Source organism: Pararhizobium sp. PWRC1-1, assembly GCF_049897905.1.
Lineage (GTDB): Bacteria > Pseudomonadota > Alphaproteobacteria > Rhizobiales > Rhizobiaceae > Pararhizobium.
In genome coordinates, this window is the sequence record NZ_JAFCXE010000028.1 from 1 (window position 1) to 86,795 (window position 86,795).

Genomic DNA, 86,795 nt, shown 5'->3' on the forward strand with positions numbered 1-86,795 from the left:
CGAATTTGATCTGTTGATGCAAGCCGCGCGCCGGTTCGTCGCCTGCCGGCGGCGGCGGTTTGTCGGAAGAATCCAGCAGCCATCTGACCTCTTCCAAGGAACCGCTCCAACCCTGCATTACCTTTGGCCGATCCACCTCAGGGAATGTTTCGCGGTGGGCTCCATTGAAAGCCTTCCCTAGTTCTGGGCGACGGGACGCACAAGCGGCGTGACGCGGCGGACAGTCACCCGGCGGTTCTGTTGTTCGGCTTCCTCTGTGCGGACCTTGAGGAAGCGCTCGCCATAACCTTGCGTCACCAGGTTTTCAGCCGGGATGTCGTAGACTTCGGTCAGCAGAGAGGCGACGGATTCGGCACGTTCGTCCGAGAGTACAAGGTTCGGCTCGTTGCCACCGACCGCATCGGTATGACCTTCGATAAAAAAGGTTTCACCGGGATCTTTCTTGATCACCTGCAGCATAGCGTCGGCCACCTTGCGCAGGGTATTCGCCTGCGACATCGGCACTTCGGCGCTGCCGGTGGCAAAGGTGATCGTATCAAGATCGATACGGCGCACCTTGTCGCGGATACGGGCGGAGTTCCTCACCTCATCGATCGAGTAAGTGCGTTCCACTTGTTCCACCGGCGGTTCTGCAAGAAAGTCATAGTAGTCACGATCGGGCTCGCTCGACGTGTCGATGATGTAGTCGCGAACGGGCACGCGCAGGCGCATCGGAGGCAGGTCCAGGCCGACATCGTAAAGTGGTGGACGTGGATCGTTGTCGGTCTCGGCCGCATAGATCATCAAATATTCGCGCCCGTCCTGGTCGATGCGCGTGCGCTGAATGATGTCGCCGTAGCGATTATAGATCGTCACAACGCGAATACCGTTTGGCCTTTGGATGACCTCGCGGGAACGCCCGTGGGAGAGTTCTTCATAATAGGTTTCCCGGGCGTTGAGGCGCAGGCGCGGACGGTCGTCGCCCCGTACGATGATCTGGTCGCCAAAATCGAGAACCACCCTGTTGTCGCGGCTGTCGTCAATCCGCGGCCGACGGCCGTCGTTGCCGGTAAAGGCATCGATCAAATCTTTCGCGTTGAATTCCGGAACGCCATCGATACGGCGACCCTCTTCCTTGATGCGGGCCTCCAACTCCTCGCGGCTTGGACTACGGTCACTGAGGCTCGACTGAGCTTCCTCATCCGATTTCGGAACCTCGACATTCTCTTCCTCGGCGCGGGCACGCTCACGCTGCTTGCGGCGCGTTTCGCGGGCATTGCCGTCGGCGTTGTCGGCATCCTTGTCGCTGTCGAGAACGGCGGCACCTTTTTCGACAGGCAGCACGATCGTATCGTCGGAAGCAGCCGGATCGCGGGCAACTTTCTGCTTTTCTTCATTGCTGCGCCTATCAGCTACGTCCGGGATCACCTCGGGGCGAGTTTCAGTCGCATCGGCGTCAATTGCCGGGCGCAGATCGCCTTCAGTCACCGGCTGCTGTCCATCTTCTTGTTTCGCCCGGGCTTTCTGCTCGGCGCGAATACGGCGGTTTTCTTCGGCAGCCTTGTGAGCAGCCTCATCCTCACTGGAAGGCTGAGCATCCTCCTGTTGCTGGCCTTCTGCATCCTCGCGCTTGGGACGTGCTGTCGCCCGTTCCTTTGCAGTCTTTGCCGCTTCGCGATCGGCGGCAGGCTGGCTTTCCTCCTGCTGTTGCGGGTCGGCCTTTTGAGAGTTCCTGCGCTCAGCACGCGCCCTGGCCTTCTCATCAGCTGCCGTGCCTACGTCATTCTCGCCGGAGGGCTGGATTTCTTCCTGCTGTTGCCGTTCCGCCCGCTGGCGCTTGTTCCGCTCGGCACGGCTCGGTTGTTCTTCTTCAGGCGGCTGTGTTTCCTGCTGCTGCTGCTGGCGCTTTCTAGGCTCAGCGCGGCTCGGCTGACCGTCCTCGGCAGCCGGCTCCTCTTGGGACTGTTCGGCACCTTGCTTGCGCATCTTGCGCAACAGTTCCTCCGGTGCCTGTTCGCCGCCGTCCTTTGAGATGCCACCTTCCTGCGCGATTTCAAACGGCTTCATCAGGCTGTCTGCGAGAGCAGGCTCGGCCGCGACAGCCATCGTCAGCAGCGGAAATGCGACGGTCGCAAAAAGTCTGGATCGAATTGTCATTATATTTCCTTCTTCGGGGTTTGGTTAAGCCGCAGGCCTTCAGCCCTCTTGGTTCGTGATCCTTGATATCCTGTGTTTACAGGCTCGCCCGCGATTGGCTTCCAACGCTCGCGATCAACCTTTTGGTGACGGGAAACACCCAGAAGGTGTGTCGATAAACCGCGCACCGACTTCGAGGCTAAATGTTGGAGAAGACCAGCACCGAATAACACGTCAGCAGCACCGGGCCCGGAATCTCTTTGTTACGCATTCCACGTCCGGACTTCATTCCCCGGCCGTTCCTCGTCTTTTGCAGATTGATGCTGTTCAATATGGGGAATTGCACAGGCGTCTTGGCCCGTTGTAGCGCTGATAAGTGTTGTCGTAAGCCCGGTAGCTGCGGTAACGATTGGCGCACCATTCCACATGACTGCCTCCGTACCGCACCGGCCGATCTGCAACCGCTCCACCTATAATGGCGCCGGCGGCAAATGCACCCAGCGGGAACCATGCGCCGTTATATTGACGATATCCGCGGCGACGTTCGTAGTATCCACGGTGGCCGTTGTAGTAAGCCTCATTCCCACGCCGGTAAAATCCTTCGCGTCTGCGCCAGTCATCGCCATCGCGTCGGCGCCAGTCACCCTCGCGTCGGCGATATTGTACAACTTCGCCATCTTGCCCGAGTTGAGCGATTTGAGCGTGCCGAGGTCCCGTAAAAGCTCCTGCGGGAGCGAATGAGGTCGCGAACATTGCGACCGAAAGCGCGAGGGGCGCGATATTCAAACCTAATATTTGCATCGTTTTAGCCCTTCAATATGCCGTTTACTTCACCGCCACTTGAACGACCCACCTCCGCCTATGTTCCGTAAATCCAGCGTCCGGGACCTTTGCGCTTCCGACACAAGACCTTAGTCCGGTGTGGCATCGACCGATGCCCGCTACCTGGTAATCGCCGGGCTCGACCCGAGCCGAAACGAATCCCGCGTTAGACACGAAAAAAGATCATTGCAAACTGCATGCCTTCCCTCACCCGCATTAGGCACTAGATTGGTGCGGAGACATGAAAGCGATATGAATGCCGGGCACCGAGGACGATTCAAAGCCAAAACGTGGTCGTGGAGCGCCTGTATCCAGGAAGGCGGATACTCCGCAAACAGGTCCTGATGAACCCCAAAAGTCGCAGCCCGTAAAGGTTGAGGAATCTGCACAACCAACCGATGCAGGCATTTTCTTTCCACCGCGAAAGAGGATCTTGGGCCACCCTTTGGACGAAGCCGGCCAGCAATTCAGCAACTCGCATCGGCACAAAGCACCATCTCCTGGCGGCAAAGTTCGCTTCGATGCGGGCGATTGAGATAATAGGCCATCATCGTTTGCTGGTTCTTGCGGAACTGAACACGCTGTGACAAAAGCGTGGGCGACAGTCTGTGGAAGGGCACAGCGTACTCTGACTCTTTGCAACCATCAGAACGCCCACGATAGTTTGAGCCGAATTGAGGACTCGTTCCAATCCGCTCGACTGGCAACCAGACGCTCACTCCCAATCCCGATGCCATCTACCTGATGACATTCGTCAACACCAAAGACGCCGGCCCTGTTGTAATAGAACGCGCGATCCGAAGCTCGGTTTCTCGCTTTGATGCTTGTCCTTCTCGCTGCCGCCGCCTGGGTATTCTTCGGGGTTCTCGAGGATGTGATCAGCGGAGATCCGCTGGTTCTTGCCGACAGCGCCATCTTCAATGCATTGCAGGAGGTTCGCACGCCAGCTGGCGATGCGGTCATGATCGGTATTACCGAGCTTGGCGACACCAGAGTCGTAGTAACCGTCACGGCGATCGTGTTCTTCTTCCTTGTTTGGAGGCGCGCATGGCGCACGGCCATTTTCTGGTGGTTGCCGTCGCAGGGGCGTCGGCTCTCAACACCATAATCAAGCTGACACTTCACAGAGCCAGACCCGATGAGCTGCTCTATTCCGGCTGGAGCGCCTTTTCCTTTCCAAGCGGTCACAGTACCGCGAACATGGTCCTTTATGGTTTCCTCGCATTTCTGATCGCACGCGACATTCGTCCCGCGCCGCAGGTGTTGGTCGGCCTGTTTGCCGCTATGCTGATTTTCCTGATCGCATTCTCGCGTCTCTACCTCGGCGCGCATTGGTTTTCCGACGTAGTTGGCGGGGGGCATTCGGGTCCGCATGGCTGATCCTGCTCGGCCTCTTCTATTTGCGTCGGCCGGCCATGCGAATAGGATCCACAGCTTTGCTTGTCGCGGCGTCCGTGGGACTTTTTCTTGCCGGGGGAGGAAACATCTATCGAAGCCATGCAATCGATGTGGAGCGGTATGCCACCAAGAGCACGATACATACCGTGACTGTTGCCGATTGGTGGGGGAAAGGGTGGCAGACGCTTCCGGTGCGGCGGATCGATCTGACCGGTGAAGTCGAGGAACCGCTGGTATTCCAATGGGCAGGCAGCCTGCAGGATTTGCAGGATAGTCTGCAGCAGGGCGGTTGGAGGCCATCCACTGCCTGGACGTTCGAAGCTGCCCTCACGTGGCTCACTGGAGGCGCTGACGCCGGCGCTCTCCCAGTGGTGCCTCAGTTTGCGGGCGGCCATCTTCCGGATACAATATTCGTCCGACCGTTCGGCCCGCCCGCGTCTCCCGGTTTGCGCTTCTCTTCGACTATGGGCAACAATGAGGCTCACGGACAAAGACCAGACGCCACTCACTCTGGCTGGGTTCAGCTGTAGAGGAGCGGGTCCACCGGCCCCTCTCTCTGAGCACCCTGGTGTCGACACAGTCAGATTTCAACTCACCACGGGAGGCGCTTGCACAATCACTCGGTGTGGGAGATCTTTCATCGTGGGGTGAACAGCAAGCCGATGAAGACGCGACGGGCGCGTCCTGCTTGCTCGCTCAGAGAGGGGTCCCTTTGGGACGTCCCGCCGTAGGTGAAGGGTGGCGTTTGCATCTTAAGCAACCACATCGAGTGTGCCTTGATCGCGCATAGCCATTCCTAATACATTAGATGACCCTTGTACCAGCCGGGTGCGTGGCGGGAGAAAATAGCGACCCTACTCGACCCCTTCAAGCCAGGTGACACCAGGGCCGTGACCACCGCGGCCCTGGTGCCGAACCTAGGGTTTGTAGCGGGACGCGCGTTCCAAGACATTCAGTATTTTTAGACAAGCCTTCCCCTTGCAACGATATGGTGAGCACCACAATCTCACAATTATAAGATACGCGCAAAATCTGCGGGAACATCCTTCTTTTCCGCCAGTTGATAGCACGTGGATCCGCCGCAATCCCGTGGCTGGTCCGGAGGAGACAGACATGCTCAAATTTACGTTAACCGCCGCCCTGCTTTGCACCGTTTTATCCGGCGCTGCGATCGCTCAGGATGCGACGACGAAGTGCGATGAGGCCTCCATGACAAAGCTGGAGACCGACACCAATGCCATGACCGATGCGGCCAAGAAGGAAATGGCCATGAAGGAAATGGCTATGGCCAAGGAAGCGATGGCTGCCAAAGACATGAAAAAGTGCACGACGCACATGAACAACGCCATGCTAGGCAAGTCTTCGTTGTGATGCGATGGATGCAGGCGGTCGTCGCCTGAATCTCTCCGCAATCGCGGACATGCGTCAGCGCGCGGGGATGTTCCAAAGAGGGTATTCGGCGGGGTGCGTACCGGATGGGTTGCTCGACGTGCCTTACGCGCACCGAATGGGAGCCAGCGCCACGGGGCGCTGGCTTCAGCCCCATAGGGCAATCAGTCCTGTCAAAGACGGGTAAAATCCCAAATAGGGAGCTACTTTATTTCCGCTGTTGCGTGGTCGCTTCCTTTGGCCGCTGCAGCCCTTTGACCCACAGTCGGACCGCGGTCGTTGGGGAAGCGTTTGCGAGCCACGTAACCATGGGCGAGTTCAGCCGCCAATGGTTGGACGTGAGTATGTCGAACATGAGAGCTTACGACTTATCCCGTGGGCCGGGGATGGCAACGGGCCTTGAAAACGATACAGACCGGCCATAGTTAAAAACTGAAAAAGATTGTAGTAAAAGCCGTCGTGCGGGCCATCCCGTCGATTGTTGATTGCCAGCTTTGAATGGCCTCAGCAGCCTGGAAAAGCGGGCCACCTACAACGAATTTTGAGTAGGAACCTTGCGGTGCCCAAAGGTGATGAAGATAAATGGAACTTCTGTGCCGACGGTGAACTCTCAGCGGGCGCGCTTTTAGAATGGGGAGTTGCCGCTCCCACGATCCATCACATCGTCTTGCGCATTGGCTATGCAAATTCAGAAGAAGAGCGGAAGATTTATCAGGAGGCCGAGCGGGCTCCCCATCAAATTCAAGTCTCTTTGACCCCCACCGCAGCAAAAGAACTGGGCGCTCAACTCATCATCTATGCCGAAAGGTCGAAGTGAACTCCGCACTTCCCGTAATGCACATCATCCGCACATTGATCGTTCTCGCTTTCCTTCGCCTTGTGCTGCGGCCCTTTTGCAGACCCATCGGACCGCGGTTCGTTTCCAGGTAGGCTTATCGACGAACGGGAATGCGCAGGGACCGATACTCGCTGCTGTCATGACAGGCTCCTATTTTGCATTTACAACGTCATCCTTCGGAAGCTGTTCCCTCTAGGGGTCCGGTTTCTGTGAGGCGAACGCAGGACGATGGTAGGGCTAAAGTCCTATATCACCACAGTAAACGTCGGTCGCAAGCCACCCGGGGAACAAAGCCGACGATAGACACTAGTTTGCATGAAGCTCGCTGGCTTTGATACCGATCGTGGGACTGATCTTTGCAATGCTAGCAACTGGCCTGCTGGCAGGTTGAACCGCGCTCGCTAGACGGGACGCCGATGACATGTGGAAGAGCAACTGCGCCGACAAGGTCGGGGAAACATATGTCCCTCCGGCAGCGACCGATCGGACTATGTCCGCCAGCACCCGCGATCCGACGCCCTTCAGAACATAGGCCTTTGCCCCTTTGTCCAAGGCGCTCATGACGTCGTCACTTGTTTCGCTGTTGAGCGGCACCCAAGCAATGGCGGTTTCATAGGATAAGATCATGGGTTTCCTGGCCGCCCAACGAGTCGGGAACGGGCCGCCTCGTTTTCAGGCAACATTTGACCGCGCGGAGGATCAGCTAGCCAGTGTCGTGATTGCGCGACAGGGACGCCAACAGATCGGCCAACTGATCGGCGTGGAGGTCTTCGAGCTTCTGTCCAAAATGCTTCTGAAGCGATACTCTGTAAACGGACCACATCCGGGCCTGCATGTTGCGGCCGGAGTCCGTAACGACGACCCATCGGCCGCGTCCGTCATTGGCAAACGCCTCGCGCCGTATTAGCCCGTCGTTCTCCATGCGATCGAGAAGGCGCGAAAGATTGTGTTGGGCCAGCAGCGTGCGGTCTTCGATTTCGTATGGGCGCAGCTTCCCGTCCTGGGCGCGCGTCAGTTCCAGCAGCACGTCATACCAGCCAAGCGGTGGCAGACCCGCGGCTTTCAAATCCTGTTCGATGGCGGACAGGACAAGGCGCTGAGCGCGCATCAGGCGCACCCAGGCACGGACAACGGATGAGGAGGGCTTGATATCCGGGACGGCGGAGGAGCTAGACATACATGCAATTACATACAGATTGACTGATTGCGCAAGAAGATATAAATGCATGTGCATCTATATGCTCACCGGAGACCACCATGTCCCAAGAACGCCTGACCGATTATGCCGTGACGCTGCTGCGCGTCAGCCTCGGGGTGATGTATTTCGCCCATTCCGTCATCCTAAAACTCTTCACCTTCGGCCTTGCCGGCACGGCGGGCTATTTCGGGTCCATCGGCCTCCCGGAGTGGCTGGCATATGTGACCTTCACCGCCGAAGCCGTGGGCGGGGCAATGCTGGTTCTCGGCATCTATGCCCGCTGGGTGGCCGTGGTGCTGATCCCCGCACTTCTCGGCGCAATTATCTGGGCGCATGGCGGAAACGGGTGGGTGTTCAACGCGCCGGGCGGGGGTTGGGAATATCCCCTCTACCTGATCGTGCTTTCCGTGGCGCAGTTCCTGCTCGGCGATGGTCGCTATGTGGTTCGTCCTTCCAAGCCCCTTCTCTGAGCCGAACAAAGGAGATATCATCATGTCCGATGCAAAGCTGGTGCTCATTAGCCATCATCTCTGCCCATATGTGCAACGCGCGGCCATCGTACTGGCTGAAAAGGGCGTACCCTTCGAGCGCCGCTATATCGATCTGGCGGCCAAGCCTGACTGGTTTCTCGCGATTTCTCCGCTCGGCAAGGTGCCGCTCCTGATCGTCCGCCAAGACAACAGGACGGAGGCCGTTTTGTTCGAGAGCGCGGCGATTTGCGAATATCTCGAAGAGACGCAGGCCGGCGTTCCCCTCCATCCCGCTGATCCGCTGACCCGCGCGCGGCATCGCGGCTGGATCGAGTTTGGCTCGTCCATTCTGTCAGACCTTTGGGGCTTCGAGACGGCAAAGGTTGCCGAGACCTATGGGACCAAGCGCAAGGCGCTCATAGGCAAATTCGTCCGAGTCGAGGCTGAGTTGAGCGAAGGGCCGTTCTTCGCCGGCGATGCGTTCAGCCTTGTCGATTCGGTCTTCGCGCCGATCTTCCGCTACTTCGACGTGTTTGACACCGTCACAGCGACCGGCATATTGGGCGCGCTACCGCGTGTCGCGGGTTGGCGAAACGCGCTGGCCGCGCGCCAGAGTGTTTGCGAGGCGGTTAGCGACGATTATACCGACCGCCTTATGGAATTTCTAAAGAGCCATGACGCATGGCTGCTGAAAGCAGCAGCCTGAGAGTTCGCAAAATCCCGCGAGCCGTCGCCTGTCGGCCAGCTGAAGGAATGCTGCACCACTTCCGGTTTTCCGGCTTGACCCGCCAGAGCTCACGCTGCCGTGGGCCTAGGCGGTCTGGTCGGACAAAGTTGCGTTGCGGGGTGAGCCAGAAGAATAATGGCTATGGTGTTAGTCTTCGCGGCTCCGGTTCGGGAGCATGAACGGACGTTAAAGCACGCCGGCTCGTACTTGAGCTTCTTGGTCAGTTGGCCTTTTGAGAGACTCTCTGATTGGGGTCGTTGAAGTCAAGCTGCTCCAGACATAAAACCGCCCCGCGAGGCCACTCGCTTCTCTTCGCGGTCGGCGCACGGCCGCCGCATGATGGGATCAGGAGGACGAGGCGTTTCAATCTGTTTCAGACCTTGCAGCTTTCAACATCAAGTTCGTGTCTTTCAACGAGATCACCTTTTCCTCATGATCCACCAACACCTCGTCAATACGGAGAGAGTTCGCTTCGTGAAGAGTTGGACGAGAAGGGAAATTGCAGCCCGAACGGTTTGAAAAACTGAACGAAAATGGAGATCGAAAGAAAAAAGCCGACAAAAGGCTGAAAACGCCAGTCGGCGACCTGCGTTACTCGGCGGAAACCTGCAAGATGGCGAACTTTTGATATTGACCGTCGGGTAATCAGGCCGTGGTCCAACATCCTGACGATATGTTGCTTCCAACAATGGAGCGAAACAATGAGTACCGAAAGCTGGGGTGTGGACGCGCACGCGCACTTCTACACGTCTGATGATTTGGCGGCCGTGGATGAAACGCTTCCGTATGCGCTTCCCGCTCCTCACTCACTGTCCGAATACCTTCAGCGCCTCGCCGATTGCGGCGCGGTCCCGAAAGTTCTCAACAATGTTCATCTAAGCATACTTCCGGATTCCGAGAACGTATTTGCATCGTTCGCTGAAATGGTGCTGCTCCGGAAAACTGCACCTGAGAAGTTCGGTGACATTCAGTTGATTGGAACGATCAAGGCCGATCCGGACTACGCTACTGTTGAGCGCCTTGCGCATCCCCAGGTAATCGGCATCAGGATCGTTTTGCACGACACGCCACCACAACTTGTTGCTGATGACGCATACGGCGGCGACAAATGGAAGGCTCTTTTTGATCGACTCGCATCGCACCAGCATGTTCATATCTATGCCATGGAGGCGGAGACAACCCTCCGTGTTCTGCGGCAGATTCCCCAACATGTAAGGGTCGTAATTGATCATCTCGGAAGCTGTCACGCTGAGCGAGGTGCGAGCGAAGTCAGCTACCGCGAGCTGCTTGATGAGGCGAAGAGGCGGCGCAATGTTTGGTTCAAGGGGCCAGGGTATCGGACGTCCATCACGGTCGCAGAAGCCCTCCCGTTCGTGGTGGCGATTGTCGATGTGGTGGGCCCGGATCGAATCCTTCTATCCGCCAGCGATGCCCCACACGTCGGGGCAGATCATGAAGGTCGCCTTTTCGCAAGCCACTTCGACGCTTTGTCAGCTCTGAAATTTTCAGAGGCTCTGGCACGTGCTGCCAGCGAGATCACCTCCGTACCGACAAATCAATTGCTGAATGCAGCAGCTGATCAGATTTTCCCTCGTCCAGAAGAAAGCGAAGCTATGACGGACATCATTATCGAAGACATCCAGTTCCCGGTCGCCTATGGCGATGCAACTATCAATCTCGTTGGCCGAGTGTTCCGGCCCGCATCCGCTGATGAAAACCTGCCCCCGGTAGTCTTCAATTCCGGTTTTACTGGGGGCGTTTCGATGTACGGTCAGCTCTTCGGTAGGGCGTTCGCCGAGCGCGGCTACCGCGTCATGACATATGACGTTGCTGGCTTCTTTACGAATAAAGACGTCCGCAACACTGCGAAGCAGGACGGTATCACGGTTACGAACGTCAGCCTCATCGACCAGACTGCCGAGGTGCTTGCAGCTGTCCGTTGGGCTAAAGAGCATTTCGGCGCAGCACCTGTGGTCGCGTCTTGGGCGATGGGCTCGGTTGCAAGCCTCGCCGCAATTACTGAACTCGCCAAGCAGGGCAAGGACCAGGTCGCATTCTGGGTGCCGATGAGCTACACGAGTATTCCGGCGCTTCAGGAACTCCGTGCGGACAGGGACTCTGCAGACGCGGCTATCAAGAAGCTGGCAGATGATGCTGTAATTCCGCCGTTTGATACGGGGACCGAAGCGACCAAGGTCGGCTACTATCCGCTCGACCGCGACACGCAGGAATACGTTGATCGGCAGCTTGGTGGTTACACCGAAATTGGCGGCGTCGACCGTTGGCCTGGTTGCACCCATGTGACGGCCAAGTCATATAAGGAATATGTCGCCTTCAACCCTGAAAAGGACCTGAACGGCGCGAAGGGGTTCCCTCCGGCTCTCATCATACACGGCGCGCAGAACACGCTGCATATGCCGGAAGAATCGATCCGCCTTCACAGCATCTATCCAGGCAATGCCGGTGATAAGGCGCTCATCGTTGAGCGCATGATGCACGGCCAGCAGAATCAGGTTGATAACCCGATCTTCCACCAGCTGATCAAGGAAATTGATCAGGCTATCCGTTCAGCTTGAACCTAGATGGTACCGCGCGGTTGCTCCGCATCTTGGCGACCGTGCGGGCCAATAAGATTGCCATGATCCCAAGCCTGCGTTCTCATCCTGATCCGCTGCCTCTCTACAGCCTGTTCTGCACCCAACTTCATATGAGGGGCTTCAATGGCGATGTGTCACCGACCGCTGCAGATCGGACGGTGCTCGCGACCGACAACTCCATTTACCAGGTTACGCCTCAAGCCGTTGCCTTTCCGAAGGACTGTGACGACCTGGTCCGTATTGCCAAGCTACTAACGGAACCGCGTTTCGCGGATGTTGTCATTGCTCCCAGAGGTGGCGGAACCGGCACGAACGGGCAATCGCTAAACTTTGGCTTGGTCGTGGATCTCTCGCGGCATATGAATCGTATACTTGAGATTGATCCGGTCCGGCGAATTGCCCGGGTGCAGGCTGGGGTGGTTAAGGATCAGCTAAATGCTGCGTTGAAGCCTTACGGCCTATTCTTCGCGCCGGAACTATCAACGTCCAATCGCGCCACCATTGGCGGCATGATATCCACTGACGCCTGCGGCCAGGGATCGTGTCTTTACGGGAAGACACGTGACCACGTCCTGGAACTGGAGACGGTTCTGTCCAACGGCACTGTCTGGCGTTCAGCTCCGTTGAACGACGAGTCCTTGCAAAAGATCATCGAAAGGGATGACCTGGTCGGTGCCATACATCGGTGCGTCGCCGATCTACATGAGCGCAATGCCGACGAGATCGAAGCGCGGTTTCCGAAACTGAACCGCAGCCTGACGGGCTACGACCTAGCCCACATTCGACGAGAGGATGGCACCTTCGATCTGAACTCGCTGCTTTGCGGGTCGGAGGGTACGCTCGGCTTCCTGGCCGAGGCAGTTCTCAACCTTATGCCGATTCCAACGCACGAAGCCATTGTAGCGCAACGATACGATAGCTTCGACGCAGCCTTGCGCGACGCCCAATCTCTTATGCGTCTGTCGCCTGCGTCGATCGAGACCGTGGACGCCAGAGTATTGGCTCTCGCCCAGGATGACCCGATTTGGGCGGATGTGGAGGCGTTCTTCCCCGAAGATGGCACTGGTCCCATAAAAGGGGTCAATTTGATCGAAGTCGTCGGTATGAGCCAAGCGGAGGTCGATAAAGCCTTAGCACCTTTGACCGCCGAGCTTGATAAAAAAGCAAACGGAGCAGGACGACGAGGCTATTCCGTTGCACGCGGTGCGGCGCAGGTTCATAAACTTTGGGACATGCGGAAGAAGGCAGTTGGACTTCTTGGCAACATGAAGGGCGACAGCCGGCCTATCGCCTTCGTTGAGGACACTGCCGTTCCTCCCGAAAACCTTGCCGACTATATCCTGGAGTTCCGGGCAGCCTTGGATCGTCGCGGACTGGTGTACGGCATGTTTGGACATGTCGACGCGGGTGTCCTGCATGTTCGTCCTGCAATCGACATGAAGATGGAGGGCGCGGAGCGCCTGATCCGCGAGATTACCGAGGAGGTAGTTGACCTTACTCTCCGTTTTGGTGGATTGCTTTGGGGGGAGCATGGGAAGGGTATGCGCTCAGAGTTCTCACCGAAGGTTTTCGGTAGCCTCTATCCACTCCTGCAAGCGGTAAAGATCGCCTTCGACCCCAGAAATCAATTCAATCCGGGCAAGATAGCCGCACCTGATGGAACGCCACTGTTGAGGATTGACGATCCCCCCACCAAGGGATCGTTTGATCGGAAACTCATTTCTGTGACCAGAGCAAACTTCGAAGACGCACTTCATTGCAACGGCAACGGTGCGTGTTTTTCCTGGAATCCCGACGAGGCAATGTGTCCCTCATGGAAGGGAACCCGGGAGCGGCGTCACTCCCCGAAGGGTCGCGCTCAGTTGATGCGGGAATGGCTTGGCCGGATGACCTCAGAAGGCATCAATCCAGTCGATGAGGCTAAGAGGATACGAAAGGCTCCGCCTTGGCGGAATTTCGGCCGTCGAGCCCTCGCCACTCTGCGTCGGGACCCGGATGATTTCTCACACCAGGTCCACGAGGCGATGTCTGGCTGCCTCGCGTGCAAATCCTGCTCGGGGCAATGTCCGATTAAGGTTGACGTCCCGACATTCAGGTCGAAATTCTTGGAGCTGTACTACGGTCGTTATCTGCGTCCCATTCGTCACCATGTTATGGCGAACCTTGAACGCCTAATCCCATTCATGGCTTCGTTGCCTCGGCTGATAAATCTGGTGGCGGATACCGGAGCGTTGAGGCTCATCGGCCTCGTACACACCCCGAAACTCCCTCGGGACCGGCTTGCCCGAGAATTACGGTCGCGCTGGGTCAAGGTTGCGACGCCCACAGCCCTGGCAGGTCTTACTGATGAGCAGCGCCGTCACAGTGTCGTTCTGGTATGCGACGCATTCACTGCGTATTATGAACCCCGCGTTCTCCTGGCCGTGATTGATTTTCTCGGGCTGCTGGGAATACGAGCTTGGCTCGCGCCGCCTCACCCAAACGGCAAGCCTTTGCATGTTCATGGTTTTCTGGGAAGGTTTGCTCGCGTCGCAGCAAAGAACGCGAGAGTTCTTAAAGCCTTGGAAGACACTGGGGTGGAGTTGGTGGGCATCGACCCATCGATGACGTTGACATATCGCTCGGAGTACAAGGCCGCGTTACCGGACCAACCGCTGCCTAATGTCATGCTGCTCCAGGAGTGGCTGCATGGAAGGTCAGAGCTTCTCCCTCGCGCGGCATTCAAAAGGACGTTCCGCTTCATCCCCCATTGTACGGAGCGGAGCACAGCCCAAGGGGCCGTTTTAGCATGGAAGACGGTTTTCGAAATGTGCGGATTGGGTTTGTCGATTGAGGCGACCGGCTGCTGTGGGATGGCAGGGACTTTCGGCCATGAGGCCGAACATAGGGAGCTTTCCGAACGAATATATTCTCAGAGCTGGGCGCGTCAGGTCGGTAAGCTCGAAGCCGCTCCGTTGCTGGTGGATGGATTCTCATGCAGGTCACAGGCCGCAAGCATCGACGGCGTGTCGTTAAGGCATCCAATTGAAGCTTTGCTGGCGGAACTGCGTGGCCCGTGGCCAATGTAGACGTGGGACAAGTTATTAATTCTCGTTTCCTTTTGAGGCGGTCGTCATATACGTTCTGCGAAACAGATCGACAATGAGAGAAGGCGTCCGGCGGGAATGATGCAGCAAGTTGGCGATGAAGCTCCAATTCGCGTTGGGTTGCTGCTCCTCCCGCAGTTTTCCATGATGGCGCTCGCGTCCGCAAGCGAGCCCCTCCGGGCCGCAAACCGGCTTTCGAACCGCAGTCTTTATGAATGGTCCCTACTATCCGAGGAAGGCGGGATCATTACGTCGAGCAGTGGTTTCGAAACGAGGACCCTCTCAATTGGCGATGCTCCGCGATTGGATCGACTGTTCGTCGTGGCTAGCCTGGACATCGAGAGCAAACGTCCAAAGCGGATACTGCAGTACCTGCAGAAGTTGGCGACCACCGGGATGCCGTTGGGTGCGCTAAGCACAGGCACGTTCATTCTGGCCCGTGCGGGGTTACTTTTGGGCAAGAGATGCACTCTCCACTGGGAGGCGATCCCCCAGTTTGCCGAGGAATTTCCGGACATCGAGGTCACGCGAGAGCTGTATGTCCGGGACGGCAATCGTTGGACCTGCGCTGGTGGAACAGCGGCAATTGATTTGATGCTCGCGCAGATTTCTGGTGACTCTGGCGCCAAACTTGCTGCCGATACGGCTGAGCAATTTCTCCATACTCGCATCCGTGGCCCAGAGGAGCACCAAAGGATGGCGGTGCAGTGGCGCTACGATATCCATGATGCACGGCTTGCGTCAGCCATTTCGATCATGGAGCAGAATGTAGAGTACATTGTTGCCATCGATGCCGTCGCGAAACAGAGCGGCCTCTCCACGAGGCAACTTGAGCGACTGTGGCATCAGCATTTCGAAATGACGCCTCAGCGCTTCTATTTGAACGTCCGATTAAACGAAGCACGCCGCCTCATCAAAGAAAGCAGCGATACCATCGCGTCGATCGCGTTGCGTTGCGGCTTCGTCTCCGCGTCCCATCTCGGGAGCGCCTACCGCCGATTTTTTGGTAATCCCCCCAGTGATGAGCGTCGAAAATCCGACAGGCCGTGAATTCAGAATTCCCTGAAAAGCAGGGTTCGTAACGCTTCCCCCGTAAGGAACGGGCAGAGCATGGCGATTATTTGATACTTCACGTCGGACATTCGGTTCATGCATCCGCTTATTTCGCCTACGATCCTCCCATCCTCTTTGTGGGAGGATGGGAGGAAATAATGGATACTATTCACTTTATCAGCGACAATCTGTCGCTGATATGGTTGCGAATGCTTGAGCACATCTGGCTGGTTGGAGTGTCAGTGGTGATCGCTATTTGCACCGGGGTCCCTATTGGCATCTTCATCACGCGTAGCCGCGCTATCGCAGACAAAGTTCTCTACGTTGCAGCGGCAGTGATGACCATTCCGTCGATTGCGCTATTCGGACTGTTGATCCCGATCCTTTCGAAGATCGGCCAAGGAATTGGGTTCCTTCCGGCAGTTATTGCCCTGATCCTATATGCCCAGCTCCCCATCATTCGGAATACCTACACGGCCATCATGAACGTCGATACGGCATTGCGTGAAGCTGCCGTTGGGATGGGTATGACATTCGTGCAGCGCCTCCGACATGTTGAATTGCCCATTGCACTGCCAGTGATCATCAACGGCGTCCGAAATGCTGTGGTGCTCAATATCGCTGTCGCGGCGATTGCAACCTATATCGGAGCTGGAGGACTTGGCACCTTCATATCGCGCGGCATCTCCCAAACTGATCCTCGCCAACTGCTGACGGGCGCTATCGCCGTAAGCATCCTCGCCATTCTTGCGGACTTCTGTCTGCTCGCGCTCAGGCGGTCCCTGACATCTCCAGGCCTTCGGATACACTGATGATTAAACTTGATCGCCTCACTAAAGCCTTTGGTTCTGTAACTGCCGTCGATGGCGTCACCATGGAAGTGCCGTCCGGCGCAGTTTGTGTTCTGCTCGGTCCGTCGGGCTGCGGCAAGACGACGACCATGAAAATGATCAATCGTCTGATCATGCCGTCATCTGGGAAGATTTTCATCGACGGGCGAGACACGTCAACCTTGGACGCAGTGACCCTGCGTCGTTCCATCGGCTACGTCATCCAGCAGATCGGCCTCTTTCCTAACAAGACTGTCGAAGACAACATTTGCGTTGTTCCTGACCTCCTTGGTTGGGATCGCAAAAAATCCCGAAAGAGGGCTGCGGAGCTTCTTGAACTTGTGAACCTCGATCCTGCCGTCTTCTTGCGTCGCTATCCAAAGGAGCTTTCGGGCGGTCAGCAGCAACGCGTCGGCGTCGTACGCGCCCTGGCTGCCGACCCGCCGGTGTTGCTGATGGATGAACCGTTCGGGGCCATCGACCCGATCAACCGTGAGGTCATCCAGGACGAGTTTATGAAGCTCCAGGCTGAGTTAAAGAAGACCGTCGTGTTCGTGAGCCACGATATTGATGAAGCGGTAAAGATGGCAAGCCACATCGCGATTTTCCGCGACGGTAAGCTTGTTCAATTCGATCAACCGGATACCATCTTGGCAAACCCAATCGACAACTTCGTTGCCGACTTTGTAGGTAGCGACCGGACGCTGAAGCGTCTTCGCCTGGTGAAAGTTGCCAATGCTATGCAAGCCGCGCCAGTAAGCGTCGTCTCAGACGACACCTTGGAAACGGCGATAGCGAAGATGGAGGCGAACGACCATACGTCTATCGTAATGGTTGGGCCTCGCGGCCGAGCACGCGGCTTCCTGCAACTGAGTGAAGTACGCGGCAAAAGAGGCTCAGTCGGCGATCATGTCGAAGCGCTGCCCGGACTCATCAATATCAATGATGACCTGAGAAACGCGGTATCAGCGATGTTTTCTCACGGCGTCACCTGGCTCGCATGCGTAGATAGTGACGGCTTCTACAAAGGGTACGTCACTCAGCGCGGGATCAGTCAGCTTCTCGGCGCAGGTTACCGCGAATGACGACACATCCAGGCTCTCCCGCCGCGTCCTACGTAGGCATACTCTCCAGTGGCGCGCTATTCGCGCTCGGCGTTTGGGCGTCTTCTTCAGGGCTTCTGGAAACGATCCTGAGCTACCGTTCAGACATTGTCTATCTCGCCGGTCAGCACCTCATGTTGGTGGTGTATTCGAGCCTGATAGCGGTCGCTATCGGCTTGCCTCTTGGAATTGCCCTTACGCGGAAACCGCTGGCGTACTATGCCGACGCCATCACCCAAGTCATAAACCTGGGCACGACAATCCCAACGCTTGCTGTGCTCGCTCTCGCAATGTCATTTCTTGGGATTGGTGCCCCGTCTGCCGTGTTTGGACTGACCGTTCTCACGCTTCTGCCTATCGTGTTGAACACCATTGCAGGTCTAAACATGGTCCCTCGTCATTTGATTGAGGCGGCCACCGGCATGGGTATGACCAATATCCAGATTCTCCTCCGGGTCGAACTGCCAAACGCACTGTTCGTAATCCTCGCAGGTCTCAGAACCGCCATTGCGATCAACGTCGGAACAGCACCGCTGGCATTCCTGGTTGGTGGAGGAGGGCTCGGTGAACTCATTTTCACGGGTATCGACCTGATGGATTCATCGATGCTTCTGGCCGGGGCAATCCCCACGGCAATCCTCGCCATCATCGCAGATTTCGTAATCGGCCAATGCCAGTATTGGCTGATACCGAAAGGGGTCAACCCGCTTCGTTAAACCGGAAATCCAATAAACAGGGGAAGTAAAACATGCATAAACTTGGATTGAAATACCTCGTCGCAGGCCTAGCTTTCGCATTGACGGCGAGCATCGCAAGCGCGAAGGACATTGTTGTCGGCGGGAAGAACTTTACTGAGCAGCAGGTCATGGCTGAGATGACTAGCCAATTGCTTCGTTCGAAGGGCTTCACAGTCGACAAGCGCGATGGACTTGGTACCGCACCACTCCGTCAGGCTCATGAAGCCGGGCAGATCGACGTGTATTGGGAGTACACAGGCACTTCGCTCATCACCTTTAATAAGGTGACCGAGAAGCTCGATGCGGCCGCAACCTATGCCAAGGTCAAGGAACTCGACGCGGAGAAGGGTCTAGTCTGGCTGAACCCCTCGCGCGCGAACAACACCTACGGCATCGCGATGCGGAAGGATGATGCAGATGCCAGGGGTATTGCAACGCTTTCTGATCTTGCTGCTAAGATCAACGGCGGGGAAGCTCTCTCGTTTGGATGCAACGCGGAATTCTATGCTCGGGTCGACGGATTGAAACCGTTGGAACAGGCGTTCGGTTTTGAGTTCGGTCGCGAGAACACAAAACGCATGGACACCGGCCTTGTCTATCAAGCGCTGCGGGACTCGCAGATCGATACCGGCCTCGTCTTCGCGACCGACGGACGTATTCCGGCGTTCAACTTCGTCGTCTTGAAAGATGACAAAGGCTACTTCCCGAACTACGCTTTGACGCCGGTCATTCGTAAAGTAGCGCTGGATGGCTTCCCCGAACTTGCGGACATCCTAAATGGACTGTCGGAAAAGCTTGACGATGCGATCATGGCCAAGCTCAACGCCTCTGTAGACGTTGACAAGCGGTCCGTTGAGGAAGTCTCGAAGGAATTCCTCGCATCCCAAGGCCTTGCACAGTGATATAACAAGTGGCTCGCTCCGTCTGCAGAGAAGGGGCGAGCCTATGCAACAGGGCAAATGACCATGTCGACACTTTCCATTGCCGCAGCACAAATTCGATGCGTCGCAGGCGACATCAGCGCCAACCTCAAACTCCATGTTGATGCTATAGATCGGGCTCGGAACAGAGGCGCACGCTTGGTGGTGTTTCCGGAGCTTTCCCTGACAGACTACCTGTCATCACCGGATGTCCCACTCCTGGGCCGAACTATTGATGCGGGCGAAATCCAGGAGATCGCCTCTCGGTCGGATGGCATCGGTGTATCGTTCGGGTTCATTGAACTGGGCTCGGATGGGCATGCCTACAACACTCAGGCAATTTTCTCGCAAGGGCAGCTCATCCACAAACATCGCAAGATCAACATTCCGACCTATGGGCTCTTGCAGGAGGGGAAATTCTACAAGGCGGGAGAGGCTCTCTCGCTCGCGCCAATTCAAGATGACTGGAAGGCCGCGACACTGATCTGCGCCGACAGCTGGTCGCCAGCACTGCCTTGGCTGGTCGCGCTTCATGGCGCGAACCTACTCATCCAGCCGATTGGTTCAGCAAGAGGTGTCGTCGACGGCGAATACGACAATCCGAGTGGATGGGACATCAATCTCAAACATACTGCAATGACCTATAGCCTTCCGACCATCATGGTGAACCATTGTGGTCAGCGGGGTGGACTGGACTTCTGGGGAGGCTCTCGCATACTGGACCATAACGGTGTGATCCTGGCGTGCGCCGGGGAAAAGCCTGAGTTGCTTGTCGCCAGTATCGATATGGAGAAGATTAGTGCGGCCCGACACAACCTGCCGACGATCCGTGATTCAGCGCCCTCGCTCATACAGAGAGAGCTGGCGAGGTATCTTGCTTCCGTGGGATAAGTCTCAGTCATTTTAGCTAAGCGGATTTTGCGGTTGGAACGTCGGGACACACTTACGTTGAACCGTCAAATTCCGAATTACTCGTTCGGCCTTGTAGCCGCCAGCCGCAACACCAGTCACGGGTGATGACGTCTGCGAAGGCAGACGGCCGCGCGCCCACGGGACGTGACCGACCGACCCATGGACATCCGAATCCCGAGCGCCGTTCTGCACGTCAGGGCGGCGATAGGCACGTTCGCCACCTTGATTGTCCGGAAGTATGTCTCCCTAGTCCATGGCTTCAGCGGCAGGCGACGACAAGATATTGGCCCAAGTGACGACCGAGTTCTGCACCCCATATTTGGGAAATGTCGGTTACACTCTCATGGTAAAGATGACGCAAGTCCGTCTGTCGTTCGAAGAACTAGCGCGCTCGGATTTGCGAAATATATAAACCCATCGATAGCTGGACAGCATTGATCGGCGATTTCGTTTGATGCCACTCCGGCATGTGGCCATCAACCGCCATGCGGGCGAGACCATAAACGAGCGCTCGTGCACCGAGTACGAGATGGTCAAAATCCAAACCCTCGCGTAGCAGCCCGCTTTCCTGCGCCCGCCCGAGCAGATCAATCATCAACAGTCGGATTTCTTCATTGTCTCGGCGCAACGACTCCGAGCTGTTGAAATCGATGAGGGTACGCGAACTGATGATTTCGAAATGGGTGGTATTGGACAGTGCCCAGCGCAGATACCCGCGTCCAATTGCTTCGAAAGCTTCAAGAGGGTCCTGGCCGGTATGCTCCGCAAGTGCATCGCTGACGGCGCTCTTGAGGCGTGACATTGCCTGCTCGGCCACCGCAGTCATCAGCGCGGTCTTCGTTTTGAAGTGGCGGAACGGCGCAGCAGGAGAAACGCCCGCTCGTTTGGCCGCCTCTCGCACGGAAACGTGCTCAACGCCTCGCTCCGCGATGATGGCGACGGTTGCGGAAACCAACGCTTCAACCAGGTTTCCATGGTGATACGGCTTGGGTTCAGCGTTGGCATGCGAGTGATTTTGAATATCGGTCATTTCCCACCCATACCACAGGCGCGAAATGTAATCACCATTAACTTTGTAATTGACGCGAGGATCGATAAATGTAATCAATGGTTACTTAATAGAGAAAAATCGTCGTGCATCGCTACGGGCTTATCGCTCAAGCTGTTCTTGGTAACCTGCGATGGATGTCACCGAGGCATATCGTTGCCAGGATGGTGACGTGGACGCAGTAAGCTTTTTACCTCTGGTGTCGGACATTACCGACACGGTCGCTCGCGCTCAAACACTTGACGAATTGAGCGCGGACTTCATCGAGCTTTGCAAGGACTGCGGGCCTACACACTTCCTCACGATAGCGCATCCGACTTTCACCGGGGATTCGCTCCGCTCGCGAACTCTTCTAACGAACTGGCCGGACCCCTTGGTCGCGACATTCGACTTGCTCTGTGTGAGTGGCCATTCCTTCAGGCTGTCCACAGGAAGATTGTACCCCACTCAAGCGATTGGTCGCCCGCGCGTGGTTCCTCCCAAGCCGCCGCCATGGGTCGATTAAGCGATATGCTGCAAGACATTGACCTGCTCCACAGCCACGCGTTTTCTGTCCACGATGCGAACGGAAGGACCGCGACCGTAATTCTTAGCGGAAGAGTTCTCATCTCTGGGGTTACAGACGTTGGCTTCCTCCAACTCGTCTCAAACATCATGTTCAACCGACTGGCAGTCTTGCGCACCGGATCGACACCCGATGCGATCATTTCGGAACGCGAGTTGGAATGCCTTCGTTGGACAGGAGAGGGGGAAGACGAGTGGAGATATAGCTCAGTTGCTGGGTCTTTCCGAACATACAGTCAACCATCACCTTCTCAGCGCCGGTCGAAAGCTAGGCGCTTCGAACCGGACGCATTCGGTAATCCGCGCCGTTCGGCGGGGGATTCTATCAATCTGATGCGCGCCAGCTGGGGAACGGCGGCCTAGCTGCATCGCGTCGCGGGATGGTCGTCAAATGAACGTGATTGATGTGATCATCGTTTACTTTGTGTTGTCGCTATGTAATCAGTGACAACACACAAGGAGAGGGAATGGTTTGTGATCCTCGCAAACTTCTGTTCTCCGGATGGAGGACACCATGACCGTGCGTGACGCTGCTACTTTTAACCCCAAGCCTTCGATGGACCGTTTAGCCGAGGGTGGCTTGAGTGGAGTGAATAGAGCCTTTCCTGGCGTGTCGAACGCAACGCTTTACCGGATTGCCTCTGCGTCAGGAGTAGGCAGCGCGTTCGTTCTACTGGTGAACGCGGCCAAACGCAGCGGCCTGACAGCAACCAGCGACCTGACCCAAATTCTCGCACCACTCGCTGAAATCTTCGCGCTCGGCTTGGTGGTCGGTTTGTTCCTGGCCGTGGGGCGACGCGCTGGTCTGTTTGGCACGATTGCCTTCATACTCAATTTTGTCGCTCTGGCCAGTCTGGAGGGGGTCGAGGTTGTCATCAATCTGGTATTTTCGAAGCTCCCGCCAACAACTATCATCGAGCTACAATCAGGGCCGCTCGGGCTGGTTCTGGTGGCGAGTTCGCTGTTGTTTCTCTTCGGAACGGTCGCGTTTGTAATCTCGCTGGCAATCGGAACGATTGTTCCCCGCATCCCTCTCGCCCTCTACCTTGGGAGTGCAATGCCGATCGCATTTCGGGCGTTTGTGCCCGAGCTAGCCCTTGATCTTGGCTTGGCAGCATTAGCAGCTGCGCTGGTTTGGCTTTCCGTATGGCTTTGGTCCCACGCCGGTACATTCGCAACGTCCACTCCGCGAGGATAGACTGGGGAACACGCGAACACCGGGACTTTGCATATAGTGGTCGGCGTCGTGTTCAAATTTTAGACTTCGTGGCTGTTCGCCCGCTCGGACCCGCTTAGCCAATATGCGCAACTGGGCTGCCAAAACCCGCGAAAGCGGGTTTTTTGTTGCCTGATGTACTATGTGGGGCACAGATAAGCGCACGACTTGCAACGGACCGGTGATCGATTTTTCTCCGAAATCTCAGGAACCCGGGCTTTTGACTGCCCTACGGATAAACCGACCCGGTTGACCCGAGCGGCTGCTGCAGATGGTGGCGCACAGGATAGCCGATCCCCGTATCGTGCAGCCTGTCTAGCTGTAGCGGCGGGCGGGAATCCTTGAGAGTGGCGAGAGGTATGAGACTGATGTCAAGGGTACCCGCAAGGAGCCGGCATTAGTCCGCTCCTCGCCAACATCTTCCTGCACTACATCCTCGACCGGTGGGTTCATCAATGGCGTCGACGCTATGCATGCGGCCGAATCGTGATCGTGCGCTATGCCGACGACTTCGTCATGGGCTTCGAGAACAAGGATGATGTGCAGAAAATGCTTCGGGCCCTCAAGGAGCAACTAGGCAGTTTTGGCCTGGCGCTCCACGAAGGAAAGACGTGGCTGATCGAGTTTGGCTGGTTCGCGGCTTTGACTCGGCAACGGCGTGGCGAGCGAAGCCCGAGACCTTCGCCTTCCTTGGCTTGATTCACTATTGTGGAGTGACCCGTGATGGCAGGTTTATCGTGAAGCACAAGACGGAAGGAAACGTCTGACGCGAAAGCTGAAGGCGTTGCGCGAGGCGGCATGGAAGCACATGCACATGGCGTTGGCTACCCAGCACAAGTGGCTTGCCGATGTGCTGCGTGGACACTACGGCTATTACGGCAGGCCGCAGAACTATCCCGCGCTCAACGGGTTCTATCAGCAAACACGCCGCATATGGTTCCGCTGCCTGAGGCGGCGAAGTCAGAAAAGCCGGCGAATGAGTTGGTTGGAATTTGAAATCCTCACCGCGCGCTTCGCGCTGCCGGTCCCACGTATTACTCGAACTTGGGCGCAGGCCAGGAGATGACGCGGGCTACTCTCGGGAAGAGCCGGGTGCGGGAAATCCGCCCGCCCGGATCTGTGAGGGCGAAGCCGAATGGCATAGCTACTCGACCACGATCCCACACGACGTATTGACAGCGTGAGGATTACGCACAAATGGGTTGAGTCCATGCGCTCTACTTGTGTTACAAACTAGCATAGAAGCCTTTGAAACCGAGGCGCGGCTCATCTCTGAGCGGGTCGAACTTGGTCTTCAGCTTGGTGCACTTGCAATCAAGGTCTTTCTTAATTGTGTATCCGGCAAGGCTTCTAAAGCCAGACTCGTGCGTGGAAAAGCCGGTTGTAGAGCAGGAGGCTACCGAGAGGGCCATACCTGCAGCGAGAAGAATGCGTGTCATATCAAACCCTCCTTGGGGGTAGATCAGTATTGATTGATATCAATGAGCCATGCGGGAATCGCCGCGGCCTGAACGGCTCCGTGATCTTGATGCCCATGGTCGTTAGAGTTTCTCCACCTTTGACGAGCCAAATGGGCTTCGGCGATTCCCCGATCTCGTTGCAGGCCTGACTTGCGCCGATGGTCAGGAGGGTCGCGGCGATCTGATGCGACCACAGGGTCAAACTGCAAGCCAACACAACTAGGAATATTAGCCGCCGATCGTCAATTGATCAGCGGCCTTCCGTCTGGCCATCCAGACAGGATCCTTTCGCGCTCGACGCGTGATCGCGCTAGACGTTGTTTCGCGCTCTCCAGGACTGCCGGCGAGGCCTCTTCAGGCGTCCCGGAACAGAAGGGCGGCCAGGGTGCGTATTCCAACGAAAGTTGGATCGTCTCTGCCTCGGTCTGTCCCAGAAGCTCAGCGATCACAGCGAGCCCGAAGTCGATGCCTGAGGTTACGCCGCCTGCGGTTATCAGGTTGCCGTCCTTAACGACGCGGCCCTGCGTAGGTAAGGCGCCGAAGCGAGCAAGGAAGGCATGCGCGTTCCAATGTGTCGTAGCGCGCCTACCCTTGAGCAATCCGGCAGCACCGAGCACCAGCGCGCCGGTACAGACCGAGGTCACATAGCGTGCAGTCATCGCTTGCTCGCGGACGAATTCAAGCACGGTCTCATCTCGCAACAGCGCATTGACACCAATTCCGCCAGGTATACAGAGAACGTCAAGAGGAGGGCAGTCCGCAAAGGTCGTTGTGGGTGTCAAGGACAGGTGCGTCGAGGACAAGAAGGGCTTTCGATCTTTCCAGATAAGATGCACCTCCGTTTCTTTGGCGGAGGCAAAGACTTCGTAAGGGCCAGTGAGGTCCAGTTGTTGCACTTCGGGAAAAGCGAGGATGCCGAAACAAAGAGGCATGGGAAAATCTCCTGATTGACTTGCGTGATCCTAGCGGATTAATTTGTGGCGAGATCGCCAATAATCCCTCGGTTTATGCCAAATGCACCGCCGCGTTGAAATTCTAACATTCCCGGATGGCCAGCTGCTTGACGTCGCTGGGCCCTTGCAGGTGTTCGCAACCGCAAACGAGCTCGCTAAAGCTTCGGGAATGGCCCTGCCCTATGAGACGATTGTAGTTGCCGAGCACGCCCAAGTGAGGACAACGTCCGGACTCGTAATTGCCACTGCTCTCCTGTCGCAACCGAATGAGCCGCTGCACACGCTGGTTGTTGCAGGTGGTTGGGGCGTCAACGTAGCTTGTCAGAATAGCGGTTTGATCGAGTGGGTCCGTCAACGCTCCAACGCGGCGCAGCGCACTAGCTCCGTTTGCAGCGGCGCTTTTCTCCTTGCCTCGGCCGGATTGCTCGACGGTCGCCGCGCGGTCACCCATTGGCAGCGCTGCGCGGAATTCTCCCAACGCTTTCCTTCTGTACAACTCGATCCGGACCCGATCTTTATACGTGATGGGGATATCTGGACTTCCGCCGGTGTAACAGCGGGGATCGATCTCGCCTTAGCGCTGGTGGAAGCCGATCTTGGTCGCAGGATTGCTCTTGCCGTCGCCCGGCAACTTGTGGTTTTTCTCAAGCGTCCGGGTGGGCAAGCGCAATTCAGTACCGCACTCGCACTTCAGGAAGGCGAGGGGCGCTTTGATCGACTTCATGTGTGGATCATGGAAAACCTGCGCAGTCCCCTATCTCTCCCAGCCCTTGCAGAACAGGCGAACATGAGTGTGCGCAGCTTGTCGCGGCACTACAGGGAGGCAATCGGAAGAACGCCAGCTCGTGCGGTCGAAGATATCCGGATTGAGGCGGCCAGGCGCCTGCTTGAGGAAGGGGTATCTGTTAGTCGGGCTGCTACTCGCTGTGGCTTTGGGTCGGAAGAGACTATGCGACGCGCTTTCCTGCGCAGCATGGGCACAGCCCCTCTAGCCTACCGCGAACGCTTCTCAGTTTAGCCTACCCTTTAGCATCCCCTGCCAACGGCCCCTCAGGACCCGAATTGAGGTAAAGTACGACGGCCTAATACAACGCGGCAATGGAGAGCGATATGAGGCTAATGCAGAGGCCGCCGCGCACCGGCCACCGTTGCTTTCATAGGCCTTGCCGATTTTCGCGCTATTGCGGACGTTTATGGAGACACGGTTGCAATTGACGTGCTTGAGGTATTCGAGAGCGTGGTCCGCGAGGCCCTTGGCTGTAAGCTGCCGATCAAAGGGATTGGCGATGAGGCAATGATCGCCTTTTCCGAGCCGGGAATAGCGATCTAAGCACTTGGCACGCCGTTGCAGGCATGCCTGTTGGTTTCCACGCGGAACTGAGCCGGTTAAGCGCATAATTTCCATTGAGAATTGAGCCATGTGAACCTCCCCCAACGCGGTGAGCGACGGGGGCAACGGAGTGATCCACATGGGACTTTTCAACATTATTCGGCGAATGGCGCTGCGTGAGAAGCAGTCGATCCGCGAGATCAAGCCGGCGCACAGGGCTGTCGCGCAACACGATCGCGAAGTATTTGAACGCTGGTACAATCGAGCCGACGTTCACGATACCGGAACGACCGAGCAAGTTTGATCCCTATGGCGACAAACTGGCGGCCTGGCTAAAGACCGAGGCTGGAAGGTCGCGCAAGCAGCGGCGAACGTTGAAGCAGCTTCACGTGGACTTGGTGGCTCTCGGCTTTACCGGCTCCTATGGCCGGGTCGCGGCCTTCGCCCGTGATTGGCGGGCTGATCGGCGTGAGCAGCAGACGACGGGCCGCGGCGTATTCGTTCCGCAGTCTTTCCGCCCCGGTGATGCATTCCAGTTCGATTGGAGCGAAGACTATGCCGTCATTGGCAGCGAGCGCACGAAGCTACAGGTCGCTCACATCAAGCTGTCGCACAGGCGCGCCTGTTTGGTCAGGGCCTACCTGCCTGCAGACGCATGAGATGCTCTTCGATGCCCACTGGCACGGCTTCCGGGTCTTCGGCGGTGTGCCATCGCGGGGAATTTATGACAACATGAAGACGGCGGTCGATCGCGTCGGTCTGGGCAGGAGCGGCAGGTCAACATCCGCTCAGCACCAACGCCCTTCGCGAGCGACCAAAAAAGTTCCATAAATATGTTTATGCTTTAAAGGCCAATGTTACCAGTGCCTTAGGGTAATCTATCGCGAATTGAACGGTTGTCGGCGGTTTGCATTCCCTCAAGGCGGGCAACCATGAAGCGTGCAAAACCGGCCTGATCCGCTTATTTCTGTGACTTCGGCTTGCATGCCTACTTGAGGCTTCCGACGTCTGTTCTATATGCCCGTCCGAAGCTCAGGCGAAAAAAGATCGGAGAAAGATTGGTAATATGGCGTTGAATGATGAGGTGACAGACCAGGATGACCCACCGCGTATCTCCAGCGGTGTCGGGGGGCTAGACACTATACTGGATGGCGGCTTGGACGAAAACCGCCTCTACTTGTACGAGGGCCGGCCGGGCACCGGAAAAACCACGATCGCCTTGCAATTCTTGCTGGAAGGGGCACGCCAAGGGGAAAAAGTGATTTACATCACCCTCTCCGAAACGGAAAATGAACTCCGGCTTGTCGCACGCCGGCACGGCTGGTCGCTTGACGGCGTCTCAATTTTCGAACTTGTCCCGCCGGAAACCACGCTTGATCCAACTAACGAACTGACGGTCTTCCATCCGGCCGAAATGGAACTGAACGAGACTACCAGGCTCATCTTGGATCGCGTCTCCGAGCTTAACCCGAAGCGTGTTGTTATCGATAGCCTCTCGGAGTTGCGGCTACTTGCTCATAGCCCCTTGCGCTATCGCCGCCAGGTGCTTGCGCTGAAGCACTATTTCGCAAGCCGGCAATGCACCGTCATTCTGCTCGATGATCTTTCATCGCAACAAAACGACCTCCAGCTCCATTCAATAGCGCATGGTGTTGTGCTGTTAGAGCAGGTCGCGATCGACTTTGGCGCAGAACGCCGCCGCATGCGGGTCGTAAAGATGCGTGGCATCAAGTTTCGAGGCGGCTATCACGATCTGACCATCGAGAAAGGTGGGCTTCATATCTATCCACGCCTCATCGCCGCCGACCACCATCAGGAGTTTAACGAGGAATATACCGGCAGCGGCAACGCCGAACTTGATCAAATGCTGGGGGGCGGGTTCGAGAGGGGCACCAACGCGCTGTTCCTTGGAGCGGCGGGGGTCGGCAAATCGTCTCTTGCGCTGAGCTTCGCCTTAGCAGCGGCGGATCGCGGTGAACACGCTGTGGTCTATGCTTTTGATGAGGGACGCGGAACCCTACAGGCGCGTGCCAGAAATCTCGGTTTCGATCTCCAAACGCATTTGGACAGTGGCCTGATCCGTCTGCAGCAAATCGATCCCGCCGAACTATCACCGGGTGAATTTACGGCTAATGTTCAAAAGCGTGTTGAAGTCGATGGGGCACGCGTCATCGTCATCGATAGCCTGAACGGCTATATGAACGCCATGCCGGACGAACGTTTTCTCATCCTGCAGATGCATGAACTGCTGACCTATCTTGGTCAGCGCGGCGTACTGACCATCGTGGTACTTGCTCAACACGGGCTTGTTGGTCCTTTGGAGGCTCCGCTTGACCTGAGCTATCTGAGCGATTCCGTCATCATGCTGCGCTATTTCGAGGTGGACGGCGCGGTAAGACGGGCGATTTCCGTCGTGAAGAAGCGAAGTGGGCGGCACGAGCACAGTGTGCGCGAGTTCATGCTGTCGGAAAAGGGCATACAGCTTGGACCTCCGACGCGAGGATTTACCGGGGTATTGGCCGGATCGCCTCACTTCTTGGCAGCGACTGTGCCTAGCTCAAAGAATGGAACCGACGGTGCTAAGTGACGATCGACTGGGCCCAGTTATTGTCCTCGCGCCAATCGGCAGAGATGCGGCAGCTTCCGCCGGGTTGCTTCGTCAGAGCGGCATCGCAACGGAAATCTGCAGTGACCTTGCGAGCATGGTCAAAGCCCTTGAAACGGGCGCTGCAGCATCTTTTATCGCTGAGGAAGCTCTATTTGGGAAAGATGTAGAATCGGTGTTCAAGTGGGTATCCGCCCAGCCACCATGGTCGGATCATCCTTTAATTTTGCTGACGAGCCGGCAGGAGCAGACTGGCATCCAGGCATGGCGCCGGAAACTCATTCATTCCTTGCGAAACGTTTCCCTCCTGGAGCGGCCTGTTGAAGGTCTGACTCTCGTCAGCACGGTTCAGGCGGCGTTGCGAGCAAGGTCGCGTCAACTTGAACTCCGCGCTCTGCTGGTGGAGCGCGAGCAAGCCTCACTGGAGCTAGAACGACAGGTCGTTGCGCGCACCAGCGAGCTCGAAACCGCTAACGCCTTGTTGCGCGACCAGATGGAGGTTCGCGCGCTGGTCGAGGAGAAGCTTCGGCAGGCGCAGAAAATCGAAGCGATCGGTCAGCTGACCGGAGGCGTCGCCCATGATTTCAACAACCTGCTGATGGTGATTTCCGGCGGCCTGCAAATGTTGGACCGCCAAGTGGACCCGGCCAAGCGCAAACGACTGATGGATGGTATGCGTCAGGCCACCGAACGGGGTGCAGGCCTGACCCGTCAGCTGTTGGCGTTTTCCCGAAAGCAAGAGCTCAAACCTCAGACCGTTGATTTGCAACGACAGATCGGAGGGATGCGCGAACTTCTCGACCGCAGCCTTCGGGGCGATGTCGAAGTCACCTTTCAGTTCGCGCCCGACCTCTGGCCGGTCGAGGTCGACGCAAGCGAGCTTGAGCTGGTGGTGCTCAATCTCGCGGTAAACGCCCGTGACGCGATGCCCAAGGCGGGCATAATCGTCATCCGAGCTAAGAACGAGCCGAAGAAAGATGAAGCCGGGAAAGACTTTGTCAGCCTTTCCGTTTGCGACAATGGTTCCGGAATGTCACCCGAAGTTCAGGCGCGCGTATTCGAGCCATTCTTCACAACGAAGGACATCGGAAAAGGATCGGGTCTGGGTCTTGCCCAAGTGCACGGGTTTATCCAGCAATCTGGCGGCGTAATTGAAATCAGCAGTCAAGAAGGACAAGGAACGACGATCACTCTTATGATGCCCCGTTCACTTAAGGTGCCAGCTCCGGATCAGCATCATCTGGTTGATCTCCACGTCGAGCGGCGACGGCCAGCCTCGGCAGGGTGCGTTCTTCTCGTCGAGGATGATGAGGAAGTCGCGGCTCTTGTCAGCGAAATGCTGAATGAGCTGGGGTTTCAGGTCACGCGCGCGGCGACGGCGGCCGCTGCCCTTGGCGCTCTGGCCAACGGCCGAACGGTCGACGTGGTGTTCTCCGATATTATGATGCCGGGGGGAATGAATGGCGTGGAATTGGCAAAAGAAATACGCGCTCGCCGCGTTGACCTGCCAATCCTTTTGACAAGTGGTTACTCCGCGGCAGCCAGGCAGGAAGCTGATGCCCAGGGCATCAAGATACTTCCAAAGCCATATCAACTGTCGGACCTCGACGCAGCTCTTCAGGAAACATTGTCAAAAGCCTGATTGGCCCGGTGCGCGGCTGTCGATCACGATGGAGACGGCCTTTTGTATTGACGCAGTCGAAGAGGCGCTTGCCCGATATGGAAAGCCTGACATCTTCAATACCGACAGTCATATGATGAGATCGGGGCCGGCCTTGCCGGTGAAGTTCGCCATAAGCACGGGCTGCTGAACGCGAAGGGCTTCTCCTTCGGCCACATGGAGTCTTCTGCAAGATCGACGATCAGTGGAAAATTCCATCGCCCCGCTTCGATGCCAAGGTCGCAACAAGTTCGGCGACACATCCGTCCGGGCCGGTCATATAGAGGAGAGCACATGGCACGTCACAGGCATTCACAGTGAGTGCCGGAGCGCCGCGTTGCAAGCCTAACGCCAGTACGGGCATCCGACGATGTTGTCGCCAATTCGCGGAGTAGACCAAGCTGTCGTTCCCCTATGACCCGCTGCGTATTGTCGGTATTGCGCAGATGATGCCACCCGGCGTACCGTCATCATCAGGAATTGGCGTATAGGAGCGGCCAATCCTGGGCCACCGTCCTGTGATCGATCGAGTCTATTCCTTCGAGGCGCGACAGGCGTTCGCGCATCTCGCGCGTGGCCCGTTCGGCAAGGTGGTGATCAAAATTGCTTGAAGTCGCAAGCCGTCATGCTGGTGTGGAGCCGGAGCCCGCAGGTCGCGACTTTCCCGCGCCTTGTAACTCAATGGAGATTTTGATTTGAAAAAAGGCCCCGCCGAATGAAGCGGGCCAGTTGCCGGATACGCTGGAAGGGGGGGGCACGGAAAATGCCGTTTCCAGCGCGGGACCAACTAGCTCAAGGAAACTTTGTTCCTCGATGGCTGGGCCATTAGTTCCGCCATGTAGATCGGCGCGGCCCTCTTTAAATGTCCCAAGGTCGATCAGAAGAATGCAAGCCGGGCATTGCGCTGACCTTCTTCTCCGCGTCCACGACCGCCTTTACAGCTGGGTCAGTTGCCGCCTTGGTCTGGACAAGGCGGTGCGGTCGCTACTGAAAGAGGAGGGACGCCGGCCCTTATATCCGTATGGAAGCTTTTCCAAACCATCGCAGGTTCTCGAGCACGCGGTCGAGCGGATGATCGGACGGCACGCCTTCGCCGCTTGGCGCGACATGCGACCAGCGAAGGAGGACGTATGTCCTCGGACTCCTCACGTCTCCGACCGGCGCTTGCGCTCCCGACCATCCCGACAGCTCACGCGGCCTTCTCCTGCTTGGCGGTCGCCTCTGGCGGAACCGGCAGCTGTCTCTGTCCATCGCCGTTTCCTCGGTCGGCGCGTGGCAAAGCCCATCTGGCAGAGGGCACCACAGGCCCACAGACGAACCCCTGAAACCGGCCTGGCGCACGCCGGGAACTTGGTCGTCGCGAAGATGTTGCAATCAACCTTTGGCTCGTCCGCTTGCTCCAAGCCTGAAGCCAGGGAACCCATACCCATCCATTGAGCAGGCGTGAGCGGGACCGTCTATTAGGCGATAACCAATCCCGGACTGACTCAATTGTCGTCATACCAAGTTGGGCAATTTTTTCGGAATGCCGTTACGGTGCCGTGGCAGTCGTCACAGGAAAAGTACGACAATGTACGAATGTTTCGCTAGCACGAGATGCGCTATATTCGAATTTGCGCTGATAACGGCTGGTTGCCGCAGAACAGGCTCAAAAAGCCTCGGCCGAGGCAACGTCGAATGCAGCCTCGGCCGGTAGCACGTGATCTGTGACACGCAAGACATCGTTGCGCGCAATAATTTTCAAAAGGTACGATGTCGGCGTTTATTTTTCGGGGACTATAAAGGCGAGTTTCGCCCGGCCTTTTTTCGCGGTTCCACGCACCGAATGGCCAGCGACCTACCGACGTGGCGCATCTGGAACAAAAGCTAGTTCTAAACATTCTCCTGCCGAACCCACACAGAGGAGAAAATTATGAAAATGAAAATGTTAATCGCATCCGCCGCCGTTCTCGCCATGATGTCCATGACGGCCAACGCTGAGGACAGCACTGCAACCGGAATGGTAGGAGGCGCCGCTACGGGGGCCATCATCGGCGGACCGGTAGGCGCAGGTGTTGGGGCAGTAGTTGGTGCCGTTGCGGGCGCCGCCCTTGAACCGCCACCGCAGACAATCGTCACATACGTACAGGAGCAACCGGCTTCACAATCGGTCGTTCTTGAGCAGCAGGTGGTGGTCGGCAAGCCGCTCGCCCGCGAAGTTGTCTTGACGCCGATTGCAGAAGATCCGCGGTACGCTTATGCCATCGTCAACGATCAACGCGTAATTGTCGATCCGAACACCTATACCGTTGTTCAGGTCCTTCAGTAAACGCCAGCTTCGAACGTTTGAGAGGCCGGGCGGATAACCCGGCCTTTTCTGACTCTCAGACGAGCCGCCAAGGAACCAGGACGTTGAAGTCGCTCAATACCCCGAATATTTCAATGTCCTGTAGTTCGTGACCTTCGTGGGTTCGATCCTTTCAAGGCGTCGGGTTCTCCCTTATTTGGAAATTGCTTTTTTTTCACCTGGCCATTGGGAGCCAGAGCCATATATGGGCCGACTGAGGGTTGTGCTGGATTGCAAGTCGTCTCCACGGGGAGGGTCCAGATCTACCAGTGCGGATAGCGGCTGCTGGCCGTGTGATGGAATCGGGTTATCGGGCGAAGCGCCCTCTACGGGCTTCCTCGCATCGAAGAACGGCCGGTTCGCGGGCCGCAAGACTGCCGTCACTCGAGCCGCTCTGATCGGGCAGGGGAGCCGATATCGGTTTCGCATTTTACCGACGAGTTTCAAAGCAAAAATGCTTGGGTCTCGGTAAGCCCTTATCCCGCGGTTGCAGCTAAGTCGCTGCCGAAATAGAACGCGGTGATTTCGTGGGCGGTCACTGGTCTGCTGAACAAGTATCCCTGCAGCTCGTCACACCCCGAAATCCTGGCAACCATTGCCTGTGCCTCTGTCTCGATCCCTTCGGCAGTCACAGGAATGTGCAGGGCGTTTGCCAAGGCAATCGTCGCTTGGAGAACGGCGGCGCCGTTTTCGTCGTTATCCAGCGCCACGATAAGCGAGCGGTCAATTTTCATGCGGTCGAAGCCAAATTGCCGCAATGTTCCGATGCTGGCAAAGCCGGAGCCGAAGTCGTCGAGAGATATTTTTATGCCCGCCTCCTTAAGACCGCAGATAGCCTGTCGAGCTCGATCGGGATCGGAAATCAGAACGCCTTCGGTAATTTCAATACTCAGGCGCTCCGGGTCAAATTCCGCTCTTGCGAGAGCACCGATTACGTCCTGAACGAAATTCGGGGCCTTAAGCTGGACGGGAGACACATTGACGGCCAGATTTATGTCGCCCCAATGTTTGGCCGCTTCCAAGGATTGGGAAGGAACCTGCATTCCCAGCATGTCAATCAAACCGGATTTTTCTGCCAACGGGATGAAGATGTCCGGGCCGTGGCGCTTGCCACCAGCGGGCTCCCACCGCGCCAAAGCTTCGACGCCGCAAATCTCTCCGGACGCACCGTGGATCAACGGCTGATACGCCACGCCGATGCCTTCCTGCAGGAGGGTTTCGCGAAGCTGGCCTTCGAGTTGCGCATACGCCTTCGCATCCGAGTCAAATTCGTCTTTGAACTCGACTGTAATGCCACGGCCAAGGTCTTTAGCCCGGTAAAGAGCGATATCCGCGCAGCGCAAAAATTCTCCGATGTCCGCTCTAACAACCTCCTCAACGGCGACGCCCACACTTGCTCCAATCGCGATTGTTCGGCTACTGACCGTAAATTCGCTTTGAAGTGCGATGTGGATCTGTTCGCTTATTGAAGGGACAAGCGAAGGCCCCACGGTCTCCAACGTAACGACCGCGAATTCGTCGCCGCCGAGCCGTGCAATAAGCGCGTCTCTAGGAAGGGTGTCTGACACGCGGCGGGCTACCGCTGCGATCAGTTCATCCCCCACGGCGTGCCCCCATGCGTCATTCACACCCTTAAACCCGTCAAGATCAATGAAGTGGAAACGCATCATTTTCCGCCGTGAATGAGGCACGGCTGAAACTTCTATCATGCTGTCGATTAACCCGGACCGGTTCAACAATCCTGTCAGTGCGTCGTGATCGGCTTTCCACTGGGCTCGACGCTCGCTGACCCGAAGCCTGCTGAGGGTAGCGATCCCAATGCCCCCTATGGCGAAAAGAAATATGACGAGAATAGACGCCGCGGCTCGGAGAGTCGTTTGGACCTGAAGGTAGCTTTTCGAGCCCGGCCTTTGTGACGGCCAGTTCAGGTACCCGACCGCTTTTTTGGTGACGTCGGGTAGTGGTACCGACAGCCCCGGTGTCACCGGAGCGTCGTTAAGCGTTAAGTGATCGATGCTGAACGTCCTGGAAACCTCAGCGACCACCGCAGGCGTGAGATGTTTCGCAAAGACGAGTACGCTGAAGGACTTTTGATCGACAGTATCATCCACCAGGCCTGGTTGGACAGTAGCGGCTCCGATGAGCGCGACGCCTGCTTTTGAGGTGATGAAATGGACAGGCACTGAATCACTCCGGGAGGATGCACGTGCAGCCGACAACATCCGCTCAAGGCCTGGTCCAAAGAATTCGGAGAATCCCCGCCCCATGTCTTCACCGTCTCGGTAGGCGACGACTAATCCTGTTGTTGGCGTCAAATACCATCGCGGTATCGTAAAGTGGATAGTCAGCCGTCGTGGCCGCCCAGGTCTCTATGATCCAGTCAGCTCTTGTTTGCGCCAGATTGACCTCAGGATAAGCGTCATCCCAATACGCGTTGTCGTGGACAGTCGCTCCGAGCTGGTTGCGCAATGACTGCACTGCGCCTTCGGCGGCATGCAACGCTCTTGTGTCGTCAATACTATCGGATGTCACGGTGATCGTCTGTATCGCCCGTACCACCAGCGCACCCAGCAGGCCCGAAACAAGGATGAACACGGTCGCTATTACGGCGACCAAAAGCTGGTTGCGACGAGCCGTTGAGGTTATCGATGTATGCATGGCAAGCTCTCAGGTGTGCACGTTTTGACATGTCCTGAACCGCAGAAAGGCATCATGCCCGCCGAAGCGCTGCAAGGGGAAAATATCCGGGTTTTCATAAGGCAGTGTTAAGAAGATCTGTCGCGTCTTAGGGAGTCTGCGTTTGGGGGCTGGTCAATTTCGGTTTTTCGTACCCTTCCGGGTGTGAGGAATGCGCTAACGCCGCCTATTTCGCAGAGAACCGAGCGACAGTGGAAGCCGCGACTGCGCCAACAACTGGTCGCCTTAGCGAAGGCCAAACGGCAATGTCGTCCAGGGACGCCGCGGCGAGCTTGGCGATAGCGGCGATGTCGTCAAGAAGTGCGATCGGTCCGGTGGACATGTGTCTTCCCGATTGTTCTGAGAAGGGAGATATTAATCGGTTCGCGACCCCGTGGAGTGCCCCAACCGTTCAGATAGAAACCCTTGCGAAACTTACGTCGATCAGTGTGATCGTCGCCCGCTTGTCGTCGGCGACATAGGGCTTTTCGGAAGTCCTGACGGTCAGGATGACGTTCTTCTTGTGAAGAACACGGTTGTGTTCGGTGTTGTGCAGGAGGACTGGGGGTGTTCTGTCCCCCATGCTCGTCAAAACACCGCCGTGCCGTGTACCGTGACCGGGGCATGTTTCGACTTCGCGATGGAGTTGATAAACTTGTCCAGCGGGATATCTTGATGGGCTGTCTTTTTCCCGAAGCAATCCCGGAGCCCTTCGTCCAGTTCCACCTAACGACCATAATGCCCAGCGCAAGCGCCACGGGAACCCAGCCGCCGTCGTGAGTTTTGAGATTTGCGCCGACGAAAACGGCTTCAAGCGATAGAAGTGGGACGAGGATCGCGGCAGCGGCCAGCGCTGACCAGCCCCACACCGAGGGACGTTCGTTACAAAGAATCAGTTGGGTCGGGTTGGCGCAGCCTGAACGGGGAAAAGTCTCCTGACAAGAAAAGTGGTCGAGGCTTCGTGTCAAGAGTTGCGGCTGCCGGAGGAAAAATGATGGAGCTCAACGGGCCTAGTCCAAGGGGCCAGCGGAGATGTGAGCGGTGTCACCGCCTACGGGGCTCCATTGCCGGAGGTGATGAGTGCTGCAACGCGGATGGCGTTGCGGAAAGCCTCGTCGAAGCTCACTCCACGAACCTGCCAGTGTTATGCCCGCCCCTTAAAATTGAGGTGCCAGTCGGCAACCCAGCCGAGGTCTCGTTCGCTCCACACGATGGTTCGGCGAGTGGCAAGTCGCCGCCAACTTCCCTGGCGCGCGCCTCAAGCGTTTCCACAGGGAAAGTGCTGAACAACGGCAAGGCAAGGCCAGACAAGTTTGCTTGGTCGGGAACGGTGACGTTCATGGCGAGCGTCTCGGCCGCGGCCTTGACGGAATCGGCCATGTAGGGGCTTTCGACGCCATCCTGCGCGAGCAGGAAATGGCGTTTAGATTCATCGCGTAAAGAGGACAAGCCGGGGGCGCGGCGCAAGCCAAGGTTTGCGACCGAGGATGGAGAGCAAACCATTGATCGTCGAGGGTTTGTAAAGGCAGGCCAGATCGTACGGTCTGTCATACGTGCCCTGCTCGTCGTGGATCGGGATGCCTTCCAGCCTGTCGCGATACCGGAATTCCGAGACATAGCTGCGGGCCATTTCCAACAGCGGTTGAATTTGAGGGTCGCCGGCGATGCGCGGGTCACCCGACACCCTTATCAGAACTTTTGCAAGACAGTCGCGGAAACCGGCTGCCTGTTAACCTCGCCGGTGCCAGTTACGATAGCTACGCTGCGGTAGAGCGCCTCGAAATCCGCTGACTGCCCGACGGTACCCGTGATCAATCCGCCCCCACAGGCGACGTAGGCAAACAACACCAGTCGGTGAAACACTACCTGTCCTCCCTCATCCCATATTGAAGCAGCGGGACAAGAATGCCAAGACGTCGAGGGATGCCGGGCCGGCGTTAGCGTGACATGATCGCGCAGGAGCAGAGAGGAGCCGTTGAAGGCTTTCCGAACAATATGTATGCATCACCCGCTCCCGCTTTCGCAGCGGCAGATGCGTACTTCGCTCGATTGTCTAATCCATAGTGGGACGGTGCTCAGGGGTTGGCATTATAGGGCGTTTTGCGGCGGTGTAAGGTCGCAACTAAATGGCTGAGCGAAAATCGTGGCGCGTGATGGGAGCAAACCATGACGGCAACCGATGAAATCCTCGCCGGCGCACTCCCTCACATCTGTGTGGCTGTTTGGATCGTCGAAGCATGAATAGCCTAGAGATTTGGCGACGCCCTCGGCTTGCATTTCTGCTCCTTTTCGAACTCGACGGGCGACAGCAGACAAACGATCGACCAAACAAATGACCCGTAGCGTTCCGCACCGGAAACGGGGGATCGGAACGGAGCAGTAAGCACAGCTCGGACCGGGTAGAGAAAAACCCGGAGCGGCTACCTTTCCGAAGTCTTTACTACGAAGTCCGTTTCGACCCGTCGTTCCGGCCGTCAATGCTTCCGCGTTCGAAGTGGCAACGTGGCTGATCAATCGTTTGTTCGGTAGCCGGTCGTCTCACGTGGAATATCACGGCGGTTTTCACACGTCCGGGAAAGGTGATTGGACTTCTATTTCAGCAAGGCCTAATTTACTTAGGCTGTTGCCTTGGCTGAAACCGGAACAGCGTTCATCGCGAAGCGTTTTTTGACTTTCCGTATTTTGTATACCTTTTCACGATCTGTATTTGCGAGGCGATTTAGAGCCCGCTACCTAGTTTGGTGGCGGGCTCTTTATTTCGCGTCTCTTCACCCGAGAAATCAAATGTTGACTGCCCGCTGCAGCAGTGAGTATCGCTCCCTGCGCATTTCCGTTCGTCGATAACTCCTAACTGAAACAGCTCCATCAGTTAACCAGCGAGATCACACTGCGAAACCCGACCAATGCTCCGCGGAATGATCGCTGACGGGCAAGAGGTAGGCGCGATGAGCCTCGACGGATTGCCCACTACGAGACCGAAACGATTGAAGGGATCCTACACCATGTTGCCAGTCGAGAGGGGCGCTTGTCGGATGACCTATGGGCGGCGCGAAAGCTCCGATGCGCCAGGTAGATAGTCTCACAGAACTTCAGATGGCTACGACCAGGCGCCGGTTCGGCACTACGAGCCTGTCTGAAACAGCGAGGGCGTGAGCCGCATTTTGCATTCGCACCTGCGGATCTTTTCGTTAGCGCGCGCGTTGTCAGGCAAGTTTTCAACTACCTGAGCCGCCTGGAGGACATAATGACATTCGATAAATCGAAGGACGAACCCGTGCTGGGTGAAACGATCCCCGTGGCGGTGATCGACGTCGCCCGTCAGACGATCTCCGTCCCTAAACAGAAGGCGCAAGACCCCACAGAACAGATTTCGGCCCTGCGTCGAGAACTGGAAGCCTTGAAAATTGGTATTGAAGACGCCGGAAAAACCGTGGCAGGACGAGCGAAGAAGGCGGGGCAACGCCTGGAGGACGGCGTTGGCGGATATCCCGTTACATCCGTCGGAGCAGTCGTGGTGGCAACCGTTGTTGTTGCACTTTTGATCGGCCCCCTCGTGTCTCCACCGGAACCTCCGATGAGCCGATATCGCAGAATGCTTCGCCAACTCCGCCACCAGCTCGAACAGCGATACTGAAGTAACTTTTGATCGCATTGGTGAAGATAACAATCGAGCGTAGGCGGATGACGGATGCGATCTCGACGGAGGAGCCAGCTCTCAATGCAGGTGCGTATTGAAGGTTACTAATGTCAACTACGACGATCGAATACGACGCCTGCGCCGAATACACGCTCTCGCCAGAGTGATGGATACTGCGATACGGATACCAGGAACCGGGATTAGATTTGGCGCAGATTCCGTCCTCGGCCTGATCCCAGGAGTGGGTGATGCCGGAAGCGCGCTGGTCGGCCTCTTTATCGTCAATGAAGCACGTCGACTAGGAGTTCCGAGGCACAAGCTCGTCAGAATGCTGGGAAATCTCGGAGCCGATGCCGTCACTGGAAGCGTTCCGTTGCTCGGTGATCTCTTCGATGTCTACTTCAAGTCCAACCGCCGTAATCTGCAAATCCTGCTTGACCACTTCGATATGACCGAGGAGCAATTGGGTCGAGCGCAAGGTCGGAAAGGGTAATGTGCAGCGCCTTGTCGAATGGGTTGCATCGGAAAATCAAAGCGGGCGTAGATTGGCTAGGAAGGTCAGACGGAGCCCACGACAGGGAAAGCCCTTTCAGGTTCTCCCTGCGTCTCAGGAGCGACAGCGCGGAAGTGGTGTCGGCCGCTCGGCGCGACCGGGCTGATACGCGCGCGCTTCACACAGCGCGAGGAGATCTCCTCGGTTTATGCCGGTCGCCTAAGCGCGACATTCTATGGGGGAAGTATCAGACGTTCCAAGTCTGGTTCATCGATGCGGCGCACGGCCTCCAGCGGCGTTAGCCACGCAGTTCGCCTCTGGGTACTTTCGGGGAAACGCTTCCGTTGTCGCCGCACTTTGAGCAGGAACACGGCGACTGTTGGTCTGACTTTGCTAACCCAGCACCTTTTCATAGACGAAGTCACCAATAGACAGCTTCTTGGCCCGTCCTATGACGCCGGCTTCCTCCCAAGCTTCCTGCTCTGCTACTTTCCGGGGCTTCAGTCCGGAGATTGGCCACCCTTTCGGGATCATCCAACGTTTCGTTTCGCGGGTTGTGACGAGGAGAACCTCCGTAGGCGGGATTGATCGGGACGAGGCGACCCAGCCGCCACTGAAAAAGGAGGGCGTCGGCCCTTAGATCGGCATGAAAGCGCTTTCCAAACCATTGCAGGTTCTCCAGAACGCCGTCGAGCGGGTGGTCGGACGGTATTCTGACGCCACGCCACAGCCCGACGATCTCCTCCGGCCGCAACGGCTGAAGCGTCTGGAACCACTCTTTTCTGGCTTTCTGCAGATCGACGGTCATCGTGTCCCTCCTGTCCGCCAAATGTTGGGCTGCGCCCGGATATTCCGTCCGCAGCGCGTTCAGAATAGGGTCAGGCGGGAACTATTCGAAGCTCAGTCCGTTTGGCGGGAACTGGATAAGGTTCACTGGGCGGTCGGAGATTAAGCATGCCTCATTTTGCAGAAGTCCCGAACAGCAACAGAGACAACGCAACTGCGTCCTTGGGAACGCAATTCACACAAGGCGGCAATCCTTCGTATTCGCACACGTCGGGGAAGGCGCCGTCGCAAGAAACCTCAGAGCCTTCGAAGCCGGATTTATCCGTTATGATGAAACAGGCCCAGCAAGGCCGCGCTTAGCAGACAGGCGCTGCTGTCACCTTGAATATGCGTGTGGAGGAAGTCGCCCTGCGCGCCTAGTTTCAATCGATTTGAGCCAACCTCCACCATATCTTGATGGTCGGTCGGGCCTTCACAATATCAAAGTCGATGCCTCGGAGAAGGCAGAAATGGGAGATGAAGCATGCAAAGAGATGTTCATTGGAGCGTGCCGCTGAATGCACGTTTGCAGCCTGGAATGACGCGCATGTTTTCAAGCGTCTACGAAACTTTGGATTTTCTTGAAAACGAATGGCCCGTGAAGACGGGAAACTGCTACAAGAATGCCATAGCATGTTGCCATGGTGCCCTGAATCGGACGACGCCTGTCGCAGTGGCCAGAGATGCCTTTGTGGCGGCCTGCTACGAGGCGGGCGTGGGCATCACCTCAGCAATACCACCGCACGCGGGGCTGACTGACCACCGCATAGGGTTGCGGTAGTTTCAACTTTCGTCATTCGAGTGTCGCGGGCTGCCGTTCGATTCGCATGGAGCGGCAGCCGCTATAATCGATGTGTTTCGAACGACGGTCGCCGCCCTGCTTGTCGGATTGAATGGTTCCGGTGTCGCTGAACTGCTTCTGCCAGCGAATAGCACTGGCGGCGCTCACACCAAACCGCTCAGCCGCTTGTCTGCGCGACATACCGGTGGCAATCGCATTCACAACGCGCCGGCGAAGATCGAGTGAAAGAGCTTTAGCCATCCATGCTGGCCTCCTTCACCAGCATGGAGGTTGAATCAGTTCAACACTGATTTGAAAACCCTGACTAAGTCGGCACTCGCGTCCGCACTGTCGTTTGTAATCGCCACCACTTTGGTCCCTGTTCCCTTATGATCGTCAGATCAACGGACAGGAAAACGCCGCCAGCTAGACGGTCCGTTACACGCATGTATCTTGCCTTGGCATTGGAATTCTGGGGGAGTTTACGGTCCGTATGCGCTTTCAACGTGAGGCTTTGGTCATCCTTGTCTCCCATTCTTCGGCTGACGAGGACCGGGGAGCAACGCTTGCCGGTCTTATGGTCTATAGAGAACAAACACGCGTACCAGAAGGTAATCGCAGCCCAGCCAGAGCCTTGTCGTGCCTCGGTCAGCTCACAAAAGTGGATAGATTTGCTCGCACGAACTGCCTGAAATTGTATGGAGCGTGACCCGTCAGCTTTTCCAGCTCCAAACTATCCGGGATGCGGCTTGGTGACGTGGTTTTCGCCAACGCGGCACCAACTGCCGATATGTGCTTAGCCATATCGGCGTTAATGAAACCTCCGGGATGTGCCCTTGCTTCTTCGAGGAGCTCAGCTTCCCACTCTTTCTCGGAAATCGGTCTGAAGTTTATAGGGACGCCAACTTCTCTAGAAATGATCGTGGCGATAGCGTCATGATTTAGCAATTCGACTCCTGGCGGGTACTGGATAATGCTATTGGAGAACAGCTCGGGGCGCAGTACAGCCGACACCATGAGGCGCGCCGCGTCCAGTCCGCTAATCCACGGTACATCAGCCAAACCAAAGCTGTTGCCGAAACTTGATGTGTCTCGAATCGCGTCCCCGTGTAAAAAAGTGATATTTTCGAAGAACAGCGCCGCCACGCGCAGGATTGTCAGATCAAGGCCTGACCACGCCAGCGTTTCTTCGGCGAGCCATTGCGCGCGTCCCAGATGACTCGGACTTTCAGGGTGGGCAACGGCCATGGACATCACCACGACTCGGGGCGGTTTGGCGAGACTCCTCGCGGCTGACGCAAAGGTCGCCGCAGCGTGGACTATGCCGGAGGCGATCGGGTAGGTGAAGGTGGCGGTCTCGACGCCCTCCAGTGCAGAAATGATGCTTTGCCGGTCGTTGAAGTCTCCCAACACTATTTCCGCGCCAAGCTCTTGAAGGGTCTCGGTTTTCTCGCTTTTACTGCGGGCAAAAACGCGAACGCTTTTACCAGAGTCAATGAGCGAACTTACAACATGGGCGGAAGTGCCCCCATGCTGGCCTGTTGCGCCTGTGACCAGAATGGGGTTCCCGGCAGATGTCAAAACCATAATGCGAAATACTCCAATTTGAATATCGATAGGCCAGGTCCGTCCAGCCTGCGGGGCACCATTGTATGTCAAGCAACATATCATAAGATGAGCGACATACAATAGCTGACTGATCGGTCCACCGTCGCCCCGGTCCATCCCGGCAATTGGGTAGCTTAGTTACTCAAGCCTAATCGGTTACGGATCTGGTCCCTTGAACTCTTCAACAAAACGTCAGAGCGGATGCCGTCGGATTCGACACGAGCAAGAATTATCACGCCGACAATCTCGGATACAACTGAGGACGCGAACTCGCCTACGCTTCCTTTTCCGCGGTGGCTGACGTGGCTGAGATGGCCCGCAATGAGTGCGGCCATCCCTGCAACACCTTTCGACAGCCTTTGGCGAAGATTCTCGTTTAACCGCGGCGCGTCCGCGGCCAGAAAAGGCAATGGACACCCGGACACGCGCGTATCACGGTGCTCGGGCGACAAATAGTAATCTACGAATTCGCCTAGAGCGCTCTCAGCAGATTTCCCGTCGCCTCGCAAAATGGATACTGGGCTGTCGAGGAACATCTGCTCCACGGCCTCCGCTAAGAAATCATCTTTAGACGCAAAGTGCGCGTAGAAACTGCCGTGTGTGAGGCCCGCCGCGGCCATTACACCATTGAGTGCAATTCCTTGCACGCCGCACTGCCTGATCTGGCGACCTGCTGCCTCGAGCACGCGTTCTCTAGTCTTGCTCTTATGTTCTTTGGTATATCGCATGCAAAATGACCCTTTATATGACGCACACCATATCAAAGGTCAGGTAGATTGACAGTGTCAAGTTTCGAGAGGGCGCATGTTGTTTGCCTGCGTGTTGGATCACCTCACAACACCTTTATGGCGCCTAAACTTAACCGGCGAGCACGAAATTACAGGCACAGCCTTCACGACCACCGTAAGTCTCTGGTGAGACGACCTTTTGAAAATCTTCAATAAATGCCTGACTTTACATTGCTAGTTCTGTCATGGAAGACGTCCCCAGGGGCGAATACCGATGTTGACGGGTGTCGATCGCCAGCGTGACGGGTCCGACGATGATGAGCTTCCGATACTCGATGGGGCTGCAGCCATAGTTGCAAAGGTTACCGACCGCGCTCGTCGACCCATGAGGCCTTGAACAGGCACTTCTTGGGCTAATCTCATCACGCTGCATTACTCGGAAATCGAAGTATCGCGGTAATACGAGCGCTTTCTTGCCTGTGATTAATCAACGGCTTGGAAAACGCCGCGGGCGTTTTCGCCCATTTTCAACTTGTGACCCACGTCTACGATCGCACTAAGTGCCGGAATGAGATCGTTACCGAGTGTGGTTAACGCGTACTCCACTGATGGCGGCGTCGTCGGCTGAATTGTGCGGTTTATGACGCCACGCGCTTCGAGTTCTTTTAAACGCTGCGAAAGAACTTTGGCGGATACGGGCGGGATATCGAGTCGCAATTCGCTGAAGCGGCGCGGCCCTGCCCGCAGATGCCAGATCACATTCGGAGCCCAGGCGCCTGCGATCAGCGACAAGCACTCAGTCAGGATACAAGGTTGGGGCGGCGCGGCACTTCGGTTTTTTCGAATCTTTAGGCTCATCTGAACTTTCGGTTACCGCGGAGAAACTCGAATATTGAGTAACCCAAAGAAACCAAGTTGGCAATTGAAACTTCAGTCCATAGGCTGGGAATGTCTTCAACCAACCGAGGTTTATCAATGCTGCTCTATTTCAAACCGGGCGCCTGCTCGCTTTCTGCCCGCATCACTCTCACCGAACTTAAGATTCCTTTCGAGAGTGTAGAAGTACTTACAGAGAAAGGGACTACGATCGATGGGCGTGACTATCGCGCGATTAATCCGAAGGGGTATGTTCCCGCTTTGGAGATCCAGCCTGGTATCATCGTGACCGAAAATCCAGCGATCCTTCAATATTTGGCCGATCTTCAACCGCAAGCGGGGCTCGCCCCAGTTGCCGGGACGCTCGAGCGTATTCGCCTGCAGGAGTGGCTCAACTTTACCTCGTCGGAATTGCATAAAGCTTTCGCACCTTGGTTCAGCGGGCGGAGTCTTGAAGAAGGGGAACAGTCACGTGCTGAAACTATCCTGGCGCGTCGTCTCGACGACGTCGAGCGTGGATTGTCCGATAGCCGACCCTTTATCATGGGGGAAGCTTTCACCATCGCGGATGCCTATTTGTTTGTCGTTCTCAATTGGGCTGGCTTTATCAGCTTTAGTCTCGCCCGGTGGCCGACAGTTGCCGACTATATCGCTCGTATCGCGGCACGTCCGACAGTTCGCGCGGCCCTTGTTGCTGAGGGGCTGCTTCAGGAAGAGGCCGCACAATGAGAGCGACCATTGAAGATGTCACCGCGGCGCTTCGCATGTATTTCGACGCGCTCTACCACTGCGATGTCGGCATGCTTGAAAGCATCTTTCACCCGGCGGCCGTCTACGCAACGACTGATGAGACGCCGTTTCTTCATCGCACGATGGCGGAATATTTTCCGATCGTCGCAGCGCGGCAATCTGGGGCGTCGCGGAACGAGGCTCGCCGCGACCACATCGAAGCGATCGATCTTGCCAGCGAGACCATAGCACTTGCGCGCGTGCGTTGTTCGATTGGATCGCGAGATTTCGTCGACTTTTTGACCCTCGTTCATGTCGAGGGCAAATGGCAGATCATCGCCAAGATTTTTAATATTGTTGAAAAGCAATGAAGGGGTAAGAGAGATGCCATACGTAAATGTCAAGATAACTAAAGAAGGTGCGACGAAGGAACAGAAGGCAGAACTCATCGCCGGGGTTACTGACCTGCTTGTGCGCGTCCTGAACAAGAGCCCCGCCACGACGTTTGTCGTTATTGATGAGGTGGCCATGGAAGACTGGGGCGTCGGCGGCCTTCCCGTCGCCGACTATCGCAAAAAGCTTGAGCCGTCTCTCAATGTAGCCGATTAGTTCCAATCAAAGCCTGCCAGCGAGCACCTCTCGCTGGCAGGTAAATCCACCTGGAGCGGGCATTCAACAACACCGATCCGCATTTTTAAGCCTAAGATAAGTTCAGGCGAGATGGTGAAGTGGATTGGCGGCTCGCCGCAGGCGCGAACCGGAGCAAACCGGGGCCGGCACATCCCGCGGGGTCGCAACGGTTCGTTTAAGCAGGCCGAAATTAGCACAAACTATGGGCGGATGCCTCCCATTGTAAAACCACCATCGACTGTAATCTCTTGCCCAGTTACGAAGCTGGCGTCATCTGACAACAGCCATGCTACTGTGCCCGCGACATCTTCTGAGCGCCCGTTTCGACGAAGGGGGGTGTGGTCTGCCAAACGTGCAGCAAAGGCAGGATCAATTACATCGTCTGCCATTGGGGTAAGTATGATTCCTGGATTGATGGCGTTGACACGGATATTGCGAGGACCTTGCTCAACTGCAAGCGTGCGCATCATAGCGAGCAAAGCTCCCTTCGTGCTGGCGTAAGCGCCCGCACCGGGCATCACCCCGCCTGCTGTCCATGAGGCGTTGATAAGTACGCTTCCATTGGACAAAAATGGTAGGCATTGCTTGAGAGTAAAGAACGTACCACGCAGGTTGATGTCTATCAGCGCGTCGAGCTCATTCGCTTCGGTTTCAGTCAAGGGCTTGAACTCACCCAGGACCCCGGCGTTGGCGAACACAGCGTCGATTCTTCCAAAGCGGGTGATCGTTGTCTTTACCGCCGCCGCAAGTGCATCGTTGTCTCCGATATCGCAGGCGATTGCGAGCGCACTGCCGCCAGAAGCCTCGATTTCTGCGCGCAGTGTATCGAGCATTTGTGGACGACGTCCCACAAGAACAACCTGTCCGCCTTCGTCCACTAGTCGAAGAGCCGCCGCTCGGCCCATTCCCGTTCCTGCGCCAGTAATAAGGATCGTTTTACCTAAAAATCGCTTCAGCATCTGCATTTCACTCCTGTTGTCTTCTCAAAAACAGTTGTAACTCGAAATCTAAAGCAGGATAATGAGGAAAATTATTTGAACATCTGAAAGGAAAACAATCGAATGGGCCTCTTTCGCTCGATGGAAGTTTTTGTTGTGGCGGTAGAAGAGGGCTCGATGAGTGGCGCCTCCGGCAAGCTGGGACTCTCGCCGGCGATGGTGGGTCAGCACGTAGCAGCGCTGGAAGAGCGTCTAGGAGTGCGGCTTTTAAATCGAACCACACGCCGCCAGAGCCTCACAGTTTTCGGCGCTAGCTATCTCGAGCAGTGCCGGGATATTCTCGAACGTGTTGCGATGGCGGACCAGGATGCGGAGGCGTCGCAAACATTGCTTCGCGGTAAACTTCGGGTTACGGCGCCGACGACATTCGGTGCAGAGACTTTGATGCCGACATTGCGGCGCTATCGCAAGCTGGCACCAGACGTTGCGCTGGATATTACATTGACAGATCGAAACGTTGACATTGTCGATGAAGGCTTCGACATTGCAATTCGAATAGGAGAGCTGCGTGACAGCCGCTTGATCGCCCGGCAGCTTGCGCCCTATAAAATGATGATTTCCGCCTCACCGGACTACCTTTCACGGCAGGGTATTCCCAGCCATCCGAGCAGCCTAGCAAATCATGACGCTATAGCGTTTAGCCCCGCAGCGGGGTCACCGTGGCGATTGGAAAGACATAGTGAAATTGTCCAGGTCGTTCCGCGAGTGTCACTTACCGTCAATAGCGGACAAGCCGTTCGGATGGCAGCTCGCGCCGGTCTAGGCGTGATCATGCAACCCGCCATTTTGGTTCGGTCGGACATTCAAACTGGTTTACTCGTTCCACTTTTTTCGGATTGGCATCTACGGGAACGGCCCATGTCACTTGTCTATCACCGCGACCGACGCATGACGCCAAGTCTTCGCAGCGCTATCACATTTTTTGTCTCGGAGTTTGGCGCGCCGTGAAGGGCTTCGAACAAGTGACGACTTCCTTAGGCTCATCGAGGTACATATTTCAATTATAAGATGTATTGTAGGCAATGTTCACTGTGTCCCAAAAGGCGCTGGGGTCATCGACTGAACGGGTCGAAACGCCTGGATATAGGCTTCCTGGATCACCGCCGTCAGAGCCTTCTTCGCCATGCGGCGTGGTTCGAGAAAGCTTGGGAAATAGCTGCCCGTGAAGCAGCTTGGGAATGCGCAACTCGACGGTGCCCGCCCGTGCTTCCTAGTCCCCCTCACGATAGCCGTTGCGCTGTCGGAATGGAGCGGAAGCGGCGGGAATCGACCCCACTTTGGGCGTAACGGGTTAAAGTGTTGAAAGCGGTCATCCGCAATGTAAGGCGAAGACCAAGCGGAACGATGGGTCGAGGCTATGAAGAAGTACTCCAAAGACGATCAGGTCGCATTAGCCGTCTGGGCACTCGATTGCGCAGAACGAGTCCTTCCCATATTTGAGCGCAACTATCCTGACGATGAGCGGCCTAGAAACGCGCTCAAGGTGGGCCGGGAGTGGGTATGCACCCGCGTCTTCAGCATGCCGGCAATTCGGAGTGCGTCACTCTCTGCGCACGCATCAGCGAAGGATGTAAAAGCAGATCAAGCAGCATGCGAGGCGGCACACGCTGCAGGACAGGCGGTTGCAACCGCGCATGTTCCTCAGCATGCCTATGGAGGGGCTTATTACGCCCTTAGAGCAATAATTGCAGATCGTCCCGAAGCTGCCGAACAATTTGCCTACGATGAGCGGGCTTGGCAATCAGCTCAATTGCCAGATCATCTACGTGAAGAGATCATGACCAGGATAATTCTTGATCCTCGTAAGAAGGGCTTGTTCGTCACCATTCAAAAAGGGCCTGGATTTTAGCTCGCCAGAAATCTGGCATACCGAACTGGGTCCCTTATGCTGGTTCTGTGCCGCAATGCGGACGTTCCGCTATCCCACCCCTTTCCACTCGTACGGCAGGGCACATGCTTCGTCCCTGCCGGCAGCCCAAGCCTTATTAGGTTTTCTGTTCCGTCGCTACTCAAACCCCAATTACGGGCTATAGCGTCACCTATGAGTGCGAAGCGCCGGAACCGCCTAAAGCAACGATCAAGAAGGGCCTGGCCTTCGACCGACAGATGGTCACCAATAGTCGCATTGTTCCGGGTGGCCAAGTCTTAGCCCGTCCCGGGCGCTTTGGATCACCCGGGACGATGCCACCGCCCCTCGGGAGAGGAGTAGGCGGAATGCAAAGGGTTATCAGTGCGGCCTATATGAACGGTATTCGGACTTGGAGGACAGCCGCCACGGAGCTTCCTATCGGCCGTTCACCAGTCGCCGATTGAACCGTCGCGACGATAGCTCTCAGCGATCCAATCACCGGTGGCTGACGGCATTTTTAACAATGCCTCTTCGTCTAACTCGATCCCGAGGCCCGGCGCCGAGGGAACATCTGCCCAACCGTCACCCCGGCTTTTCAACGATGTAGAAGCGAACGCGGAGAATGCGTCCGCGACATCGTGCCGATGCTCCAAGATCAGAAAGTTTTGAGCATTTGCCGCCAGGTGCAGACTAGCTTGAGCTTGCACTGGCCCGTTCGGGTTGTGAGGTGCGAATGCGACGCCATAAGTCTCTGCCGTTGCGGCAATGCGCTGCATTTCCGAGATTCCGTAGCAGTTCGATGCGTCTGGTTCGACCACATCTGCTAACCGGCGCTCGAAAATCTCCCGGAACTGCCAACGGCTATTGTAGCGCTCGCCTGTGGCGACCGCGGTTTGGAATTTTTCTTACCCTTTGCAAGGCACCAACGTCCTCTGGGGCAGTTGGCTCCTCGATCCAGAGAGGCGATGTGTGGCGAATAGCTGCCTCCATTTGCACGGCCACAGAAGGGGTGCACCGACCATGGAAATCAAGGCAGAATGCGCCGTCACGTCCCAATTCGTCACGGACCGCTTCGCAGCACGCGGTGACTGCACGATAGGCTGCAGGAGTTTCGAGAGCCATCACGGGTGGCAGTGGATAAAATTTGACCGCAGTATATCCCATCAACATTGCAGCCTTGGTCCGCTCGCGAGCTTCCGTCGGGTCTTCGCAGAGACCAAGGTTCGCATAGAGCCAGATACGGTCGCGAACCGCTCCTCCCAATAGATCGTGGATTGGTGCGCCATAGTGCTTCCCCTTCAGGTCCCACAATGCCATATCGATTGCGGAGACGGCGGAGGAAAAAAACCGCCGCCCCCGGGGGAAGGGCGACGGCGCAGTATCAACATTGATCGGACAATGGGGCAGCAAATCAATAAATATGTAATATTGCCCATGGTGAGGCTCTCTGGAACTCAGTCGCAGAGACTAATGTTCCGAACCATTTTTTAATACGCTCGGTTTGAAGCCCATAAGGGACACAGGGAAGCGAACGTCAGCGGAAGCATAGTTTTAAAAAAAGATCTTCTCCACGGTCGGAGTGATGTCCAGTATCGGAACCTTCTGGAAAGTGGCTTTCAACATTTTAGCAGGGGGCAATCCTGACATTGCAAATGTGACTTCGCCTCCGTTCCGGCGTGGGCGATGCATAGGACCTTTGCCAGTCCACGATGGACTTTGGTCCACCACATTAAGCCACCTTTTGGATGTCCCCATTTGCGATATCGCCCAACGGTTTATCTCATCGCTCAGTCGGATGATAAAACGTACGCACTTTTAACAGGCTATTTTCTCGACGTAAGGCATCTATCGTTGTCGAACATCAACGATGGAGAAAAAAATGCCCACTCCCAGTGATCGCTCACTCCAAACGCAGCTGGCACGGCGCCATTTCTTGGGCATTGCTGCAGCCGCGGGCGCTAGGCTTGCCGCAGTAACGGGTGCGGCGGGCGCGATTATATTGCCTTCAGACGCCAACAGCATGGGGAGAAACTGGGGCAAGCGTGGGGGAAAAGGACAACACGGGTCAAATTGTTTTCTGCGCGGAACTACCCTCTCAACGCCGACCGGCGAAGTAACCGTCGAAGAGCTTTCCATCGGGGACTTGATAACGACGGTGAATGGGGAAGCCATGCCCATCCGGTGGATTGGTCGTCGGACCTACAAGCCAACCCGTTACCCCGCGGCCGAAAACGTGATGCCAATTCGGGTCCGACGTCATGCCTTGGACGGACAAGTGCCTCATAGCGACCTATATTTGTCGCCGGGGCACGCTTTGCTCGTTGACGGGGTCTTGATCCGGGTGATGGACCTCGTTAATGGGGCGTCCATTGCCCCAGCTCTTCCCGAAGGGATAGAGACCATCGAATACTTCCACATTTTACTCGATGGTCATCAGGTAATCCTTGCTCAGGGCGCCCCAACCGAAACTCTGCTTTTAGACGGGCAAAATGACGAGCACTTCGCGAACTTCGCTGAGCTGCGGCAACTATTTCCGGAGATTCTGAATACTCCAATGAAGCCTGCTGCGCCGATCGTTGGCTACGGAGGCAAAAAGCATCTGAAAGCTCTGTTACGTATTGCGGCGAGCCTCGTCGCGGGGCATGACGTGATATTGGATGACTACGAAAAAATCGCGGCCCGCGCGTATTCGATTGCCCAAGTTTGAACTCTTTCCCGAGGAGGCGGCCTCGGTTTGCCCAGCGCAGGATGGGGCTGTCAGATCCTTGGTTCGAAGACCAAGCCTCTTTGTCGTAATCCGGGCCGGGTTAATTTGCATGGCCGAGTTGCATCGCGCTCCAGATCTAAAAACTCTAGACGGTTTCATGCAACCCGCGGATTGCCAGCGTACCAATGTAGAGGCCTGTCGCTGTGTAAGCTCGCATCCGCAGTGGGCTTTAGTCGCAGCCTCGACAAGTGCTCGGCTTCGACTTTCATGAATGTCTCCGATTAATGACTTATCGATGAACAACTCGTTGCCTCCTCCGGGGCTCTTAAGCAGGAAACGCCGATCGTTGGTCGGAACGTGTCCCAATTCCGGTTGAAGCGATGGAACGACTGCTCGCCTTGAACAGATTTTAGCGAACCGGATAAGCGCCTCGCATCCACCGAAAGGACCGCGTTCCTGGGAGAGCTCCAACACAGCCCCGGGCAAATCCCTAGCTTGCCACCAATTTGAAACCCTTGCAACCAGATGTTCCATGCCGTAAATTGCAATCGACGATAGTGAAGCGCAACAAATGGAAGATCCCGACACAGCGCCCCGCCTCTCACCCCGCGAACGGTTTCTTGAAGCCATCGTCCAGAGCGCCATCGACTACGCCATCATCTCCATGGACCTCAACGGACTTGTGACGAGTTGGAACGAGGGCGCTTGCCGGATCCTTGGGTGGACGGCGGATGAGATGATCGGGCGACCCGCAACATCGTTTTTCACCTTAGAGGACCGGGAACGTGGCGTCCCACAGAATGAGATGACCGCCGCCCTCGAGAAGGGCCGCGGCAACGATGAGCGATGGCACCTGCGTAAGGACGACACGCAATTCTGGGCGTCCGGCGAAATGATGGCGCTGCGCAACGAAGACGACATTGTCGTCGGCTTTATCAAGATCCTGCGAGACCGCACGGAGCAACGGGAGCAGGCGGACAGGCAGCGCCTATTGATGCATGAACTTGGCCACCGGATGAAGAACACGTTGTCGGTAGTCCAAGCCATCGCCACGCAATCCCTGAGGAATGCCGGCTCCCTCGAAGAAGCCGGACAAACCTTGACCGCCCGCATTGCAGCCTACGCGAAGGCGCACGATCTACTCCTCCAGAAGGATTGGGTGAGCACTACGCTGGCCGACATCGTAAACGGTGCGAAGGTGAACATCGGGTTGGAAGATAGCGACCGGATCAGAGCATCCGGCCCCTCGATCCAACTTAGTCCGCAGGTCGCACTGTCGTTCTCTCTCGTCTTTCATGAGCTCCTGACGAATGCATCCAAATATGGTGCGCTCTCCAATGATGTCGGCGTGATCGACGTTCTTTGGAGCACTGAAGAGATCGACAACGAAATCTGCCTCCTTGCTCGCTGGCAAGAATTGGGTGGCCCCTCCATTGAATTCCCAAATCGCAGCGGCTTCGGCTCCAAGCTGATCGTATCCAGCCTGAAGGCCTTCGGAGAAGTCGACCTCGAATATGCACCCGGGGGTTTGGTCCTCAACGTAAAAATGCCCCTAGCCAATATCCAGTTTCGGAACGAACTTTCTGAACTTTAGAACGCGTGCACAGTAAGCGGTATTCGGCTGGCACCTTAACTGGCATTCCTAGTCAACATTGAAAATTTTGAATGTGCGCGGCATGTGCCTATGCACCATGGTGGTAATTACATTAACACTTACGAGCAACAAAAAGAGAGCTGCTCTTGGCGGATTAACTGATCACGGCTGATCTTTGCAGGAAATCGATAACTCCAGGCGGCTTCAATCAGCATGCGGCGTGCCGTTGTGTTGCCTGCTTTGGTAATGCCACCCTGCCGCCGCGTTCCACCGCTTGAGCGTTCTGAGGGCACCAGCCCGAGATACGCCATCAATTGGCGCGGGTTCGTAAAGCGGCTCAGATCGCCGAGTTCGGCAATGACCGTCGCCGCCGTCACCAGCGCCATGCCGCGTAGCGATTGCAGTGCGACGATCACCGGGGCCAATGACCAGTCACTGAGCGTGCTCTCGATCTGCTTCGTTAGCCTATCGCGCCGTTCGGTTGCCGCCTCGATCGTGGCGATATGGTCCTCAAGCACGATATTGTGGATTGGCTGCTCAAAGCGAAGACCGGCCAACCAACGTCGATGCATCTGTGTCCAGGCTGGGCGGCTATAGTGAAAGCCATGTCGGAGTAGAAATCCACTGAGTTGCTGTCGGGCCTGGCGTAGGCTGCGTACCGCGGCAAGCCGTGCCCGGACCAAATCACGCATCGCCTCATGGGCAGTGTCGGGGATCCAGACCGCAGTCAATTCCCCGGCGCGATGTAACCTCGCCAGATTGTTGGCGTCGCGACGGTCCGTCTTGATACGATCGCCGGGCTTTTTGGGAATCAACGACGGCGCAACGACCACACAATCGTGCCCGGCATCCGCTAGCTGTCGCTGGATACCGTAACCGCAAGGACCTGCTTCATAGCAGAATTTTAAGGCTCGACCCGGCTGAACCAGCTTAGTCAGCAAGCGGGAGAGAGCCGCAGGGGTGTTGGCGATTTGGCCAAACGCACGTACGTCACCGCGCTCTCCGCCATCAGCAAGCGCTACCGCGATCGTCTCTTTGTTAACATCCAAACCAACATATGTGATAGTCTCGTTCATGGCCCGTCTCCTATGCATGAGGCTCTGTGCGAGGTTAACTTACGCAACCCTCGATACCTGCATATTGTGAGACGGGTCACCCGGTCCCCAGGCGAACATTTAGTCTAGTTGTTTGTGGCCACGAAGTCCGCCTTGAGTGACAATTTGCTATGTGGATGCTAGATCAGATTCGGATCATATGCCGGAGCACCACCACTTGAATGACGACGACGCAGAGGTGGGAAACCTGAGATCGGAGAACGTCCGGCTAAAAGCTGCAATAGCCGCGGTGAACGGGGTTCTGTGGACGAATGACGGCAGCGGGCGCATGGCAGGCGAGCAGCCCGGCTGGCAAGCGCTGACGGGCCAATCAGCTGGCCAGTACGTCGGGTATGGCTGGACGGACGCCATCCATCCGCACGACGTCGAAGAAACGGTCGCAGCCTGGAAAGACGCCGTTACAAGCAGAACTCCGTACGTCGTGGAGCACCGAGTGCGACGTGCCGACGGAGAATGGCGACTTTTCTCGGTCAAGGCAGTTCCGATCACAGGCGAAGATGGCTCCGTTATCGAATGGGTCGGCGTCCATACAGACGTGACGGATCAACGCGACGTCGCCAAAGCCTTGGCCGAGAGCGAGGACAACTATCGCAACGCCGTCGAGCTCAATCCGCAGACGACTTGGACCGCACGACCGGATGGCCAGCTCGACCGCGTCGCGGAACGTTGGCGGGAATGGACCGGCGGTAGTGGTCTTGGCTCGTCATGGGGTGAAGCCATGCACCCGGATGATCTCGAGCGCTCGGTCGACGTCTGGACGCGCTCCGTGACGACGGGCGAACCGTACGACATCGAGCACCGTGCCCGAATGGTGTGCGGCGAATATCATTGGATGCATTCGCGTGCCTATCCCCGACGCGACGAGAAGGGCCGCATCGTCAAATGGTACGGGTCTACCGAGGACATCGAAGAACGCAAGCGCGCTGAAGAAAAACTGCGCTCCAGCGAAGAACAGTTTCGGGGATTTGCACAGGCCGTTCCGAACCAGATCTGGACGGCGAAGCCAGACGGTTATCTCGACTGGTTCAACGACCGCGTCTACGACTATATCGGCGTCCAGCCGGGCTCGCTCGATGGCAAGGGAGCATGGGCGGCCAACGTCCACCCGGACGATATGACAACCGCTGCCGACGTTTGGCTGCGTTCACTTCAGACGGGCGAGGTCTACGAAACCGAGTTTCGCATCCGTAGCGCAGCCGGCGAGTACCGATGGTTCCTCGTACGCGCCGTCGCGGTCAAGTCGGACGACGGCAGGATAGCTCGGTGGATCGGCACGAACACTGACATCGAAGACAGCAAACGCCAGACCGAAGAACTCGCGCGCTTCGCGGCCACGCTTGAGGAGCAGGTGCTGATGCGCACCGGAGAGCTGATGGCCGCGGAAGAAGCTCTGCGTCAGTCACAGAAAATGGAGGCGGTTGGTCAGCTTACGGGAGGCTTGGCGCACGATTTCAACAATCTGCTGGCAGGCATTTCCGGTAGTCTTGAACTTATCCAGCGTCGCACGGCTAAAGGCCAGTTTGACGGTCTCGAGCGGTATGTCGTCGCAGGTCAGGAAGCGGCCAAGCGCGCCGCTGCCCTGACGCATAGGCTTTTGGCGTTCTCCCGTCGGCAGACGCTCGATCCCAGGCCGACCGACATCGATCGTCTGGTCGAGGGCATGGCGGAGATAGTCAAAAATACCATCGGGCCGTCCATTGCCCTGAAGATCGACGCCGTCGAAAACCCCTGGCCAGTCCTCGTCGATCCCAACCAGCTCGAAAACGCGCTACTCAATCTCTGCATCAATGCAAGAGATGCACTCCCGGATGGCGGTTCAATAATCGTCCGGTCCCGCAACCTGGATCTCAGTCGCCGAGACGTGTCCGGGCTCGATACTCTGCCCGGAGACTACCTTGCAGTCTCGATCGAGGACGACGGAGTTGGTATGCCGGCAGAAACGGTCGCAAGAGCGTTTGAACCGTTCTTCACGACGAAGCCGACTGGGCTCGGGACAGGGCTCGGTCTGTCGATGATCTACGGGTTCGCCCGTCAGTCCGGCGGCGCTGTCAAGATTTCATCGAGAGACGGCGAGGGAACGAATGTGACCCTCTACCTTCCTCGTCACGAGGTTGCGCAAGCGCCAGATGCTTTGGAAGAGCACGCCTTGGAGAGCGTGGTTTCGGCAAGCGGCCAGACGATCCTTGTGATCGATGATGAAGCGTTGATCAGAATGCTCGTCGTCGACACTCTCCAGGAGCTCGGTTACCAAACGCTTGAGGCAGGCGATGGCCCACAGGGGATGAGGCTGCTACGCTCCGACGCACGCATCGATCTATTGGTGACGGATGTCGGCCTGCCGAACGGAATGAATGGTCGGCAGGTCGCCGACGCCGCTAGGGAACTGCGGCCTGGTCTCAAGGTTCTCTTTATGACGGGCTATGCCGAGAATTCCGTACTGGATCGCGGCCATCTGGATCCTGATATGCAAATCATGACGAAGCCGTTCCAGATGGATGATTTCAGTCAGCGTATCAGGGAGATGGCAGGCCAAGGCAACGACATAACGCCGCGCGCTTGAGTTATTGGTCCGACGACCAGGGGAAATCCAAGAACTGATTTCGGGTTTCGAAACAAATATTCCCGTACATACGCAAATATTCGCCTCGCTTCGCGGGATCGAGGAACACGCCTTCAGGGTTCTTCAACTCACCTTCATAATCTTCAATGCTGGTGGCATTCAGAAGTTTCGGCAAGATATCCATGGCCTGAGGAACGCTTTTTCCTTCTAGCCAGTCGGCAGCGAACGAACCCAAGCCATATCCAAAGACTGGCGACGCCAAGCTCACGCTCGCCTTGTAAGGGCTCTGGGCATCTTTAAGTTCAGCAAGTGCATCAGGCTCGCCGTCGATGCCTCCGAGAAATTGTGACGGAGAGGCCTTTCCCGCTTCCCTCAGTGCCCGAAGTGCGCCGATCACCACTGTGTCAGCCCCCAAAACGACGTCGATCTTGGGATGAGCAAGAAGGATCAATTTCATCATCTCGTACCCACCCTCGACATTGACGGGGCTGGGCGAGATGTCCGCGACGATCCGCACATCTGGCAATTTGCCCAGGACGTCCCGCATGGCTTTGAACCGGGGCGCGAGAAACTGAAGGCTGTCATGGGTCAAAAGGACGACGTTGGCCCGTCCATCCAGCTTTTCCACGATGAAGTCGGACGCCGCCTGAGCCAGGCGCTTTCCGGTCAGATACTGCGGAGCATTGAGGATAGTTACGGCCGGAGGCGGAACGACGGTGCCAACATAAGTCCCTTTTGCGATCGCCGACCGCAGGGAAGGGGCGAGTGCGAGCGCATCTATGGGGGCTGCGACGAGTGCGCCCGTGTTTTTCGCCACCGCGGCATCGACTGCCGAGATCATTTTCGAAGAGTCGTCCTCAGCAAGCTCCACGGTGAATTTTAAGCCCCGGCGTTCAGCCGCCTGCGCCAACCCGAATTTGACTCCTTCCATGAACTGGCGGTCATTGTCCTGCAGAAAAACCAGGCTTCGATCGGCACCTGCAGGAGGTTTGCAAGCGGCAGCCATACTGTCGAACGCAGCCAGCTTAACTGGCGTGGTGATGCCCTCCGCCGTCGTCGCGGAAACCCCAAAAGCAGCGTAGAAACTCGACATCAGGACTGCAGAGATCATAGGTCGTGAAATCATGGCGGCGGCGATCTTTTTCAAAGGGGAATGATGATTGGTAGAGACCATAGCGGTCTCGCTTCACGATGGCACCGTCGGAAAAGAAAGGCTCGCGCTGGTTCCTGGGGATCGCGTCAGATATTCGATCGTCGCCCCCATACTCGAAGCCATCGCGTTCACAATGCGCGTTCCAAGCCCGGTCCCCTGGGCTGGACTGCCCTCGCGGCGACCGACGCCATCGTCTTCGACAGTCAATATTCCGAAGCCATTTCCCTGACGGGCCAGTACGACCCTGATTTCCCCGGATTGATCGGGATAGGCGTACTTCACCGCATTCATCACCCACTCGGATACGATGACCCCGAGGTTCACGCTCGCATCCGTTTTGAGCTTCATCGGCTCGAACTCGTATTTCAAAGAGATCGGGTTGGAAGACGCGGCAGTCATCTTGAATTGATCGAGTATTCCCATGAGGTATTCGTCAAGCGCAACCTCCTGTCCGTCTCCCGCCTCATAGAGACGTTTGTGAACCATGGCTATCGCATGCACTCGGGCCTTCGTTTCCTCCAAAGCGCTCTTTGCGAGATCATCAGTGAGCGAGCGGGCTTGTAGCGTGATCAACGAACTTACTAAGGTGAGGCTGTTGGCCACTCGATGGTTGACCTCCGAAAGTAGCACCTCGGCGCGGTCTTTCGCAGCGCGCATCTGATCCGTGGCAACCGCAAGCTCTGAGGTCCGCTCGGTGACCCTATTCTCTAGGTTGTCATTGGACCGAGAAAGTTCCCGCTGCGTGGCTTTGAGTTCCCGAGTGTATTTGATGACGATATAGATCGCTCCGCCCGCGAGAATAAGCATGATTCCGCCATTGACGAGCGATACCAGCCGAAGCCAGACGGCATTTTCCGTCTGTTCGTTCACCAGCTCGGCCAGCCGATCGTCCGCCGCCAGCGTGATACCCGTCACGAAGACGTTGATCTGGTCCATTTGGAGCTTGCCGCGGTTCGTGCGGATGAGCGAGAGCGCTTTTTCTCCGTCGCGAGCTTTCTTCAGCGCGATGGTTTCGTCCATTCCAGACATCTTGGCGCGCGCGACCTCGGTTAGGCGCTCAATCGCTGGCGACAGGTCCGGGTAGTCGGTCAAGGCGTCGGGCAGCAATGCCACGGCTGCTTCAGCCTTCTGTTTCGCCTGATCGTAGGGCGACAGATAAACCTCGTTGTCGGTGTACAGAAAACCGCGCTGGCTGGATTCCGCAGCCTGCAGAGCCGATCGCAGGTCCACGGCAATCGATTTCGAGTCCCTGGCTTTAAGGACGGCGTCTGACAGGTCTTGCGCGCGCGATGATAGCCACACGGACGAGCCGATGATGGCGAAAAGCGCGGCGATGCCTAAAATGACTAGGGCGAACGTTGAGCTTACAAATTGGCGCGAACTAATTGGCATACAGAATCCATGGCATAAGACGCAGACATACGCGAGTCGTGTTTTCGGATACCGCGACGAAACAGGCCCCCTTGCGTTTGCTTCGAACTCCTCTGCGTTCCGATGTCATTCCAGACAGACAGGGCGGTCGACGTCGACTTCGCGCAAGTTGTGAACGCGCTACTCAAACTCTGCATCGACGCCCGCGACGCGATGCCCGATGGCGGCCTGTGTGTTGACTAAGAACGAAGCTAAGGAACGTGGCCTCGAGCCGGGCCGGTATGTGTCTCTCTGCGTCATCGAGACAGGAACGGCATACCACGGAAGTCACCGAGCGCGCGTTCGATTCTTTTTACACGATCTCAGCCCATCTGCGACCTCGTTCCGCAGTGTGTCGGCAGCGCTCGCTCTCGCAGCATCATCAATCGTGTCGAACGAGATACCGTTAAGGTCTTCATCGAGTCCTTCAGAGTGCTTCACGTGCAGGAAGTTTATCGGCATAGGCTGCGGACCTCCGTTATGAACAGAGACGGCCGCAATTCTCTTCCGGCCCCGTGGCCGCCTCGGCGGCGGAATACACCTTCTTCTGACAGATGAACCTCTGGAGCCGACGCTGGAACAGGTCGTCGAGGAGATGAGGAGCGTGTGGACGGACCGCGAGATCGACGTGGCATTCGACTTCAGGCATCCCGTCCGTATCGACCACCCGCGTCTGGCGCAGCTGTTCTCGAACCTGCTCGGGAATGCGCTGACTCACGGCGCAGCTGATGCTCCGGTGCGGGTGAGGGCGTCGACTACGCCCGAGGCCTTCGAGCGTTGGGTCGCAAACGCTGGTGAACCGATCCCCGAGAATTCCATGGAGAGGCTGTTCCAGCCCTTTACGCGGCCCTTGGACAACATGGCAAAGCAGGGGTTAGGCCTGGGCCTCTACATTGCGTCCCAGATTGCTTCGGCGCACGGCGGCACGCTGTCGGTCGGCTCCTCCCCGGCGATTTACGTTTAAGCTGCCGTTGGATCAGATCGTTGAACTAAAACGGTAAACGGTCAAATGTCTGGAACAAATTGTCCTTCAGTTCCTTTACCGAAAATGAAAAACGCAGAATTCGCAAAACTCGAGGAACCCATCGCGCTTGTCGTAGACGACGAGCCTCTTATCCTGATGGACACGGCCGACATGTTATCCGACGAGGGGTTTGCGGTTGTCGAGGCCTCCAACGCTGATCAGGCGTACGAATTCCTAGACACGCATTCTTCGCTCCAGCTTCTTTTTACGGACGTTCAAATGCCCGGAAATCTTGATGGATTCGGCCTCGCTCGCGTGGTCGCAGAGCGCTGGCCACACATTTGCGTTGTGATAGCTTCAGGAGCTGCTGTTCCTGGGCCAGGCGACCTCCCGGGCAACGCGTTGTTTATCTCCAAGCCATTTACTGCGGAATTGGTCCACCAGGTGTTGAAAGAACACTCCATACAGCACTGAGGCGCTTAAATGAAAACCAGGTACTTCTTCGATGTGCATAATGGTGACGGATATGTCGCCGACGAAATGGGGATGCTTTTGACCTCCACAGCCAACATTCCCCAAGAGGTCGGCCGGATAATGTCTGACATTGCTCGTGACGAGCTTCCCTATGATGAACATCGTGGCATCATTACCGTGAAAGTCAGGGACGATAACGGAAGACCAATCTCAGTCGGATCACTGACTTTCACCTACGAGGTTGTGGCCGACTAATCCGTCAGTTGGCTGATCCAAGTCTTTTTGCTCAACGCAATGAAAATCACCCAATAGCGTTCCGCCCATGCTGCCATGGAGGTGCGCACGTTGCATATGTCGGGGTAGAACGATCGGTTTATAAGCAAGTTGACGAGGGCTGGACAGTGTATCCCCATGCTTCCACCCCTCCAGCACGACTGGCCCAGCTTCGGGCAGGTCTTTTTTCCAAGTAGGAGACTTGTCGTGCCACGAAACTTCTTTCACCTGGGGAGGCCGTCAGACCCTTGGCCAATACAAGGCGATAGTCCATCGGTACTCCAAAGGCGGTCGTGTCGTCACAAAACGAAACAGCCTTTGTAGCCGCAAACTATTAGGAAATTGGACGACGGCTAACCACTTCGGAAATTCTGGACGGTGCGTCGTTTTCAACGGTCGGCAGAGGGCCACCTGACACGCAACTCTCTGTAGCGTCCCGTCGTTAGATGATTTGGGGTCAAATGCGCGGTACCGATTGCCGTCCGTAGCCTTCAGCGGGTTCATCGTCGATCGGAACGGTGCCGTCGGGTGTTAGTTCGTAACTGCTTTCGGTAGGTCGCGGTCAGTCGGCTCAATATCTCATCAGGCGACAAACCCGTTCGGGTGGACAAGTCCTCGAGAAATTCCGGACCCAGCGCTTCCGACAGCTGTCGGTCATCGAGTTCGGTATTCGGCCCGGTTTCAACCCACGACTTCGCCGCATCGCCATGGCGGTTCTGTTGAAATTGCTTCAGCAGGTCGCCGAGGCCGCCGCCGAGCACGCTTCCCGAGGATGCGCCGCCGAGCAAGCCTCCTAGTCCGCCCAGACCGCCTGAACCTCCGCCTCCAAGGCCGCCAAGGAGTCCGCCGAGGGCCGCCTGATTGCCCGCCTGCGGTTCCGTCACCACGCTGCTGTTGAATACCCCGCAGAAGTTCACCAATCTTATCTCTGTTCTGAAATCCGGCCACTGCCAGGACTCCGAGGAGCTTTCAACGCGCTGCTTGCCATTTCAATTTTCTCCTGCTTCGCGAAGCGTCAATCGCCTTCGCCACAGCGTTCACGGAATGAAAAGGGCGACTGCCGCCGCCCTTTTCATGTTAAATCAGTCGCGACGTACACCTGTTGTCCCGTCAGTGCGGACAGCACCGTCGCGATCGTCATCGATTTCGACTTCGGTCTTGCGTACCGTGTCGGAAATCGTCTCTTCCCGCTGCTCTGCGGTCTTGCGGAGAGAAATCTCTTCGACGACGCGGGCATCCTTGGAAACGACGGCCTCTTCCCGATGCTCCTCGGCTTCGATGGTGCGATCAACGAAAGCGTCCTCGTTGCCAGTAAGTGGGCGGTCAACAGACCGTCGGGTGACTTCCACGTTCTCGTTACGAAGCGAGACGTTCTCGGTGACAGGGGTCTCGGTCACATAGGAGCGAACCTTCACGCGCCCGTTGGTGACGTCGCGTTTGCCGATTTGCAGCTCCTCCTCGACGACGGGGATGACTTCCTCGCCATCCGCTTCAAGCGTAGAGGTACTCGCCGATCCGCTCGTGCGGTCATAGGAGGATGCCGCGAAGGCTCCGTTTGACGTTTCCCGCGACCAGCCTTCCGATTCCCACGCCTTGGCGCGTTCGTCGAGATTGATACTGCCTTCGTCATCGAGGATGTCGAGTGCAGCATCGTGCAGGTCTAGCGGATAACCCGTCACGGTGACAAGGTAGCCGCCACGGCGGATGCCCTCGGCGTACGTGGTGCGGTCGTCGTCCGCGAGGAACAGCTCTCCGAGGTACGCCCAGAAACCCTTCCCTTCTTCAATTGGCGTCGTGGTGCCAGTTGTGTCGGCAATGATCTGAATGGACGATCTCGGAATACCCGCGGCGGCCAGACGCTCGATGGCGTTGTCCGCTTCAGAACGGTCGTCATAGAACGCCGTGATGGTATTGGAGCCGCCGTGCGGGGATGCTGCCTGATCAGTGTATGTCATTGTTTTTCCTCTCTATTGCTATTCTTCAATTCTCTCGACCGTCGCGGTCTGCTTGCGCAGGGTGACGGGGATGGTTACGTCCTCGGACGTGGCGATCTGTCGGATGCGGATTTCTTCGACGAGCAGGAGACGTTTTTCGACCACGACGATTTCCTTGACGATAGGAATTATGGTGGTGTCGCCCTCGACCCTCAGCTGGGGGATTGCATCGACTTCGCGATCCACCGGCTCGCGGGTGACCTCAACGCGGACGCCCGCCAGCGTTGCATGCGTCAACTCCTCCACCGAATTGCTGGATGTCGATATCCGCACGCGCCCCGTGACCACCCGTTCCTTGGCAATGCTAACGCTCTCTTCCACAAGCTGAATTTTGGTGTTCTCGTCAGCCATCGTCATTCGCCTTTGGGTTCAGCTGATAAACTTTGGACGCTCGATATTGTTCCGCGTCGGCCCGGGAGGCGCAGTCGGAAGCCAAGCATGGTTTGCGCGCGCTTCGGTTGGCGGAGGACGGTCCCGTTGCCAGCGCACAGCCGAGCCTACTGACAGACATATGGCTACAACGTGGCCGCGCTATCATGCTGGAAAAGGGGGGAAATTGGCGATATCTAACAATGTCCGGAGTACTGAGAACCCGAGGATCAAGCGGCTTCTGCGCGCTGACGGCATTTCTGTCGGCTCGTTCGCTCTTCTGCTGGAAAAAGCCGCAAGCCAACGGAATGTCCAGGCGGTTCGGAGCTTCGGGGTCAATGCCGAAGTTTCACGCCCGATATGTAAGTGATCCTGGCGAAGCGGCGCGCGCCTCGCGAATGATGATGAAATCCGAGATTTCGCGGGTTGACTGGCCGTAGATTGGGATTCGACCAGCTGCTTCGCTCTTCATACTGACATTTGTCTCACACCTCAGGTGTAGCGCGGAGGCGGAAAGTGTCGAAGCCCACATGCATGGGCAGCCCGCGACATCAATGATGGATCACTTGTCCAGCGCCCAGTTCTGGTTCGAGTCCTTACAAAACTGGCAAAGTGAATTCCTCTCCACCGCGGTCGTGGTGGTGCTGTCGATTTTCCTGCGATTCAAAGGGTCGCCAGAGTTGAAGCTAGTCGCTTGTCCCCATAGCGAAACGAGTGACTAACGCCGTGAGGGCCTTCAAACGCGGCGCTTAAACCACTTTATTCATCGAGGTTGCATCCCATAATCCCCGAAATTCCGAAAGCTCCCACTCGCGCTGTGGCAATGCTCCGGTTAATCGGGTTCCACGTCCGTTGCAGGGGGCGGATCCCATTTCTGTCTTCTCCGCTCCTCCCGAACACTCCGATACAGCCGAAGCATTTCCGCCATGTCGATCTCGCGATGGACCCAGCGTTCAGCCAATGACAGAAAGTGGGCGTCCTCTGCGATGGGGCGACCCGCGACCCCCTCGGCTACGATCAGCCTTTGAATAGTCGCCCGACGGCTTTCGATACTCATTGAATCCCTCAGTCCTCAGCAAAGAGGCCCGCCGGAGCGGGCCTCTGGTGTCCAATTGCGTGAATGTATCAAGCAACCTTCTTTTTAGCACCCTTCGGGTTCGCCGACGCTTCGCCGAGCTGCGTCAGAATCTCGTCGGTCGCGAGTTCTTCCTGCAGATTGGCGTCGAGCAAAGTCACGGCTTCGGTGTGGCCAAGCTGCTCGGCCCAGGACTTCAGCGTGCCATATCGAGCGATCTCGTAGTGTTCGACCGCCGGTGCCGACGAGATCAGGCCAGCGTCAAGAGCGACGGAGCCCTTGTATTCCTCCATGATCTCTTCGCCTTCGGCGATGATGCCCTGGATGGCTTCGCAGGTCTTGCCGCGAGCGGCCTTTCCAACGATGTCAAACACCTGCTGCAGGCGCTCGATCTGACCGTCGGTTTCGTCCTTGTGCTTCAGGAAGGCGGCCTTGCCCTCCGGCGATTGCGCAGCGCGGGCCATCTTTGGTAGAGCCTTCAAAATCTGCTTTTCAGCGAAATAGATGTCTTTGAGCGTGTCCAGGAACAGGTCGTCGAGTGTCTTCTCAGCCATTGTGGTTCTCCCGATAGGGGTGTGAGGTTGAATGCGCGGTAGAACTCCCTTGCCTGGAAATTGTTTCGTGCGGAACCACCGGGCTGTCACGTAGTTGCCAGAGGGACCCATGCCAAATCTTGGAAATTGGAGGCACCTTTGCGTCTACATGCAGCGAATGTTCGCCGAAGATACGCCGACGCATGTCGACTGGTTGAATGACGTTTTACCGCAGGTGGAAGAGCGGGCGAGAACGTTTCCGGAGAAAACGATTCTTCACGGGCTTCATTCCACCAGTTCGCGCCGAAGACATTTCGGGCACTTGGCAGGGAGTATTGTCGCAAATGGCGGATGCTTACCCGCAGACACATGCCAGCCGAAATGACAGTTCTTGTTTGATGCGTTCACGCGATAGTTCCCGACGCTGCAAGAAACTTATTCCCACGCGCATCTTTTTGAATTCCACGCGTTTTGGGGAGGACAGACGGATTCAATAAAAGGAGAGCAGTGATGACCAAACGTGAGCTGATCGATACCTGGACTGAACAACGCTACGTGCGCCGCGACAAAGAGGGTGGCTTCAAGGAGTCGGTGGACGTCGGCAAGTCCCTGGCTGCAGAATCGCCGGGAGAATTCAAAGACCAAGGCTGGACCCGGCGTAAGTAATAAGGGCGATCATAATCCGTCAAAGTAACTTCTGCTCTGATGAAAACCAATTTCGCAACGTGATGCATTGCCCTGGGAGGGACGCGCGCATATTGAAACACAGCCCGCGATGCGGGTTGCAGGGGGTAGAGAACATGACCGGAAAAAATGCGGACGTAGCCAAGGTTGCAGCAGCGCTTGAGCGACTTGATCTCGATCTACGCGGTATGGAGGCGACATCTTCCTTTGCCGACCTTGCCCGATTACTCGAGACTGCGCTTGCTCAAGCATTGGACGAGCCCCTGATGCACGAGGCTCTGGAGACCCTCGACGGGCACTGCTCTGATAAACTCTTGAAGATGCTGAGATCGCGGTCGCGTGCTGTGCCAGCGTCGTCGCTACAACACTGAGCCGCCTAAGGCCGACGAGTTTCCAGCACGCGAACGACGATCTCATCCTGTTCGAAATCCCGCTCAAGTCCAACAACTCCGCCACCAGATATCGTCGATCGTTTCCAGCATGACTTCCGCAACAACGATAACGTCCCGCTCAACCTTGCCGTCGTCCTTCCATAGGCCTTCGGCAGGCGCATTCCGGTAGAACGTCACGCCTCCGAACCTCTCGGTAAGTTCAGCTCGGACTCCGTCGAACCTGGCTTGAGTATCGCCCTCCGGAGAGACGGGTGTCGTAAAGACCTCCGGTACGTGCCGTTCGGAGATGAAGCTGGCGACATCGATCATGAAGGTGCGCTACTGCCATAACCAGACGTGACGTCAAGCGGAGTCCTATGTCCCATTCCGGCGATGCTGTAGAATTCGAGAACCTCTCGGCCCTGAGGCTGCGACCAGGACTGCTGCGTATGGCCGTCCACCAACTCTACCACGTTTGGCTTTTTTTCGGCGCAGTGAACGCCACGCCACTGCTCGATGATTGACAGCGCATTCGCAGGCACAACGGTTGAGTCCTTCGTTCCCTGCCAGACCGAAATCGTCGGCCACGGCCCTTTGTGATTTGAGGCCTTGCGAAGTAGATCTTGCAGCGCAGCCGTCGGTGGCAGGCCATGGCCGCGCATTCTGTCAAATGCTTCCGGGACGGTCGTCGCCGTTCCGTAGGGCAGACCCGCGATGATCGAACGGTCCGCTGATATATCGGGGTTCGTCGCGAGCATGACGTTCGAGCCTTGCCTTCCAGTCCGCCGGGATTGGAACCGCACGGGCAAAGGTCAGCCTGTTCTCATGAGGGGTGATCGGCGCATGAAAGGATCTCAGCGTAAGCGACATTTTGCTCCCACCTAGACAAATTCCCCAACTACTGAGTGGGCGTAAGGCCGTTACCCAGCACTCAACACTGCCCTTGAAGATGCCCGGCTTCCGGGTCATAGGTCATGCCACGCGATATCTTGGGGAACATAACGCCATGGCTGATCCGACCTTGAAGAGCTTGTCCCGCAATCGGCCCGCAGCATTTTTTGGCGGAGCTGCTATCGGCACTCTCGGTGGGCTGATCGGTCTTGGTGGTGCTGAGTTCCGGCTGCCTCTGCTCATCGGCCCGTTCGGCTTCGCCGCGTTGGAAGCCGTGATCCTCAACAAGGCCATGAGCCTGGTCGTCGTCGCTTTCGCTCTGCCATTTCGAGCGGCGACTGTTCCCTTCGACCAGATTGCGGTGCACTGGCCAATTATCGTCAACCTTCTGGCTGGGAGCCTGGCTGGTGCCTGGCTAGGCGCGGGTTGGGCAACCCGACTGAAGTCTGAGACGCTCTACAAAGTGATTGCGGTTATGCTGCTCATGATCGCGGTCGTGCTGGTATTCGGTCACGACATCGCAGGAGGTTCGGCACTCGTCACCGGGACTTCGCAGATCATAGCAGGCGTGATCGCGGGGTTGATCATTGGCATTGTCGCATCCTTGCTGGGTGTCGCTGGTGGCGAACTCTTGATACCAACCCTCATTCTTCTGTTCGGAGCGGACATCAAGCTCGCTGGAAGTCTCTCTCTGGCGGTGAGCCTGCCGACCATGATTGTTGGCTTTACCCGCTACAGCCGCGACCAGAGCTTTGCCGTTATCAGAAGAAACCGGATGTTCTTGCTCGTCATGGCCGCCGGGTCGATCCTTGGCACATTCATGGGCGGACAGTTCCTGGGGATTGTTCCGAGTGCCGTGCTGCTGCCAGGTCTCGCCTTGATCCTCGTGATCTCTGCGATCAAGGTGAGGCGGCACGCGTGACTTTAAGCGTCCTGCCTGCGACGGCGTGATCTTCAGCGGTCTTGCGAAAGGAATTTCCAAGGCAGTAATTCGTTGATCAGGCTCTGCTTGTGACCGTTGACGATGGCGGTGAGCGTGGCTGTCAGATAGGCCAACGGATCGACGGCATTGAGCTTGCAAGTTTCAACCAGCGAGGCGATGGTCGCCCAGTTCTCGGCTCCGGCATCGTGCCCCGCAAACGGTGTGTTCTTGCGATTGAGGGCTATCGGCCGGATGGTTCGCTCGACGCTATTGTTGTCGATCTCGATGCGGCCATCGGTCAGGAAGAGCTTCAAGCCGTCCCAGTATTTGGCAATGTAGGCCAAAGCCTCGCCGAAGGAACTACTGATCTATTTAGTTCGTCGCGACCCGGAGCTCCTCAACGAGCAGTTCGAACCGACGACGATCGTCATCAGTCAACGAATCTATCCGATTGCGCCAAAGGGCATTCGCAGCCTCCGGTTCCTCCTCAGCAATCCGAACGAAGGCGCGATGGCTATCCAATCGCCCAGTGCCGCCGACCTCCAAATATTTGGCGGCGAGGTATTCGATAGCGTCCAATTCCATGATTTTGTTCCTGCTTCGCCGTCAGCCGATCCCGGGGATCTGGCCCATGTGAAAGACCAACATCTCCGGGCCATAATACCCAATGGCAGGATCTACCGCTTGTTTACAGACTGCAACACCGTCATGCGTCGGTGCGATAGAGCGTGCTTCTTCGATGGCGGCCATTTCAGATTTGAGATGACGCGGGGGGATTGCGCTATGGAGGTCGCCGTTGGCATTCATATCGTAAGCTTTTATCACATAAACGTCCTGACGCCCCATCATTACTTTCTCCCTTTGCCTCCGCTGGATGCTGTAACGTCATGTGTTCCAGCGGCATCCGACGCTGAACAGTCTGTGCTGCGACACCATTGAGAGATTATGAGCACTTTAAGCACTTTCTAGAATGAACGCCACTCGTCGGCCAGCCGGACGCCGACGGAGAAACGCGTCAGATTGAACGCCGCTCCAAAAACCTGTCGCCCACGCGCACATCCAGCTCTGATGAGGTTCAGCCGCACTGGCGGGTGCTTTTCGTGGGGCAGTGCGGAGCACCACTGCGAAAAAGGACCATGGATACGGGAATTGCGATCTTTCGAACTGGCCCATTCGTCTGAGTTGATGGAAGGACGTAGATCACTTTGCCTTCGTCCGGTCCTTACATTATCGCTAGGCCTTAGTGAGCGATCCCGATGATCCCTGCACTGGGTCGGTCTCGGGAACAGGCAATGCCGAAATCCTGAATAGCATCTCGGGTGAGGGCGAGGCGGTCTGTATATCGGCACGCTGGCCGACTGGGTATGCGCCAACGACCTCGAAGTCTCGCGAACAGCCCAGGTTCATGTGTCCTGTCCCAGCTGGCAAAATCAGGCAATCACCCGTTGCGACTTCGATTGCCCGTCCGTCTGGACCACCGATCAACAGGGTTGCGCTTCCATGGCCGACACCCAAGACCTCGTGAGCGCCTGAATGATAATGCTGGTAGTCGAAAACGCCATTTCGCCAGATGCCGGTCCAGCCGTTTGCGGCGAACATGTTTTCGAAATCCTGCGAGGATGCCTCGCTTGATAGGGCATTCTTGTATAGGAGAACAGGGAGCCTCTGGTTGTTAGGAACCCATTCGCTGTAGGGAAAGATAATCTTGTCGACGATCATGTTGGCGTCCTCTCATGCGAACAGATGGTAGGCGGCCTCCACTGCAAATCAATGGTCCGAACAATCAACCGGTTCCAGTATTCGCCGGAACCGCAGGATTGAAACATTTCAAGCGGCAAGGAAGCAAACGCGCATCGACGACGTGAAGCCCCATCGTCGCATTTTTACCCAGTCTGCCGTTGCCGTTTCTCATCGGATTGCCTGCTAGGCTTCCTGACCTCGATACCCACCGTCTCATCCCATCAATGTTGCCGAACATCCAACGGTTCAGATGTGCCCGCCTTTAGGTCACAAACGCAACCTCCGTTCCCATCCCAGCGGCGATGCCGCAATTCTATTCACAATTGCTGAGAAACTACAGAACTTCGTTTCTATATAAAATTAATAGATTCTATAGTTTGTTCGTCGAAGCTGGGACGTTGACCTGGCCATGGAGAGGTCCGTTTCAAACGCAGTTGATGTGGCGTTTGGCGGCAAAGTCTAAGGATCAAAGATGACACGCAAGATCAGGCTTGGAGCGTTTCTTCCCGGTGGCGGACAGCATGTGGCATCGTGGCGGCATCCCGATCAGCCCGCTGATGGCGCAACCAGTTTCGAGTTTCACAAACAACTCGCGTTGACGGCGGAGCGCGGATTATTCGATGCGTACTTCCTGGCTGACAACCTCGCCATTGGCCTCGGCGGTGCCCGCGAAGGCGGCAATGCCAAGGTGGCGGGTTTCGAACCGGTGACGCTGTTTTCGGCCCTCGCACCGTTCACAACCCATCTCGGCTTCATAGCCACCTCGTCGACCACCTATGAAGAGCCCTACACGACGGCGCGTAAATTCGCCTCGCTGGACCTTATCTCGGAAGGCCGCGCCGGGTGGAATGTCGTCACCACAACCGGCGACCTGACGGCGCAGAACTTCAACCTTGATACACAGCTGCCCCATGCCGAGCGATATCGCCGCGCCGCCGAGCATGTCGACGTCGTCAAGAAGCTCTGGGATAGTTTCGAGGACGACGCGTTCATTCGCAACAAGGAAACGGGCGTGTTCTTCGACCCAGCAAAGGTGCACGAAACCGATCATCGCGGCGAAAAGTTCAAGGTGCGCGGTCCGCTCAATATTTCGCGGTCGCCACAGGGTTATCCGGTCATCGTACAGGCCGGTCAGTCGGAAGACGGACGCAGTTTGGCTGCGGCCACGGCTGAGGTGATCTTCACCGCCCATCAGCACATCGAGACCGCCCAGGAGTTCTACCGGGACATCAAGGCCCGTGCCCGCGGTCTGGGGCGCAATCCGGACCACATTCTCGTCATGCCCGGCGTCTCGGCCTTTGTCGGCAGGACGCACGAGGAGGCCCGCGAAAAATACGATCGCCTGACCTCTCTGATCGTCGAAGAGGACGGGATTGGCCTTCTCAACGGCCTGACTGGCGGCACGCTCGACCTGCACGGCTACGACCTCGACGGGCCTCTGCCGGCAGCGCCGCCGACGGAGGGCATGAAGAGCCGCCAGGCGCTCATTCGCCAGATCGCCGACGAAAACAACTTCTCGATCCGCCAGCTGTACCAGTGGATCGCATCCGCCCGTGGCCACTACACCATCGTCGGCACGCCTGAGTCGATTGTCGATACGCTGCAACAATGGTTCGAGAACGAAGCGGCCGATGGCTTTAACATCCTGCCGCCTTGGCTTCCGACAACGCTCGATGACTTTGTCGACTTGGTGATCCCCGAACTGCAGCGTCGCGGCCTATTTCGAACGGCCTATGAGGGCAAAACTCTCCGGGAGAATCTCGGCCTTCCTTTCCCGATCAATCGTTGGGCGGCAGAAAATGCCACCCTCCAGGCTGCCGAATAGGGAGGTACGGAACATGGCATATGACGTCACTTCGGTTCTTCCCACAGGCCTTGGCCTGCATGGCGACGGACCCGGCACCTCGGTTTTCGCATCTCGCGTTCGCGGCTTGCTGCGCCAGTTCCTGGCGCGCTATGGTGTGATCCTCAGCTTCCTCCTGCTCTGGCAGGTGGCAAGCACGCGGGGCTGGGTCAACCCGGCCATCTTCCCGCCGCTCGACCAGATCCTCTCCGCGCTCTGGAATGGTATTGCCAGCGGCGCATTGCTGGACGATATCGCGATCAGCTTCCAGCGCTCCGGCATGGCCTTTGTTGCCGCCGTTGTGGTCGGCATTCCGCTCGGCCTGTTCATGGGCCAGATCCGGCCGGTCGAGCAGGCGCTCGATCCGATTCTGCAGCTCTTCCGCCAGACGTCGGCGCTGGCGCTCTACCCGGTCTTCATCCTGCTGCTCGGGCTCGGCGAAACATCGAAAGTCTTTGTAATCTTCTGGGCAACGCTGTTTCCAATCCTCTTGGCCACGATCGGTGGCGTCAAGGAAGTGGACAAGAAATTGATCGAGATGGCGCGAACCTACGGTGCCGGATCGCTGACGATCTTCCGCCGCGTCATCCTGCCTGCCTCCGTGCCGGCAATCTTTGTCGGATTGCGTCTCTCCGCTACGACAGCGCTTCTCCTGCTGATCGCCGCCGAGATGATCGGTGCCAACAAGGGGATCGGCTTCCAGGTGATGAATGCCCAGTACAATTTCCAGATCCCCCTGATGTTTGCGGCAATCCTCCTACTGGCGTTCCTGGGGCTGGCTGCAAACGCCCTGCTTGTCATCCTGCAGCGCCGGCTGTGCCGCTGGTCCCAGCCCGGCGCTTGATCTGCTTAAACTCGATTTTTCACTCTTCACAAGGAAATGATGATGACCTTCCTCCCACGCAATTTTCTCCTGCCGGCAGCAATCGCCCTTGGTTTTGCAACGCCTGCCGCAGCCGCCGACGAGGTGAAGCTGCGCTACCTCGCCAGCCAAGGTGGGCTCGCCGCCCATGAACTCGCACAGGAACTCGGCTATTTCGACGGGACCGGCATCGCCATAGAAAACGTCGGCTATGCGCAGGGCGGACCGGCCTCCCTGATCGCTCTGGCATCCGGTGACGTCGAGATCGGCAGTGCCGCGACCTCCGCCGTGCTGAACTCGATCATCGGCGGCAATGATTTCATCGCTGCCTACCCGTCGAACGGCATCAACAGCGAAGTCCAGTCGATCTTCTATGTGCTCGATGACAGCCCAATCAAGGACATCAAGGACATTGCCGGCAAGAGCATCGCGGTCAACACGCTCGGCGCGCATCTCGACTACACCATCCGCGAAGCCCTCCACTCGGTCGGCCTGCCGACGGACGCTGCCAATCAGGTCGTCGTTCCCGGACCCCAGCTCGAACAGGTGTTGCGTTCCAAGCAGGTCGATGTCTCGGCCTTCGGCTACTGGCAGACGACCTTCGAGGGCGTTGCCCGCAAAAATGGTGGCCTGCGCGCGATCTTCAACGATACCGACGTGCTCGGCGACATCGCGGGCGGCTTCGTCGTGCTGAGCCGGGAGTTTGTGAAAGAGCATCCCGAAGCCTCGAAGATCTTTGTCGAGCAGTCGGCCCGCGCGCTGGACTATGCCCGCGAGCATCCGGAGGAAATCAAGAAAGTCTTCGCCAAGGCGCTTTCCGTGCGTGGTGAAAACCCGGATATCGCGCAGTATTTCCGTGGTTACGGCGTGCGTACCGGTGGTCTGCCGGTCGAGCGTGACATCCAGTTCTGGATCGATGTCCTGGTGCGCGAAGGCAAGCTGAAGGAAGGCCAGCTCGCAGCCAAGGACATCCTCTTCTCGACCGATACCAAATCGGCAAGCAACTGAGGAACCGCGATGACCAGCACGCGGGACACGCGCCGCGGGGAGGTGACGATCCGCCACCTCTTCAAATCCTACCGCCTCAATGGCACGGCGCTGCCGGTGCTGAAGGACATCAACCTCCACGTTCGCTCCGGTGAAAGCCTCGCCATAGTCGGTGCGAGCGGCTCTGGAAAGACCACGTTGCTCCGGGTACTGGCGGGGCTTGAAGATGCCGATACGGGGGTGGTTCTCGTCGATGGCAAGGAAGTGCAGGGTGTCGGCACCGAGCGCGCCGTCATCTTCCAGGAACCACGGCTTCTGCCCTGGCTGACGGTGCTAGACAATGTTGCCTTCGGACTGGAAACCGGCGGGCTGTCGCGCGAGCAGGCGAGGGGGCGGGCGAGCCACTATGTTCGGCTTGTCGGCCTGCAGCCGTTCGAGACGGCCTATCCGCGGCAATTGTCCGGCGGCATGGCACAGCGTGTCGGCATCGCCCGGGCGCTCGCCGTCCAGCCGGAAATCCTGCTTCTCGACGAGCCGCTGGGCGCGCTCGACGCAATGACCAAGATCGAGATGCAGCAGGAGCTCGCACGGATCTGGTACGAGGAGGACGTGACGACCATCCTCGTCACGCACGATCTGGAAGAGGCTATCTATCTGGCCGACCGGATCCTGATCCTGCCGCGCGACAAGGGCGGCGAGCCACGGCTGATCCCGATCGATCTGCCCCGACCGCGCGATCGCAGTGCCCCGGAATTCGTGCGGCATCGTGAAGAATTGCTGAAGCTGTTCGGTCTACACTGACCTGCTTCTATGCGAAGCCTTCCGAGGGGCCAGCCCTCCGGTTGAGTTCTTGTCAGAAAAGCTCCCACCAATTGCCATCATGCGCTAAATTTGCGTCGTCATCATTATCTAGCTTCTGCCGCTGATGGCCGGCTGCACAGCGCAAAGTGGTGCCGTAGAAGAGGGGACCGTGGCCGCCATGCGCGAACGCTACGATCTCGATCAGTCGATCGATTTCCATAATACAAGTTGACTGCCGGCGATCGTCATGCATAGCGACTTCGGCATTTCTTTCCAGCTTGGAAAGCCGGTGACTGAGCTGATCTACAGCTGCGTCGGCTTCTCCCCCAATCGGTCATTCCAGCCAAGCCAGGCTCCTGGCTCGCCTAGTGGCTGGGTGACAGAAGGCTTTGCAATAACAGGGTCGTTGGTTCTGATCCCATCAAGGCGACCAAGGCAGCGGGTCTCGATGTCGTTAGTGGCCCGCCGATAACATTACGCGTAACGTCGTCATCGACACGATGGGGATCGAAAAGGTGACCCGTTAAGCGTTACCCTCCCTTCCATGGTTCTCTCCTGGGTTGCGGTTGAGGCTATCAGTAGCGGGCGAACCGGCAAAGCGCACATGATTCTGGACAAGCGCGCCTGTCGTCATAGGCGCTTGGTTCGCCGGTGGCTTTTCTGTTGACCGAAAATGTTTTTGGCCCCTGTCCGAATGGCGGCTCTGGCCGCGTCAGTGCAGAGCCGGATAGTCCGCCTCAGCAACCAAGGACAGGGACCCAAAATGCAATACATGCAGATGTTTTATGAGAACGAGGCCGAGATCGCCGCCCAGCGCGACCAGGCCGAACGTGCCGGACCCTATTGGGATGCCTGGAACGCCTATGTCAATGCGCTGTACAAGTCAGGCGTCGTCCTCAAGGGCGACCCGCTCATGCCCCCTGCGGCGGCAACCACGGTACGGCTTGAAGGCGGCAACCGCCTGGTGCAGGACGGACCAGTGGCGGCTACCAAGGAACAGCTGGGCGGTTATGTCGTGATCGAGGTACCGGACCTCGATGCGGCGCTGTCCTGGGCGGCGCTCAGCCCTTCGGCTTCCCACGGGGCTACCGAAGTGCGCCCCGTGCAGCATCTGCCCACCCAACGCTGAGCGGTGGACGGCAGCCTTCAAGAACACGGGCGGCGGGCGGCGGAGAACGCTGCCCGCACCTCCTATGGGCGCCTCCTCGCCTATCTCGCGCGAGCATGGCGCGACGTGGCGGCGGCTGAAGATGCACTCGCGGAGGTCTTTGCCCAAGCGCTCGACATCTGGCCCACGAAAGGCGTGCCGGCCAGCCCCGATGCCTGGCTGATAGTGGCGGCGCAAAACTGGCTGCGCGATGGCGCGCAGGCGCGGAAAACACGCGAACAAACGACCAGCAGCCTCCTGGTGCTGGCACCGACAGAAATCGAGGAAATGCCCCTGATCGCCGCCAAGCGGCCGCCTGTCGTCATAAGCGCTGGGTTCGCCGGTGGCTGTTCTGTTGGCCGAAAAAGTTTTAGGCTCTGTCCGAATGGCAGCTCTACCCGCGTCAGTGTTGTAGAGCCGGATGATCCGCCTCAGCAACCAAGGACAGGGACCCAAAATGCAATACATGCTGATATTTTATGAGAACGAGGCCGAGTTCGCCAAGATCGACAACCCCGAACAAGCCGGACCCTATTGGGGGGCCTGGAACGCCTATATCGGTGCGCTGTACGAATCGGGTGTGGTGATCAAGGGCGATGCGCTGAGGCCGCCCTCCACGGCTACCACGGTGCGCCTTCAAGCCGGTAAACGCCTGGTGCAGGACGGGCCGGTGGCCGCTACTAAGGAACAGCTGGCCGGTTACGTCGTGATCGAGGTACCGGACCTCGATGCGGCGCTGTCCTGGGCGGCGCGCAGCCCTGCGGCTTCCAACGGGGCTACCGAAGTGCGCCCCGTGCTGCCTCCGCCCAACCAAGGCTAAGCGGTGGACGGCAGCCTTCACGAACACGGGCGGCGGGCGGCGGAGAACGCCGCCCGCACGTCTTATGGGCGCCTTCTCGCGTATCTTGCGCGGAAATGGCGGGACGTGGCCGCAGCCGAAGACGCCCTGGCCGAGGCGTTTGCCCGGGCGCTCGACATCTGGCCTACACAAGGCGTGCCGGCCAACCCCGATGCCTGGCTGATGGTAGCAGCGCGAAACCGGCTGCGCGATGGCGCGCGGGCGCGGAAAACACGCGAACAAATGGCCATCAGCCTCCTGGTGCTGGCACCTACAGAAACCGAGGAAATGCCTAGGATTGCCGACAAGCGGCTGGAGCTGATGTTTGTGTGCGGCCACCCGGCAATCGATGCTGCCGCGCGCACGCCGCTGATGCTGCAAACAGTGCTCGGGTTGACGGCGGAGCGTATTGCATCTTCGTTCCTGGTTTCGCCCGATACGATGGGGCGGCGGCTAAGCCGGGCCAAGGCGCGCATCAAGTACACGGGGATTGCCTTTGAAATGCCAGAGGAAGACGAACTGGGTGAGCGCATGGGCGATGTGCTCGAGGCGATCTACGCCGCTTATGGGCAGGGCTGGGACAGCACGGGTAGCGACGATCAGACGCGCAAGGGGCTGACCGAAGAAGCGATCTGGCTGGCGCGGGTGCTGGCGGAACTGCGGCCAGAAGACGCCGAGGCGCGGGGCCTTCTGGCGCTGATGCTGTTTTGCGAAAGCCGCAGCGCCGCGCGGCGGGTGGAGGGGCGCTATGTGCCGCTGGCCGAGCAGGATACGGCGCTCTGGAATCTGCCGATGGCGCGCGAGGCTGAGGAAAAATTGCGAACTGCCGGAGGGCTCAAGCAGCCAGGACGTTTCCAGCTGGAGGCGGCGATCCAGTCGGTGTTGGTGCAATCGCGCCTGATGGGCGCGGATTTGCGCCTGCCGGCGTGGACGCTGCATGGGCTATTGGCGCAGAAGGCACCCACGATCGGCAATCTGGTGGGGCTGGCGGCAGCCACTGCCGAGATGCATGGCGCTGAAGCGGGTCTTCATGAACTGGCTCAGCTGCCCGAAGCGATGACGGGGGACTACCAACCGTTCTGGGCACTCAAGGCGCAATTGCTGCAGCAGCTGGGCGCCGACCAACAAGCCACTGCAACGGCTTTCAGGCGGGCCATCGCTTTGACGGAGGATGGGGCTGTGCGCGCATATCTCATTGGCAAGTCAACGCAACAGGCTAGTTGAGCAACGGGACAGGCGATGAGTTTTTATTCATTTGGGTTCCAGGGGGTGGTCGATACTTCTCGACCATGAGAAGTATCTTTATTCCGTGATCTACCTGCCGGCCGAGATCGCCGCCCAGCTGCCGCTCGCTGTTCATCCGCGGCTGCGCGTCGAAGTGAAATCAACGATTATCCGTTTTCCGGCGCGTTCATCCCGTCCTCGAAGGGCCATCACCTAATCCTTGGTTCGGTACGGCTCAAAGCCATGGGCCTCAAGGTCGGCATGCCGGTCGAGCTGCGCTTCAACATTGCCGACCGGGACGGCGTCGACGTTCCTGAGGAACTGCCTGGCGCCCTGTTTGCTACCAAGGCGGCGCAGCACCCTGGGACGCGCTGACGCCGGGCAAAATTCCGGCAAGGTCTACGAGAACGAATATTTTATCCTGTTCAAGATCCGCGACGGAAAGATCGCGAGTGTGAGGGAATATACCAACCTTATGCACGTGGAGGAGACGTTTGGCTGAGGCGCGTCTGGGTTGTTAGGTACGGTCGCATCGACCTCGTGAAGGCTGTGCGCCGATGTCCAGTCAGCAGCCCCCTTGCTTCGTTCTGCAGCCGAATGCAACAATAACATGCGCTAATGGGCGATCGAGGGACGTGCATACTACCAAAAATGGTTCTTGGCCGCGCTTCTGGTCAACGAGTTTGCGCTCACAGAACTTGGTCGCGCTTTCTATAACCCTGCTTACAACCTACAGCGAAGAGGTTTGCTCCAACCAACGCAACCCAGGGCAATGCGGCATTGACGCAAGACTGGTCTGAATTCTGAGCGTAAAGAGGTACGTCCTAAAAAATGGGCCGCAACCTGCGATTCAGACGCCATCGTCTCTCTTGGCACTGGGATTCTAGGGGGCTTCAATGCGGTTTCCGGGGTAGAGCTCAAGTCTCGGGCGAGAAACAGCGGCCGGGGATACGCGATGCATTGGACTTCCGGTGCCACCCCTCCAATTGCGCTTAGCGGAGGTGACGATTTCGAGATTGATCTGACGACTGCCGAGTTACTGGGCTCGCGGAGCGATACCAGCCAGCCGGTATTTTGGAGAAACGGCTATGGCAAGGGTAAAATATACGTACTTTGTGTTCCGTTAGAGGCCGAGATGGTGCAGAGCCCGCGAGGATATGCCGAACTTGAAAGTAACCCTATCTGGCAAATTTATAAAATGCTCGCGGAGCACGCCGTACATCAGCGTCTGGTGACCATACAGGAGCCCAAAGTTGCAGCAACAGAACATAAGCTGAGCGACGGCTCGACCGTCGTTGCGTTGTTGAACCACCACATCGAGGATTTGACCGTCGAGATGGTGGTCAACGTGTCAGGTATGATAGAGACATTGAGAGGCGAAATTCCTTCGAAGACCGCAAACGCTTTCAAAATATTGATAAAAGCGATGGATGGGGCTGTGCTTCACATTCGACCCTAGCGTAAACCTGATTATGTTGGATTCTTCGGGATAGCCAATGCTTCGTAGCTGACCTTGAGTTTCACCGGGCCTTTCTGGCATCTGTCGAGTCTGACCTTCTGTCGCAGGTCTTCGAAGTTATCGAGGCAGCGCTCGGCCGCCTCCTGGACATGCGAGCGCGCGGGGATACACCACCCAAATGATCGGGATGGAAGAAAGCCAAGCTTTGCACGAAGCGGTCTTCGTTGAGTTCGAGCGCCGAGACCCCGTTGCAGCAAAGGCGGCAATGCGTCGGCTCATCGAACGGGCGATCAGCGACGCGCATGATGGTTTCAAGCAAAAAAACCCTTGAGGATAAACATATGATGGATGTAAAACTCACCGATTCTTTAATCGGTGCGGTCGCTGCACGCCTTGGGGCGCACGATTTCAAACGTTGGTTCTACGGCGATTCCGTGGGTTTTGAAGGGCTGATCGCTGCATCCGACAATGCTGGGGCAGCCTGGTTGGTTCAACTTCAGCCACGGTTTCTTTCGGGCGTGGGCAACGCGCATGCTGCTCTTCCGGCCCGACGACAACACGGCCCCCGGCTGCCGCTGGTTCAAGCCGCGCGGCGGGAGCCCTGCAATGCACCATTTTCCGAGCCATTGCCAGGTGCAAGCACAAACTGCGATATCAGCTGACGAAGGCGGCTTGCTTCATTGGCAAGCGTGGCACTCGCCGCGCTGGTTTCTTCCACCATCGCCGCATTCTGTTGGGTCACTTGATCCATCTGGTTGACCGCCGTATTAACCTCGGCAAGACCAAGAGACTGTTCGCGGGCCGACGTGGCAATCGAATCCATATGATTGTTGATTGTCACAATGTAGGTCTCAATGGTCTTTAAGGCCTCGCCGGTTTCGCGCACGAGCCTGACCCCGCCCGCGACTTCGACACTGGAATTGCGGATCAGTTCCTTGATTTCCTTGGCAGCTTTGGCAGAACGCTGCGCCAGTTCGCGCACTTCCTGCGCGACCACGGCGAAACCCTTTCCAGCTTCCCCGGCACGTGCAGCTTCGACGCCGGCGTTTAGCGCCAGGAGATTGGTCTGGAAAGCGATTTCATCGATCACACCAATGATATTGGAAATCTGGCTGGCGGATTCTTCGATGCGGCCCATGGCATCGACGGCGTTCGCCACCACGGCGCCAGACTCTGCGGCGCTCGCGTTAGCCTGCATTGCCACGGTCCGCGCTTCGTCGGCGCGCTTTGACGAATTCGAAACGTTGACTGTGATCTGGTCAAGCGCGGCGGCTGTCTGCTCAAGCGACGCAGCCTGCGTTTCAGTGCGACGGGACAGATCGTCGGCGCCGGCGCTTATTTCTCGGCTGCCGTCATTAATCATGCCAGACGATTGGTCGACGGCAGAAAGGGTTTCACCAAGCTGTTTGATCGCCGCGTTCAAATCATGACGAAGCGCTTCAAAGTCGGGTGAGAAGGCTTCTGTCAGCAGGAACGAAAGGTCTCCCGCAGCCAGACGCTGCAGCCCGTTCGCAAGGCCTGATGTCGCCCGCCTCAGGCGTGCCTGAGCAGCGTCTTCAGCCTCTTGCACGACACGCAAGCGACCGGCCTCCGTCCGCTCGCGCTGCGCAACAGCTTCGGTTTCGAGGTGCTTGTTGGAAATTGCCGCCTGCCTGAACACTTCGACTGCACCGGCCATATTGCCGATCTCGTCATTTCGTCCGGCATAAGGGACTGTAGTGGCTGTGTCGCCAGCCGCAAGGTGGCCCATCGCCTGCTGCATGCGTTTGAGCGGTGTCGTCACACCGCCGACCACCAGCCAGATGGAAAACCCGACGACAACGAGCGAGACCGCCGCGATGGTGCTCATCCAAAAAACGATGTCGGATTTTAAACGGTTGGCGGCCTCGAATTCTTGCTGTGCCACTCGAAGTTGAAGGGAGACCAGATCGCTGATGGGCATGGCGAGAGGATCGATGGTCGGATAGAGCTGATCCTTGACGAAAGCGTCAAGCGACGTCTGATCCTTGCGCGACACGATATCAACCAATGTGTTAACTGCAGCTTGAGAGTTGGTGCGCAGAAGCTTGAAACCGTCTGCGAGTTTCTGCTCCTCATCCGTCATGGCCGATGCCGCATACGCCGACCAGGCACGATCGATCGAACTCAGCGCGCCGCGCAGAGCCTTTTCACCGTTCGCCCAGTCGACGGCGCCGCTTCTGATCTTGTGGGCCGTATCGACGATATTGACCGCATACATGTCGGCAACGATTTTCAGATGGGCCATGGGCTCGACCCGATCGATCACAATCGTACGGGTCCGCTCCGAGATGGAGCGGATCGCAAGAAATGCGGTGACGCTCGTTATTAGCAACAAAATCGCCAGCAGCGCTACATTTGAAATGAGCTTAAGCTTAATGGACATCTGTAACCCCATTTGACGGCAATGCCGTGAACGAGGCTAAAATTGGTATATTTAAATTACTAATTTATTACCTTATGAAATAAACGAACCCACTTTGGGACGACGAGCCACGAATTCTTTGCAAGCCTCAACCTGGGCGTTTTTCCGAGTGAACTGCGCATCTTAAGGCGGTAGAGGTTTGAAGCAAATTTCGTCATATGTTGGCAGCATGATCCCGCTGCCCCATGGTCGTGGCGACCAGATTAAGCACGGACAAAGACCGGATCCAAGGGATCATTCCAAGCCTGCTGTGCAGACGCGCGACATCTATATGCAATGCGGCTGAAGCGGCTGATCGATCTCGCACTCACTTCCTGGCCTGGGAAGCGTAGCACAAACGGGCGAATGTGAAGTGAAATTTTGCCTTCAATTTACATCACTACCGGGGGTGTATGCGTTTTACGGTCCGTAGTGCCTCGCGGTCATCGACAAGACAGCATCCATGAGGTGTCACTCCCGCCAATGTTCCGCCACCCACGACGTGGGGCGGATATAGTGGCGAAGATATTTGAAGGGGGTTTTTTTGCCGCGCCGTGCCTTGTCAAATATGCCGATAATATGATTGAGCGGGCTAGAGTTGCGCGAATTGGCGCTGAAGCGGCCTTCGATCGCGTCTTGCGGTAAAAGACCGCGGGGAAAAATGACGACCCTCGCGCCATGCGGCATACGCGGTGCAAGGAAATAGTTGAGGGGGAAGGGCCAGCGGCAATCCTGCCTGAAATGCAGCACCCATTGTCGCGGAAAAAATTTGACCCCACTCGGGGCGTTCAAAGTGACGAAACGCTGCTCAAAACGGTATTTGTCTGCAACCCCTTGCGGGTCGGCCCGGAATGTCTCCTGCAGGGAAACAAGGCTCCCTACCTTGAAACGGAAAAGCGACGTCTGACCAAGACGCCGGAACGGCGTGGTCTGGTTCCTTGCCATCACAACGTCATTCGCACCACCGCACTCGAAGAAATGATCGAGCGAGGAAACGATGACGAGATCTAGATCCAGAAACAGTACAGGCCCTTGGAGATTTCCGAGTTTCGGCCCCCACAACCGGGCTTTTGACCAGATTCCCAAGCTGTTCACCGGCATTTTGACAACATCTAGTTCCGGCAGATCCTGGCACAGGATGGAAGGATGCAATCCCTCGCGGTTGTCGGTGAAGCAAGTGAATGTAAATGGTGGAGTGATGTTCCGTGTGACCATGGCATACAGCCGGTTGATGAACAGCGCGCCATATTTTGCGCCCCAACTGATGCATATCACCTGCTTGACACCATGGCTGGCAGCCAAAATTTCTTTCATCATAAATTTGTCCTTTTGCAGTGGATCGGCACCCGTGCCGCGCCGGCCGGCACGTTTCATGAACGCTGGAGTTGCCCCATAAAAACCGGACAAAATCAGATTTCTGTTTGACGATTTAAGAATTCACGCGGGGATCGATATCCCAAAGCCTTGTGCGGGTGAAGCGTGTTGTAGTGTTCGAACCACAACGGCAGTTGGGCGATGACGGTTTCTGCGTCGGGAATGGGATTGACCGAGACGTGGTCGCGCTTGAATGTTTTGACGAAGGCTTCGGCCATTCCGTTGGACTGAGGGCTGCGAACCGGCGTTGTGCAAAGGCTCCATTCCGATGTCCATCAGCAGCGATTTCGTTTCCGTTGCAATGAAGCACGAGCCGTTGTCGGTCAGCCATTCAATCGGCTTTGGGAATTGTGTTGATGCGACCGAAGCGGTTCCCGACGGCGGTGATGACAAGGTCCTGAACGTCTTCGCTTTTGATCCCTTCAGTGGTGGCGACATGCGGCACCTGGCTCTGGCTCCGTCCACGGTATCGCTGAACAGCCAACTCTTTCTGCCAGTGGCAAAAATCCTGATATCACGCTCAAGCAAATTGTTGTCGATCGGCATCCTGCCGTCTTCGGTGTAGCGCGTCAGATACTTCCACTGGTTCAGGGTGTAGGACACGGCATAGGCAAGCTTGGTATCGGGCAAGACCTTCGGCGCTATGTTGTCGAGCCATGCCTTGAGAGCGTTGAGGATGGGATGCTATGTTGCTGGCGCAAACGGCCAATGCATTGATCTCGCATTTCGTCCTTGTCCGGCTTTTCGTTACACGCCTGGATTTCAATCCAGTAGAGCTGTTCGAAGAACTTCAACGCCTGCTCCGGCGGGCCGCCGCCTTTCTTCCTTGCCTTGAGCGCATCAACGAAGCGACGCCTGGAATGGGTCATGCATCCCAGATGGGTGGCTCCTTCCAGCGTGCGCCAGGCGGTGTAGCCAAAGCTCATCAATATGCCGCGGTAATCGCCGAGGAAGGCCTGCGGATAAATCTGGCCGCGTCCGGGCTGATAATCGAGAAGCACGATCGGTTCATTGCTTTCCTCGCCGCTCCGATACGCCCACATACACGATGCACTGGTGGCCTCCCTGTCCTTCTCCTGCAGGACCTGGACCGTCTTCTCGTCACCATGGATGAGCGGCTGTGATCGAAGCCGCAGCTTCAGGGTTTCATAGATGCGGGATAGATGCCTCTCGCTCGATCGGATCACACCCAATTCCCCAGAGCACCGCGGCTGACGGGTACGCCGGCGCGCTCGAAAGTCTGGGCCAGGCGAAGAGCGGCGTGCCGTCGACGTATTTATGGACCAGTGCAAATGCCAACGTCGAGCCGTGGCGATGCTGCCCGGCAAGGGCTGTGCGGGCATTGGCGCCAGAATGACAGGCGTGTTGATGCCGGTGCGGTCGCAATGGCGGCAGGCATACTTGAACCGCACATTCTGCTGGACCTTGGCCTTCACCTCAACATGGAGCTGCTCGGTGACCGCTTCGCCCATGCGATGCATCTGATGACGGCAACAAGGACAGGCCTTCTGGTCGTCGGCAAGGTCATATTCGACACGCTCGCGAGGCAGGTGTTCCGGCAGGGGTTTTCGGCCACCCTTCCTGCCTTCCGGCTCCTCGGTTGACGCAAAGCCTGTGTCTGGCAGGTCGACGAGATCGCCGTCGTTGTCAGTCTCATCTTCAACGGCAACCTGCTCAGCCTCATTGAAGAGACGATCCACGTGCTCATCGTCTCCTCCTTTGCTGTCCGGCGCTTAGAGGATGCGCTGGAACTGGCAGAGCATACTGAAATCTAAAAAAGCACGGCCCTGCGCGGGGCGGGGCCGTATCCTTTTGCTCGTAGGACGTCCTAGAGGCAATCGATTGAGCGGCTTTGCGCCTTCATGCCGGTCGTCCACACCACGCGCGCTTTGATTCCTGGAAGCAGTCAGTCTGCCATTCGAGCGGTCACGTCCGGAACGAGCGAATTGCGGTCATTCACGAGACGCTACGACAGCCGTGGGCGTCTCTGGTAAGCTACGTTCGGAGCTTAAGGGGAGGCATGCAAATGTCGAGGGACGTAGTCATCTCTGCCACGACGAGCCAGCACTATCGCGAGTTTGCAACGCTGATACGCGAGTATGTCGAGTGGTGTCGCAAACGGTATGCCGCAGATAGTTGGTTCGTTGACGCCGCGTTCAGCCATCAGTCACTTGAGCAGGAGTTGCAAGAGTTGTCGTCCTACTACGGTCCGCCGAGCGGCCGAGCGTTTCTCGCGCTCTCAGGAGACGAGGTGGTTGGGTGTATCGCCTACCGGGAGCTGTCCGACACTGTCTGTGAGATGAAGCGGCTTTTCGTTCGGAAGGGCGGTCAGGGGCGTGGCACAGGGCGACGCCTTTGCTTGGCATCGATCGATGCTGCGCGAAGCGACGGCTATACACTCATGCGACTCGACACAGCCAACTTGCTCACCGAGGCGATCGCTTTGTATAGGTCGGTCGGTTTCCGCGACTGTCCCGCCTACAACGATTATCCCGACGACCTCATGCCCTACATCGTCTTCATGGATATGCCGATCAGCAGCTAAGGCGGGCTAGAATTGAGCTCCGCTACTTTGGCAGAAGGGTGAATGTCCGCAGGCCCCCCGCCGCTTCAGGCCGGCAAGCCGGCAAGACGTAGACCAGCGCGTAGGCGCTCCACATCTTTCGGCTCGCGCAGATATGACACATCGACAAGCCAGTCGACGTATTCTGCTGGCCCTGCGACGGAATCACCGATCCACAGAGTGCGGACTGCCTGAACGAATAGGTCCCCACATTCCTTCGCCTCTTCGATCCTGCCTAGATGACCATAGGCCGCCGCCCGCCAAGCCATGTCTCGCGGATGCCTTATCGGGGAATCGAAGGTTCTCTGCTCGAGAAGCACAGAGGCCTCCCTGTACCGCCCGAGTTGGAACAGGATGTGCGAGAGATAATAATTATACCAACTTGGGTGACGCGGATTGATCCTCAAGGCAATTTGCGCGGCAGGCAACCCAAGTTCCGGTCTTCCCAAGGCCCCCTGCATCCATGCCCAGATGATCTGGATTATCGGATCGTTCGGGTTCATGGATCGAGCTAAATCCAGGTGACGTTCGGCTCGATCAAAATCCCGCCAGGTCAGACACATGAATCCAAGTGTGCAATGCACCTTCGGATCATTGGGATCGAGCACGAGCGCTTGCTCGGCAAAACGAAGTGCCTTTATCCTGTTCTCGTCCTTTTCCCGCGGCGCACCGATGCCAATATCGATCGCGCGATTAAGATAAGCATATGCGAGGCCTGTGTAAGCCCGCGCAAAAGTCGGGTCGATTTTGACCGCACGCTCGAACAGGGAAAGAACTCGATCCTGGCTTCCCGGCGTAAAGTCGTCGGAGAGGCGGTTAGCCTGGAGGAAGAGGTCATATGCGCGCATGTCCTCAGGCTGGCGTCGCCGCGCCAAAACCTCTCTATCGTCCCTGACACGCTGGGCCACCGTCGCAACGATGTTCTGCGAGATCTCCTCCTGAATGGCGAATACGTCCTCCATCGCTCGGTCGTAACGCTCGGCCCACAGATGTGTCCCGCTCGTTGACTCGATGAGCTGCGCCGTGACGCGCACCCGATCACCTAACCGACGAACGCTCCCTTCCAAGACATACTCCGCTCCGAGCGTGCGTCCGATTTTACGCAGGTCCATGCTCTGTCCGCGAAAGGCGAATGAGGAATTGCGGGCAATCACCGTGAGCTCTCTGAATCTTGAAAGTTCCGTGATGACGTCTTCGGTAATGCCATCGCTGAAATAAACCTGATCCGGATCAGCGCTCATGTTGTCAAACGGCAGAAC

81 protein-coding genes and 14 pseudogenes are annotated in these 86,795 nt (G+C 57.1%); 55 read left to right on the forward strand and 40 right to left on the reverse strand.

Going from position 1 to position 86,795, the window contains the following annotated elements:
• Positions 1-177: 177 nt before the first annotated feature.
• The gene (locus ACP7E0_RS29755; RefSeq protein WP_426130365.1) at positions 178-2,136 is read right to left on the reverse strand and encodes an OmpA family protein; all 1,959 of its coding nucleotides are present in this window, start codon (positions 2,134-2,136) and stop codon (positions 178-180) included.
• Between the two features lie 306 nt (positions 2,137-2,442).
• Complete coding sequence (locus tag ACP7E0_RS29760; protein ID WP_426130486.1) at positions 2,443-2,910, reverse strand: BA14K family protein; 468 nt, start codon at positions 2,908-2,910, stop codon at positions 2,443-2,445.
• A gap of 847 nt (positions 2,911-3,757) precedes the next feature.
• Here ACP7E0_RS29760 and ACP7E0_RS29765 point away from each other — a divergent pair.
• From ACP7E0_RS29765 to ACP7E0_RS29785, 5 genes are all read left to right on the forward strand, one after another.
• On the forward strand, positions 3,758-4,045 hold the full coding sequence (locus ACP7E0_RS29765; protein ID WP_426130367.1) for a hypothetical protein: 288 nt from the start codon (positions 3,758-3,760) through the stop codon (positions 4,043-4,045).
• On the forward strand, positions 3,985-4,317 hold the full coding sequence (locus ACP7E0_RS29770) for a phosphatase PAP2 family protein (protein ID WP_426130369.1): 333 nt from the start codon (positions 3,985-3,987) through the stop codon (positions 4,315-4,317). Before ACP7E0_RS29765 ends, ACP7E0_RS29770 begins: the two co-directional genes overlap by 61 nt.
• Positions 4,318-4,352: 35 nt before the next feature.
• Positions 4,353-4,865: an LssY C-terminal domain-containing protein gene (locus ACP7E0_RS29775; protein ID WP_426130370.1), complete on the forward strand. Its 513-nt coding sequence runs from the start codon at positions 4,353-4,355 to the stop codon at positions 4,863-4,865.
• A 583-nt stretch (positions 4,866-5,448) separates the two neighbouring features.
• Positions 5,449-5,706 carry a hypothetical protein gene (locus ACP7E0_RS29780; protein ID WP_426130372.1) on the forward strand — a complete coding sequence of 86 codons (258 nt, stop codon included), beginning with the start codon at positions 5,449-5,451 and terminating at the stop codon, positions 5,704-5,706.
• A 577-nt stretch (positions 5,707-6,283) separates the two neighbouring features.
• On the forward strand, positions 6,284-6,541 hold the full coding sequence (locus ACP7E0_RS29785) for a hypothetical protein (protein ID WP_426130374.1): 258 nt from the start codon (positions 6,284-6,286) through the stop codon (positions 6,539-6,541).
• A 724-nt stretch (positions 6,542-7,265) separates the two neighbouring features.
• Here the strand turns inward: ACP7E0_RS29785 and ACP7E0_RS29790 are convergent.
• Positions 7,266-7,739 (reverse strand): MarR family winged helix-turn-helix transcriptional regulator, encoded by a 474-nt coding sequence (locus tag ACP7E0_RS29790; RefSeq protein ID WP_426130375.1) that lies wholly within the window; start codon positions 7,737-7,739, stop codon positions 7,266-7,268.
• A gap of 80 nt (positions 7,740-7,819) precedes the next feature.
• On the opposite strand from ACP7E0_RS29790, the gene ACP7E0_RS29795 reads away from it, so the two are divergent.
• The 10 genes from ACP7E0_RS29795 (at position 7,820) to ACP7E0_RS29840 (ending at position 20,174) form a co-directional block, all read left to right on the forward strand.
• Positions 7,820-8,230 (forward strand): DoxX family protein, encoded by a 411-nt coding sequence (locus tag ACP7E0_RS29795; protein WP_426130377.1) that lies wholly within the window; start codon positions 7,820-7,822, stop codon positions 8,228-8,230.
• A 22-nt stretch (positions 8,231-8,252) separates the two neighbouring features.
• Complete coding sequence (locus tag ACP7E0_RS29800) at positions 8,253-8,936, forward strand: glutathione S-transferase family protein (RefSeq protein ID WP_426130378.1); 684 nt, start codon at positions 8,253-8,255, stop codon at positions 8,934-8,936.
• A gap of 722 nt (positions 8,937-9,658) precedes the next feature.
• Complete coding sequence (locus ACP7E0_RS29805; protein WP_426130380.1) at positions 9,659-11,533, forward strand: amidohydrolase family protein; 1,875 nt, start codon at positions 9,659-9,661, stop codon at positions 11,531-11,533.
• A 62-nt stretch (positions 11,534-11,595) separates the two neighbouring features.
• Complete coding sequence (gene ydiJ / locus ACP7E0_RS29810) at positions 11,596-14,622, forward strand: D-2-hydroxyglutarate dehydrogenase YdiJ (protein WP_426130382.1); 3,027 nt, start codon at positions 11,596-11,598, stop codon at positions 14,620-14,622.
• A gap of 96 nt (positions 14,623-14,718) precedes the next feature.
• Positions 14,719-15,690, forward strand: coding sequence for a GlxA family transcriptional regulator (locus tag ACP7E0_RS29815; RefSeq protein ID WP_426130384.1), 972 nt, complete (start codon positions 14,719-14,721; stop codon positions 15,688-15,690).
• 161 nt (positions 15,691-15,851) lie between these two features.
• On the forward strand, positions 15,852-16,505 hold the full coding sequence (locus tag ACP7E0_RS29820; protein ID WP_426130386.1) for an ABC transporter permease: 654 nt from the start codon (positions 15,852-15,854) through the stop codon (positions 16,503-16,505).
• Positions 16,505-17,608 (forward strand): ABC transporter ATP-binding protein, encoded by a 1,104-nt coding sequence (locus ACP7E0_RS29825; RefSeq protein WP_426130387.1) that lies wholly within the window; start codon positions 16,505-16,507, stop codon positions 17,606-17,608. The genes ACP7E0_RS29820 and ACP7E0_RS29825 overlap by 1 nt, the downstream gene beginning before the upstream one ends.
• Positions 17,605-18,342, forward strand: a complete 738-nt coding sequence (locus tag ACP7E0_RS29830; protein ID WP_426130389.1) for an ABC transporter permease — start codon at positions 17,605-17,607, stop codon at positions 18,340-18,342. The genes ACP7E0_RS29825 and ACP7E0_RS29830 overlap by 4 nt, the downstream gene beginning before the upstream one ends.
• 32 nt (positions 18,343-18,374) lie before the next feature.
• Positions 18,375-19,265 carry a glycine betaine ABC transporter substrate-binding protein gene (locus ACP7E0_RS29835; RefSeq protein WP_426130390.1) on the forward strand — a complete coding sequence of 297 codons (891 nt, stop codon included), beginning with the start codon at positions 18,375-18,377 and terminating at the stop codon, positions 19,263-19,265.
• 63 nt (positions 19,266-19,328) lie between these two features.
• Positions 19,329-20,174 carry a nitrilase-related carbon-nitrogen hydrolase gene (locus ACP7E0_RS29840; protein ID WP_426130391.1) on the forward strand — a complete coding sequence of 282 codons (846 nt, stop codon included), beginning with the start codon at positions 19,329-19,331 and terminating at the stop codon, positions 20,172-20,174.
• Positions 20,175-20,577: 403 nt separating this feature from the next.
• Here the strand turns inward: ACP7E0_RS29840 and ACP7E0_RS29845 are convergent, their stop codons facing one another.
• Entirely contained in the window at positions 20,578-21,225 is a 648-nt protein-coding gene (locus tag ACP7E0_RS29845) for a TetR/AcrR family transcriptional regulator (protein WP_426130392.1), read from the reverse strand.
• A gap of 715 nt (positions 21,226-21,940) precedes the next feature.
• On the opposite strand from ACP7E0_RS29845, the gene ACP7E0_RS29850 reads away from it, so the two are divergent.
• The 4 genes from ACP7E0_RS29850 to ACP7E0_RS29865 all read left to right on the forward strand — a co-directional run bounded on the left by ACP7E0_RS29850 (position 21,941) and on the right by ACP7E0_RS29865 (position 24,089).
• Complete coding sequence (locus ACP7E0_RS29850) at positions 21,941-22,141, forward strand: response regulator transcription factor (RefSeq protein ID WP_426130393.1); 201 nt, start codon at positions 21,941-21,943, stop codon at positions 22,139-22,141.
• A 180-nt stretch (positions 22,142-22,321) separates the two neighbouring features.
• On the forward strand, positions 22,322-23,005 hold the full coding sequence (locus ACP7E0_RS29855) for a hypothetical protein (RefSeq protein WP_426130394.1): 684 nt from the start codon (positions 22,322-22,324) through the stop codon (positions 23,003-23,005).
• A 450-nt stretch (positions 23,006-23,455) separates the two neighbouring features.
• Positions 23,456-23,722, forward strand: a complete 267-nt coding sequence (locus ACP7E0_RS29860; protein WP_426130488.1) for a reverse transcriptase domain-containing protein — start codon at positions 23,456-23,458, stop codon at positions 23,720-23,722.
• 115 nt (positions 23,723-23,837) lie between these two features.
• Positions 23,838-24,089, forward strand: a complete 252-nt coding sequence (locus ACP7E0_RS29865) for a hypothetical protein (RefSeq protein ID WP_426130396.1) — start codon at positions 23,838-23,840, stop codon at positions 24,087-24,089.
• Positions 24,090-24,249: 160 nt separating this feature from the next.
• Here ACP7E0_RS29865 and ACP7E0_RS29870 read toward each other — a convergent pair whose 3' ends face one another.
• Positions 24,250-24,462, reverse strand: a complete 213-nt coding sequence (locus ACP7E0_RS29870) for a hypothetical protein (RefSeq protein WP_426130397.1) — start codon at positions 24,460-24,462, stop codon at positions 24,250-24,252.
• A 263-nt stretch (positions 24,463-24,725) separates the two neighbouring features.
• Positions 24,726-25,415, reverse strand: a complete 690-nt coding sequence (locus tag ACP7E0_RS29875) for a DJ-1/PfpI family protein (RefSeq protein ID WP_426130399.1) — start codon at positions 25,413-25,415, stop codon at positions 24,726-24,728.
• An 82-nt stretch (positions 25,416-25,497) separates the two neighbouring features.
• Between ACP7E0_RS29875 and ACP7E0_RS29880 the strand changes: the two genes are divergently transcribed.
• The 4 genes and pseudogenes from ACP7E0_RS29880 (at position 25,498) to ACP7E0_RS29895 (ending at position 31,013) form a co-directional block, all read left to right on the forward strand.
• Complete coding sequence (locus tag ACP7E0_RS29880) at positions 25,498-26,454, forward strand: GlxA family transcriptional regulator (protein WP_426130401.1); 957 nt, start codon at positions 25,498-25,500, stop codon at positions 26,452-26,454.
• Between the two features lie 451 nt (positions 26,455-26,905).
• A pseudogene (gene istA / locus ACP7E0_RS29885) lies at positions 26,906-27,554 on the forward strand (IS21 family transposase); the annotation flags it as partial.
• Between the two features lie 278 nt (positions 27,555-27,832).
• Positions 27,833-29,353, forward strand: coding sequence for an ATPase domain-containing protein (locus ACP7E0_RS29890; RefSeq protein ID WP_426130402.1), 1,521 nt, complete (start codon positions 27,833-27,835; stop codon positions 29,351-29,353).
• The gene (locus ACP7E0_RS29895) at positions 29,331-31,013 is read left to right on the forward strand and encodes an ATP-binding protein (RefSeq protein WP_426130404.1); all 1,683 of its coding nucleotides are present in this window, start codon (positions 29,331-29,333) and stop codon (positions 31,011-31,013) included. Before ACP7E0_RS29890 ends, ACP7E0_RS29895 begins: the two co-directional genes overlap by 23 nt.
• Before the next feature lie 1,024 nt (positions 31,014-32,037).
• Here the strand turns inward: ACP7E0_RS29895 and ACP7E0_RS29900 are convergent.
• A pseudogene (locus ACP7E0_RS29900) lies at positions 32,038-32,282 on the reverse strand (GXWXG domain-containing protein); the annotation flags it as partial.
• 661 nt (positions 32,283-32,943) lie between these two features.
• Here ACP7E0_RS29900 and ACP7E0_RS29905 point away from each other — a divergent pair.
• A complete protein-coding gene (locus tag ACP7E0_RS29905; RefSeq protein ID WP_426130405.1) occupies positions 32,944-33,339 on the forward strand; it encodes a DUF1236 domain-containing protein in 396 nt (131 codons plus the stop codon).
• Between the two features lie 494 nt (positions 33,340-33,833).
• On the opposite strand, the gene ACP7E0_RS29910 is transcribed toward ACP7E0_RS29905, so the two are convergent.
• The 6 genes and pseudogenes from ACP7E0_RS29910 to ACP7E0_RS29935 all read right to left on the reverse strand — a co-directional run bounded on the left by ACP7E0_RS29910 (position 33,834) and on the right by ACP7E0_RS29935 (position 37,717).
• Entirely contained in the window at positions 33,834-35,540 is a 1,707-nt protein-coding gene (locus ACP7E0_RS29910; RefSeq protein WP_426130407.1) for a putative bifunctional diguanylate cyclase/phosphodiesterase, read from the reverse strand.
• 88 nt (positions 35,541-35,628) lie between these two features.
• The gene (locus tag ACP7E0_RS29915; protein ID WP_426130408.1) at positions 35,629-36,015 is read right to left on the reverse strand and encodes a hypothetical protein; all 387 of its coding nucleotides are present in this window, start codon (positions 36,013-36,015) and stop codon (positions 35,629-35,631) included.
• A gap of 430 nt (positions 36,016-36,445) precedes the next feature.
• On the reverse strand, positions 36,446-36,616 hold the full coding sequence (locus tag ACP7E0_RS29920) for a KUP/HAK/KT family potassium transporter (protein ID WP_426130410.1): 171 nt from the start codon (positions 36,614-36,616) through the stop codon (positions 36,446-36,448).
• 115 nt (positions 36,617-36,731) lie between these two features.
• Positions 36,732-36,902, reverse strand: a pseudogene (locus tag ACP7E0_RS29925) (KUP/HAK/KT family potassium transporter); the annotation flags it as partial.
• A gap of 253 nt (positions 36,903-37,155) precedes the next feature.
• Positions 37,156-37,500 carry a hypothetical protein gene (locus tag ACP7E0_RS29930; RefSeq protein WP_426130493.1) on the reverse strand — a complete coding sequence of 115 codons (345 nt, stop codon included), beginning with the start codon at positions 37,498-37,500 and terminating at the stop codon, positions 37,156-37,158.
• Complete coding sequence (locus ACP7E0_RS29935) at positions 37,463-37,717, reverse strand: DUF2066 domain-containing protein (protein WP_426130411.1); 255 nt, start codon at positions 37,715-37,717, stop codon at positions 37,463-37,465. Before ACP7E0_RS29935 ends, ACP7E0_RS29930 begins: the two co-directional genes overlap by 38 nt.
• Positions 37,718-39,277: 1,560 nt before the next feature.
• Here ACP7E0_RS29935 and ACP7E0_RS29940 point away from each other — a divergent pair.
• Positions 39,278-39,667, forward strand: coding sequence for a hypothetical protein (locus ACP7E0_RS29940; RefSeq protein ID WP_426130413.1), 390 nt, complete (start codon positions 39,278-39,280; stop codon positions 39,665-39,667).
• Positions 39,668-39,764: 97 nt separating this feature from the next.
• Positions 39,765-40,163: a DUF4112 domain-containing protein gene (locus ACP7E0_RS29945; RefSeq protein ID WP_426130415.1), complete on the forward strand. Its 399-nt coding sequence runs from the start codon at positions 39,765-39,767 to the stop codon at positions 40,161-40,163.
• A gap of 574 nt (positions 40,164-40,737) precedes the next feature.
• On the opposite strand, the pseudogene ACP7E0_RS29950 reads toward ACP7E0_RS29945, so the two are convergent.
• Positions 40,738-40,971: pseudogene (locus tag ACP7E0_RS29950) on the reverse strand (GXWXG domain-containing protein); the annotation flags it as partial.
• Positions 40,972-41,472: 501 nt separating this feature from the next.
• On the opposite strand from ACP7E0_RS29950, the gene ACP7E0_RS29955 reads away from it, so the two are divergent.
• Entirely contained in the window at positions 41,473-41,769 is a 297-nt protein-coding gene (locus ACP7E0_RS29955) for a DUF982 domain-containing protein (RefSeq protein WP_426130417.1), read from the forward strand.
• Between the two features lie 66 nt (positions 41,770-41,835).
• On the opposite strand, the pseudogene ACP7E0_RS29960 reads toward ACP7E0_RS29955, so the two are convergent.
• The 4 genes and pseudogenes from ACP7E0_RS29960 to ACP7E0_RS29975 form a co-directional block, all read right to left on the reverse strand.
• A pseudogene (locus ACP7E0_RS29960) lies at positions 41,836-42,030 on the reverse strand (helix-turn-helix domain-containing protein); the annotation flags it as partial.
• 387 nt (positions 42,031-42,417) lie between these two features.
• Positions 42,418-43,356: an NmrA family NAD(P)-binding protein gene (locus ACP7E0_RS29965; protein ID WP_426130418.1), complete on the reverse strand. Its 939-nt coding sequence runs from the start codon at positions 43,354-43,356 to the stop codon at positions 42,418-42,420.
• 155 nt (positions 43,357-43,511) lie between these two features.
• A complete protein-coding gene (locus ACP7E0_RS29970; protein ID WP_426130420.1) occupies positions 43,512-44,105 on the reverse strand; it encodes a TetR/AcrR family transcriptional regulator in 594 nt (197 codons plus the stop codon).
• 483 nt (positions 44,106-44,588) lie between these two features.
• Positions 44,589-44,963: a winged helix-turn-helix transcriptional regulator gene (locus ACP7E0_RS29975; protein WP_426130422.1), complete on the reverse strand. Its 375-nt coding sequence runs from the start codon at positions 44,961-44,963 to the stop codon at positions 44,589-44,591.
• 117 nt (positions 44,964-45,080) lie between these two features.
• Here ACP7E0_RS29975 and ACP7E0_RS29980 point away from each other — a divergent pair, with 117 nt between their 5' ends.
• Genes ACP7E0_RS29980 through ACP7E0_RS29990 form a run of 3 tightly spaced genes read left to right on the forward strand, consistent with a single transcriptional unit; the run spans position 45,081 to position 46,319 of the window.
• Positions 45,081-45,710, forward strand: a complete 630-nt coding sequence (locus ACP7E0_RS29980) for a glutathione S-transferase N-terminal domain-containing protein (protein WP_426130424.1) — start codon at positions 45,081-45,083, stop codon at positions 45,708-45,710.
• Entirely contained in the window at positions 45,707-46,081 is a 375-nt protein-coding gene (locus tag ACP7E0_RS29985) for a nuclear transport factor 2 family protein (protein ID WP_426130425.1), read from the forward strand. The genes ACP7E0_RS29980 and ACP7E0_RS29985 overlap by 4 nt, the downstream gene beginning before the upstream one ends.
• 13 nt (positions 46,082-46,094) lie before the next feature.
• Positions 46,095-46,319, forward strand: a complete 225-nt coding sequence (locus ACP7E0_RS29990; protein WP_426130426.1) for a tautomerase family protein — start codon at positions 46,095-46,097, stop codon at positions 46,317-46,319.
• Positions 46,320-46,540: 221 nt separating this feature from the next.
• On the opposite strand, the gene ACP7E0_RS29995 is transcribed toward ACP7E0_RS29990, so the two are convergent.
• Positions 46,541-47,299, reverse strand: a complete 759-nt coding sequence (locus ACP7E0_RS29995; RefSeq protein ID WP_426130490.1) for an SDR family NAD(P)-dependent oxidoreductase — start codon at positions 47,297-47,299, stop codon at positions 46,541-46,543.
• Between the two features lie 102 nt (positions 47,300-47,401).
• Between ACP7E0_RS29995 and ACP7E0_RS30000 the strand changes: the two genes are divergently transcribed.
• On the forward strand, positions 47,402-48,286 hold the full coding sequence (locus ACP7E0_RS30000) for a LysR family transcriptional regulator (RefSeq protein WP_426130428.1): 885 nt from the start codon (positions 47,402-47,404) through the stop codon (positions 48,284-48,286).
• 103 nt (positions 48,287-48,389) lie between these two features.
• Here the strand turns inward: ACP7E0_RS30000 and ACP7E0_RS30005 are convergent.
• Positions 48,390-48,578 (reverse strand): annotated as a pseudogene (locus tag ACP7E0_RS30005) (transposase); the annotation flags it as partial.
• Positions 48,579-48,695: 117 nt separating this feature from the next.
• On the opposite strand from ACP7E0_RS30005, the gene ACP7E0_RS30010 reads away from it, so the two are divergent.
• A complete protein-coding gene (locus ACP7E0_RS30010; RefSeq protein WP_426130430.1) occupies positions 48,696-49,187 on the forward strand; it encodes a putative immunity protein in 492 nt (163 codons plus the stop codon).
• A gap of 446 nt (positions 49,188-49,633) precedes the next feature.
• Here the strand turns inward: ACP7E0_RS30010 and ACP7E0_RS30015 are convergent.
• A pseudogene (locus ACP7E0_RS30015) lies at positions 49,634-50,071 on the reverse strand (enolase C-terminal domain-like protein); the annotation flags it as partial.
• Positions 50,049-50,597, reverse strand: coding sequence for an enolase C-terminal domain-like protein (locus ACP7E0_RS30020; protein WP_426130431.1), 549 nt, complete (start codon positions 50,595-50,597; stop codon positions 50,049-50,051). The gene ACP7E0_RS30020 and the pseudogene ACP7E0_RS30015, both read right to left, overlap by 23 nt.
• Before the next feature lie 469 nt (positions 50,598-51,066).
• On the opposite strand from ACP7E0_RS30020, the gene ACP7E0_RS30025 reads away from it, so the two are divergent.
• Both ACP7E0_RS30025 and ACP7E0_RS30030 read left to right on the forward strand, forming a co-directional pair.
• A complete protein-coding gene (locus ACP7E0_RS30025; RefSeq protein WP_426130433.1) occupies positions 51,067-51,894 on the forward strand; it encodes a Hint domain-containing protein in 828 nt (275 codons plus the stop codon).
• 571 nt (positions 51,895-52,465) lie between these two features.
• On the forward strand, positions 52,466-53,488 hold the full coding sequence (locus ACP7E0_RS30030) for a sensor histidine kinase (protein WP_426130434.1): 1,023 nt from the start codon (positions 52,466-52,468) through the stop codon (positions 53,486-53,488).
• Between the two features lie 137 nt (positions 53,489-53,625).
• Here the strand turns inward: ACP7E0_RS30030 and ACP7E0_RS30035 are convergent.
• Positions 53,626-54,564: pseudogene (locus ACP7E0_RS30035) on the reverse strand (IS110 family transposase); the annotation flags it as partial.
• Positions 54,565-54,760: 196 nt separating this feature from the next.
• Here ACP7E0_RS30035 and ACP7E0_RS30040 point away from each other — a divergent pair.
• The gene (locus ACP7E0_RS30040; RefSeq protein WP_426130436.1) at positions 54,761-57,163 is read left to right on the forward strand and encodes a PAS domain-containing protein; all 2,403 of its coding nucleotides are present in this window, start codon (positions 54,761-54,763) and stop codon (positions 57,161-57,163) included.
• Position 57,164: 1 nt separating this feature from the next.
• Here the strand turns inward: ACP7E0_RS30040 and ACP7E0_RS30045 are convergent, their stop codons facing one another.
• Positions 57,165-58,337 carry a sugar ABC transporter substrate-binding protein gene (locus ACP7E0_RS30045; protein ID WP_426130438.1) on the reverse strand — a complete coding sequence of 391 codons (1,173 nt, stop codon included), beginning with the start codon at positions 58,335-58,337 and terminating at the stop codon, positions 57,165-57,167.
• A 12-nt stretch (positions 58,338-58,349) separates the two neighbouring features.
• Positions 58,350-59,708, reverse strand: a complete 1,359-nt coding sequence (locus tag ACP7E0_RS30050; RefSeq protein WP_426130440.1) for a sensor histidine kinase — start codon at positions 59,706-59,708, stop codon at positions 58,350-58,352.
• 622 nt (positions 59,709-60,330) lie between these two features.
• Between ACP7E0_RS30050 and ACP7E0_RS30055 the strand changes: the two genes are divergently transcribed.
• The 3 genes from ACP7E0_RS30055 to ACP7E0_RS30065 all read left to right on the forward strand — a co-directional run bounded on the left by ACP7E0_RS30055 (position 60,331) and on the right by ACP7E0_RS30065 (position 61,419).
• Positions 60,331-60,690 (forward strand): sensor histidine kinase, encoded by a 360-nt coding sequence (locus tag ACP7E0_RS30055; protein WP_426130442.1) that lies wholly within the window; start codon positions 60,331-60,333, stop codon positions 60,688-60,690.
• 84 nt (positions 60,691-60,774) lie between these two features.
• Positions 60,775-61,164 (forward strand): response regulator, encoded by a 390-nt coding sequence (locus ACP7E0_RS30060; RefSeq protein ID WP_426130444.1) that lies wholly within the window; start codon positions 60,775-60,777, stop codon positions 61,162-61,164.
• Between the two features lie 9 nt (positions 61,165-61,173).
• The gene (locus tag ACP7E0_RS30065; protein WP_426130446.1) at positions 61,174-61,419 is read left to right on the forward strand and encodes a DUF6894 family protein; all 246 of its coding nucleotides are present in this window, start codon (positions 61,174-61,176) and stop codon (positions 61,417-61,419) included.
• A 475-nt stretch (positions 61,420-61,894) separates the two neighbouring features.
• Here ACP7E0_RS30065 and ACP7E0_RS30070 read toward each other — a convergent pair.
• The 3 genes and pseudogenes from ACP7E0_RS30070 to ACP7E0_RS30080 all read right to left on the reverse strand — a co-directional run bounded on the left by ACP7E0_RS30070 (position 61,895) and on the right by ACP7E0_RS30080 (position 63,782).
• Positions 61,895-62,391, reverse strand: a pseudogene (locus tag ACP7E0_RS30070) (YidB family protein).
• Between the two features lie 128 nt (positions 62,392-62,519).
• Positions 62,520-63,392: a YsnF/AvaK domain-containing protein gene (locus ACP7E0_RS30075; RefSeq protein WP_426130447.1), complete on the reverse strand. Its 873-nt coding sequence runs from the start codon at positions 63,390-63,392 to the stop codon at positions 62,520-62,522.
• 18 nt (positions 63,393-63,410) lie between these two features.
• On the reverse strand, positions 63,411-63,782 hold the full coding sequence (locus ACP7E0_RS30080) for a YsnF/AvaK domain-containing protein (RefSeq protein ID WP_426130449.1): 372 nt from the start codon (positions 63,780-63,782) through the stop codon (positions 63,411-63,413).
• A gap of 482 nt (positions 63,783-64,264) precedes the next feature.
• Between ACP7E0_RS30080 and ACP7E0_RS30085 the strand changes: the two are divergent.
• Positions 64,265-64,522, forward strand: a pseudogene (locus tag ACP7E0_RS30085) (DUF6766 family protein); the annotation flags it as partial.
• A 403-nt stretch (positions 64,523-64,925) separates the two neighbouring features.
• Here ACP7E0_RS30085 and ACP7E0_RS30090 read toward each other — a convergent pair.
• Positions 64,926-65,429 carry a ferritin-like domain-containing protein gene (locus ACP7E0_RS30090; protein WP_426130450.1) on the reverse strand — a complete coding sequence of 168 codons (504 nt, stop codon included), beginning with the start codon at positions 65,427-65,429 and terminating at the stop codon, positions 64,926-64,928.
• 489 nt (positions 65,430-65,918) lie between these two features.
• On the opposite strand from ACP7E0_RS30090, the pseudogene ACP7E0_RS30095 reads away from it, so the two are divergent.
• Both ACP7E0_RS30095 and ACP7E0_RS30100 read left to right on the forward strand, forming a co-directional pair.
• Positions 65,919-66,102, forward strand: a pseudogene (locus ACP7E0_RS30095) (hypothetical protein).
• A gap of 106 nt (positions 66,103-66,208) precedes the next feature.
• Positions 66,209-66,463 carry a hypothetical protein gene (locus ACP7E0_RS30100; RefSeq protein WP_426130452.1) on the forward strand — a complete coding sequence of 85 codons (255 nt, stop codon included), beginning with the start codon at positions 66,209-66,211 and terminating at the stop codon, positions 66,461-66,463.
• Positions 66,464-66,526: 63 nt separating this feature from the next.
• Here the strand turns inward: ACP7E0_RS30100 and ACP7E0_RS30105 are convergent, their stop codons facing one another.
• Complete coding sequence (locus ACP7E0_RS30105) at positions 66,527-66,793, reverse strand: hypothetical protein (protein ID WP_426130453.1); 267 nt, start codon at positions 66,791-66,793, stop codon at positions 66,527-66,529.
• Between the two features lie 676 nt (positions 66,794-67,469).
• On the opposite strand from ACP7E0_RS30105, the gene ACP7E0_RS30110 reads away from it, so the two are divergent.
• Positions 67,470-68,276 carry a sulfite exporter TauE/SafE family protein gene (locus tag ACP7E0_RS30110; protein ID WP_426130454.1) on the forward strand — a complete coding sequence of 269 codons (807 nt, stop codon included), beginning with the start codon at positions 67,470-67,472 and terminating at the stop codon, positions 68,274-68,276.
• Positions 68,277-68,308: 32 nt separating this feature from the next.
• Here the strand turns inward: ACP7E0_RS30110 and ACP7E0_RS30115 are convergent.
• The 4 genes and pseudogenes from ACP7E0_RS30115 to ACP7E0_RS30130 form a co-directional block, all read right to left on the reverse strand.
• Positions 68,309-68,638: pseudogene (locus ACP7E0_RS30115) on the reverse strand (IS66 family transposase); the annotation flags it as partial.
• Between the two features lie 10 nt (positions 68,639-68,648).
• Positions 68,649-68,861 carry a hypothetical protein gene (locus tag ACP7E0_RS30120; RefSeq protein WP_426130455.1) on the reverse strand — a complete coding sequence of 71 codons (213 nt, stop codon included), beginning with the start codon at positions 68,859-68,861 and terminating at the stop codon, positions 68,649-68,651.
• 21 nt (positions 68,862-68,882) lie between these two features.
• The gene (locus tag ACP7E0_RS30125; protein WP_426130457.1) at positions 68,883-69,125 is read right to left on the reverse strand and encodes a hypothetical protein; all 243 of its coding nucleotides are present in this window, start codon (positions 69,123-69,125) and stop codon (positions 68,883-68,885) included.
• A 384-nt stretch (positions 69,126-69,509) separates the two neighbouring features.
• Positions 69,510-69,995 carry a cupin gene (locus ACP7E0_RS30130; RefSeq protein WP_426130459.1) on the reverse strand — a complete coding sequence of 162 codons (486 nt, stop codon included), beginning with the start codon at positions 69,993-69,995 and terminating at the stop codon, positions 69,510-69,512.
• A gap of 493 nt (positions 69,996-70,488) precedes the next feature.
• On the opposite strand from ACP7E0_RS30130, the gene ACP7E0_RS30135 reads away from it, so the two are divergent.
• From ACP7E0_RS30135 to ACP7E0_RS30150, 4 genes are read left to right on the forward strand one after another with little or no spacing between them, the layout of a single operon-like run.
• Positions 70,489-71,841, forward strand: coding sequence for an LLM class flavin-dependent oxidoreductase (locus ACP7E0_RS30135; RefSeq protein ID WP_426130460.1), 1,353 nt, complete (start codon positions 70,489-70,491; stop codon positions 71,839-71,841).
• A 13-nt stretch (positions 71,842-71,854) separates the two neighbouring features.
• Positions 71,855-72,703, forward strand: coding sequence for an ABC transporter permease (locus ACP7E0_RS30140; protein ID WP_426130462.1), 849 nt, complete (start codon positions 71,855-71,857; stop codon positions 72,701-72,703).
• Positions 72,704-72,745: 42 nt separating this feature from the next.
• On the forward strand, positions 72,746-73,729 hold the full coding sequence (locus ACP7E0_RS30145) for an ABC transporter substrate-binding protein (RefSeq protein ID WP_426130463.1): 984 nt from the start codon (positions 72,746-72,748) through the stop codon (positions 73,727-73,729).
• A 9-nt stretch (positions 73,730-73,738) separates the two neighbouring features.
• The gene (locus ACP7E0_RS30150; protein ID WP_426130465.1) at positions 73,739-74,509 is read left to right on the forward strand and encodes an ABC transporter ATP-binding protein; all 771 of its coding nucleotides are present in this window, start codon (positions 73,739-73,741) and stop codon (positions 74,507-74,509) included.
• A gap of 52 nt (positions 74,510-74,561) precedes the next feature.
• Here the strand turns inward: ACP7E0_RS30150 and ACP7E0_RS30155 are convergent, their stop codons facing one another.
• Entirely contained in the window at positions 74,562-74,762 is a 201-nt protein-coding gene (locus ACP7E0_RS30155; RefSeq protein ID WP_426130467.1) for a hypothetical protein, read from the reverse strand.
• 510 nt (positions 74,763-75,272) lie between these two features.
• On the opposite strand from ACP7E0_RS30155, the gene ACP7E0_RS30160 reads away from it, so the two are divergent.
• The 8 genes from ACP7E0_RS30160 to ACP7E0_RS30195 all read left to right on the forward strand — a co-directional run bounded on the left by ACP7E0_RS30160 (position 75,273) and on the right by ACP7E0_RS30195 (position 79,508).
• On the forward strand, positions 75,273-75,638 hold the full coding sequence (locus ACP7E0_RS30160) for a YciI family protein (protein ID WP_426130469.1): 366 nt from the start codon (positions 75,273-75,275) through the stop codon (positions 75,636-75,638).
• Positions 75,639-75,743: 105 nt separating this feature from the next.
• A complete protein-coding gene (locus ACP7E0_RS30165) occupies positions 75,744-76,139 on the forward strand; it encodes a hypothetical protein (protein WP_426130471.1) in 396 nt (131 codons plus the stop codon).
• Complete coding sequence (locus ACP7E0_RS30170; RefSeq protein WP_426130472.1) at positions 76,114-76,476, forward strand: YciI family protein; 363 nt, start codon at positions 76,114-76,116, stop codon at positions 76,474-76,476. Before ACP7E0_RS30165 ends, ACP7E0_RS30170 begins: the two co-directional genes overlap by 26 nt.
• A 3-nt stretch (positions 76,477-76,479) precedes the next feature.
• Positions 76,480-77,718: an RNA polymerase sigma factor gene (locus tag ACP7E0_RS30175; protein WP_426130474.1), complete on the forward strand. Its 1,239-nt coding sequence runs from the start codon at positions 76,480-76,482 to the stop codon at positions 77,716-77,718.
• 85 nt (positions 77,719-77,803) lie between these two features.
• Positions 77,804-77,935: a hypothetical protein gene (locus ACP7E0_RS30180; RefSeq protein WP_426130475.1), complete on the forward strand. Its 132-nt coding sequence runs from the start codon at positions 77,804-77,806 to the stop codon at positions 77,933-77,935.
• A 26-nt stretch (positions 77,936-77,961) separates the two neighbouring features.
• Positions 77,962-78,093, forward strand: a complete 132-nt coding sequence (locus tag ACP7E0_RS30185; protein WP_426130477.1) for a hypothetical protein — start codon at positions 77,962-77,964, stop codon at positions 78,091-78,093.
• 580 nt (positions 78,094-78,673) lie between these two features.
• On the forward strand, positions 78,674-79,177 hold the full coding sequence (locus ACP7E0_RS30190; RefSeq protein WP_426130478.1) for a hypothetical protein: 504 nt from the start codon (positions 78,674-78,676) through the stop codon (positions 79,175-79,177).
• A 178-nt stretch (positions 79,178-79,355) separates the two neighbouring features.
• Positions 79,356-79,508 (forward strand): hypothetical protein, encoded by a 153-nt coding sequence (locus ACP7E0_RS30195; protein WP_426130480.1) that lies wholly within the window; start codon positions 79,356-79,358, stop codon positions 79,506-79,508.
• 249 nt (positions 79,509-79,757) lie between these two features.
• Here ACP7E0_RS30195 and ACP7E0_RS30200 read toward each other — a convergent pair whose 3' ends face one another.
• The 4 genes and pseudogenes from ACP7E0_RS30200 to tnpC all read right to left on the reverse strand — a co-directional run.
• Positions 79,758-81,581, reverse strand: coding sequence for a methyl-accepting chemotaxis protein (locus ACP7E0_RS30200; protein WP_426130482.1), 1,824 nt, complete (start codon positions 81,579-81,581; stop codon positions 79,758-79,760).
• Positions 81,582-82,070: 489 nt separating this feature from the next.
• Positions 82,071-82,916, reverse strand: a complete 846-nt coding sequence (locus ACP7E0_RS30205; RefSeq protein WP_426130492.1) for a glycosyl transferase — start codon at positions 82,914-82,916, stop codon at positions 82,071-82,073.
• A gap of 92 nt (positions 82,917-83,008) precedes the next feature.
• Positions 83,009-83,418: pseudogene (locus ACP7E0_RS30210) on the reverse strand (integrase core domain-containing protein); the annotation flags it as partial.
• 2 nt (positions 83,419-83,420) lie between these two features.
• Positions 83,421-84,682: pseudogene (gene tnpC / locus ACP7E0_RS30215) on the reverse strand (IS66 family transposase); the annotation flags it as partial.
• 317 nt (positions 84,683-84,999) lie between these two features.
• Between tnpC and ACP7E0_RS30220 the strand changes: the two are divergent.
• The gene (locus ACP7E0_RS30220) at positions 85,000-85,518 is read left to right on the forward strand and encodes a GNAT family N-acetyltransferase (RefSeq protein WP_426130483.1); all 519 of its coding nucleotides are present in this window, start codon (positions 85,000-85,002) and stop codon (positions 85,516-85,518) included.
• Positions 85,519-85,583: 65 nt separating this feature from the next.
• Here the strand turns inward: ACP7E0_RS30220 and ACP7E0_RS30225 are convergent.
• Positions 85,584-86,795: tetratricopeptide repeat protein (locus tag ACP7E0_RS30225; protein ID WP_426130485.1), on the reverse strand; the 1,212-nt coding region annotated here is incomplete at its 5' end.

What these genes read in the sequence shown, in the direction of transcription:
- ACP7E0_RS30080 (WP_426130449.1), bottom strand. Translation starts at nt 63,782, where the DNA reads ATGGCTGACGAGAACACCAAAATTCAGCTTGTGGAAGAGAGCGTTAGC.
- ACP7E0_RS29845 (WP_426130392.1), bottom strand. Translation starts at nt 21,225, where the DNA reads ATGACCGATATTCAAAATCACTCGCATGCCAACGCTGAACCCAAGCCG.
- ACP7E0_RS29770 (WP_426130369.1), top strand. Translation starts at nt 3,985, where the DNA reads ATGGCGCACGGCCATTTTCTGGTGGTTGCCGTCGCAGGGGCGTCGGCT.
- ACP7E0_RS30075 (WP_426130447.1), bottom strand. Translation starts at nt 63,392, where the DNA reads ATGACATACACTGATCAGGCAGCATCCCCGCACGGCGGCTCCAATACC.
- ACP7E0_RS30025 (WP_426130433.1), top strand. Translation starts at nt 51,067, where the DNA reads ATGCCCACTCCCAGTGATCGCTCACTCCAAACGCAGCTGGCACGGCGC.
- ACP7E0_RS29790 (WP_426130375.1), bottom strand. Translation starts at nt 7,739, where the DNA reads ATGTCTAGCTCCTCCGCCGTCCCGGATATCAAGCCCTCCTCATCCGTT.
- ACP7E0_RS29890 (WP_426130402.1), top strand. Translation starts at nt 27,833, where the DNA reads ATGGCGTTGAATGATGAGGTGACAGACCAGGATGACCCACCGCGTATC.
- ACP7E0_RS30065 (WP_426130446.1), top strand. Translation starts at nt 61,174, where the DNA reads ATGAAAACCAGGTACTTCTTCGATGTGCATAATGGTGACGGATATGTC.
- ACP7E0_RS29795 (WP_426130377.1), top strand. Translation starts at nt 7,820, where the DNA reads ATGTCCCAAGAACGCCTGACCGATTATGCCGTGACGCTGCTGCGCGTC.
- ACP7E0_RS29895 (WP_426130404.1), top strand. Translation starts at nt 29,331, where the DNA reads ATGGAACCGACGGTGCTAAGTGACGATCGACTGGGCCCAGTTATTGTC.
- ACP7E0_RS29775 (WP_426130370.1), top strand. Translation starts at nt 4,353, where the DNA reads ATGCGAATAGGATCCACAGCTTTGCTTGTCGCGGCGTCCGTGGGACTT.
- ACP7E0_RS29800 (WP_426130378.1), top strand. Translation starts at nt 8,253, where the DNA reads ATGTCCGATGCAAAGCTGGTGCTCATTAGCCATCATCTCTGCCCATAT.
- ACP7E0_RS30100 (WP_426130452.1), top strand. Translation starts at nt 66,209, where the DNA reads ATGACCGGAAAAAATGCGGACGTAGCCAAGGTTGCAGCAGCGCTTGAG.
- ACP7E0_RS29815 (WP_426130384.1), top strand. Translation starts at nt 14,719, where the DNA reads ATGATGCAGCAAGTTGGCGATGAAGCTCCAATTCGCGTTGGGTTGCTG.
- ACP7E0_RS30200 (WP_426130482.1), bottom strand. Translation starts at nt 81,581, where the DNA reads ATGTCCATTAAGCTTAAGCTCATTTCAAATGTAGCGCTGCTGGCGATT.
- ACP7E0_RS30125 (WP_426130457.1), bottom strand. Translation starts at nt 69,125, where the DNA reads ATGATGGGGCGTCAGGACGTTTATGTGATAAAAGCTTACGATATGAAT.
- ACP7E0_RS30220 (WP_426130483.1), top strand. Translation starts at nt 85,000, where the DNA reads ATGTCGAGGGACGTAGTCATCTCTGCCACGACGAGCCAGCACTATCGC.
- ACP7E0_RS30030 (WP_426130434.1), top strand. Translation starts at nt 52,466, where the DNA reads ATGGAAGATCCCGACACAGCGCCCCGCCTCTCACCCCGCGAACGGTTT.
- ACP7E0_RS29970 (WP_426130420.1), bottom strand. Translation starts at nt 44,105, where the DNA reads ATGCGATATACCAAAGAACATAAGAGCAAGACTAGAGAACGCGTGCTC.
- ACP7E0_RS29850 (WP_426130393.1), top strand. Translation starts at nt 21,941, where the DNA reads ATGCGATCATTTCGGAACGCGAGTTGGAATGCCTTCGTTGGACAGGAG.
- ACP7E0_RS29990 (WP_426130426.1), top strand. Translation starts at nt 46,095, where the DNA reads ATGCCATACGTAAATGTCAAGATAACTAAAGAAGGTGCGACGAAGGAA.
- ACP7E0_RS30110 (WP_426130454.1), top strand. Translation starts at nt 67,470, where the DNA reads ATGGCTGATCCGACCTTGAAGAGCTTGTCCCGCAATCGGCCCGCAGCA.
- ACP7E0_RS29780 (WP_426130372.1), top strand. Translation starts at nt 5,449, where the DNA reads ATGCTCAAATTTACGTTAACCGCCGCCCTGCTTTGCACCGTTTTATCC.
- ACP7E0_RS29865 (WP_426130396.1), top strand. Translation starts at nt 23,838, where the DNA reads ATGGCGTTGGCTACCCAGCACAAGTGGCTTGCCGATGTGCTGCGTGGA.
- ACP7E0_RS30050 (WP_426130440.1), bottom strand. Translation starts at nt 59,708, where the DNA reads ATGCCAATTAGTTCGCGCCAATTTGTAAGCTCAACGTTCGCCCTAGTC.
- ACP7E0_RS29840 (WP_426130391.1), top strand. Translation starts at nt 19,329, where the DNA reads ATGTCGACACTTTCCATTGCCGCAGCACAAATTCGATGCGTCGCAGGC.
- ACP7E0_RS30145 (WP_426130463.1), top strand. Translation starts at nt 72,746, where the DNA reads ATGACCTTCCTCCCACGCAATTTTCTCCTGCCGGCAGCAATCGCCCTT.
- ACP7E0_RS29955 (WP_426130417.1), top strand. Translation starts at nt 41,473, where the DNA reads ATGCAAAGAGATGTTCATTGGAGCGTGCCGCTGAATGCACGTTTGCAG.
- ACP7E0_RS29880 (WP_426130401.1), top strand. Translation starts at nt 25,498, where the DNA reads ATGCACCGCCGCGTTGAAATTCTAACATTCCCGGATGGCCAGCTGCTT.
- ACP7E0_RS29995 (WP_426130490.1), bottom strand. Translation starts at nt 47,299, where the DNA reads ATGCTGAAGCGATTTTTAGGTAAAACGATCCTTATTACTGGCGCAGGA.
- ACP7E0_RS29830 (WP_426130389.1), top strand. Translation starts at nt 17,605, where the DNA reads ATGACGACACATCCAGGCTCTCCCGCCGCGTCCTACGTAGGCATACTC.
- ACP7E0_RS30000 (WP_426130428.1), top strand. Translation starts at nt 47,402, where the DNA reads ATGGGCCTCTTTCGCTCGATGGAAGTTTTTGTTGTGGCGGTAGAAGAG.
- ACP7E0_RS30170 (WP_426130472.1), top strand. Translation starts at nt 76,114, where the DNA reads ATGCAATACATGCTGATATTTTATGAGAACGAGGCCGAGTTCGCCAAG.
- ACP7E0_RS29875 (WP_426130399.1), bottom strand. Translation starts at nt 25,415, where the DNA reads ATGCCTCTTTGTTTCGGCATCCTCGCTTTTCCCGAAGTGCAACAACTG.
- ACP7E0_RS30195 (WP_426130480.1), top strand. Translation starts at nt 79,356, where the DNA reads ATGATCGGGATGGAAGAAAGCCAAGCTTTGCACGAAGCGGTCTTCGTT.
- ACP7E0_RS29755 (WP_426130365.1), bottom strand. Translation starts at nt 2,136, where the DNA reads ATGACAATTCGATCCAGACTTTTTGCGACCGTCGCATTTCCGCTGCTG.
- ACP7E0_RS29975 (WP_426130422.1), bottom strand. Translation starts at nt 44,963, where the DNA reads ATGAGCCTAAAGATTCGAAAAAACCGAAGTGCCGCGCCGCCCCAACCT.
- ACP7E0_RS30090 (WP_426130450.1), bottom strand. Translation starts at nt 65,429, where the DNA reads ATGGCTGAGAAGACACTCGACGACCTGTTCCTGGACACGCTCAAAGAC.
- ACP7E0_RS30185 (WP_426130477.1), top strand. Translation starts at nt 77,962, where the DNA reads ATGGGCCTCAAGGTCGGCATGCCGGTCGAGCTGCGCTTCAACATTGCC.
- ACP7E0_RS30105 (WP_426130453.1), bottom strand. Translation starts at nt 66,793, where the DNA reads ATGATCGATGTCGCCAGCTTCATCTCCGAACGGCACGTACCGGAGGTC.
- ACP7E0_RS30205 (WP_426130492.1), bottom strand. Translation starts at nt 82,916, where the DNA reads ATGATGAAAGAAATTTTGGCTGCCAGCCATGGTGTCAAGCAGGTGATA.
- ACP7E0_RS30060 (WP_426130444.1), top strand. Translation starts at nt 60,775, where the DNA reads ATGAAAAACGCAGAATTCGCAAAACTCGAGGAACCCATCGCGCTTGTC.
- ACP7E0_RS29825 (WP_426130387.1), top strand. Translation starts at nt 16,505, where the DNA reads ATGATTAAACTTGATCGCCTCACTAAAGCCTTTGGTTCTGTAACTGCC.
- ACP7E0_RS30140 (WP_426130462.1), top strand. Translation starts at nt 71,855, where the DNA reads ATGGCATATGACGTCACTTCGGTTCTTCCCACAGGCCTTGGCCTGCAT.
- ACP7E0_RS30130 (WP_426130459.1), bottom strand. Translation starts at nt 69,995, where the DNA reads ATGATCGTCGACAAGATTATCTTTCCCTACAGCGAATGGGTTCCTAAC.
- ACP7E0_RS30160 (WP_426130469.1), top strand. Translation starts at nt 75,273, where the DNA reads ATGCAATACATGCAGATGTTTTATGAGAACGAGGCCGAGATCGCCGCC.
- ACP7E0_RS30120 (WP_426130455.1), bottom strand. Translation starts at nt 68,861, where the DNA reads ATGGAATTGGACGCTATCGAATACCTCGCCGCCAAATATTTGGAGGTC.
- ACP7E0_RS29835 (WP_426130390.1), top strand. Translation starts at nt 18,375, where the DNA reads ATGCATAAACTTGGATTGAAATACCTCGTCGCAGGCCTAGCTTTCGCA.
- ACP7E0_RS29940 (WP_426130413.1), top strand. Translation starts at nt 39,278, where the DNA reads ATGACATTCGATAAATCGAAGGACGAACCCGTGCTGGGTGAAACGATC.
- ACP7E0_RS30150 (WP_426130465.1), top strand. Translation starts at nt 73,739, where the DNA reads ATGACCAGCACGCGGGACACGCGCCGCGGGGAGGTGACGATCCGCCAC.
- ACP7E0_RS29920 (WP_426130410.1), bottom strand. Translation starts at nt 36,616, where the DNA reads ATGGGGGACAGAACACCCCCAGTCCTCCTGCACAACACCGAACACAAC.
- ACP7E0_RS29980 (WP_426130424.1), top strand. Translation starts at nt 45,081, where the DNA reads ATGCTGCTCTATTTCAAACCGGGCGCCTGCTCGCTTTCTGCCCGCATC.
- ydiJ (WP_426130382.1), top strand. Translation starts at nt 11,596, where the DNA reads ATGATCCCAAGCCTGCGTTCTCATCCTGATCCGCTGCCTCTCTACAGC.
- ACP7E0_RS30010 (WP_426130430.1), top strand. Translation starts at nt 48,696, where the DNA reads ATGAAGAAGTACTCCAAAGACGATCAGGTCGCATTAGCCGTCTGGGCA.
- ACP7E0_RS29965 (WP_426130418.1), bottom strand. Translation starts at nt 43,356, where the DNA reads ATGGTTTTGACATCTGCCGGGAACCCCATTCTGGTCACAGGCGCAACA.
- ACP7E0_RS30045 (WP_426130438.1), bottom strand. Translation starts at nt 58,337, where the DNA reads ATGGTCTCTACCAATCATCATTCCCCTTTGAAAAAGATCGCCGCCGCC.
- ACP7E0_RS29985 (WP_426130425.1), top strand. Translation starts at nt 45,707, where the DNA reads ATGAGAGCGACCATTGAAGATGTCACCGCGGCGCTTCGCATGTATTTC.
- ACP7E0_RS29820 (WP_426130386.1), top strand. Translation starts at nt 15,852, where the DNA reads ATGGATACTATTCACTTTATCAGCGACAATCTGTCGCTGATATGGTTG.
- ACP7E0_RS30155 (WP_426130467.1), bottom strand. Translation starts at nt 74,762, where the DNA reads ATGCATGACGATCGCCGGCAGTCAACTTGTATTATGGAAATCGATCGA.
- ACP7E0_RS30190 (WP_426130478.1), top strand. Translation starts at nt 78,674, where the DNA reads ATGCATTGGACTTCCGGTGCCACCCCTCCAATTGCGCTTAGCGGAGGT.
- ACP7E0_RS29905 (WP_426130405.1), top strand. Translation starts at nt 32,944, where the DNA reads ATGAAAATGAAAATGTTAATCGCATCCGCCGCCGTTCTCGCCATGATG.
- ACP7E0_RS29855 (WP_426130394.1), top strand. Translation starts at nt 22,322, where the DNA reads ATGACCGTGCGTGACGCTGCTACTTTTAACCCCAAGCCTTCGATGGAC.
- ACP7E0_RS30135 (WP_426130460.1), top strand. Translation starts at nt 70,489, where the DNA reads ATGACACGCAAGATCAGGCTTGGAGCGTTTCTTCCCGGTGGCGGACAG.
- ACP7E0_RS29915 (WP_426130408.1), bottom strand. Translation starts at nt 36,015, where the DNA reads ATGCATACATCGATAACCTCAACGGCTCGTCGCAACCAGCTTTTGGTC.
- ACP7E0_RS29805 (WP_426130380.1), top strand. Translation starts at nt 9,659, where the DNA reads ATGAGTACCGAAAGCTGGGGTGTGGACGCGCACGCGCACTTCTACACG.
- ACP7E0_RS29870 (WP_426130397.1), bottom strand. Translation starts at nt 24,462, where the DNA reads ATGACACGCATTCTTCTCGCTGCAGGTATGGCCCTCTCGGTAGCCTCC.
- ACP7E0_RS29765 (WP_426130367.1), top strand. Translation starts at nt 3,758, where the DNA reads ATGCTTGTCCTTCTCGCTGCCGCCGCCTGGGTATTCTTCGGGGTTCTC.